General features: G+C 49.3%; 83 protein-coding genes and 1 pseudogene (1 of these 84 only partly in view). 27 read left to right on the top strand and 57 right to left on the bottom strand.

From position 1 onward, the window contains the following. The 3 genes from glnS to L9G74_RS03530 all read right to left on the bottom strand — a co-directional run. Positions 1–882 carry the 5' portion of a glutamine--tRNA ligase gene (gene glnS, locus L9G74_RS03540; RefSeq protein WP_238894904.1) on the bottom strand. 789 nt of this gene lie to the left of the window's left edge, so 882 of the gene's 1,671 nt are visible here — the first part of the coding sequence; the start codon lies at positions 880–882; its stop codon lies off the left edge, out of view. A gap of 158 nt (positions 883–1,040) precedes the next feature. Further along, positions 1,041–3,338, bottom strand: coding sequence for a Fe(2+) transporter permease subunit FeoB (gene feoB / locus L9G74_RS03535; RefSeq protein ID WP_238894903.1), 2,298 nt, complete (start codon positions 3,336–3,338; stop codon positions 1,041–1,043). Beyond that, the gene (locus L9G74_RS03530; protein ID WP_238894902.1) at positions 3,331–3,570 is read right to left on the bottom strand and encodes a FeoA family protein; all 240 of its coding nucleotides are present in this window, start codon (positions 3,568–3,570) and stop codon (positions 3,331–3,333) included. The genes feoB and L9G74_RS03530 overlap by 8 nt, the downstream gene beginning before the upstream one ends. A 736-nt stretch (positions 3,571–4,306) precedes the next feature. Here L9G74_RS03530 and L9G74_RS03525 point away from each other — a divergent pair. The 10 genes from L9G74_RS03525 (at position 4,307) to panP (ending at position 19,691) form a co-directional block, all read left to right on the top strand. Then, complete coding sequence (locus L9G74_RS03525) at positions 4,307–6,484, top strand: OmcA/MtrC family decaheme c-type cytochrome (protein ID WP_238894901.1); 2,178 nt, start codon at positions 4,307–4,309, stop codon at positions 6,482–6,484. Between the two features lie 298 nt (positions 6,485–6,782). Next, positions 6,783–8,777: an OmcA/MtrC family decaheme c-type cytochrome gene (locus L9G74_RS03520; RefSeq protein ID WP_438944543.1), complete on the top strand. Its 1,995-nt coding sequence runs from the start codon at positions 6,783–6,785 to the stop codon at positions 8,775–8,777. A gap of 66 nt (positions 8,778–8,843) precedes the next feature. Beyond that, positions 8,844–9,830, top strand: a complete 987-nt coding sequence (locus L9G74_RS03515; protein WP_238894899.1) for a DmsE family decaheme c-type cytochrome — start codon at positions 8,844–8,846, stop codon at positions 9,828–9,830. A 12-nt stretch (positions 9,831–9,842) separates the two neighbouring features. Further along, positions 9,843–11,918 carry an MtrB/PioB family decaheme-associated outer membrane protein gene (locus tag L9G74_RS03510; protein WP_238894898.1) on the top strand — a complete coding sequence of 692 codons (2,076 nt, stop codon included), beginning with the start codon at positions 9,843–9,845 and terminating at the stop codon, positions 11,916–11,918. Positions 11,919–12,585: 667 nt separating this feature from the next. Continuing rightward, a complete protein-coding gene (locus tag L9G74_RS03505; protein ID WP_238894897.1) occupies positions 12,586–13,194 on the top strand; it encodes a hypothetical protein in 609 nt (202 codons plus the stop codon). A gap of 13 nt (positions 13,195–13,207) precedes the next feature. After that, a complete protein-coding gene (locus tag L9G74_RS03500) occupies positions 13,208–13,804 on the top strand; it encodes a uracil-DNA glycosylase family protein (RefSeq protein ID WP_238894896.1) in 597 nt (198 codons plus the stop codon). Between the two features lie 31 nt (positions 13,805–13,835). Beyond that, the gene (locus L9G74_RS03495; protein WP_238894895.1) at positions 13,836–14,984 is read left to right on the top strand and encodes a sugar diacid recognition domain-containing protein; all 1,149 of its coding nucleotides are present in this window, start codon (positions 13,836–13,838) and stop codon (positions 14,982–14,984) included. 168 nt (positions 14,985–15,152) lie between these two features. Beyond that, on the top strand, positions 15,153–16,511 hold the full coding sequence (locus L9G74_RS03490; RefSeq protein WP_238894894.1) for a GntP family permease: 1,359 nt from the start codon (positions 15,153–15,155) through the stop codon (positions 16,509–16,511). A gap of 51 nt (positions 16,512–16,562) precedes the next feature. Next, entirely contained in the window at positions 16,563–17,720 is a 1,158-nt protein-coding gene (locus L9G74_RS03485; RefSeq protein ID WP_238894893.1) for a glycerate kinase, read from the top strand. A gap of 324 nt (positions 17,721–18,044) precedes the next feature. After that, a complete protein-coding gene (gene panP / locus L9G74_RS03480; RefSeq protein WP_238894892.1) occupies positions 18,045–19,691 on the top strand; it encodes a pyridoxal-dependent aspartate 1-decarboxylase PanP in 1,647 nt (548 codons plus the stop codon). Positions 19,692–19,741: 50 nt separating this feature from the next. Here panP and L9G74_RS03475 read toward each other — a convergent pair whose 3' ends face one another. Genes L9G74_RS03475 through L9G74_RS03460 form a run of 4 tightly spaced genes read right to left on the bottom strand, consistent with a single transcriptional unit; the run spans position 19,742 to position 22,871 of the window. Next, entirely contained in the window at positions 19,742–20,962 is a 1,221-nt protein-coding gene (locus L9G74_RS03475) for a sensor histidine kinase (RefSeq protein ID WP_238894891.1), read from the bottom strand. Then, entirely contained in the window at positions 20,955–21,656 is a 702-nt protein-coding gene (locus tag L9G74_RS03470; RefSeq protein WP_238894890.1) for a response regulator transcription factor, read from the bottom strand. Before L9G74_RS03470 ends, L9G74_RS03475 begins: the two co-directional genes overlap by 8 nt. Further along, positions 21,656–22,027, bottom strand: coding sequence for a DUF3019 domain-containing protein (locus tag L9G74_RS03465; protein WP_238894889.1), 372 nt, complete (start codon positions 22,025–22,027; stop codon positions 21,656–21,658). Before L9G74_RS03465 ends, L9G74_RS03470 begins: the two co-directional genes overlap by 1 nt. A 1-nt stretch (position 22,028) precedes the next feature. After that, positions 22,029–22,871, bottom strand: coding sequence for a MipA/OmpV family protein (locus tag L9G74_RS03460; RefSeq protein WP_238894888.1), 843 nt, complete (start codon positions 22,869–22,871; stop codon positions 22,029–22,031). 242 nt (positions 22,872–23,113) lie between these two features. Between L9G74_RS03460 and L9G74_RS03455 the strand changes: the two genes are divergently transcribed. The 3 genes from L9G74_RS03455 to L9G74_RS03445 all read left to right on the top strand — a co-directional run bounded on the left by L9G74_RS03455 (position 23,114) and on the right by L9G74_RS03445 (position 28,542). Further along, positions 23,114–23,710, top strand: a complete 597-nt coding sequence (locus L9G74_RS03455) for a hypothetical protein (RefSeq protein WP_238894887.1) — start codon at positions 23,114–23,116, stop codon at positions 23,708–23,710. Then, positions 23,710–26,289 (top strand): zinc metalloprotease, encoded by a 2,580-nt coding sequence (locus tag L9G74_RS03450; RefSeq protein WP_238894886.1) that lies wholly within the window; start codon positions 23,710–23,712, stop codon positions 26,287–26,289. Before L9G74_RS03455 ends, L9G74_RS03450 begins: the two co-directional genes overlap by 1 nt. A 240-nt stretch (positions 26,290–26,529) precedes the next feature. After that, positions 26,530–28,542 carry a S9 family peptidase gene (locus L9G74_RS03445; RefSeq protein WP_238894885.1) on the top strand — a complete coding sequence of 671 codons (2,013 nt, stop codon included), beginning with the start codon at positions 26,530–26,532 and terminating at the stop codon, positions 28,540–28,542. Positions 28,543–28,609: 67 nt separating this feature from the next. On the opposite strand, the gene L9G74_RS03440 is transcribed toward L9G74_RS03445, so the two are convergent. The 9 genes from L9G74_RS03440 to L9G74_RS03400 all read right to left on the bottom strand — a co-directional run bounded on the left by L9G74_RS03440 (position 28,610) and on the right by L9G74_RS03400 (position 41,214). Continuing rightward, entirely contained in the window at positions 28,610–30,319 is a 1,710-nt protein-coding gene (locus L9G74_RS03440) for a phospho-sugar mutase (RefSeq protein ID WP_238894884.1), read from the bottom strand. Positions 30,320–30,478: 159 nt separating this feature from the next. Continuing rightward, positions 30,479–32,023: a peptide MFS transporter gene (locus L9G74_RS03435; protein WP_238894883.1), complete on the bottom strand. Its 1,545-nt coding sequence runs from the start codon at positions 32,021–32,023 to the stop codon at positions 30,479–30,481. A 224-nt stretch (positions 32,024–32,247) separates the two neighbouring features. Continuing rightward, positions 32,248–32,604 (bottom strand): YajD family HNH nuclease, encoded by a 357-nt coding sequence (locus tag L9G74_RS03430; RefSeq protein ID WP_238894882.1) that lies wholly within the window; start codon positions 32,602–32,604, stop codon positions 32,248–32,250. Positions 32,605–32,631: 27 nt separating this feature from the next. Further along, entirely contained in the window at positions 32,632–34,602 is a 1,971-nt protein-coding gene (locus L9G74_RS03425; RefSeq protein ID WP_238894881.1) for a BCCT family transporter, read from the bottom strand. A 319-nt stretch (positions 34,603–34,921) separates the two neighbouring features. After that, a complete protein-coding gene (locus L9G74_RS03420; RefSeq protein ID WP_238894880.1) occupies positions 34,922–35,518 on the bottom strand; it encodes a DUF502 domain-containing protein in 597 nt (198 codons plus the stop codon). Positions 35,519–35,673: 155 nt separating this feature from the next. Continuing rightward, positions 35,674–36,375 carry a phosphate signaling complex protein PhoU gene (gene phoU, locus L9G74_RS03415; protein ID WP_238894879.1) on the bottom strand — a complete coding sequence of 234 codons (702 nt, stop codon included), beginning with the start codon at positions 36,373–36,375 and terminating at the stop codon, positions 35,674–35,676. Positions 36,376–36,403: 28 nt separating this feature from the next. Further along, entirely contained in the window at positions 36,404–37,219 is an 816-nt protein-coding gene (gene pstB, locus L9G74_RS03410; protein ID WP_438944546.1) for a phosphate ABC transporter ATP-binding protein PstB, read from the bottom strand. Positions 37,220–37,258: 39 nt separating this feature from the next. Next, positions 37,259–38,911, bottom strand: a complete 1,653-nt coding sequence (gene pstA, locus L9G74_RS03405; protein ID WP_238894877.1) for a phosphate ABC transporter permease PstA — start codon at positions 38,909–38,911, stop codon at positions 37,259–37,261. A 47-nt stretch (positions 38,912–38,958) separates the two neighbouring features. Continuing rightward, the gene (locus L9G74_RS03400) at positions 38,959–41,214 is read right to left on the bottom strand and encodes an ABC transporter permease subunit (RefSeq protein ID WP_238894876.1); all 2,256 of its coding nucleotides are present in this window, start codon (positions 41,212–41,214) and stop codon (positions 38,959–38,961) included. Positions 41,215–41,401: 187 nt separating this feature from the next. Between L9G74_RS03400 and L9G74_RS03395 the strand changes: the two genes are divergently transcribed. The 5 genes from L9G74_RS03395 (at position 41,402) to L9G74_RS03375 (ending at position 46,067) form a co-directional block, all read left to right on the top strand. After that, positions 41,402–41,911, top strand: coding sequence for a glycine cleavage system transcriptional repressor (locus L9G74_RS03395; RefSeq protein ID WP_238894875.1), 510 nt, complete (start codon positions 41,402–41,404; stop codon positions 41,909–41,911). Between the two features lie 89 nt (positions 41,912–42,000). Further along, positions 42,001–42,816, top strand: a complete 816-nt coding sequence (locus L9G74_RS03390; protein WP_238894874.1) for a DUF2797 domain-containing protein — start codon at positions 42,001–42,003, stop codon at positions 42,814–42,816. Between the two features lie 281 nt (positions 42,817–43,097). Beyond that, positions 43,098–44,780 carry a carbon starvation CstA family protein gene (locus tag L9G74_RS03385; protein WP_238894873.1) on the top strand — a complete coding sequence of 561 codons (1,683 nt, stop codon included), beginning with the start codon at positions 43,098–43,100 and terminating at the stop codon, positions 44,778–44,780. Next, positions 44,780–45,055, top strand: a complete 276-nt coding sequence (locus L9G74_RS03380) for a cory-CC-star protein (protein ID WP_238894872.1) — start codon at positions 44,780–44,782, stop codon at positions 45,053–45,055. Before L9G74_RS03385 ends, L9G74_RS03380 begins: the two co-directional genes overlap by 1 nt. 7 nt (positions 45,056–45,062) lie before the next feature. Continuing rightward, positions 45,063–46,067, top strand: a complete 1,005-nt coding sequence (locus L9G74_RS03375) for an ArsA family ATPase (protein WP_238894871.1) — start codon at positions 45,063–45,065, stop codon at positions 46,065–46,067. A gap of 222 nt (positions 46,068–46,289) precedes the next feature. Here the strand turns inward: L9G74_RS03375 and L9G74_RS03370 are convergent, their stop codons facing one another. The 4 genes from L9G74_RS03370 to L9G74_RS03355 form a co-directional block, all read right to left on the bottom strand. Then, entirely contained in the window at positions 46,290–46,556 is a 267-nt protein-coding gene (locus L9G74_RS03370) for a hypothetical protein (protein WP_238894870.1), read from the bottom strand. A 70-nt stretch (positions 46,557–46,626) separates the two neighbouring features. Beyond that, the gene (locus L9G74_RS03365; RefSeq protein WP_238894869.1) at positions 46,627–47,289 is read right to left on the bottom strand and encodes a DNA-methyltransferase; all 663 of its coding nucleotides are present in this window, start codon (positions 47,287–47,289) and stop codon (positions 46,627–46,629) included. Position 47,290: 1 nt separating this feature from the next. Continuing rightward, a complete protein-coding gene (locus L9G74_RS03360; RefSeq protein WP_238894868.1) occupies positions 47,291–47,551 on the bottom strand; it encodes a hypothetical protein in 261 nt (86 codons plus the stop codon). A 149-nt stretch (positions 47,552–47,700) separates the two neighbouring features. Next, on the bottom strand, positions 47,701–48,102 hold the full coding sequence (locus tag L9G74_RS03355) for a hypothetical protein (RefSeq protein ID WP_238894867.1): 402 nt from the start codon (positions 48,100–48,102) through the stop codon (positions 47,701–47,703). A 387-nt stretch (positions 48,103–48,489) separates the two neighbouring features. Between L9G74_RS03355 and L9G74_RS03350 the strand changes: the two genes are divergently transcribed. Further along, positions 48,490–50,628, top strand: coding sequence for a TonB-dependent hemoglobin/transferrin/lactoferrin family receptor (locus tag L9G74_RS03350; protein ID WP_238894866.1), 2,139 nt, complete (start codon positions 48,490–48,492; stop codon positions 50,626–50,628). Positions 50,629–50,741: 113 nt separating this feature from the next. Here L9G74_RS03350 and L9G74_RS03345 read toward each other — a convergent pair whose 3' ends face one another. From L9G74_RS03345 to L9G74_RS03315, 7 genes and pseudogenes are all read right to left on the bottom strand, one after another. Continuing rightward, complete coding sequence (locus tag L9G74_RS03345; RefSeq protein ID WP_238894865.1) at positions 50,742–51,809, bottom strand: DKNYY domain-containing protein; 1,068 nt, start codon at positions 51,807–51,809, stop codon at positions 50,742–50,744. A 262-nt stretch (positions 51,810–52,071) separates the two neighbouring features. Beyond that, positions 52,072–53,823, bottom strand: a complete 1,752-nt coding sequence (locus L9G74_RS03340) for an aryl-sulfate sulfotransferase (RefSeq protein ID WP_238894864.1) — start codon at positions 53,821–53,823, stop codon at positions 52,072–52,074. Positions 53,824–54,081: 258 nt separating this feature from the next. Then, positions 54,082–55,908, bottom strand: coding sequence for a sensor domain-containing diguanylate cyclase (locus tag L9G74_RS03335; RefSeq protein ID WP_238894863.1), 1,827 nt, complete (start codon positions 55,906–55,908; stop codon positions 54,082–54,084). A 277-nt stretch (positions 55,909–56,185) separates the two neighbouring features. Beyond that, a complete protein-coding gene (locus tag L9G74_RS03330; protein ID WP_238894862.1) occupies positions 56,186–57,778 on the bottom strand; it encodes an ABC-F family ATPase in 1,593 nt (530 codons plus the stop codon). A gap of 120 nt (positions 57,779–57,898) precedes the next feature. Continuing rightward, positions 57,899–58,282: a hypothetical protein gene (locus L9G74_RS03325; RefSeq protein ID WP_238894861.1), complete on the bottom strand. Its 384-nt coding sequence runs from the start codon at positions 58,280–58,282 to the stop codon at positions 57,899–57,901. 92 nt (positions 58,283–58,374) lie between these two features. Beyond that, positions 58,375–60,582: a heavy metal translocating P-type ATPase gene (locus tag L9G74_RS03320; protein WP_275297250.1), complete on the bottom strand. Its 2,208-nt coding sequence runs from the start codon at positions 60,580–60,582 to the stop codon at positions 58,375–58,377. A gap of 153 nt (positions 60,583–60,735) precedes the next feature. Further along, positions 60,736–61,368, bottom strand: a pseudogene (locus L9G74_RS03315) (heavy-metal-associated domain-containing protein); the annotation flags it as partial. A gap of 156 nt (positions 61,369–61,524) precedes the next feature. Here L9G74_RS03315 and L9G74_RS03310 point away from each other — a divergent pair. Continuing rightward, positions 61,525–61,929 carry a MerR family DNA-binding protein gene (locus tag L9G74_RS03310; RefSeq protein WP_238894860.1) on the top strand — a complete coding sequence of 135 codons (405 nt, stop codon included), beginning with the start codon at positions 61,525–61,527 and terminating at the stop codon, positions 61,927–61,929. A 1-nt stretch (position 61,930) separates the two neighbouring features. Here the strand turns inward: L9G74_RS03310 and L9G74_RS03305 are convergent, their stop codons facing one another. The 9 genes from L9G74_RS03305 to metA all read right to left on the bottom strand — a co-directional run bounded on the left by L9G74_RS03305 (position 61,931) and on the right by metA (position 73,116). Beyond that, a complete protein-coding gene (locus tag L9G74_RS03305) occupies positions 61,931–63,988 on the bottom strand; it encodes a dipeptidyl-peptidase 5 (protein WP_238894859.1) in 2,058 nt (685 codons plus the stop codon). A gap of 433 nt (positions 63,989–64,421) precedes the next feature. Beyond that, positions 64,422–65,177 carry an SDR family oxidoreductase gene (locus tag L9G74_RS03295; protein ID WP_238894857.1) on the bottom strand — a complete coding sequence of 252 codons (756 nt, stop codon included), beginning with the start codon at positions 65,175–65,177 and terminating at the stop codon, positions 64,422–64,424. 11 nt (positions 65,178–65,188) lie between these two features. Beyond that, the gene (gene mmsB, locus L9G74_RS03290) at positions 65,189–66,091 is read right to left on the bottom strand and encodes a 3-hydroxyisobutyrate dehydrogenase (RefSeq protein WP_238894856.1); all 903 of its coding nucleotides are present in this window, start codon (positions 66,089–66,091) and stop codon (positions 65,189–65,191) included. A 31-nt stretch (positions 66,092–66,122) separates the two neighbouring features. Beyond that, positions 66,123–67,232 (bottom strand): enoyl-CoA hydratase/isomerase family protein, encoded by a 1,110-nt coding sequence (locus tag L9G74_RS03285; RefSeq protein ID WP_238894855.1) that lies wholly within the window; start codon positions 67,230–67,232, stop codon positions 66,123–66,125. A gap of 10 nt (positions 67,233–67,242) precedes the next feature. Further along, the gene (locus L9G74_RS03280; RefSeq protein WP_238894854.1) at positions 67,243–68,016 is read right to left on the bottom strand and encodes an enoyl-CoA hydratase; all 774 of its coding nucleotides are present in this window, start codon (positions 68,014–68,016) and stop codon (positions 67,243–67,245) included. Between the two features lie 10 nt (positions 68,017–68,026). Beyond that, a complete protein-coding gene (locus L9G74_RS03275) occupies positions 68,027–69,196 on the bottom strand; it encodes an acyl-CoA dehydrogenase family protein (protein ID WP_238894853.1) in 1,170 nt (389 codons plus the stop codon). A 15-nt stretch (positions 69,197–69,211) separates the two neighbouring features. Further along, positions 69,212–70,705 carry a CoA-acylating methylmalonate-semialdehyde dehydrogenase gene (locus tag L9G74_RS03270; protein ID WP_238894852.1) on the bottom strand — a complete coding sequence of 498 codons (1,494 nt, stop codon included), beginning with the start codon at positions 70,703–70,705 and terminating at the stop codon, positions 69,212–69,214. 12 nt (positions 70,706–70,717) lie between these two features. Continuing rightward, complete coding sequence (locus L9G74_RS03265; RefSeq protein WP_238894851.1) at positions 70,718–71,905, bottom strand: thiolase family protein; 1,188 nt, start codon at positions 71,903–71,905, stop codon at positions 70,718–70,720. Between the two features lie 266 nt (positions 71,906–72,171). Beyond that, a complete protein-coding gene (gene metA, locus L9G74_RS03260; RefSeq protein WP_238894850.1) occupies positions 72,172–73,116 on the bottom strand; it encodes a homoserine O-acetyltransferase MetA in 945 nt (314 codons plus the stop codon). Between the two features lie 226 nt (positions 73,117–73,342). Here metA and L9G74_RS03255 point away from each other — a divergent pair, with 226 nt between their 5' ends. Then, complete coding sequence (locus tag L9G74_RS03255) at positions 73,343–74,083, top strand: SDR family NAD(P)-dependent oxidoreductase (RefSeq protein ID WP_238894849.1); 741 nt, start codon at positions 73,343–73,345, stop codon at positions 74,081–74,083. Between the two features lie 84 nt (positions 74,084–74,167). Here the strand turns inward: L9G74_RS03255 and ompW are convergent, their stop codons facing one another. The 5 genes from ompW to purL all read right to left on the bottom strand — a co-directional run bounded on the left by ompW (position 74,168) and on the right by purL (position 83,770). Beyond that, complete coding sequence (gene ompW, locus L9G74_RS03250) at positions 74,168–74,842, bottom strand: outer membrane protein OmpW (protein WP_238894848.1); 675 nt, start codon at positions 74,840–74,842, stop codon at positions 74,168–74,170. A 1,007-nt stretch (positions 74,843–75,849) separates the two neighbouring features. Next, positions 75,850–75,972: a cytochrome bd-I oxidase subunit CydX gene (gene cydX / locus L9G74_RS03245; RefSeq protein ID WP_238894847.1), complete on the bottom strand. Its 123-nt coding sequence runs from the start codon at positions 75,970–75,972 to the stop codon at positions 75,850–75,852. Between the two features lie 13 nt (positions 75,973–75,985). Further along, on the bottom strand, positions 75,986–77,143 hold the full coding sequence (gene cydB, locus L9G74_RS03240) for a cytochrome d ubiquinol oxidase subunit II (RefSeq protein WP_238894846.1): 1,158 nt from the start codon (positions 77,141–77,143) through the stop codon (positions 75,986–75,988). A 16-nt stretch (positions 77,144–77,159) separates the two neighbouring features. Further along, the gene (locus L9G74_RS03235; RefSeq protein WP_238894845.1) at positions 77,160–78,731 is read right to left on the bottom strand and encodes a cytochrome ubiquinol oxidase subunit I; all 1,572 of its coding nucleotides are present in this window, start codon (positions 78,729–78,731) and stop codon (positions 77,160–77,162) included. A gap of 1,157 nt (positions 78,732–79,888) precedes the next feature. Next, a complete protein-coding gene (purL, locus tag L9G74_RS03230; protein ID WP_238895163.1) occupies positions 79,889–83,770 on the bottom strand; it encodes a phosphoribosylformylglycinamidine synthase in 3,882 nt (1,293 codons plus the stop codon). A gap of 289 nt (positions 83,771–84,059) precedes the next feature. On the opposite strand from purL, the gene mltF reads away from it, so the two are divergent. Further along, positions 84,060–85,502 (top strand): membrane-bound lytic murein transglycosylase MltF, encoded by a 1,443-nt coding sequence (gene mltF / locus L9G74_RS03225; protein WP_238894844.1) that lies wholly within the window; start codon positions 84,060–84,062, stop codon positions 85,500–85,502. A gap of 176 nt (positions 85,503–85,678) precedes the next feature. Here mltF and tadA read toward each other — a convergent pair whose 3' ends face one another. The 4 genes from tadA to L9G74_RS03205 all read right to left on the bottom strand — a co-directional run bounded on the left by tadA (position 85,679) and on the right by L9G74_RS03205 (position 93,869). Beyond that, positions 85,679–86,230, bottom strand: a complete 552-nt coding sequence (tadA, locus tag L9G74_RS03220) for a tRNA adenosine(34) deaminase TadA (protein ID WP_238894843.1) — start codon at positions 86,228–86,230, stop codon at positions 85,679–85,681. 165 nt (positions 86,231–86,395) lie between these two features. Beyond that, the gene (locus tag L9G74_RS03215) at positions 86,396–86,962 is read right to left on the bottom strand and encodes a DUF1415 domain-containing protein (protein ID WP_238894842.1); all 567 of its coding nucleotides are present in this window, start codon (positions 86,960–86,962) and stop codon (positions 86,396–86,398) included. A gap of 93 nt (positions 86,963–87,055) precedes the next feature. Then, complete coding sequence (gene hyoA / locus L9G74_RS03210) at positions 87,056–91,369, bottom strand: NACHT domain-containing antiphage protein HyoA (RefSeq protein WP_238894841.1); 4,314 nt, start codon at positions 91,367–91,369, stop codon at positions 87,056–87,058. Between the two features lie 415 nt (positions 91,370–91,784). Then, positions 91,785–93,869 carry a TonB-dependent siderophore receptor gene (locus L9G74_RS03205; RefSeq protein ID WP_238894840.1) on the bottom strand — a complete coding sequence of 695 codons (2,085 nt, stop codon included), beginning with the start codon at positions 93,867–93,869 and terminating at the stop codon, positions 91,785–91,787. Positions 93,870–94,218: 349 nt separating this feature from the next. On the opposite strand from L9G74_RS03205, the gene L9G74_RS03200 reads away from it, so the two are divergent. After that, positions 94,219–95,832, top strand: a complete 1,614-nt coding sequence (locus L9G74_RS03200; protein ID WP_238894839.1) for a PAS domain-containing sensor histidine kinase — start codon at positions 94,219–94,221, stop codon at positions 95,830–95,832. A gap of 67 nt (positions 95,833–95,899) precedes the next feature. Here the strand turns inward: L9G74_RS03200 and L9G74_RS03195 are convergent, their stop codons facing one another. After that, the gene (locus L9G74_RS03195) at positions 95,900–97,465 is read right to left on the bottom strand and encodes an HD domain-containing phosphohydrolase (RefSeq protein WP_238894838.1); all 1,566 of its coding nucleotides are present in this window, start codon (positions 97,463–97,465) and stop codon (positions 95,900–95,902) included. Between the two features lie 358 nt (positions 97,466–97,823). On the opposite strand from L9G74_RS03195, the gene L9G74_RS03190 reads away from it, so the two are divergent. Next, positions 97,824–98,282 carry a DUF3617 domain-containing protein gene (locus L9G74_RS03190; protein WP_238894837.1) on the top strand — a complete coding sequence of 153 codons (459 nt, stop codon included), beginning with the start codon at positions 97,824–97,826 and terminating at the stop codon, positions 98,280–98,282. 376 nt (positions 98,283–98,658) lie between these two features. Here the strand turns inward: L9G74_RS03190 and L9G74_RS03185 are convergent, their stop codons facing one another. After that, a complete protein-coding gene (locus L9G74_RS03185; protein ID WP_238894836.1) occupies positions 98,659–100,122 on the bottom strand; it encodes an MFS transporter in 1,464 nt (487 codons plus the stop codon). 113 nt (positions 100,123–100,235) lie between these two features. On the opposite strand from L9G74_RS03185, the gene L9G74_RS03180 reads away from it, so the two are divergent. Further along, entirely contained in the window at positions 100,236–101,024 is a 789-nt protein-coding gene (locus L9G74_RS03180) for a helix-turn-helix transcriptional regulator (RefSeq protein ID WP_238894835.1), read from the top strand. 298 nt (positions 101,025–101,322) lie between these two features. Here L9G74_RS03180 and L9G74_RS03175 read toward each other — a convergent pair whose 3' ends face one another. Both L9G74_RS03175 and L9G74_RS03170 read right to left on the bottom strand, forming a co-directional pair. Beyond that, the gene (locus L9G74_RS03175) at positions 101,323–102,039 is read right to left on the bottom strand and encodes a Fic/DOC family protein (RefSeq protein WP_238894834.1); all 717 of its coding nucleotides are present in this window, start codon (positions 102,037–102,039) and stop codon (positions 101,323–101,325) included. Then, a complete protein-coding gene (locus tag L9G74_RS03170) occupies positions 102,023–102,700 on the bottom strand; it encodes a hypothetical protein (RefSeq protein WP_238894833.1) in 678 nt (225 codons plus the stop codon). Before L9G74_RS03170 ends, L9G74_RS03175 begins: the two co-directional genes overlap by 17 nt. Positions 102,701–103,215: 515 nt before the next feature. On the opposite strand from L9G74_RS03170, the gene L9G74_RS03165 reads away from it, so the two are divergent. After that, positions 103,216–104,481, top strand: a complete 1,266-nt coding sequence (locus L9G74_RS03165; protein ID WP_238894832.1) for a hypothetical protein — start codon at positions 103,216–103,218, stop codon at positions 104,479–104,481. Positions 104,482–104,589: 108 nt separating this feature from the next. On the opposite strand, the gene L9G74_RS03160 is transcribed toward L9G74_RS03165, so the two are convergent. The 4 genes from L9G74_RS03160 to guaB all read right to left on the bottom strand — a co-directional run bounded on the left by L9G74_RS03160 (position 104,590) and on the right by guaB (position 109,066). Next, positions 104,590–104,790, bottom strand: a complete 201-nt coding sequence (locus L9G74_RS03160; RefSeq protein WP_238894831.1) for a hypothetical protein — start codon at positions 104,788–104,790, stop codon at positions 104,590–104,592. 470 nt (positions 104,791–105,260) lie between these two features. Next, positions 105,261–105,632, bottom strand: a complete 372-nt coding sequence (locus tag L9G74_RS23500; RefSeq protein ID WP_438944542.1) for an Arm DNA-binding domain-containing protein — start codon at positions 105,630–105,632, stop codon at positions 105,261–105,263. Between the two features lie 307 nt (positions 105,633–105,939). Then, entirely contained in the window at positions 105,940–107,514 is a 1,575-nt protein-coding gene (gene guaA / locus L9G74_RS03150; RefSeq protein ID WP_238894830.1) for a glutamine-hydrolyzing GMP synthase, read from the bottom strand. 85 nt (positions 107,515–107,599) lie between these two features. Continuing rightward, positions 107,600–109,066: an IMP dehydrogenase gene (gene guaB, locus L9G74_RS03145; protein ID WP_238894829.1), complete on the bottom strand. Its 1,467-nt coding sequence runs from the start codon at positions 109,064–109,066 to the stop codon at positions 107,600–107,602. A gap of 130 nt (positions 109,067–109,196) precedes the next feature. On the opposite strand from guaB, the gene xseA reads away from it, so the two are divergent. Further along, complete coding sequence (xseA, locus tag L9G74_RS03140) at positions 109,197–110,537, top strand: exodeoxyribonuclease VII large subunit (protein WP_238894828.1); 1,341 nt, start codon at positions 109,197–109,199, stop codon at positions 110,535–110,537. A 38-nt stretch (positions 110,538–110,575) separates the two neighbouring features. Here xseA and der read toward each other — a convergent pair whose 3' ends face one another. From der to hisS, 4 genes are all read right to left on the bottom strand, one after another. Then, positions 110,576–112,042 carry a ribosome biogenesis GTPase Der gene (gene der, locus L9G74_RS03135; RefSeq protein WP_238894827.1) on the bottom strand — a complete coding sequence of 489 codons (1,467 nt, stop codon included), beginning with the start codon at positions 112,040–112,042 and terminating at the stop codon, positions 110,576–110,578. Positions 112,043–112,121: 79 nt separating this feature from the next. Further along, positions 112,122–113,306, bottom strand: a complete 1,185-nt coding sequence (gene bamB / locus L9G74_RS03130) for an outer membrane protein assembly factor BamB (RefSeq protein WP_238894826.1) — start codon at positions 113,304–113,306, stop codon at positions 112,122–112,124. A gap of 11 nt (positions 113,307–113,317) precedes the next feature. Next, positions 113,318–113,938: a YfgM family protein gene (locus tag L9G74_RS03125; protein WP_238894825.1), complete on the bottom strand. Its 621-nt coding sequence runs from the start codon at positions 113,936–113,938 to the stop codon at positions 113,318–113,320. A 17-nt stretch (positions 113,939–113,955) separates the two neighbouring features. Beyond that, positions 113,956–115,236: a histidine--tRNA ligase gene (hisS, locus tag L9G74_RS03120; RefSeq protein WP_238894824.1), complete on the bottom strand. Its 1,281-nt coding sequence runs from the start codon at positions 115,234–115,236 to the stop codon at positions 113,956–113,958. Between the last annotated feature and the right edge of the window lie 107 nt (positions 115,237–115,343).

The raw sequence follows: 115,343 nt of genomic DNA, 5'->3' as shown, positions 1-115,343 counted from the left end.
TGGGTCATCCCAACCGCTCACCAAACCACGCACGACTAAGTCGTTCAGCTTGCGCTTCGACATCAGCGTGTATTCCAGATTCAGACGAGAAAACTCGTACTGGCGCGTGCGGTTAGGTTTGTTGAAATCATCTAAATGATCCAATACCCAATCGTACAGACGGCGGTTATCTTGGAATTCCAAAGTACAGATGCTGTGAGTGATCTCTTCCAACGCATCAGAGATACAGTGGGTGAAATCGTACATTGGGTAGATGCACCACTTGTCACCAGTTTGGTGATGGTGGGCAAACTTAATGCGGTAAATCACTGGGTCGCGCATACACATAAATGGCGAGGCCATATCGATTTTCGCGCGCAGTGAACACTCACCTTCTTTAAACTCGCCAGCACGCATTTTTTCAAACAGTGCTAAGTTTTCTGCCACGCTGGTATCGCGATAAGGGCTGTTTTTACCCGGCGCTTTCAAGGTGCCGCGGTATTCGCGCGTTTGTTCGCCGTTAAGGAAACACACATACGCCAACCCTTTATTGATCAACTCAATAGCGTAGCCATAAAGCTTGTCAAAGTAGTCGGACGAATAGTGAATATCGCCACTCCATTGGAAGCCGAGCCAATGCACGTCTTCTTTAATTGAGTTAACGTAGTCGATGTTCTCTTTCTCAGGGTTAGTGTCGTCAAAGCGTAAGTTACACTGTCCCTGGTAGTCACGAGCAATACCGAAATTCAAGCAAATTGATTTTGCGTGACCGATATGGAGGTAGCCGTTTGGCTCTGGCGGAAAACGGGTGTGCACACTGGTGTGCTTACCGCTAGCCAAATCCTCATCAATGATATTGCGAATGAAGTTACTCGGACGAACTTCAGTGTCCACCTGACTCATGTATTTCCTCTTTGCACCGTGCAAACCTGATAAAACGGGCATGACTTGACATCATGCCCGCTGACAATCTAAGTAGAATAAGAATTGGTGCGTATGCCGTCAACGACTCTGTAAAAGAAAAGCAGCCTTATTGGCTGCTTTTCAAACAAGTGTCTCGATTATTGACCGGCGATCACCTTAATGCCGGGAATAATCTGTTGCGCACGCTTACCTTTGCGTTTCAACCATTGGTAGAACACAATCAAAGCGACGGTAAACACACCAATCCACATCGTTGATTGTAATGGGTGTTCACTAAAGGTAGCACCTTGGTACACCACCGTGGCAGAACCATAAGCTAATGCGAATGTCCACGTCGCAGCAAACGCCGCCCAACGTGGGCCAAACTCGTTCACCAGCGCGCCCATTGCCGCCACACATGGGGTGTACAACAGAATAAATAGCAAATAACAGAACGCAGATAACTGACCAGCAAAACCCTGTTGTAGTGCACCAAAAGTGGTTTCACTGACACCCTGCTCTGCCGCTGCTTCATCCAGTTTTTCCACATGGCCCACCGAGATAGACAGCGGATCATCTGGAGAGATCCCTAATAGGTTGGTAGGAATCGTTTGCAATGCTTCCACAAAGCTATCAGACAGAGGGGCTAACTCGCCGCCTTGTGCGCCTTCGGTGCTGTATAAGCTGTTCAAAGTACCCACGACCGCTTCTTTAGCAAACAGACCAGTGATAATCCCGACCGTAGCTTGCCAGTTATCTTGCTCCAGTCCCATCGGCGAGAACAAAGGTGTCACTTTTTGACTCGCAACACTCAATAACGATTCTTTACTGTCTTCGTGACCAAAAGTGCCGTCAGTACCTATGGCGTTGATGAAGTTCAACACCGTTACCACGATAATAATGGTTTTACCCGCACCGAGAATAAAGCTCTTAGTCCGTTTACCTGTACGTGATGCGACAGCGCGCCACTTTGGCAGTTCATAGGTTGGCAGTTCCATCACCACTGCGCTGCTGTTACCCGGCAAAATAGTTTTGCGTAACAGGAAACCAGTGCCGATGGCAGCCAAAATGCCCAGCAGGTACAAACCGAATACCAAGTTTTGACCCGATGTTGGGAAAAATGCAGCTGCAAACAAGGCATAAACTGGCAAACGCGCACCGCAAGACATAAAGGGCGCCATCATACCAGTAACGATACGTTCACGCTGACTTCCTAATGTACGGGTTGCCATAATTGCTGGCACTGAACAACCAAAGCCAACAATCATCGGCACAAACGCTTTGCCCGGCAGACCGATGCGGCGCATCAAGCCATCCACCACAAACGCGGCACGCGCCATATAGCCTGAACCTTCCAGCACCGACAGCGCTAAAAACAACGCCATAATCACTGGAATAAAGGTACACACCGTTTGAATGCCTTGACCGATACCGCCCGCAATCAAAGTCACTAACCACTCAGGCGAGCCAAGTTGGTTCATCCAAGCACCGAGATGATCAACAAACAGTGCGCCAGCGGCAATATCAAAGAAATCAATAAATGCACTACCAACGTTAATGGCGAACATAAACATCAGGTACATCACGCCCAAGAAAATCGGGATACCCAACACTGGGTGCAGCGTAACTTGGTCGATACGGTCGCTTAAAGTGAGCAATGTCTTCTGTTGTACTGCTTTGGCAAACACCGTTTCGACAAAGTCGAAGCGAGTGGTTGCGGCCACCATTTCAATATCTTTGCCAGTGGCAGCCAGCGCCGCAGCACATTGTTCTACATACTGATCACCCTGACCACGCTCACAACTGCCACAGCCGATACCATTGGCTAACATCGCCAATGCACGACCACGGTTAGCCGCATGCTGATGTGACATCAATTCACTGACGCTACGCTCAACTTCTGGGCCGTAATCCAGTAACAATGGTTCGGCTGAAACGCTACCATCTAAAAAGCGCACCACCAGATCTTTGACTTTCTCAACATCTTTGTGGTCGCGAGAAGTTACAGCAATAACTGGGCAACCCAGCGCCTCAGCCATCGCTTCGGTATCAACGGTAACGCCACGCTTCAACGCCGCATCAATTTTGTTGAGCACCACCACCATTGGAATGCCCAGCTCTCGCAGCTGCACCGTCAAAAACAGGTGGCGCTCGATGTTAGTCGCATCAACCATATTGATGATGCCATCTGTGTGCTGGTTCGCTAGATATTGCTGCGCAATCTGTTCATCCAATGAACAATCGCAATCTTTACCAGCGGGCAAAATATCGTAAATGCCAGGTAAATCAGTTAAATAAACATCGGTATCATTTAAGGTAAACCGACCGGTCTTTTTCTCAACCGTCACACCAGCCCAGTTACCCACCTGCTGGTTAGCGCCCGTTAAGGCATTGAATAATGTCGACTTACCTGCGTTAGGGTTACCAACTGTGACGCAATGAAACTGCTTAGTCATTCGTCCTCTCCACCTCGATGATTTTCGCCAAATCCTGACGCACACACAGCTTACTGCCACGAATATCTAGCTCAAGGCCAGACCCTAGCGGCGCTCTGCGAATCAGAGAAAGGCGGGTATTTGGCGTAATGCCGAGAGAAAGTAGCTTACGTTTTACAGACGAAGGAAGATCTATCTGACCGACATCACTAATGATGGCGTGATCACCGGGGTTCAATTCATTTAACTTCATTCTACCTACCATCTTTACTATCACCGCAATTGAAATAATGCATGGCTGTCTACCACGACTCGGAAGAGGTTTCGGTGATAATGTTGTAAACGAGAATAGTTTTCAATTGTGTTCTGTATTATGAGACAAAAGAAAGTAGGAATAAACCACATGCAGCAAATTTAACGCGAAAATCTGTCAAGACTGTGGCTGATATTCAAAAAACCTAAAGAAGCTGCGAAAAAATCTTCGCCACACTCTGGATTGGTAAGCCATTACCGCCCAAGACAGATAACTACATACAGTTGGGTTGTAACGTAGGTTCGCCAAGAAAAACATTAACTTACTCTGTCTCGTCGCGCGTGGCATCCAGCGTCGCCGACTACTCCGGCTTTTTGCAATTGGCTCACCATGCGCGCAGAGCATCCCAATAACGCAGGCCGTCGATAATTAACTCAGTTTTGTGACGGCACCACGATGAAAAATCGCCATTATCCGCACTGCTCGCTCGAAAATAGCCTATTTAGACAAATGTCAAACTTTGTTCGGAAAAGTCCATTCGTTAACTTAGGTCAATAAGTTAACTAACTCTTTATGAATAGTCCGATCTTAGTCACATAACATGGCGAAATTAACTGCTTAAAAGCGTGCTATTGGATAGCCTAATATTCTGGAAACTAAATTCCACACACTGGCTGTGTGTTTTCGCACCGCTACACGCCAGTGATGAATACAAAATCTATGCAGGGAAAAATGAATGATGAAACGGTTTAGATTCAATACCGCTTATAAAGCGTTGTTGGGCGCCGGAATACTATCTTTAGCACTCGTTGGATGTGGCGGCAGTGGCGAAGATGGTCAAGATGGCACTGATGGTGAACCAGGTTTAGCAACCATCAGCATTACCAATGCTACAACGCTCAATAGCACCATCTCAAGTGCCAGTGTTACCGATGGTACCGTGACTGTCGATTTCATGTTGACTAACGCCAATGGCGTCGCCATCACCGGACTCACCAACGCCAATACTATCCGCTTCGGAATCGCACAGTTAACTCATATTGTCGATACAGCAGCAGACGGCTCCGCTGGTTTTGACCACGGCTACCAATGGCAATCTTACATCAACACTGAAAAAGCGCCCGACAATCCACCAACCGATGTCAGTGGTATTACACCGCAGACTCTATATCAAGCGGGTATCGAAGCTGCAAGCGGTTGTGATACTTGTTTAGTTGACAATGGTGACGGGTCTTACAAATACACTTATCAGCAAAATATCGCCAATGTCACGACACCGGTCGCGGTGGCGTTCGATGCCAACGACACTCAACGTGTAACCATCGAGCTGAGTGCTAACGGGTTAGTCACTAACGCTCACTATGATTGGCAGCCATCGAGTGGTGCAACTGATGGCATTCAAAGCCGTGACGTAGTTTCCATTGAAACTTGTTATACCTGCCATCAACCTGACAGTTTGAAAATGCACGGTGGTAGCCGTACAGATATTCAAAACTGTGTGGTATGCCACACCTCCACCTCAGGTGATCCTGAGTCAGGTAACAGCATCGATTTCACTTATATGATCCATGCGATTCACCGCGGTGAAGAGCGCCATACATTTAATGCCGATGGCGAACAAGTCGCAGCACCATATAAAATCATCGGTTACCGCGGCAATCTTTATGATTTCGGTAAAGTAGCTTTCCCACGCAGCCCAGCCGCTGATTGTTCGGTTTGTCACGTTGAAGGTGCTAACGCGCCTAAAGACGCAGCGCTGTTTACTGCAGAACAGAGCAATACTGCCTGTATCGCTTGTCACTCAGAAAAACCGTCAAACAACCACAGCAGCACTGACTGTATGTCTTGTCACCAAGCAGAATCGCCTTACCACGGTACTGGCAGCGCGGTGAAACGCCATGGCGATGTATTGAAGGCAAATACCATTGCTCAAGCGATGAGTGTGGCCGTATCGAATGTGGCAACTAATGACAATGGTCAACTGACGTTCAACGTGCAAGTGCTCGACCAAGATGGCAATGCGGTTGATCAAGATGTCGTAAGCCAATCTAGCCGCGTAGTCGTTGCATGGGATATCGATAAAGATTTCCCTGCCTATGACGCTGCATCTTATAGCCAACGCCGTATTTCTCTGAGTGCTGGTACCTTTGATAGCAGCAGCCGCACTTACACAATAACCGCGACTACCTTCAACCTGCCAGCAGATGCCCAAGGTAAAAACTTTGAAATCTGGTCAACACTGCAGGCTTGTTTCAACAATGGTGGTTACGGTGTTGCCGATATTGCGCTGACGCCATGTGCAAATGAAGGCACTCGCCAAGTGACCATTCAGCAAACCCCTTATCGCTTTGTTTGGGGTGCGCAGGCACCAGATACCACAGCGAGTGTTACCGCACGTCGTAACATCATTGACCCAACTAAGTGTCAAGGTTGTCACGGTGCCGAAATCCATCACTACACCAACGGCGTCAACTGTGGCACTTGCCATACACCAGACAAAACTCTGCGCACCGACGCTAGCTATCCAGGTGGCAAAACACCTACCAGCTTCGCGTTTAAAGCGCACCATCGTGAAGGCCATGAGCTGAACCATAACGGCATGAACTCAGGCACAGTGATCAAGAGTGACTGTATGACCTGCCATACCAACGATGGGATTGTGCTTGGTCGTTCACCTGATCGTGTATGGCGCTTCGGCGACCTAACTGATGGTCATGATATTTGGGTATCTTCTGATGCTGGCGCTTGTTTGTCATGCCACCAGCCGTATCTGACGGATGCGGTACGTAGCCACATTGAAACCAACGGTGGTGTCATTGATGGTGCATCTATTGATGAAGTGAAACAGCAAGCAGCGGAAACCTGTAAGACCTGTCATACAGTGGATCAACTGCTAAATGTTCATGGTAATTAACACCTAGTTAATCCGAGCAAAAAGGGAACGCCAATTGGCGTCCCCTTTTTGCCTTAGATTAGCGTTGGTTTGAATGAATAATCCCCAAATTTCATGTTCTTCGAAATTAGGGATTACTCCTTTAGAAATAGGCAGATCTAAATCACACATTAATCGCAGCTCAGCGGAATAAATGTGATTTGTGAGTTAGCCTTTCTATTGGGGAATGTTTTCCAGCAAAAGTACGTGGCGCATATCAACAATAAGTTCGACACATAGCTTTTCGCCACTGACTTGTTGCTTAATTTTGCAGGGAAAAATGATGAACGCACTAAAATCAAAATACGCTCGGTGGTTTGCCACTGGCGCGTTGTCGTTAGCGCTAGCGGGTTGTGGCGGCGGTGACGGCAACGACGGTTCAGATGGCAGCGACGGCAACGCGGGTGGCCAACCAGCCATGACGATTTCCAGCATGAAAGTCAGCTTTTATGAGCAGTCCGTGCAGGATGGCGTCGCTAGCGTCCGTTTTCTGGTGACCAACCAAGATGATGAAGCAATTGTTGGTTTACAACGCTTCCGTTTTTATGAGCTGCAGTTGGCACCACAAGATGCCACTGGAATCGGCAATGCCTCAGAATGGCAATATTTAGTTAACCAAGAAGATTGTACCGTTGGTGCTAGTTGCGCCGGTACTTTGGAAGATAAACGTAACGGCGTGTATGTTTATACTTTTGGTACTAACTTGACCAATGCCGAAGCAACTTCATCAACGTTTAATCCAGCGTTTGCCCAACGTATCATGATACGTTTGTACCCAACGCCGTTGCCTGATGGTACCGCCGTACCAAACACTAACGCTATCGTTGATTTTAACGTCGACGGTTCTGCCCCAAGTTACTCGCGTAAGATTGTCGCCACCGAGAGCTGTAATACTTGTCACGGTGACGTAAGCACGGCGCATCATGGCGGTGCTTACAACGATGTCAATATGTGTGCTAGCTGCCATAACACCGGCCGTATGCGCGATCCTGACCATCGTTTCAGCATGCTGATCCACGAAAAACACTTCACTAATACCGACGGTGACATTCAACCAGCGTTCCCTGGTGACACACTAATGAGTTGCCAAACTTGCCACAGTAACAAAGGCGAGCAAACACCGGATTGGGGCAACTGGAGCCGCGTACCAACAGCAGAAACATGTGGTAGCTGCCACACTAATATCGATTTTGCTAACGGTACTGGTCACTCAGTGCAACAAGACAACAGCAGCTGTGTGGCCTGTCATACCACTGAGTGGACACAAGAAGTTCACAACGAAGGTATTACTAACAAACGTGCAGTTATCGATTCTCGTGGCATCCAAGCCACATTAACCGCTAACGACGATAACACCGCCACTATCCGTATCACCTTGCAGGATGGTGCAGGTAATCCGCTGGATGCACAAAGTGAACTGCCAAAAATCAAACGTCTGGAAACAGCAACGAACGTAGGCCCTAACTTCCCAGCGATGGGGTATAGCGCCAGTGCCAGCAATCCATTCGGTCACATCGCACAAGATTTTGTCTCTAACAATGTACTGCAAGACAACATCACTGTTGATGGCAACACCCTGAGCTTCACTACACCTGCACTGCCTTTTGGCACAGGCGACAAAGACACCGCCTTCAGTTTCATTGGGTTAGAAATGTGTTCAGATGCCAACTCAGTGATCAATTGTACTGCGGATTCAGCCACCACCAGCATGAAAGCGGCTTTAGTATTTGGTACTAAATCAGGTGCTGCACCGTCACATCGCCACACCGATTCAGTGAATTATGGTGCCTGTCAGCAATGTCACGGTGACACGTTCTCACTGCACAAAGGCTATCACGCAGGTTTTGTACTGAGTGAGCAGATTGCACGCGATGGTGTCGTTGGTCTTGATGGCTGTGTCGCTTGTCACACACCTGATGGCACCTACGCAAACGGCGCCAACAAAGGCCCATTTGAAATGAAACTGCACGTTGTTCACAACCAAGTAGGTGTTATCACCGACTGTCAACAATGTCACAACTCTTTCAACACTGGCGCATTTGAGAAGAAAGGCGCACTGGCAACTAGCGCGGGACAATACACCACCCCAATCACTGCGGTGTGTACTTCGTGCCATACACTGGGGTCAGAAGGTTTGCATAGCCAAGCAACGCTCGAAAGCTATGGCGCTGTGATCAATGGCGATAAAGCTCAAGCAGATCAGGCAGCGCAGTCAGAAACTTGTTTCTACTGTCATAAACCGACTGCAGCAAATCACACTCAGGTGAATATGTAGTTTGCCCGAACGGCAGGGACTCGATCCCTGCCCTTTTCGCCGTTTGGACAAATCAAGGACGCAATGATGAAAACACAACAAAAACTAATGTCAGCCCTGAACTCTGCCGTTTTGGTAGCAGTGCTGGCATTTAGCTTCTCCCATGCCGCGAACGCTTCGGTATGGGATAAAAAAATGACTCCTGCGGAAGTAGAAGCCACACTCGATAAAAAATTTGAAGAAGGTAAGTATTCACCTAAAGGTGCCGACACTTGTTTGATGTGCCACAAGCGCAGCGACAAGGTGATGGCCATTTTCAGCGGTGTACATGGTGCGATTACCTCATCAAAAAGCCCAATGGCTGGCCTACAGTGCGAAGCTTGCCACGGCCCGCAAGGTAATCACAAAGGTGCTAACGAGCCGATGATCGCTTTTGGTAAAGACTCAACGCTGCCAGCTGAGAAGCAAAACAGTGTCTGTTTGAGCTGTCACCAAGATGACAAACGGATGAATTGGGAAAGTAGCCACCACTCTAGTGCTGACATCGCTTGTGCGTCTTGCCACACTATCCACGCGGCCAATGACCCAATCCTCGCCAAAGACACTGAAGTTGCCGTATGTACGAGCTGCCATACCAAACAGAAAGCGGACATGAACAAACGTTCAGCTCACCCGCTGAAATGGAATCAAATGGTATGTACCGACTGTCACAATCCACACGGAACCAGCACTGAAGCCGATTTGGTAAAGCCAACCATCAATGACACTTGCTATAGCTGCCATGCTGAAAAACGTGGTCCAAAACTTTGGGAACACGCGCCAGTCACCGACAACTGTGTTAACTGTCACAACCCACATGGCACAGTAAACGAAGCGATGCTGACCGCTCGTCCTCCACAACTTTGCCAGCAATGTCACGCCAGTGACGGCCATGCAAGCCGTGCATACCAAGGCAACACTGGCTTGGGCGGTACCGTTAATGGTTCTGCGTTTACCGGCGGTAACAGCTGTCTGAACTGTCACAGTCAGATCCATGGCTCTAACCATCCATCCGGCAAGCTGCTGCAACGCTAAGGAGACAGCAAGATGAAATTCAGATTGAACGTAATTACCGTTGCTTTGCTGGCCAATGCGAGTTTTGCCATGGCAGCTGACGGTTACGGCCTCGCCAATGCCAACACTGACAAAGTGAAATTCGACAAATGGAAATGTAATGCTTGTAAAGTGCAAACAGGCACTGAAGGCAATATCAGCGCTGGCATTGGCTATGTGAATGACGGCAATGATATCCACTCCGCCAATGCAATGGGCACAGATAACGATGTCGCCACTAAAGTTGATGCCGACATTACCCATATTGCCGAAAGTGGTTACCGTTTGAGCCTCAAAGCACATGATTTGGGCATGGATACGGGCAGCGCTACCATCACCGCAAGAAAACCCGGCAAATACGAAGTCTCTGCTGGGTTACGCCAAATTGCCACTTACGGTAGCAACTCCGCATTAACGCCATTTAGCCGCAGCGGTGAGTTTTTATCACTGCCAGCAAACTGGACCAACGCGGGTACAGGTAACGGCATCGATGCGAGCTTAGTACACCCAGTTGAACTGTCGTTGAAGCGTAAACGCTATTCGCTGGATACTGAATACTCCGCAGATTCACTGTGGAGCACTTACGTTAATTTCCAACGTGAAGAGAAGACTGGTACAAAATCAACCTCTGGCGTGATTTTCAACCAAGCAACCATGTTGCCACAACAAGTGGACTACACCACGGATACGTTTGAAGCTGGTGTCAAACTGAGTGGCGACCACTGGTTTACCGCCTTGGCCTACAATGGCTCCCGTTTCAAAAATGATAACGATAGCTTGGGTTATGCCAATCCATTTGGTCAAACCGCTGGCCAAAACGCCGCTTATTTGTCAGAAGATCCTGATAACCAAGCGCATACCGTATCGTTAAGTGGTCTGTATACTGACATGGGCGCCCTGCTTTCAGGTCGTATTCTCGTTGGCCGCATGAGCCAAGATGAAAGCTTTTCTACCCTCGGTTATGGTTATAGCCTGCCAGAAGAAAATGCTGATGCCGAAGTCGATATCCTCGGTGTGAACTTGAGCGGTACGCAACGCTTTGGTGATATGCGCGTCAGTGCGAGTTACGACTACTACGACCGCGACAACAAAACCAACATTGAGCCATGGACTCAAATCAGTATCAGTCAAGTCAACGGGCAATTGGCTTACAACACGCCGCTGGATAGCACCACACATAAAGCCAAATTGTCAGCTGATTACCGCATTAGCTCTGGCATGAAAGTGGATGGTGGTTACGACTTCAAACGCGAAGAACGCAGCTATGAAGACCGTGAAGACACCAACGAAAACACTTTGTGGGGTCGTTTCACCCTCAATAGCTTTGAAAACTGGAATATGTGGTTGAAAGGGAGTTTCGGTACTCGTGACGGTTCGAACTACCAAGCAGGCCGTTATACTTCTACCGAAAACAACGCGCTGCTGCGTAAGTACTACATGGCTGATCGCGAACGTACCATGGTTGAGTTGCGTGTGTCGCACACACCGCTGGATAACCTGACAGTAGACTTCGGTGGCCGCTTTGCCTATGACAACTACCACAACACCGATATCGGTTTAACTGAATCGCGTGACGGTAGCATGGACATCAACGTCAACTACCAAGCCACCAAAGACTTGAACATGAATCTGTTCTACAACCATCAGATCATCAAGTCACAACAAGCCGGTAGCAGCAATTTTGCCGATGCCAACTGGTTTGCGGATGTGCGTGATACGGTTGATGTTGTCGGCTTTGGTGCATACTACGACAACTTGTGGGAGAAAAAACTGCGTCTAGGGTTGGATTACACCTACTCAGATTCAGACTCCAACACAGTGGTTCGTCAGGCCGTGACTGGTGATTTTGGCGCGTACTACGCTAAAGATCATAACTTGTCACTCTATGCTCAATACCAAGCGACTGAGAAAGTAGCGTTGCGCCTTGATTATCGTTTCCAACGTTATGAAGATAACGATGAAGCAAACGACATCGACGTCAACAGTATCTGGAACGTGGTTAGCTTTGGTAATATCGACCACGACTACACCGCTAATATGTTGATGCTAAGCGTGAATTACAAACTGTAGTGCTAAACTTCAGTCTTGTTAAAATATGATTAAATAAAACCCGCCAAGTGCGGGTTTTATTTTTGTTTAAGCCATCTACATCGCAAAACTAACTGACTAGGGTTGCTGACCTTTAGTGTTTAATTTTGGGTCAAATTAAACGCATGATGAACGAGGCGCGACCCGTGACGCTTAGTCAACTAAGCAAGCTGGGCGCAACAAGGTTCAGCAGGTGTTTAAATGAACCCTTCGGGCAGCGCCAAAGCGTAATTTATTCAGCGTTAGCTGCTGGTGGCGGAAAATATACGGCACGGCACATCACCTGCCTAACCTAAATCACGCTCTGCTAGCTTAAAAAGCAACCAGCAAAGATAAACAGCCCATAACACAAAAATTTTATATATTTCACTTGAGTTCCAGTGGTGCAACTTCTACACTGCCCTAGTGTTATATTTTTGTTATCAAATATTAATCTTTGATGTACTAGGGCTAAGTTCATCAAAGCGATAGTTCGTCAATTTCTCGACCATGCAATATTCCATTACCTTGTGATACTTCGGCGGAGGGATCCGCCTATTTTTTTGACGAGTAAGCAACGATATTTGCCAAATTGCGAGGTATTCACTTGCAAGCCTAAGGCAATTACGCCAAGGTACAGCAACCTCAAATTCCTCGACCAACAGCGGTTATGAAATCATCTCGTTTTATCCTTGGCGTGTTAACGCTTGTACCTTTCATCACCTCAGCCCATGCCGCTACTAGCAACGGTCACACTCAAGCCGGTGGCCTGTTAGCAAGCATCGTTATTATGATGTTGGTTGGTGGCTACACCTTGCTCAACATTCCGCTGCAAGCGCTGTTTTATTTTAATGGTCAGTACCAAAGTGCACGCTGTGTGACTTGGCATAGCGCCATTGGTATTGTCGTGGCGCTTATTGGGGCTGGCGTTGCCATTTACGATCAGCGCACAATGGCTGAAATGACATTCTATTTGGGGTTGGTACTGGTCGCCATTGCGCTTGCCAGCCTGCCGTTTTTAATCAAAAGTAGCGCCAAAGCGCCCAGTGACAATGCCGGATTTTACCTGCTAGCCGGCGCAGTCTGTTACATGATGCTCGCGGTGGCGTTCTCTCCATTAATTGCGCCTTTTGCTATCGGCCTCGCGCTAATTGCTGGCCACTGGCACACCAACACTCGCTTGTTCAGCGCTGTGCGTTGGTTATTGGTGCTGGTAAGCATCGGCTGGTTTATCTACCAGCTCAGCGAAATCTACCAACAGATTCTGACGAACCATTAATGTTGCTAGCCCAATGACCACACCAACCTTGTGCGATAGGTTATTAACTGACATTCGCCAATGTCAGTTGTGTCAGGGCTTACCGCTCGGCCCTAAGCCAATATTGCAAGCCGGTAGCAACGCCCGCATTTTAATTGCGGGCCAAGCGCCGGGCCAGATTACCCATCAACGCGGCCGTCCGTTTGACGATGCCAGTGGTGAACGATTGCGCCGCTGGTTAGCCGTCGATCACGACACCTTTTACGACCCCAACCAATTTGCCATTGTACCCATGGGCTTTTGTTATCCCGGCAAAGCCAACGGCGGCGATGCCGCACCTCGGCCAGAATGCGCCGCAACGTGGCGCGCCCCCTTGTTAGCTGCCTTGCCTAATATTGAGCTAACACTATTGCTTGGTCGTTATGCCATCGCTTGGCACTTAGCGGGTACGGTATTCGCCAAACAGCCACTTGCGCAGATCACCACTCATTGGCAACAATTATGGCCGCAACTGATGGTATTACCGCACCCGAGTCCACGTAACAACCGCTGGCTGGCGCAACATCCTCAGTTTGAAGCGCAGCAACTACCTCGGCTACAACAACGCATCGCTAGCCTGCTGCACACATAACCACAGCCCCTAAACACTCTGGAGCCTAACCATGTATTTTCTTGATGCGGCAATTGCTCAGCAAATTGTTGACCGCACCATGCGCATTATTCAGCACAACATTAACGTGATGAATAGCCAAGGCGTCATTCTCGGTTCCGGTGATAAAAGCCGTATCAATACGGTGCACGAAGGTGCGCTGTTGGCGATTAGCCAAAATCGCGCCGTGACAATCGACCAAGGCAGCTTGCAGAGTCTGCAAGGTGTGAAAGCAGGGGTTAATTTGCCACTGCATTATCATGGGCAAATTATTGGGGTGGTTGGCATCACCGGCGATCCAGCGCAGTTAGGCCATTTTGGTGAACTATTGAAAATGACCGCTGAAATGATGGTGGAGCAAGCCAACTCGCTCGAGCAGAAACAATGGCATCGGCGGCAACGCGAAGAGTTTATTTTGCAGTTAGTGCGGCATGAAGGGCCCCTGCCGGACAGCATGCAGGCCTGGGCGCAGCAGCTAGATATCGATTTAAACCAACCGCGGGTGGCGGCGCTCATCGAACTCAATGGCGATGAAGTGTCATCCACTACGCTCAAAGATATTCAGCAACTGTTGGAATATCCACAGCGCGACAACTTGGTCGCGATGACCGCCATGGATCAGTTAGTGATCCTCAAACCAGCATTTTTGGATGGTAAAAGCTGGGACCCACAGCTGGAAGATGCACGCATTGAAAAACTGCTGGCGCGCTTACCAGCAGACACCAAAGGACGGGTAAAAATTGCCTTGGGGCATTATTTCCCCGAAGCTGGCGGCGTCCAACGCTCCTATCAAACCGCGTGTGAAACACTCAAATTGGGCAAGCACACCGCACCAGAGCAAACCAAATATCTGTATCAAGATCACGCCTTATCGGTGTTGTTATCGTCGCTCGGCCACGACTGGCGCGGCCATGAGCTAGCAATGCCATTTATCAAATTGCAACAGCACGATCGTCGTGGCGTGTTAGTGAAAACCTTGCGCGCCTATCTGCAACACTTTGGCGACCAACAACGCTGCGCCGATGCGCTATATGTGCACCGCAACACCTTGCGTTATCGCTTAGAGAAGATTGCCGAGATCAGCGGCATCGACCTCGCCTCACTCGATGGCTTGCTGCAACTCTATCTGGGTGATGTCCTGAGCCGCCTCGAACCGGCATAACTTTGTGCAAATGTACAAATAACTGCACTAAAGTGGCCTAAGTTCGGTAGTTTTTTCTAAAGCTAAAGCTTAATTGCCTCGCTCATAATGGCTGAGCTGTCTGTTTTTACTAAGGCAGCACAACAAAACGCCATTAAAACACCCTATAACAACAATTAAGGGACACCTATGAGCTTGGTATTAACCCTGTTAGCGGTGATCATTTTTATCGTGATTGCCACCACCAAATTTAAACTGCATCCATTTCTGACGCTGTTACTGGCGTCATTGATTGCTGCATTTGCCTTCGGCCTGCCAGCCAAAGACATTACTAAAACCATCAGTACCGGTTTTGGCAATATCTTAGGTTACATCGGCTTAGTGATTGTTTTGGGGACAATCATCGGTACGATTCTTGAAAAAAGCGGCGCTGCCATCACCATGGCAGATACCGTGATTAAGCTGATTGGCAAGCGTTTTCCAACGTTGACCATGTCGATCATCGGCTACATTGTGTCAATTCCTGTGTTTTGCGACTCAGGTTTTGTCATCTTGAACAGTTTGAAACAGTCGATGGCTAATCGTATGAAGGTGTCCAGTGTGGCGATGAGCGTGGCATTAGCCACTGGCTTATACGCGACACACACCTTTGTGCCGCCAACACCGGGCCCAATTGCCGCCGCAGGTAACTTAGGGCTGGAATCAAACCTCGGTTTAGTGATTGCTGTCGGCTTGCTGGTATCCGCCGTCGCGGCGATTGCTGGTATGCTTTGGGCCAACCGCTTTATGGAGGTTGAGCCTGATGGTGAAGGTGCCGAAGAACTGCTGCAACAAGCGGAAGAGTTCGACAAACTTAAAGCCAGCTACGGCAAGTTGCCGAGCGCTATGGCATCGTTTGCGCCGATTTTCGCGCCGATTGTATTGATCTGTCTCGGTTCCATCGCTGCCCTGCCGGCCAAACCGTTTGGTACTGAGACTGTCTTTACTGTGCTGAACTTCCTTGGTCAGCCGCTCAACGCGCTGCTGATTGGTTTAGCCTTGTCGCTGCCGCTACTCAAATCCACCAACCGGGTGCAAGAGTTCACCCAACGCATTTCTGACGGCTTAATCGCTGCGGCACCGATTCTGCTGATCACCGGTGCTGGCGGTGCTTTTGGTGCCATCATCAAAGCGACCGATATTGGCACTTACCTTGGCTCGACATTGTCAGATCTGGGGATTGGTATCTTCATGCCATTTATCGTGGCGGCGGCACTCAAGTCGGCCCAAGGTTCATCAACCGTTGCGCTGGTGACTACTTCGGCCATGGTCGCGCCGATGTTGGCTGATATTGGTCTGGGGTCAGAAATGGGTCACGTGCTCACGGTAATGGCAATTGGTGCTGGTGCCATGACGGTCTCTCACGCCAATGACAGCTTCTTCTGGGTCGTGACTCAATTTAGCCGTATGAGCGTGTCGCAAGCTTACCGCGCGCAAACCGCTGCCACTGCCGTTCAGGGCGTTGTGGCCGTGCTGCTGGTTTGGTTGTTGAGTCTGATTTTACTTTAATGCCTGCGAAGCCACTGCCAAGTGGCTTTCATGTTGTAACAGGAACCCCCTATGAAAATAGTGATAGCGCCTGATTCGTTTAAAGAGAGCCTAAGCGCACTGGAAGTCGCCGAGGTGATTGCCGAGGCATTTGCCGCCCATCTGCCCGATGCACAATTTGTTAAAGTGCCCGTCGCCGATGGCGGTGAAGGCACGGTGCAATCCATGGTGGACGCCACCGCTGGCGAGATTATTCACAAAACTGTGACTGGCCCAATGGGGCAACCGGTAGCAGCGCACTACGGCATTTTGGGCGCCGACAGCAGCTTTGGTGCCAATACTGCGGTGATTGAGATGGCCGCCGCATCGGGATTACACCATGTGGTCGCCGCTGAACGTAATCCACTGCTGAGTACCAGCTACGGCACCGGTGAATTAATTGCCGATGCGCTCGACCGCGGTATTCGCCACATCATTCTCGGCTTAGGCGGCAGTGCCACCAACGATGGCGGCGCGGGCATGATCCAAGCGCTCGGTTATCAATTGCTGGATAAACATGGACAAGCGCTGCCAGCAGGCGGGGCAGCACTCGCTGAACTGCACCACATTAACGTCGTGCGCCAACATCCCGCATTGGCGGAATGCACCTTTGATGTCGCCTGCGATGTCGATAATCCGTTATGCGGTGAGCGTGGTGCCTCAGCCATTTTCGGCCCGCAAAAAGGTGCCACAGCCGATATGGTGAAGCAACTTGATGCGGCATTAGCGCACTTTGCCCAAGTTGCTGAGCAGCAAGGATTCCGTGATGCGCAACATACTGCCGGCGCAGGCGCGGCTGGCGGCATGGGCTTTGGCGTGATGACGTTCCTTGAAGGCACACTGCGTCCCGGTGTAGATATTGTGATGCAAGCGGTCGGCTTAGCCGATAAAGTAGCCGGGGCCGATTTGGTGATCACCGGTGAAGGCCGTATCGATGGGCAAACGGTGTTTGGCAAAACACCGATGGGCGTGCTGCGCGTCGCGAAACAGCAGCAAGTGCCCGTGATTGGCATTGCTGGTTGCCTTGGGGAAGGTGCCGACAAAATGCTGGAGCAAGGCATGTGCGCCATTTTCGATATCATCCCATCGGCCAGCGATTTAGCGCAGGCGTTAGCCAATGCGCGCCCTAACCTGCATCGCGCTGCCAGCAACATTGCCGCAGTATGGCGCTTGGGGTTACAACATCACTAATCCCCTAGACAATATTCCGTTTGACGTAAGTTAACGGCAACGCTCAAAGGCCAACAGTTTAAGCAAGCTGTTGGCCTTTATTGTTTCTCGCTACATTCATCTGCTCGCCATGTTCGCCTTGAACAAATATCAACCACTAGCAATCCCCCACAGCTAGACATTAGTCGACTTTTTGCTGCAGTCAGCCGTTGCCAGCCTGTTTTTTTGGTCGATAGCCCAAAGGCTTGCTTATGCGATGCTTGTGTGGATAAATGGCTTGCAGTAAAGTGTCCCACCATTCTTAGGCCTGCATATCAGGCACTATTTGCGAGAACTGTTCGATTCATGTCTGCCAGTAAATCACGAAAGGCAACCGCCTCTGCAGCCAGCTTATTGCGTATTTTTACGGTGCCAGAAGCACCAGAATCGACGCTGAGCAAAATTGAGCATGCGCTATCTGAAGATCTGGAAGGTTTTTTAAGCCAAAGCATTGTGGCGTTGGAAAAACCGCTTCACGAAGTCGAAGAAGATTTTTGCGCTTTTGAGATCCCCGACGAGCCGACCTTTGTCTCCGACTACACCGAAGAGATGATGCAAAGCTTAGTGGCTCACTCAGTACACACTGCGGCACCAAGCTTTATTGGGCATATGACCTCCGCCATGCCCTACTTTGTGCTGCCATTGTCAAAAATGATGGTGGGCTTGAACCAAAACTTGGTCAAGATTGAAACCTCAAAAGCCTTTACGCCGCTGGAGCGTCAAGTGCTCGGCATGATGCACCACTTGATCTACGGTCAAGCACATGACTTCTATCAACACTGGATGCACAGCGCCGATCATTCATTAGGCGCCTTCTGCTCTGGCGGTACCGTGGCTAACATCACCGCCTTGTGGATTGCCCGTAACCGCTTGTTAAAAGCCGATGGCAACTTTGCTGGCATCAATGCCGACGGGTTGATGGCGGGCTTACGCCACTACGGCTGGAATGACCTAGCCATTCTGGTGTCCGAACGCGGTCACTATTCATTAGGCAAAGCCGCCGATCTACTCGGTATTGGCCGCAATAACATTGTGGCAATTCCGACGGACGCCAATAACCGTGTTGATGTCGATGCCATGCGCCGCACCGCACAGCAACTGCACCAACGTGGTGTGCGGGTGATGGCGATTGTCGGCGTCGCTGGCACCACCGAAACCGGTAACATCGATCCACTGCCAAAACTGGCCGACTTAGCCAGCGAGTTAGATTGCCACTTCCACGTGGATGCCGCTTGGGGCGGTGCCAGTTTGATGTCGAATACCGCGCGGCAACTGCTGCAAGGCATCGAACGCGCCGACTCAGTCACCATTGACGCACACAAACAGATGTATGTGCCGATGGGCGCTGGCATGGTGATTTTCCGCGATCCGGAATTGGCCCGTGCGATTGTGCATCACGCTGAATATATTCTGCGGCGTGGTTCTAAAGATTTGGGTAGCCAAACCTTGGAGGGTTCACGCCCAGGGATGGCGATGTTAGTGCACGCCTGCTTACAGATTATCGGCCGTCAAGGTTATGAAATTCTGATCGATAACTCGCTACAAAAAGCGCGTTACTTCGCCGATGTCATCAAACAACATCCTGATTTTGAGCTGATCAGCGAACCTGAGCTGTGTTTGCTCACCTATCGTTATGCACCGCCATATGCGCAGCAAGCACTGACGCAGGCGATTGCCAGCAACGATTGGGATAAAGTTAGCAAAATCAATGCGGTGCTGGATGACCTCACCCGCAGCATTCAAAAAAGCCAGCGTGAGCAAGGCAAGTCGTTTGTGTCACGTACTCGCTTGCAGCCGGCACGTTACCAACGGCAGACCGTCACCGTGTTTCGCGTGGTGTTGGCGAATCCATTGACCACAGAACAGATCCTCAAAGATGTGCTTAATGAAGAGCTGGAAATTGCCGCTGACAAAACGCATCTGCTAGCTAAATTGGCGCAATTGTGTCGTTAAGCCTTGGCTCAGCGGGTGTTTACCGCTGAGCAACCTGCCCCGCGCCGCTATCACACCGTAGGTAGCGGCAGTTTATTCGGCCAGCGAATTTCAAAACTGGCGCCGCCGAGATGTTCACAACGGCTAATTTCTAGCTGACCACTGTGCCGCACCGCGATTTGATGGCAAATATATAACCCCAAGCCAAACCCCATGGTGTCACCACCGGTGTCACCGCGCGCGAATGCTTGTTTCAGCGCTTGATGTTTATCTTTCAGCCCAACACCATCATCACTGACCATAATGCGGCATTCATAGTCGTTAATACTCCAACGCAAGTGAATGCGTTGTTTGGCATAACGCAACGCGTTAGTCAGCAGGTTTTGCACCGCCACTTGCAGCAGTTGTAAGTCGTAAACACATGACTGCTCATCGACATCAAAACTGATATTGATACGTGATTGGTACACGGCGAATTTATCTTTGAGTTGTGCCGCTAACGTGGATGCCGGAAGCCGTTGTAAATTGATCTCCGGTTGCTGGTATTGCTCCCGCGCAAAGGCGAGATAGTCCTCCACTAAGCTATTAATCTCATCAATATCTTTTTGCAGCCGCAATGCGTATTTGCCGTCGATATGGCTCTCGATGGATTGCAACACAAACTCCATACGTGCCAGCGGGGTGCGCACCTCATGCGCCACAATATTGGCCAAATCTTTTTGCAGTGCCTCAGACTCCATATGGCGCACCGACATGGTTTCCAGTGTGTGTGCTAGCGGATAGACACTCGATGTCGGTTTCACATCTATGGTGAGTCGTTGCGGCTGCTCGGCGAACAGCATCGCCGCCCGCTGCACCCGCAGCAGATCGCGGGCAATCGGATACAGCAGCAGTAACAGCAGCAAAGCCAAGGCGGTGTAGAAAATCGCTGTAAAATGGTGTTCAGTTTCGGCCCACAGCGAACTATCATCATGCAGCGGCCCTAACGCCAGTAAGATTTCACCATCAAGCCGATAATAGGTCAGTCGCTCATCTGCTAATTTCACTGCCACCGTATTACCTTGGCGCAACTGCTCGGCAATTGCCTGCGGAAACTGCACCGCTTCACGCGGCAAGGTCGTCACTAACGATGGCTGCGAAGTTAAACTGGCTTGGTCAAACAGTTCTCGCACCGCCACTTGGTAACTATCTTGCGGTGCCACTAGCGTTTCAAACAGCTTGCCAAAGCCCACCAGCAGGCCGATAACACTAACAATCAGCAGTAAGTAAACCCGTAAAAATTGCTTATGCATCTTGTACCAACGTTAAAATATATCCCTGTCCCCGTAGTGTGCTGATGCGAATATCACCACAGCCACAAGCTTCCAATTTTTTACGCAAGCGGCAGACTTTCAAATCCGCCGCACGGTCAGTACCGTCATACGGACGCCCCACAATCTGCTCAAACATGTGATCGCGGCTGACTGGCTGTTCGGGATTTTTGATGAACAACCACAAAATATCGAACTCTTGATTAGTCAGCGGCACCGCTTTGCCATTAACACTGAGCGACTTAGAACGCTCATCAAACTGATAGTCGCCCAGTTGCGCCATCGCGTTATCATCGCTACGCCGCGAATGACGCAAGCAGGTTTTAATCCGCGCCAGCAGGATCTGCGGTTTTACCGGCTTATTGATGAAATCCACCGCGCCGGTATCGAGCGCTTGCACATGGGTGAGATCGTCACCTACCGCGGTAAGAAACATTAGCGGTGTGGCGCAAACGGCCTGCAACCGCTCGGCTAGCATAAAACCGTGGGTATCGGGCAGCATTAAATCGCAAATGACCAAATCAAACGGATGCTGGCGGGCATACTGCAACGCTTGCGCGCCATTGACCGCATGCCACACACGAATGCCCTGCTCTGACAGAAAATCGGCAATCAGTTCCGCCAGTGGTAAATCATCTTCGATCAGCAATAGGCGCTTGTTCTGTAGCTTGACCATTAGTAACTCCAAGAAAAGCGTCGGCGCTTGCGAGTGGGCGGACTATAGGTGGCTAAGGTCATTGCTGCGGTAGCCAGCTGTTCGCCGCTATTGGCGTCGATAATCTCGACATTGAGCGCTTGCCGAGTGGTGATAGTTAAACTGATTTGCTGCTGCTCGGCCGCGGGGTAACACTGACGCACCGAGGCGCCGGGGATCACCACACAAATCGCTGGGGCGGCCGTATCGTAAAAGGAAAGTTGTAATTGAGTATGGCAGACGCCGCTGTCGTCTAAAATGCAGGTTTGCGGTAACAGGTTCAGCTCTGGTTGCGCCGCCAGTTGAGGCGCAAGCAATAACATGAGGATGACGATGAGCTGGGACGTTTTCATATCAAAAGTGCAGATTGAACCCAATAAAACCGCTGAGATAGTTATCCTTCTCCAGCAGCGGACTATCCAACAACTGATGATTTATCCATGTTTGGTTAACTGACACCACCCACGAGAGATCCGATGTTAACTGATAAGTGGCCGCGAGTTGTAAGTAATAGTTATTAAGTGAGCGGTCGGTCACTAATACATCACGCCGTCGCCCAGATTCCTCGCTACGTAGACCGTAATAATAGTTATTTAGCTCGGCGTTTTTCATCACTGCGCCCGCTTCCCAAAACAGCTTTAACCGATTAAACGTATAGCGCTGTTTAGCCGCTAAGCGATATTCAATGCCACCATTGCCCTCGGTAATATCTCGCGCCGCACGCCACGACAAGTCGGCAAATGGGGTGATGGCGGTAAATTCCACCCCCGCCATGTAGCTCAAATCTCGTTTAATGTCGCGCAGATCCATTTTGCCTTGCAACGGAAAGCCAACATTGGGAATGTATTTGCTGATATCGAGATAATTTAGCCGTTGCTTATCGGTGTTGAATAGCAGGCCGTCATCATTGAGGTAACCGACAACATCGATGATAAAAGTGTCGGTTTCGAGCAAGGTGTAACCGAGTTGCAGGTTTTCAATATAGAAGCGCTCGCCGTAGTAATACCACTGCGGTAAAACAAAACTTTCAAAGCTATCACGCTGGCGCAACGGGGTTTCAATCGCGGCATAGCCTAAGGCTAAGTCGAACCCCCAATCATCAACGGCAACATGATCATGCTTATCGCCCGCAACTTCGGCGTACACCGACAGCGGCAATAACAATCCAGCCAAACACCATGTCCGCAGACATCTCATGCAGCAATACCTTGTTTGCTAAAAATTCATCACCCGCCAGTAAGTTATCAGCATGTAAACTTGAAAGCGCTATCACAGCGGTCAAATGATACAAAATGCTACATATCACTACAATTCGCTACCGGATACTTCGTGACCTGAACTGAGCACTCGTGGTTATTTTTATAACAACTCGATAACACTTCTAGCATTTTATCGAGTGCCAAATAACAACAACTCACTCAAACATGAAGGATAGAATAATGAGAGCCTGGTCATCCCGACTACTTGCGCTCGCGGCAATCGGCGCCAGTATCGCCGTGACGCCAACAGCAATGGCGCAAAAACATCTGCCACAAAATCTACAACAAATGGTTACCGCCTCCTCCAGCATCATTGCCGGTGAAGTGCTTTCTGTGACCGATGGTTTTGACGGCCGCAACCGCCCCTACACCGAAGTCACCATTCGAGTATCTATGGATGCCAAAGGTAAATTAGAGCAAGGCAGCGTATACACCTTCCGTCAATTTGGTCTGTTAAAGCCACGCTCAATGGGTAACGGCAAGGTGTACCTCGGCGTATCGCCAGAAGGCTTTGCTAAATGGCATGCAGGCGAGCAAGTGGTGGCGTTCATGAACCCTGACTTTGGCGGTGGCTTGCGTTCTACCGTGGGGTTAGAGCAAGGAAAATTCAATGTCACTAACGGCAAAGTCGCCAACGATTTAGGTAACAGTGGCCTGTTCGACAACATGAATAACGTCGATTTAGCCGATGAAGACCGCAATATGATGACCAATCCTACAGCTGTCGAACTGTCGAGCTTTATGGGATTAGTCGTTAAGTTAGTGGAGGCCAAATAATGAAATTTTCACGTATCGCGGCCGCCTTATTAGCCACTATCAGCACGGGCGCATTGGCCGGTGGCCCTTTATACATTCACGAACCAACCATGAAGCCATACAAGTGGGACACCAGCAAAGGACCGATTCCGGTTTATACCGATGGTGGTCCAGTGATCATGGACGCCCACGGCAACCCGGTGAAAAGCTTTAGCGTGTTGGAAAAAGGCACCACCTTTAATTTAGATATCACCCTGCCAGACGGCTCTGTATTGCCGAAATACACCACGCTAGATCGCGACTATACCTTCTTGACCGTCGACCAAGCAGACGCAGTCACCGCCAATGCCATTCATCAATGGTCAGCCGTGGAAACCTCTACTTTTGAGATGACCATTCAAGGCACTATCGAAGAAAAAGCCGGTATCGCAGATGTCAACGGCAGCAACGCTGAGCAGATCATCTATGCCGAAAACGGCTATGGTTTCTGGGTAAACTACGACACCGATGGTCAGATCTTGGAACAATACTTTGGCGTACCACGTGACCAAGTATTGGGTATCGCCTTCCCAGAATGGGCTGATGAAGCCACTGGTGAAATTGTCGAAGCCACCGCGACCATGAGTGGCTGGTATGTGTCTGTTGAAGACACTGACGGTGCAATGGTTAATGGCGTATTCACCCACGAATTTGGCCACGCCATCAACATGTCACACTCACAAGCCAACGGCCAGATTGCCTACTTCGCCCGAGGTTATCAGCCAATGTACGACGGCGTACCGGGCTGCGAAGGCACCACTAAGTACACCAGCTCAGCCAATCTGCCACTGAGCAGTGTTGAGACCATGTTCCCGTTTATTAACGTGTTAGGTGAAGGTGGCCGCGAGCAAGCATCGGTCAACGTGCGTGACGACATCGTCAATATTTCAGACCTCTATCCAACCGCCGATTACCTTAGCAGCACTGGCACAATCAGTGGCACGCTGTACACCAAAAACGGTATTGAATATTCCGGTATCAACATGGTGGCGCGTAACTTAGATAACCCGCTGTATGACGTAATCACCCAACAGTCAGGCAACCAAACACAAGGCTTGATAGGCCCTGACGGTAAATTCACTATCCACGGTTTAACGCCGGGCGGCCGCTATGCGCTTTATATGGAGCGAATTGTTGCCGGTGGTTACCCAACCACGCCGACAGCAATTCTGTCTGAAGCCGAATACTGGAACGAAGACGAGAGCAGCAACCCAGCGACCGATGATGCCTGTGCTATCACGCCAATTGTGGCGCAAGCCGGCGTGACGCAACAAGTTGATATGTACTTCAATGGCTATCAAGATGGCATAAAGTACACACCATTAGTGCAAGCGTACGTACAAGATCATGCTAAAAATGGCCAACGTGCCTTGGGTACCACTCAAGGCGGTAGCATCTTCTTGTATGATTCCACCAAGAAAGTACCTTTTGTCACCATCGCGAATGCCGCGGGTTACGCCATGTTGCAAGCCGCCAACCCGGCAATGGACAAAACGGCCACCAAAGCGGCTGGAGTGGCCGACTTTAACGGTGACGGTGTAGCGACGCCTGCAGTATGGGATATTCGCTCTAACAAGATCACCCCACTGCCCGATCCAAGTAATGGCACTTGTACCATTGATTCAGATGCAGGTAAGTCATCAGCGTCCGTATGGGATATCTCTGACGACGGCAAAGTGATTGCTGGCACGGTGCGCAAGCCAAGAAATAGTGATGAACTCATCTGTGCCGAGGGCGCAGGCGGCGCAAGTGATGGCCTGCCAGTCATCTGGCGCAACGGCCAATTGGAGTATCTCGACCTGACTGGTTTACGCAATGTACCTTGGGTACGTGCCGACCGTATTGCTGGCAACGGTACCACCGTGACAGGCATGATGAACGGCAACGGCCAAGTAGCGTGGGTGAATGGCAAATTCCGTGATATCGATGCAGAGTTTGGTGCGACAGATGGTTCCGTTATCTCTAGCGATGGTCGTTATGTGGCATTTGGCGCGTTGGATCTCACTGTTCGCGGCCGTCCATCTAAAGGCGTGCAAGTGTGGGATACCCATACGGACCAGCTACGTGATCTTGGTGGCCTGCGTTGGTGTGACGATATTCAGGCTTACAACGCCATAGGTATCAACTACTGTGACCGCGGTTATGACCACGACTCGCTGGTAGCGAATGGCGTAGGTTTACCACGTGTCACCCTAATGGATGCCAACGATGACCTGACGATGATGACAGCTCGTGCGGGTAGCATTCTGTCTGGTGGCTTTACTGGTGCCATCTACGTTGAAGGTTTAGGCTGGATGACCACCGGCGAATTCTTTGGCAAACAAGGTGTAGTTGAAGCGTCACAGAGCGTGATGGACAACCCGTTTGGCTTGAGCGCTGATGGTTCGAAACTGTTTGGCGGCTGGGCTGGTGCAGCCATTACCTTCGACGTAAACATGGACAAAGCCTATGTGTGCGACAACGGGGTAAACAAAGAACTGAGCTTCCCGAAACAAGTGGTGGCCGCTGTTAAGAAAGGCGCCGAGTTTGGCCGCTGTGAACACTTAAATGACCGCTATTAATTAGCGCGTGCTAAGCCCATCTGCCACAGATGGGCTTTCATTTTCTGCGGCCGCTCATCGCTTGCTTCCTCGCCAACCCTTTACCAAAAGCAGCAAGCTCTCTCGTGAGAACAATAGTTTACAATTTACCAACATCCAGCCAACCACCTCACCAACATTCACAGGTATGCTAATCCGGTGAACCACATTTGATTAGCGCCCCGCGCCATCATCACTAACACCAACCACAGGGAAAGCATGATGAAAACACCTTTATTACTGGTTGCCGTGCTTGCGGCGCCGGTATTGGCCGAGCCATTCTCGCCACTGGATGTGTTCGATCTGGAATATGCCACCAACCCACAGATCTCACCTAACGGCAAACAGGTTGCTTATATCCGCACGGCGATGGATATCAAAACTGACCACAGCTACGGCAATTTGTGGTTAGTAAACAGCAATGGCGGCCAACCGCGGCCAATCACGTCAGGGCCACACAACATTGCCTCCCCGGTGTGGTCGCCCAACGGCAAGCAGTTGCTGTATGTCAGTGACCAAGACGGTAGCAACCAGCTGTATCTGCGTTGGTTAGATAACGGCGACACCGCGCGGCTCACCAATGTGACCGGCTACCCGACGAATCTGAGTTTCTCACCTGATGGTAAATGGATTGCCTTTACCCTGCCGGTTGCCGTGCCAAGTAACAGCTTTGTCACTATGCCTGCCAAACCGAAAGGCGCAGAGTGGGAAGCCGATGCCACAGTGATCGACAAAGTGTTTTACCGTGCTGATGGCGCCGGTTATTTAAATGATGATGTACGGCAGCTATTTATTATGGCGGCCAACGGCGGCACGCCCCATCAACTTACCCATAGTGCTTACAGCCATGGTGGGGCTTACAGCTGGGATGCTGACAGTAAATCTATCGTTTACAGCGCCAACGAACATGAAGATTGGCAGTATCAATCGGCCAATAGTGAACTGTATCGGGTCACTATCGATGGCAAAACCAGCCAATTGACCGATCGCAATGGCCCAGATAACTCGCCAAAAGTGTCGCCAAACGGCAAGTACATCGCCTATTTAGGCTTTGATGATCAGAAGCTCGGCTATCAAAACGTCAGCTTGTACCTGATGAACCAAGACGGCTCTGGCGCCAAACTTATTAGCAACAAGCTAGATCGCTCCATCAATGACATAGCGTGGAGCGAAGACAGTGATGGTTTGTATCTCAGTTATGACGACCAAGGTCACACCAAACTGGCCTACACCACGCTCGGTGGCAAGCTGACTGATATTACCGCTGATGTAGGAGGCGAGGATATTGGCCGCCCTTACGCTAGCGGCAGCTTTTCAGTGGCAAATGGCAAGATTGCCTATACCCAAACCGATACCAGCCATCCCGCCGATGTTGCCGTAGTAAGCAAAGGCAGTAAGCCAACACGCTTGACCAACTTAAATAGCGATCTATTTGCCTTTAAAACTCTGGGGAAAGTACAAGAGTTCTGGGTTAAATCCAGCGCTGATGGGCTACCAATTCAAGGCTGGCGCGTATTGCCACCGGACTTTGACCCGAAAAAGCAGTATCCATTATTACTTGAGATCCACGGTGGTCCGTTTGCTAACTATGGTGACCGCTTTGCTGCCGAGATGCAGTTGTACGCTAACGCTAGCTACGTGGTGGTGTATATTAACCCACGCGGTTCAACCAGCTATGGAGCTGAGTTCGCTAATAAAATTCATCATAACTACCCTAGCCAAGATTATGATGATCTGATGAGCGCGGTCGATGACACCATTGCCCAAGGCTATATCGATAAAGATAACCTGTTTGTCACCGGTGGCTCAGGTGGCGGCGTGTTAACTGCGTGGATTGTGGGTACCACCGACCGCTTCCGCGCTGCCGTGGTTGCCAAACCGGTGATTAACTGGGCTAGCTTCGTGCTGACGGCCGACTTCAGCCCGTACTTCACTGAGTATTGGTTTGACAAAATGCCGTGGGAAGACCCTATGGGCTATTGGCAACGTTCACCGTTATCACGCGTGGGTAACGTTACTACGCCAACCATGCTGCTGACTGGCGAGCAGGATTATCGCACACCGATTTCAGAAACCGAGCAGTTCTATCAAGCATTGAAACTGCGCAAAGTCGATACCGCAATGGTGCGTATCTCCGGCTCTGGTCACCACATTACCGCGCGACCATCTAATTTGATGCGTAAAGTGGTGTATGTGATGGCGTGGTTTGATAAGCACAAAAAGGCTGAAAAATAATTCAGCGAATTCTACATAGCAAAAAGCAGAGCCGCGGCTCTGCTTTTGTTTTCTTTGGCAAACTCACTTAGCCATTAAGTGCTTGTTGATGTTGCTCAATTAAGCGCTTCAGGCGCTCCGTGCCTTTAACTTCTGCCACCGCGTAAGTGTCATCAGCCATCGGCTGCACCACTTGGTAGTAACACTTAAGTTTCGGCTCTGTACCAGACGGGCGCACCACCACACGAGACTGATCGGCCAAGTGATACACCAGCACATCACTGCTTGGCAGCGTAAGTGGGTGTTCACCTGCACTATCGGTGCGTACACCGCGTTTGATGTCTTCCACGGCGATGATATCAATACCGCCAATCTGTTGTGGCGGTTCAGCGCGCAGACGACTGCCAATATCCGCACTGTCGGCGTTCAATGCAATGCTCACTTGGCGATTCAAGTACATGCCGTGCTGACGGTAAATCTCATCCAGATGCTGCCACAAGGTTTTATCTTGCTGCTGCAACTCCGCCATTAATTGGGCGAATGCCAGCAGTGCGGTTAAGCCGTCCTTATCGCGCACTAAACTACCAATGGTGTAACCAAGCGCTTCTTCATAAGCAAACAGGAACTGATGCGCATCATCTTCTTGCTGCATCGCCACATTGGTTAGCCATTTAAAACCAGTTAAGGTGGTATAACTCTGGCCGTCAGCCGCTGCGGCAATCGCCGCTAGCATGGAGGAAGACACAATGGTGGTGCCCACTAACCGTTGCTCAGCGGGCGCTTTGGACAATAAATAATGCCCCAGCAATAAACCCACTTGGTCGCCGCTCAGCAGTTGGTAATCACTACCGCGTTTTACTGCAACCGCAAGGCGGTCAGCGTCAGGGTCATTAGCACAAGCGATTAACGCGTCATGTTTACGCGCTTCATTGATCACCAGATCCATCGCCCCCGGCTCTTCGGGGTTAGGGAACTTAACCGTCGGGAAAGTGCCATCGGGCTCTTGTTGCGCCACCACCGAATACACCTGCTTAAACCCCGCCTGCTTCAACAGCAACTTAGCCATCTTGGCGCCAACGCCATGCATCGCGGTGTATGCAATGCCGATATCCGTTGGGGCATCCGATTGCAACAATGGTGACGCGGCCACCGCCTTGGCATAATCATTAAAAAACGGTTCGCCCAGCCAATGCAGTAGCTGTTGTTTTTCAGCTTGTGCCAGCGGTAAGGTGCGCACTTCAGTGGTGGCAGCTTGCTCAATATGCGCGGCAATGCCTGCGTCGTGTGGCGGAATAATCTGCGCGCCATTTTCCCAGTAAACTTTAAAGCCGTTGTATTCCGGTGGATTATGGCTGGCGGTCACCACCACTCCCGCGGCGGCATTGAGGTGTTTTACTCCGTAAGCAACTAACGGCGTTGGACAGACTTGGTTGGTAAGATGGACTTCGATGCCCAAAGAGGTCAGCACTTCGGCGGTGTTATAGGCAAAACGTTTCGAATCTGGTCGACCATCGTAGCCAACCACCACACCACGTGTCGCGGCATCTTTCACTTGCGCCAATAAGTATTGGCCGAGGCCAGCGGCGGTTTGACGGATCACCAGCAGGTTCATGCGGGTGGGGCCCGCACCAACGATGCCGCGTAAACCCGCAGTACCAAACGCTAACCGACCATCAAAACGCCGCTGTAGTTCTGCTTCATCACCGGCATTGATTAATTTAGCCAGCTCATGTTGGGTGGCTGGATCGGGATCGAGTGCTAGCCAGTGTTTTAACACTAACGCCAATTGGCTATCCATAGAATTACCTTCCAAAAACTTACTAGGGGATCAGGGTATGCAACTTATTGTTATGCCTCAAGGAAAACCTGTCATTCCTCGTCTAACTCATTGCGTATCACCTGTGACAACGGCACATAAAAAAAGCTGCCTAAGCAGCTTTTTTGACGAAACTAAATCTTATTGCTCAGATTTAACATCACTCAGTGACTCGGCAGCAGAGGTGCTGTGAGCATGGTGAGTGTTAGTCAAGCGGCGCATCAGTGGCAATACTGCCAGTGCGATAATGGTACAAACCACCGCCGCATAACCCAGCTTGTTAAACAGGCTGGTGTAGATGTCTAAGGTTTCCAGTGGATCAGTTAAACCTTTTGGTACGCTAGCGAAGTTAGCCACTACACCACCGAGGTATTGTGAAATACCTGAAGCAACGAAGTAAGCCCCCATCATAAAGCCGCCCATGCGTTCTGGCACATAGCGCGCAATCATCGCCAAGCCTAGACCAGATACCAGCAACTCACCCAGTGAGTAGGCACCGTAGCCCCAAATCATGACCCAAGATGATGTTTTACCATCTACCGCGAATTGACCAGCAAAACCGTAGATAAAGAAGCCAACAGCCACGACCGCAAAACCAAGCGCAAATTTGGCCGCAATAGAGATATCTTTGTTGTTACGACCAGCAGTCGCGTACAGATAGGCCAACAATGGACTCAGCAACATGATCCAGATAGGGTTCAACGCTTGGAACTGTGCTGGTGACCAGGTCCACAAATGCACACCAAATATGCTGAAGTCCCAATCAACGTTACGCAGGGCAAACAGTGCCAGTGACGTTGACATCTGTTGATAGAACACAAAGAAGAATACCGTTTGAACGGTCAAAACTAACGCCGCGATCAAACCGGCACGTTCACTTGGCTCACTGGTACGGATCAAGTGGATAAAGATGGCCAGTACCGCGATACCAGCGATGTATACGAAGATACGCGCCAGTGTTTGGTATTCAAGAATGATGGCAGATAAAGCGACTGACGCCAGTGCCAAAATCAACACTATGCTCAACTTCGTTTTATCTACTGGGCGAGTATCAGGCTCTGAACCATACATTTTCAGGGTTTTCGCCATCAGTGCATAGTTACCTAAGCCCACCAACAGACCCACACAGCACACGGCAAACGCTGCATGCCAACCATAGTGAGTGCCTTCATACGTCGCATTCACATAGTCTTTAATCCAAGGAGTCAACAACATGGAGATGGTAGAACCAACGTTTACCGCCATGTAGTAGATGGTGAAAGCGCTATCGATTTTAGAATCGTCGCCTTCATAGATTTTACGTACCAAGTTACCAGCATTCGGTTTGAACAAACCGTTACCGACAACGATTACGCCAAGCGCAGAAAACAGGAACCAAGTGTTTTCAGTTGGTACTGTCATCAGGGCATAACCCAACGACAGAATGGCCGCACCAAGCAGCATTGTACGTTTTGTGCCGAGGACTTTGTCGCCTACCCAACCACCGATAGCGGGTGACACATAAATCAAGGCCGCACACGCACTCCATACTAAGTTAGCACGAACATCGTCGAAGCCTAACCGTTGTACCATGAAGTACACGATCAGCGCTTGCATACCGTAATAACCGAAACGTTCCCACAATTCGATGAGCGACACCGTCATAAACGAATGTGTCTTACTCACCTTAGCCGAGCCAAGAGTCATATCGCTTGCTTCCATCATTGTTGTTATATAAAAGCACAAAGTATATTTGCTGGATATGCTCTAGCCAATGGCGAAATTCAGCAAATATAGACTTTGTTACAAATAATCTGTCTAAATTTTACTCAGCCATCAATAAAGCGTGATGCGAAGTGGCTTCATGCCAAGAAAAAAGAAGAAGATTTATTAATTATTTAGGTTTTATCAATATGTTATGTTGGAATTTATTATTTTTTAGCCAACATATCTTTTAATCCCGCGAAAGGGCTATAAGTCGCAGATGACTGAGCCGATTCGCGGGTATCGCCGTATTGTACCAGTTCTTCGAACCGAGCGTGCTCATTATCATGGCAATACAGGCAAAGTAATTCCCAGTTCGAGCCATCTGACGGATTATTATCGTGATTATGGTCACGATGATGCACCGTCAGCTCGCGCAAGTTTTTATGGGTAAATTCCCGCGCACAACGCCCGCAAACCCAAGGGTAGAGTTTTAACGCCCGTTCCCGATAGCCTTGCTCACGTGTGGCTTGATACTCTCTTGCTTGTGCTAAAACTTGGTCTAATTTACTTGCTGTCGCCATGACAATGACATTCCTAATACAATGCGCTTACAGGGTGTTGTATTCCGCACCGGATAAGTGCAGATAATGACGATATTTCTCGTATTGCGTGACTACATCGGCCTGTAACTGCTCAGCCGTATAGCCCATAACGTCATAATACTGACCGCCATGCTCCAGAAATACCTCCACGCGATAATAGTTTTTATCACTATCATCCGACAAGGTCGGCATGGTGTAACTGCGCACCCGTAGAGCGTAAACAAAAGTTTGCTGCTCATCGCCATCAATGATCAAGCGGATACGATCATTCTCATTATCGTAGTGCAAATCGGCACTGATACCACGCCGCTTAAACTCTTTTTGCACCACAGTTAATGCGTCTTCCGCAATTTGGTCCAGATACGCCCGCGCCTCTTTATAAGATGGGTGCGAGATCAGCACATCAAGATGTTCCTGCCACGGCACACTGGTTTTGGTGTACTGCACGCTGGAGTTGTGCAGCCTAACACTCATCAGTTTCAGCCGATCATCTTTTAACGCTTTGAACAGACCGATGCACATCAAGAACATCACAATCAAAAACGGCATCGCACTGGCGATTGATGCGGTTTGCAACGCTTTCAAACCACCGGCCAGCAACAAGGCTGATGCCACCACACCTTCGGCAAGCGCCCAGAAAACGCGTTGCCATACCGGCGCATTTTCGTCGCCACCAGAGGTCAGATTGTCCACCACTAATGAGCCAGAATCTGATGAGGTCACAAAGAAAGTTACCACCAGACACACCGCCAGAATCGACAGTAACCCACTGAACGGCAGATGCTCGAAGAAGGTAAACAGCGCCACGGATACGTCGGATGACACGGCATCAGCCAAGTATTGCGCACCTTGGTTCATGATGGCGTCAATGGCTGAGTTACCAAAAATGGTCATCCACAGGAAGGTGAAACCGGATGGCACAAACATCACACCGACGAGGAATTGACGAATGGTACGGCCGCGAGAAACTCGGGCAATAAAGGTACCAACGAATGGTGACCAAGAGATCCACCAGCCCCAATAGAACAAGGTCCAGCCGCCAAGCCAGTCATTTTTCTGTTGGTAGGCGTACAAGTTAAAGGTCTTATTGACGATGTCGCTCAGATACGCGCCAGTGTTTTGCACAAAGTGTTGCAGCAAATCCACCGTCGGCCCGACTAACAGCACAAACACCATCAACACAAAGGCCAAGCCCATGTTAAGTTCGCTGAGGATCTTAATGCCCTTGTCCACCCCAGTAACTACAGAAATGGTCGCCAAGCCGGTGATCAGCGCGATAAGAATCACCTGCACTGTTGGTGAAATCGGCAGGCTGTCGCCCACTAAATGATGCAGCCCTGAGTTGACCTGTGCCACACCGAAACCGAGTGATGTCGCCACACCAAGCACAGTACCGATAACCGCTAAGGTATCGACGGTGTGACCGATAGGACCGTAAATGCGTTCACCAATCAACGGGTACAACGCACTGCGCGGCAGTAGCGGTAATTTATGACGATAACTGAAATAAGCCAGACTCAAGGCAACAATCGAATAAATCGCCCAAGCGTGTAAGCCCCAGTGGAAGAAGGTAATTTTTAGCGCTTCTTTCGCCGCTTCCATGGTGCCGGGATCGGCATCAGGTGGCGCCAAGAAGTGCATTACCGGTTCACCGATACCAAAGAACATCAAACCGATGCCCATACCGGCGGAAAACAACATGGCAATCCACGTGCCGTAGCTGTAATCAGGCTCCGAATGATCGGGGCCTAACTTAATGTCACCGTAACGGCTGAGCATGATGAAAACGATAAAGATAAGAAAGCCAGCCACTCCTAAGATATACAGCCAGCCGACTTTGAGTTGCAGCCAATTTTGCACACTGTCAAACAATGTCTGCGCCGATTGTGGCCAAATAACGCCCACAAGCACCAGCGCAACAAGACAAATGACGGACGGATAGAACACCGGACCGTTAATACTGGTTTTAAAAGACATGAACACTCCCATTAGTTGAAAGGTTGTCAAAACAGTGCTTTACCAAGCCAAGCTCGAATAAGTATATGTCAAAACAACCAACTTTCTGCCTTTTGGGTTAATCGTTGTTATATCCAATCTCTATGACGTTATCTTTCCCGCGGCAGAGTGATTCTCCATTAATGGGAAAGCTGCCAATCGTGGAAAAGATTGGCGGTCACGAACCAAGGTGAAAGGTCGGCTCGTTACGAGATTGAGCGTATTTTTAAAATAATACGCGACGATTATACACAAATTTGCACTAATTAGGGCATTCTGTGCCGAAATGGTCGGATTAATCCTATTTGGTTGCGGAAACATCAGCCGATGTGGAGATCCCTGCAGTTAAATTAAACCGCATCGCCTCTTCAAACGACCAATCGACAAAAATCAGATCAGTGCGCTTCACTAAGCTAGTAATACCGGCCATTTGATAAGACAACTGAAACAACACCGGCACCCAATCACCTTCGGGTAGCGCATCCAACAACGGTTGCGGCGCCGTTTCCGTCATAATAAAGCCCACCACAAAACCGCCGTTAGCTTGTTTCACCAGTACAGTTTGTTGATGTTTCGGTTTGGACGGGTCGCGATTCATCAGTGAGGCAATGTCACGAATACTGCCGTACACCGATTTAAACAGTGGGAAACGCATCAATTGCCGTTCAATCCAGCTCCACAACCAAGCAATGGGGCTGACCGAGAACAGCAAACCGGCGATAAACACCAATAACACCACCAGTACAAATCCAGCACCGGTAAACCATTTATGTTGGCCAATCAGCGACAACATCAGATTGCCAAGCTCATCCAAGGATGCAAATAACGACCAAAACAGCCACAGGCTTAACGCCATAGGTAACACGTTGAGCAAACCACGGATAAGGGTACGCTTCATAACAACCTCAAAATAACATGAGCGACATCGCCAAACGGCTATGTTAACACTGCCGCAGTTAACTGGAATCAGCTTTATGACGTTATTGCGCCGATAAAAACGCCGCCTAATCTGGCGGCGCTCATTGAAACGCAAGCAACAGATGATTTGGTGCGTTAATCTTTTTCCATCTCTTCATACGACACATGGCGCACATCGCGGCCTTTGACGTAATAAATGACATATTCACAGATGTTCTTACAGCGATCACCCACCCGCTCCACCGCGCGCGCCGCCCACAGCACATCGAGAATACCGGGAATCGAACGCGGATCTTCCATCATGTAAGTCATCAGTTGGCGAATAATGCCCTCGTACTCTTTATCGAGCAGCGCATCTTCTTTGTGCAGTTCAATGGCGGCTTCTACGTCCATCCTCGCTAACGCATCTAAGGTAGAGTGCAGCAAACGAGTGGCGTGGCGCCCCATGCTTTCGATACTCACCAACAGTGGCTGTTGGTTATTGCTACGTTTTTCCAGTGCAGCTTTGGCAATGCGTACACAAGCGTCGCCAATCCGTTCCAAGTCAGCAATGGTTTTGGAGATCGCAATCACCAAGCGCAAGTCGCTAGCGGCGGGTTGCCGTTTGGCAATAATACGAGTGCATTCTTCGTCGATGTCGACTTCCATACCGTTGACGCGGTGGTCACCTTCAATCACCTTTTGCGCCAACTCCATATCTAAAGCGCCTAACGCATCTAATGCTTGCTCTAGCTGCTGTTCGACTAAGCCGCCCATCGCCAACACTTTGTTGCGAATATCTTCTAGCTCGGCATTAAACTGGCCAGAGATATGACGGGTGAGTTGTTTATTATCCATCGTTATTATCCTTATCAGCCCCTAGTGCTTAGCCGTAGCGACCGGTGATGTAATCTTCGGTCTTAGATTTTTTCGGCGTAGTAAAAATAGTGTTAGTGTCGGCGTATTCGATCAGCTCGCCCAGATACATAAAGGCGGTTTGATCAGACACGCGCGCCGCCTGTTGCATGTTGTGCGTCACAATCACCACAGTGAAGCGCGACTTAAGATCGGTGATCAGCTCTTCAATGGTCAGCGTCGAAATAGGATCCAGCGCCGAGGTGGGTTCGTCGAGCAATAGAACTTCCGGCTCAATCGCAATCGCCCGCGCGATAACCAAACGTTGTTGCTGACCGCCAGATAAACCAAAGGCGTTATCATGCAAACGGTCTTTCACTTCGTCCCAAATCGCGGCACCGCGTAGCGAACGCTCACACGCTTCATCGAGTTCACGACGGTTATTCATGCCCTGCAATCGCAGGCCATAAACCACGTTTTCGTAGATCGATTTGGGGAACGGATTGGGCCGTTGAAACACCATACCGACATTGCGGCGCAACTTGGCAACATCGACCGATTTATCATAGATATTATGGCCGTTTAGCAGCACTTCACCGCTGATGCGGCAATCATCCACGAGGTCGTTCATGCGGTTGATACAACGCAGCAAGGTAGATTTACCGCAACCGCTGGGGCCGATAAACGCGGTGACTTGTTTGCGTGGAATTTTCATCGACACATCAAACAACGCCTGTTTGTCCGCGTAATGCAAATTTAAGCCGTTAATTTCCAGCGCCGTTTGTTCTGGTGTGAGTTGGCGCAGATCCACTTTGCCCGAAGGGCCATGAGCGGCATCAAGTGACATCATAATATTCAGTAATCCTATCTCTTTGGTCTACAGCCATCAGTTTTCGAGTGAGCGATATTTCTCGCGCAAATAGTTACGCACACTGATCGCCGTTAAGTTGAGCGTCACAATCACCGTCACTAGCAAAAATGAGGTGGCGTACACCAATGGCCGTGCCGCCTCCACGTTCGGGCTTTGGAAACCGACATCGTAAATATGAAAGCCAAGATGCATAAACTTACGCTCAAGGTGTACATACGGAAAATTCATATCCAGCGGCAAGTTAGGCGCCAATTTGACCACGCCAACTAACATCAACGGCGCCACTTCACCCGCTGCGCGCGCTACTGCCAAAATCAAACCGGTCATAATTGCTGGGCTTGCCATCGGCAACACAATACGAAACAGCGTTTCTGCCTGAGTCGCACCGAGCGCCAAACTGCCTTGGCGAATCGAGCTGGGAATACGGCTCAGCCCTTCCTCGGTTGAGACGATCACCACTGGCAATGTCAAAATCGCTAAAGTCAGCGCTGACCACAACATCCCCGGCGAACCAAAGGTCGGTGACGGCAAAGCCTCAGGGAAAAACAGCTGGTCGATGGAGCCACCAATCATGTATACAAAAAAGCCTAGCCCAAATACGCCATAAACAATCGATGGCACACCAGCTAAGTTGATCACCGCAATGCGGATAATGCGGGTTAACCAACCGTTTTTGGCATATTCGTGCAGATAAACCGCCGCAATAACCCCAAATGGCGTCACAATCACCGCCATCAACAACACCATAAACACGGTGCCAAAAATTGCCGGGAACACGCCACCTTCGGTGTTGGCCTCGCGCGGTTCATCGCTAACAAAATGCCCTACCCGCTGGCCCCATGTCAGCAACTTTTGCCATGTAGACAAACGGTTGCTGTAGGTAACGTTCAGCACAGTATCCAGTGACAAAGTGACCAATTCGCCACGCATATCTTTGACCACCACCGCATCACGACCAGCTTGTTCACGCATCGCAAATAATTGCTGTTCTAACTGCTGATATTGCTGCTGGTACTGCTGTTGCTCGGCGGCAATCTCGGTTTGGTGCGCCTCGGTATAATCATCGTTCAATTGATATTTGCGCGCCTGTAACCGCAGCCGTTCCAATTGGTAGTTGATTGCGCCAATATCGTGTTTTTGCAACGCATCGGCTTGCGCATTTAACGCCACGGCGTGGTCAATACGTTGTTGCAGTAACTGTTCAACTGAGGCGGTTTCCAGCTTGGTGCCCGCTTGCAACACCGCGACTGGCTCACCATAAAAGTTACCATTTTTACTGCGCTCAAATACCGCCAATTCCTTGGGTTCGCTGCGAGTAAGAATATCGGAAGCCAGAATCCAGCGGAAATCGAGACTCACCAGTTCACGGTTACCAGTTTTCACCAGAAAGCGCTCAACAAACTCGCCAGTATCTGCCGGAAAATGGTGCCCTGCCGCCTTTAAACGGTCAGTCGGCACTTGCTCGCGATCATGGATTTCGCCGATTAAACGGTATGGCTGACCGTTATCATCCTGCAACTCCCATTGATAAATCGTCGCTGGCCAGAAATAGCTCAGGCCACGCCAAGCGATCAGCAATAGCAAACCAAGCACCGCAATCAAGCTGATGCTTACCGCCGAGCCGGTGAGCCAAATCCATGGCGAGCCAGATTTAAACCATCTGCCCATTATGCCCACTCGCGACTATTGAAAGAGTTCATCATCATAGATCCTGCTTACAAGGCGCTATAGCGCTCACGCAACCGCTGACGCACAACTTCAGCGATGGTGTTGAATACAAAGGTAAATAAAAACAGTACAAACGCGGCGAGGAACAGAATGCGATAATGCGAGCTACCGATAGCAGACTCTGGCATTTCTACTGCGATATTGGCCGCCAAGGTACGCATGCCTTCAAACATGCTCCAGTTCATAATGGCGGTGTTGCCGGTTGCCATCAGCACAATCATGGTTTCGCCCACGGCACGGCCAAGGCCCATCATCACGGCCGAGAAAATCCCCGGACTGGCAGTCAGTAATACTACGCGGGTCAGCGTTTGCCACGGCGTGGCCCCCAGTGCCAAGCTGCCATTAGACAAATGACGTGGCACCGAGAAGATGGCATCTTCCGCGATAGAAAAAATGGTTGGGATCACCGCAAAGCCCATAGCAATCCCCACCACCAGCGCATTACGTTGATCAAAGCCTAGCCCTAAGGTTTGGGTGATGAACAAGCGGCTATCGCCGTCAAACAGCCACATCTCAACGGCGGGGCTCAGTTGGAAACACAGCCAACCGATAAAACACACCACCGGGATCAACATCAACTCTTGATAGTTTTCCGGTAGCCATTGTTTCACCACTGGTGGCGATATCGACCACGCATAAGCTACCAACAGCACGCCGATAGGCTCAAAAATCAGTAACATTAACAAGCCGGGTAGATGCGATTCCACCAGCGGCGCTAACCACAACCCCGCCAAGAAGCCCAAGATCACCGTTGGCAGTGCTTCCATGATTTCAATGGTCGGCTTGACCACCGAGCGCACTTTGCTTGACATAAAATAAGCGGTGTAAATCGCCCCAGCTAAGGCGATTGGCGTAGCAAACAGCATGGCGTATAACGCCGCTTTCAGGGTGCCAAACGCCAGCGGCGTTAAGCTAAATTTAGCTTCAAAGTCGTCGGTGCCCGAGGTGGACTGCCACACATAATCAGGCTCTGGGTAACCTTCGTACCACACTTGTTGCCATAGCGCGCTCCACGACACTTCTGGATGCGGATTGCTCACATCAAACAGCTGCAAACCGTCAGTCGTGGCGGTAATTAAGCCATCGGCGCGGGGACTAAAAGCCACCGCTTGTAGGTTTTCCACCGGCAGTTGCTGCGATAGCAGTTGTCGCTCACTGGTGGTGTACAACAAAGTCAACTGACCGGAATCACTCACCGTGGCAAAGCTGCGGCGATAAAACTCGCTGGCGAGATCGTCTACTTGCCCTAGTTTGCTGAACTGGCGGATGTATTGGTAACGGCGACCATTCTCACCATTGACCTGAAAATACTGTGCAACCACACCATCGCTATAACTCACCAACACCGAACTCGCACCAGCCAGCAACTCCACGTCAGTCACGCGGGCATTGGCTCGCTCCAAACTCACCACTTGTTGCAGTGATACATCATTGGCTTGTTGAATGTGATAGATAAACAGCTTGTTACCCGACAGCAACAGCGCCTGCTGTTGATCTGGGGTCAACAACTGCTGACTGACCTTACTTGGCGTATCTGGCAATTGCTGTTGGCTGGTTTGCCATTCAACCTCTTCGGTGAGCATGTTTTGCTCACCATCCATGCGCACCAAATGCCAATGCTGCGCATCATCGGCGTAGATAAAACTCAACTGCTGTTTACTGTAGGCAAATGCCAGTTGGCGCACGGCTTGATCAACCGAGGCTAATTGCAGTGTCGGAGTCGTCAGCGGATAACGGATCGTGGGTGTAATCAACCGCTGGTTATTAGGATAGGTCACCACAAAATCGATGTTCGCCAGCAGCACTTGGCCGTTATCAAAACCAAAGGCGAACGCCTGCTGGCTCGGCATTGAGCGCGCGGCACTGGTGATAGTAGCGCCAGCGGGTAATGGCAGTGCTTGATGATGGACTTGCTGGTTAACGGCGCTGACAAAATCCACACTGCCGTCATTCAATACGCGATATAGCTGTTGCCGCTGCTCATCACTGCCGAGCAGTAACACTTGGCTCTGGCTTGGTGGCACGGCAATGCTCGCCTTCGGCGTCACCGAGGCCGAGGCAAAAATTGGATTTATGACATACAGTAGATAAAAGAAGATCAGCAGCAAGGCGACAAACACCATGATGCCACCAAAAGAAACACCTAATTGCGTGAGTTTATCTTTGACTGCCCGACGGTTTCCGCGCCGCGCCTGTAAAATGTCATGCTTTAAGGGTGCAGGCTTAGCAACCTGACGTTCCATTCAAAACCTCAATATTAAAACTCGTGAACAATGCCGCTGTGATTCATTATCGGCCTGTGCTAACAATAAATGACACCACACCCTGCCCCAACGCGAGGGCGAAGTAGGGCACGCTGTATTATATGACGCCTAGATGACAATAATGTTACAGCGCATAACGCAATGAGCATACAGGAGTTCGCAAAATATGGGTCGATATCTCATAACCTTACAAGTGCCAGACCGCACCGGACTGGTAGAGCAGATTGCCAACGCAGTGAGCCATCACGGCGGCAACTGGCTGGACTCAGAGTTACGCCATATTGATGGCATCTTTGCCGCCATTCTGCTGTTAGAGATTGACGGCCAACATTGGGACGACCTTATTGAAGCACTTGAGTCTATCGACGGTATGTCGCTCACCCACGCGGCCGCAGGCACGCAAACCAAACCCTATAAACGGTTAACCTTGAGCTTAGTGGCTTACGACCGCCCTGGTTTAGTCAAAGAGATCTCCAATAAAGCCAGTAGCTTAGGCATCAATATTGAACAGTTTAGCAGCAAATTTGAAAGTGCCAGCCACACTGGCATTGCGTTGTTTCGCGCCACCATCGGCTTAACCTTGACCGACAACCAACAGGAAACCCTGCTGACCGAAGCACTGTATGAGATTGGCGATGATGTGGTCATCGACAAGTTACGCAGCCGTCAATCATAGCAGCGTTGAGTTAATCGCTTTTTTCTATCACAAACAAGTTTTAAGCCTGATAAACTGCCGCCCATAAAATAATAGCTTAGAGCAATAGCATGATTGGAACGCTGGACAAAATGGCTGTCACCCTTGGGGATGACGGCATCGCCCAATATCAACTGCGCGTTGGTGAACAAACCTTGGATCTGAATCCACTGATTGGTCAACCGTTAACGCTCACTCACACTGGCAATATCTATTGCTGCAACTGCGGTAAACGCACTAAGAAAAGTTACTCCCAAGGCCACTGCTTTGTCTGCATGAAAAAACTGGCGAGCTGTGACATGTGTGTGATGAAGCCAGAAACCTGCCACTTCGACCAAGGCACCTGCCGCGAACCAGATTGGGGCTTAAGCCACTGTTTTGTGCCGCATTACGTCTATTTAGCCAACACCTCTGGCGTTAAAGTGGGCATTACCCGCCACACCCAACTGCCTACCCGTTGGTTGGACCAAGGCGCCACTCAAGGTATGCCGCTGTATAAAGTGAACTCGCGTTACCTTTCGGGGCTAATCGAAGTTGCATTAGCCGAGTTGATTGCCGATAAAACCAACTGGCAAGCCATGCTGAAGGGCGATAACGATCCGCTTAATTTACCGCAACTGGCGAACGAGCTACTGCCACAAATTCAGGCGCGTATTAGCGAGCTAGATAACAATGCCAACTTTGCGATTGAAGCACTTACGCCCGAAATTACCGCGATTAATTATCCGGTGAGCCAATACCCGCAAAAAATTAAATCGCATAATTTTGATAAGGATGTCGTCGTCAGCGGCACCCTACTCGGGTTAAAAGGCCAATATCTGATCTTTGATACTGGCGTGATTAATATTCGTAAGTTTACTAGCTATGAAGTTGAAGTAAGCCACTAATCTCACGAGATGCCGCCATTCTTGCCCAACAATGGCGGCTATATTTCCGCATAAGTATGTAATAAGTCGCCAATAGTCCTTACAGCTAACAAGTCTATTAACGCACAAACTTGTAACTTTTCCATTAACATTAAGCAAAAGCTAATTAATTTAGACTCTATCTTGGAGATCAATATGTTAGCTAAATAGCCACTGTTCGACCTTGGTCGGATTCTAGCCAACTACCTCTATTCGTTAACATCATGAAAATAACCATGCTTTACGCTAAGAGGTAATCACCGATGAACGCGATTTTGCTGATGTTAATGGGATTAGGCGCCATGGCCTTAGGCTATTTCGTTTATTCCAAATTTATCTGCCAAAAAATCTTTAAAGTTGACCCTAACTTTGTCACCCCTTCGCATGCGATGAGCGATGGTGTCGATTATGTGCCAACCAACAAATATGTGCTCTGGGGCCACCACTTCACCTCAGTTGCTGGGGCGGCGCCAATTATCGGCCCGGCTATCGCGGTAATTTGGGGCTGGGTGCCCGCCTTCTTATGGGTCACACTCGGCACCATCTTCTTTGCTGGTGTGCATGATGCTGGCGCCATTTGGGCCAGTAACCGCAACAAAGCCAAATCGATTGGTGCGGTGACCGGTGACGTCATCGGCGCCCGCGCGCGTTCGATCTTTATGATTGTGATCTTCTTAGTGCTATTGATGGTTAACGCAGTATTCGCGGTGGTAATCGCCAAGCAGTTGATCAGTTTCCCCAGCGCCACCATTCCGGTATGGGGTGCAATTGTGGTGGCATTGATTGTCGGCCAACTGATTTATCGCAAACTGATCAATCTGTTAGTGGTCACCATTGTGGGTGTTATCGCGCTTTACGGCATGATCTACGTTGGCCCGATGATGCCAATTTCGCTGCCAGAAACCGTTGGCGTACTCACCAATAACGAGACGTGGATTATCCTGCTGTTTGTCTATGCAGCCATTGCCTCTTTGTTACCAGTATGGATGCTGCTGCAACCACGCGACTACATCAATGGTATTCAGCTGTTTATCGGCTTGGGCTTATTGTACGGTGCAGTGATTATCTCTGGCCCAGAGATTGTTGCCCCCGCGTTTAATACCGATGTGCCAGCAGGCACGCCATCGATTGTGCCGCTGCTGTTTGTGACGATTGCTTGCGGCGCTATCTCCGGTTTCCACGGTTTGGTGGCATCAGGTACTACCTCGAAACAGTTGGATAAAGAACCCGACCTGCGCTTTGTGGGTTACTTTGGTGCCATCGGTGAAGGTTCACTGGCGTTAGCCGCCATCATTGCCACCACTGCCGGTTTTGCCACATTAGCTGATTGGCAGAGTGTTTATCACGCCTTTGGTCAAGGCGGCGTCGGCGCGTTTATTCGCGGCGGGGCCAATATTCTGGAATCTGGTCTTGGTATCGACGAAACCATGGCGCAAACACTGCTGACGGTAATGGTGGTGTTGTTTGCCGGTACTACCATGGATACAGGGCTGCGTCTGCAACGCTATATTTTCCAAGAATGGGGCAGCATTTATAACATCAAGTGGATGAGCCGTGGTTCAGTCGCCACTCTCCTCGCGGTGGGCAGCTGTTTACTGCTGGCGTTTGGTGCCGGTGGTGATGGTTCTGGTGGTTTGTTGATTTGGCCATTGTTCGGCACCACCAACCAATTATTGGGCGGTTTAACCTTGCTGGTGATCACCGTGATGTTGGTGAAACTGGGCCGACCAATGATCTATACCCTCGCACCATTGGTGTTCCTGCTGGTGATGACTATCGCGGGGTTGATTATTCAGCTGAAAGGTTTCTACGTCAAAGAAGACTGGTTTCTGTTCACCCTCGACCTGATTGTGCTGATAGCGGCCATTGTGATTACCCTTGAATGTGTTGCGACGTTGACGCGCACCATCAAGGAGCGCAAAGCGGCCGATGCCGGGAGCAACTAATGATAAAGCTTGAGAAGATCCGTCGCCTGTTTCGCGATGCCAGCCAGTTTGCTGAAGAAGCCTACAACGCGCCGTTTCGAGCGGCAGTAGCGCGGGCGCGGCGCGAGCAGGACGATCTTTTCATGCTGTTAGTGTTTTCGGAAATGATGGGCGTGCCAAATCCCGCTAGCTATTACACGCTGGAATTGCAGCCCATCATGTTAGAAAAATTCCATGATTGGCATAAGCGCATGGGCATGCCCCACTCGCCGCTCGATCAATTTAAATGTTGTTGAGGTCTAGATGTTACTGACCGAAAAACGCGTTATTTGGGTAGGTGGTAAAGGCGGTGTCGGAAAAACCACGGTGTCTAGCTCACTGGCACTGCTGGCCGCCAATCGCGGCCGTAAGGTGCTACTGGTTTCCACCGACCCGGCTCACAGCCTAAGTGATGCCTTTGCGCGTCACATTGGTAACCATATCACCCGCATGGCACCGAATCTGGATGCGCTTGAGATCGACCCCGATGCCGAGGTGGAGCAACATCTCGCCCAAGTCACCAGCCAACTCAAACGCTTTACCCGCCCCGAAATGTTTGGCGAAATTGAACGACAGATGCGGCTAACGCGCCAATCACCAGGCGCGCAAGAAGCGGCCTTGTTGGAACGCATCGCCAAAACCATTGAACTGGCGCAACAGCAATACGATTTAGTGATTTTTGATACCGCACCAACCGGCCACACCTTGCGCTTGCTCAGTTTGCCCGAGGCGATGGCAGCGTGGACTCAAGGGTTACTAAAGGCCAATGAAAAGTCTGAAAAACTCGGCGCGGTGCTGGAGCATCTGACGCCGAAAGCTGGCCGCGATGTGACCAATCCATTTGATGACCCGAGCGAACACGCCACCGCGGGTATGGACCCACGCAACAAGGCGATTGCCGACACGCTGCTGACCAGACAACGGCTGCTGCAACGCACACGGGAAATTTTGTTAGATAAACAGCAAACCGCGCTGCTGTTTGTGCTCACGCCCGAAAAACTGCCGATTTTAGAAACCAGCCGCGCCGTTGACACGCTGCTCGATGAAAAGCTGCCGTTAGCGGGTTTAGTGGTTAACCGGATTTTGCCCGATAATGCCGATGGTGAGTTTCTGGCGCAGCGCCGCGTGCAGGAGCAAAAACACCTCGCCGATATCGACCAACGCTTTAGCAAACTGCCGCGGTTTAAATTGCAGCTACAACCCACCGATATTGAAGGCATTGATGGCCTTAATGCGATGGCAGAGCGCTTGGCGAGCAGTGGAATTTAAGCTCTCGCACCGCGCGATAACGGCGTTACCAATTGTCGTACTCGACATAACTGAGTTATGGATAAAAATGGTGGATTGTTGGCATTATCGAGTGGATGCCGAATAAAGATTTCTGTGGATTAACGCCCCAAACAGGGGCAATAACACGTAGGCTAAAATACGGAATGAAGTGACGAGAGCCTACGTGTTAGTGTCACGCTGACTTGGTTTGTTAGGTATTCATTACTCACCGTACTCTGATAAATACAGCTTGATACCTAGGCGCCCCATTATAGACATTGCTTCTGGTGATAATATTGCCCCGCCGCCACATGCATTCTCTCTTATAGTAAAACCAAGATCTGCTATGTACTTTGCTGGTACGAGATTGAGAGGATTTGTGAGCAGCCAGGATTCTAGCGCTTCTATCTGAGATCGTAATTCCCAACCACCTTCTGCAAGTTGAGCTACTTTTTCATCTGAACCATCTACTTTGACATAAATTGGCACCGAACATTCCTTGTATACCTAACTGTTACTTAAATGGCGGCACGCAGTGCCGTCCAGTTTCGAGTTTTTGTTAGGTATTTTGTAACCGAGCAGCTATATGTTCATGCGCGGCTCCAGATATGTCTGTACCAATAGCATTGCGTTTGAGATTTTTTGCAGCAATGATGGTTGCGCCTGAACCAAAAAATGGATCTGCTACTACGTCGTGTTCGCTGGAGCTTTGTTCAATTAACACCTCGATCAAAGCGGTTGGTTTCTCTGTGGGATATCCACGAATAATTCTTTTTTCACTCAAGATGTCAGGTATTGATAAGTTTTTAAGTTTTCTCTTACCTTTTTCAAAAAAGAGAATAATTTCATATTTTGCTCGGTAGTGATAACCCATACCAATAGCACATTTATCCCAAATTATAGGTTTCCAAAATTTAAAGCCCATTTGTTCCGCTATTGGTTTAACGACGAACATGGTTTCTTGGTCGCAAAACAAATAGAAATGGCTGTTTTTTTTAAGAACTCGATAAATTTGTTCAAATAATTCTTCAAATCGAGAGTTTGGAAAAATCGTAAACCATTCATTACTTGATGATTTACTGATCTTTAATCTTGTTGTCGTACCGATTGCTCGATGTTTTTCTAATGATTCATACGGAGGATCAGTAATTAATAGGTCTACGCTTTGATCCGGTAGACTGCGTAACCAATCTACCGCATCTAATGTTGATAATTTAGGCAATTTATTTCAGTTCTTCACAGTAAATAGCACCTTCATGAGGTGATGGTGCAGGATGTTTTGGGCGACATTCAGTGCAATGGCTTTGTGGCCCTTCAGGGTGTTTCGGTGTTGCTCTTTTAGGCGTTTCGCCGAAACGGTCAGGGTAGGCATAATATACATGCTGTTCGCCATTTTCTAGGGAACAATGGGGACAAGATTTGAGTGTATTATTATTTTTCCATTGCGCTTGTTTTAGTGGTTTGCCACAAATTTTACATATCATGTTATCTCCTTGATTACCGATATAAATTTCCGAAAAAACACCTAACACCTCACTAAGGGGCGATAGCACATGGACTAAAATTAGGAACGAAGTGACACAGCCCATGTGTTAGCGTCCCAGCGAGCGAAGCGAGAGTCTTGAGTGGTTTGTTATGCATCGTTGCCAAAGTATTTATTGTTTAGCAAAACAAAAGACCAAGCCAAAATTGCTACACCAGTTACTTTACTAAATGGCACTTGGAAATCTACAAATTGCTCGGGAAACAGTCCGATAAAACCTAACGGCATTATGAATATAGCAATAATTGGAGCTACATCTTCTCCACTAAAGAGGTAAATGCTTATATAAGCCATGACAAAAAATATAATGCCAGCGAGAAAAAATCCACCAAGAGCAAACGCTACATAAGTCTCGATTAAGCCCGCATTTTGCCAATTTTGATAGGAAGGGCCTAATTCAACTAATAAAGAAGCAATCAACGCAGGGATGAATATTTTGCCTGCAAGATCATCTATTGCCTTTGCGTAAGTTGTTGCAAATGATTCAGACATCAATAAACCCTTTAAGATGCACAACATTGTATTAGTACGTATACGCCTTTACCTCATTAGATCAGTAAAAACGCACACAGTTAACTATCTGTATGTACTGAACTTATCAGCATTCTGCTCAATACACCATCCGCACAACGCGTAATTTTTGGTCGCCACTCAGCTTAATATGCGGAAATTTCAATTAGTGCTGGATAAAACTCATCGTTAAGCGTGAGTCATCAGCAGCCCAACCAAGCCCCTTGCTCCCTTACTCGACCAGCGGCCAACGCCCCCCCCAAGCAATCTTTACACATTCAAATAAGAATAATTAGCATTTGATATTGATTATCATTTGTAAATACACGAAACTTCTCGGCGATTTTTTTCATAGGGATATCAACAACGATGCATACAAGATTTCGCCTAACGTTAATTGCAGCCGCGGTGTTCAGTACCACAGCCTACGCGGATGAAGCCCCCAACAATAGCGCTAGCCACGCGATTGGTGAACGTATTCAAGTAGACGGCAATCGCCTGACGACGGCCAAACCTGACAGCGTTATCGTCAACATCAGCGCTGACACCATCGCTAATACCATTAGCACCGATATTGCTGATGCACTGCGCTATGAGCCGGGAGTCACTGTTACCCGCGACGAGCGCTTTGGCATTGGTAGTATTAACATTCGTGGCCTTGACGGTAACCGCGTCAAACTGTTGGTTGACGGCGTGGAGATGGCCGACAGCTACGGTCCAACGACCACTTATCTGCAATCGGGCCGTAACAGCCTCGACACCGATGCATTGCAAGCCATGGAAATCGTCAAAGGTGGTGATGTGAGCGCTGGCTCTGGCGCCTTTGGTGGCGTGGTACGGTTTAATACCAAACAACCTCAGGATTATCTCAACACCAGTGGCGATGATAGCTACTTCTCACTCGCGGCCAACTACCGCAGCGATAGCGAACGTTTCAGCGAAACCGCTACCCTCGCCAATCGCACTGGCGATATCGAGTCCTTGCTGGTTTATACTCGCCGTGATGGTCAGGAACGGGAAAACCACGGCGGTGGCAGCGATGTGATGGGCGTTGCCCGTGGCAAAGTGAATCCGGGCGATAACAGCTCTGACAACTTGCTGGGGAAATTGATTTGGCAATTGGATGGTAGCCGCATTGGTGTCACTGGTGAGTATTTCAAAGGCACATCAGAAATCGACCTGTTCTCGCAAAGTACCGATACCACTACGGATCGCAGCGACGATGAACTGACCCGCTATCGCATCGGCGTGTTTCAGGATATTACCCAAGCTACCGCCATGTATGACTCGCTACATTGGCAGCTAGATTATCAAAAAAACAAAACCACCAACGGTACTCACCTCGATAGTGCTGTATCACAGCGCTTTGTGGATCGTTTTTATGATCAAAAAGGCTGGCAAGGTAGCGTAAAACTGGTCAAGCAGCTGGGTGACCATCAGCTCAGCTATGGCGGCAATTATCAATACCAAGAGTTTGCCAACCTCAACCAAGACACGGTTAACAATGCCACCGACACTAGCCGCTTCTCACCGCCCGCCGACGGTAATAAATGGGGCGTATATCTGGCCGACCATTGGCAGCTAACCGACAACTTTGCGCTGCTACCTGCTGTACGCTACGACCGCTATCACTACAGCACCTCTTCTGATCAATATATTGCTGATTGGGGCGATAGCCGCGACGACAAGCTCACTGGTCAGTTGGGCTTTGATTGGCATATCACCGAGCAGTTGTCGATGTTTGGCCGTTACGGCAGTGGCTTTAGAGCGCCTGCGATGACCGAGCTGTATTACTACTACGAGCACAGCGTCAGCTTCGGCGGCATGAATATGAGTTACATTATTCGCCCGAACCCCGATCTTGAACCAGAGAACAGCACTTTTGCTGAAGCCGGTTTGCGTTGGGCTAGCGATATTGTCAGTGCTGAGTTAACAGTTTATGACAACCATTACCGTAACTTTATTGAAAGCCAAGTGTCTCAAGGCAGCTCGCCAGAGTATATGCTCGGCCAATTCACCTCGCTAAACTTGGATAAAGTGGAGATCAAAGGCGCGGAATTACGTGGTTCGGTCGATCTAGCGAAATGGTTTGGCTACCGTGATGGTTTGCGATTAGATGCCGCCTTCGCCTATGCCGAAGGTGACAATGTTGGCGATGACCAACCGCTGGATAGCGTCGCGCCGATGGAACTGTTCACTGCGCTGAAATATGACTCAGCCAACAACTGGGGTGGCAGTTTAACCGCGAGCTGGACGGCGAAGAAGAAAACTTCTGACATCACCGACAGCAAACAGTGGTTAGCCACCGACAGCTTTACCGTGGTCGATTTGACCGCGTATGTTGAGCCAATCAACAATCTGCGCCTGACCGCAGGGGTATTTAACCTGTTTGATAAAGAGTATTTGCTGTGGAATGACATCCGTAGCCTCAGCAACAACAACGAAAATCTTTATCGCTACACCCAACCAGGCCGTAACTTTGGTGTTGGCATCAAATACAGCTTCTAACGGCTGTTGCTAGTTATCACCTACAATAACGGGCGCTAAGTGGTTAACTTAGCGCCCGTTTTATATGGCACGGAGCCATTATCTATGTCCCGTCGAATCACGCAGCGGCAATATCAACCAACCACCTCGCCTCTCATAAAATAGTGGTGTTTATCGCGTGCATGGGATTGGTGTTGCGCGTCGTAATCGGTCACTTCGAAGCTGGCAACATCCGCTTGTTTGACCACAGTGAGATGGTCAAAACGATAGTGATAGATGGCATGTTTACCTTTGATGTAGCGATGACCTAATAACGCAATATCATCAATATGTTCGTTATCCAGCCGCGCTAGACCGGTGTCGCTCAAGTAATAAAAATGGTTTTTATCAGCAAAATAACAGTCATCATCTAATAACTTGAAGCTGGCTAAATCGACTTCAAGTGCCACCCGCTGCTGGCGATGAAACAAGGCGTTATGGTCTTTGCCAAAGGCATGAGTCAACGGGGTGAAACTCGCATAATCGATATTAGGCAACGGCTGGTGAAGATAATACACAGTGTCATCATCACCATTGGCCGAATAAGCCCAACTGCTATACGGCTGATAGACGTGATAGGTCTTAGGATTAGCGCCCTCCAGCAACTTGCCAGCATCAGCAATTTGGCTGTCGTTAACCAGATATTCGCGCGCATCAATCAGTGTGACGTAGGCGTTGTCAGGTTGAAAACCTTGCACCACTTTGCCTAAGTAATAGCAGTGACGCTTATCTGCGGCGTAACGGCATGGCCGCTGTTCATCGGCGACATTTAGCGACAACAGTTGAAAACTTGGTGCATCCGCCATGCTAATTTTATTACCGCTGAAATACACCTGCTGCCGCACCACGGCATAACCGCTAGCTGGAATTCCTCGAATGAGATTCCAAATCATTTTGGGATAACCAAATAAGGTAAAACCGCCGAGAACAATCACCGTGCAGTAGAGCAGCAAGGTTGATGGCGAGAAGTCCAAATAGTGAATATCAAAGGCGAAGAACGCCGCAGCGATAACAATCGGATACATCATGATCAAGCACATGATGGTGATCATTTTGACATTTTTCTCGGAGCCTGGTGCATCAAACATCATAGGCGAGAACATCATCAGCATTGGCCAAAAACAAAATACCAATGACATAAAAATATCGAATACCAACTTCATAACATCCAAACCGACTTAAAGTGAGTTAAAAATCCCTGTATAGCGCTGGCAAACATCGCCATTTCACAATGATATCCATTCACGAGCTAACCGCTTTATCATTCGGGATGACGGACGGGATTATAAAGTCAACAGCCATCAAATAACATAAACATGGGCTGACACTCGGCGTGCACCAATGAACATCGGCACCAAGCGCAAAAAACGGGCAACAAGAACATGTCTTATTGCCCGTGGTTTACTCTGTTGTTAGCGCGGTTGCTTAGTGGCTAAACGCTTGCTCAGGGTGGATCACAATCGCACGATACGACGCCTGCTGCTTGGCGGTTGCGGTCATGTGTAATTCCACTTCCACCTGCTGAGTACCGTATTTCACTTCTACCAATCGTGGGCTAGTCAGCGTTTTTTCCAGCAGTTGCGGCGTGGCAAAGAACATCATCATGCTATCGGTATCGGGCTGATACTGAGTGATTGAGGTCACTGGGCTGTACCAGTCATAGCCATGCTGTTTGCCGTACTGCCACGTTTGTTGCACGGTGAGCTTGTGCTCATCAATCTTATATTCCACCCCGCGGCTGTATTTTTCGGTAACAAACATCGGTTGCATCAAACCACGGCCATCGCCGTTATCAAATACCGACAACGTGCCTTTTTGCGGAATAAGATACGCACTGTGCTGCGCATAGCTGAAATCAAAATCGGTATTGCGGCACTCACCGCTCTCATTACAATCCAACTTATTGCCAGCGGCATCTACTGGCGTTAACACTTTATCGGCCAGCGGTGCATGCCAGCCTTTGCTGGGTGACAGAATCCACTTCACCTGTTTATCGCGGCCGATTTTCGCTACGCCTTGATGACGTAATGACACAATGATGCTGTCATCGCTGCGGTCGTAGTCAATCGAGTTAACGTGCGCCCAGTTGCGGCCGATACCAACGCCCATGATGTCACCCAAAGCGGCATCGTTTGGCTCCAGCGCTGCCCTTTTGGCTTTCAAATCAACATTCAAACACACCGAGCGCGGATCGAGCGCTTGCATCAATGCATCGCGCAATGGGTCAAGGATTTGCGTCAAGTCCCATACATCGACTAGGCGACCAAACTCATCCACTTCGAGGATTTGATCACGCACCGTGTTAACCACTTGACCATCATCGCGGTGATAATCTTTTTTAGCGGCACGCAACAGATAGTGGCCATTGTCGAGCGCTTTCATGTCGTGCGACATGTCGATATAACCTTTGGGCAACCAACGCTCAAACACCATACGGCCCATCAAATCCATGCGGTAATAGCGCTGACCTTGCACAAAGATCACATCGCCATTGGGCATCTGGTGCACGCCCATCAAAATACCGCGTTTGGCAATATCCTGCTGGTCGTGGATTTTGCGCGGGTCGAGATACCAACGCACTGCGCCCGCGGTATCGGTGACAAAGTTGATGGGCCAGCGGTCCCATTCCAAGGCGCCGCCATTGCCCCAATGCACCGACTCAGAATTTTGGTCGCCAATTAGATGATTAATCCAGTACAACCGTTGCTTAAACTTTTTGTCGACTTTAACTGGCGTTATTGTTGGAAAGGCACTCACCGCGCCATCAACGCTAATCCCTTGCAAAGGCTGGGTAAAAATCTGATAAGTTTCGTTAACTTGCTTACCATCAAGCGTATAACTCAGCGCCACTTGGTTTTGGTAGTTGGCGTATAAACCAAATACGGGAACGCCATCGTAAGTGAGTAATTGGGTATGGCCGACCGGATAGCTGATATCCACCCCATCTTTGCCGTTCGCTTTTACCGTGACAGTGACATTGCTTGGCGCTTTGCCCGCTAAATCAATAATGGCCGTCAACGGCGCATAACCATATGGATTGACTTGAACTTGCCCCAACTGGCCTTGCGTTGGCCGCTGGACGTTCAATACCGATGCCTGTGCAGTTGGCGTCATCAACGGCATAGCGCCAAACAGGGTCAGGGACAACAGCAGCGGGCTGAGAATGGGTTTGTGCATGATGCTCTCCTGTCAGAGTTAACAGTAAAATCTGCATACTAATCAAACAACAAGAGTGCAGTTTCCTATTAAGATTGCATAGCGGAGACGATCACAAACCGCGCTTAGGGCATTAGACCTATGCGGCATAACTCATAAAAAATGGCCGAGTAGCACACGATAAAGATTGAACAAGCGCCACTGCAAACACTCACCATGGGCGGTTACTGGAGCACAACGACACAGCATATGAGCGGCCTTGCCTAATGCTTTACGAACTCAAACAGGAACCGCGTCGCTAAGCGCGCATGCTGTGAGCACTGGCTGCACTTGATTGCGACCTGCGGCCTTAGCAACATACAGTAACTCATCCGCCTGTTTGATCAACTGTTGCAACGTGTTGCTCGCTGACGGCAAACAACTGCCCACGCCTAAGCTCAGGGTGACCACGCCGCAAGGCACATCATCACGCGCAATCGCTTTAGCAAACAAGCTACGCCGAATCATATCGGCCAAATCAACCGCGTCGGCTAACGTGGTATTGGGCAGCACCACCGCAAACTCTTCACCGCCGTAGCGGGCTAACAGCGCCTCGCTGGGAACATGCTGTCGCAGATGCTGCGCCACGGCAATGAGTGCGGCATCGCCCGCTTGGTGACCAAAGTTGTCGTTGAATGCTTTAAAGAAATCGATGTCGCATAAAATCATACTGAGCGGCTGCTGTTGTTGCAGCGCCTGTTGCCAAATGACAGCAAACTTGTCAGAAAATGCGCGGCGGTTAGCAATACCAGTCAAGGGATCTTGCTGCGATAACATAGTGAGCCGTTGGTTAGCTTCTTGCAGCGCCAAGGTGCGATTGTGAACTTGCTGCTCTAACATCTGTATCGAATTGAGCTGCGCCTTGGCTAACATGGTTAGGCCGTATTCCAGATAACTCACCTCAACAAAACGCGTACTCTCCACTTGATGCGCCGCCAACTTGGGTAAATTATTTTGGCTGGCTAAACGCGCCAGTTTCTCAATCGGCCGCGCAATTTTACGTGCCAATATCACACCAACAAGAATCATTAAGCCAAACAGTATCGCGGTCCAAATCAATGAAGCGCGTAACTGTTGCATCATCGGCGCCGCAATATTTTGTTCTGGCACTAACACCATCAGCTGCCATGTTAGCTGGTGCCCTAAGCGGATATCACGCACTTCCAGCAAGTAACCTAGCCCGTTAACCTCAAAACGATGTGGCTGCTTCTGCTCGGTGACGTGCGGTAATGCTTGCAATAATGCCGCGGGGTGATGGCTCAATTGATAGCGCTGCCCCGCGTTATCCACGGCGGCAATTTGTTGCGGATTGGAAGACGCGAGCAGCGTACCATCGGACTCGGTTAAAAAGGCAATACCACCAAAACCCATATTCAACCGCGCCATAAACTCATTGAGGCGATTTAAGGCGATATCTGCCGCAACGACACCCAACATCTCGCCGTGCTGATTGAATACGGCACGAGAGAGACTGATACCATAGTTGCCACTATCTAAATAGCGGTAAACCTTACCCCAACACGGCGTATCGGGATGGGCTAGCGCACACAGCATAAATGGACGTTGCCGTGGATCATACACCCCACGAATTTTGCCAATCATCTTTCCTAGGTGTTCAGTGGCATTCGGTTCAAAGCCCTCTAACACCCGCTGCGAATTAAAAATGTTGCTGGCGATTTCAATCTTGCCAGCATGATCGGGCGGACGTGCGGCGGCGATGTAGCGCCCATCGATATACGCAATGCTGACAAAGCTTAGCTGCGGATGCTGGCGCAATTGTGCCAGTAACCACGGCGTATTCTGCTCCGGCTGTTCAACCGATAGATTGCCATTTTGCAGTTCTAGGCTGTTGATCTCGGTAATGGCTGGCATCACCTGCGTTAACTGCGACACATATTGACTGATGCGCAAAGACAGCTCACGGGCAAAACTGTGCGCCATCGACAGCGCTTGGTTTTGGCTATTGTGGTAACTGGTAACACAAAACACGGTGGCAGCGGCAATCAACAGCAGTGAAAACGGTAGGAGAATAACTAAACGCAGAGGATAAGACCGCGGCAACAACATAGACGTAACCCATATTAATCGTGATAAAAGCCGTCATCCTTGCGCGTAGAGCGTTAGCAATAAACTTGAGAGCTATCGGCTAAGAATAGACACACAATTAGGGCGATGCAATCCATGATACGCTCAACTGCTAAAACCCTACACAATTTGGGTAAAATAACAGTACTCTGTCTAAAAAATCAGCATGTTAACTAGGGTTAATTAATCATCACCATGCAGCTTCATCAACAAAAATCCCCGCTCGATGGCGGGGATTTTTAGTAGAAATAGCGCTTAATTAGCTTTCAATGCCTTTACTAGCCAAAAACTCATCATAAGTGCCTTTAAAGTCACGAACGCTGCCGTGGCCGATTTCTAATACACGGTTTGCCAGTGACGATACAAACGCCCGGTCATGCGATACGAAGAACAGCGTGCCTTCGTAGCCTTCCAGCGCGTTGTTGAGGGATTCAATCGATTCCATATCCAAGTGGTTGGTTGGTTCGTCCATCACCAGAATGTTCGGTTTTTGCAGCATCAGCTTACCGAAGATCATCCGACCTTGTTCACCACCCGACAGCACTTTGACTGACTTTTTAATGTCGTCGGCGCCAAACAGCATACGGCCAAGTACCGCACGCACGGCTTGGTCATCATCGCCTTCACGGCGCCATTGGCTCATCCAGTCGAACAGGTTCAGATCGTTCTCAAAGTCGTCTGCGTGATCCTGAGCGTAGTAACCAATTGAGCTGTTTTCAGACCATTGAATAGTGCCTGATTGTTGTGGCAGTTCGTGGATCAGGGTGCGCACTAAAGTGGTTTTACCGGCACCGTTCTCACCCAAAATAGCAATGCGCTCACCCACTTCAGCAATCAAGTTGAAGTCTTTAAACAGTGGCTGGTCAAAACCGTTAGTCAACGCTTCGACGTTCAGTGCGTTACGGAACAGTTTTTTGTCCTGTTCGAAACGGATATATGGGTTAACACGGCTAGAGGCTTTGATTTCGTCCAGTTTGATTTTATCAATCTGGCGCGCACGTGAGGTGGCTTGTTTCGCTTTAGAAGCGTTAGCCGAGAAGCGCGCTACGAAGGTTTGCAGCTCAGCAATTTGCGCTTTTTTCTTGGCGTTTTCTGCCACCAAACGCTCACGCGCTTGTGACGCAGCGGTCATGTATTCGTCGTAGTTACCTGGATACACGCGCAGTTCACCGTAATCCAAGTCAGCCATGTGGGTACAGACTGAGTTCAAGAAGTAACGGTCGTGCGAAATGATGATCATGGTGCTGTTACGTTGGTTCAAGGTTTCTTGCAACCAGCGAATAGTGTCGATGTCCAAGTTGTTGGTTGGTTCGTCGAGCAGCAGGATATCTGGATCAGAGAACAATGCCTGCGCCAGCAGCACACGCAGTTTCCAACCTGGCGCCACTTCGCTCATTGGGCCGAAGTGTTGTTCCAGTTCGATACCCACACCAAGCAGCAGTTCACCGGCGCGAGATTCCGCGGTGTAACCGTCCATCTCCGCAAATTCCATTTCCAGCTCAGCCACTTTGATGCCGTCTGCTTCAGACATTTCTGGCAGTGAGTAGATACGGTCACGCTCTTGCTTCACTTTCCACAGCTCTTTGTGGCCCATGATCACTGTGTCGATCACACTGAACTCTTCGTAAGCAAATTGATCCTGATTCAATTTACCCAGACGTTCGTTTTGATCCAGCGACACGTTACCGGCAGATGGCTCCAACTCACCGGATAAAATCTTCATAAAGGTGGATTTACCGCTGCCGTTCGCCCCAATCAGGCCGTAGCGGTTACCGTCACCAAATTTGACGGAGATATTTTCAAACAGTGGCTTAGCGCCAAACTGCATGGTGATGTTAGCGGTTGTGATCACGTTAGGGATTCCCAGTTTTTTGCTGCAAAGTGTACCGAATACGCGGCAGATAAAGCCTACCCCGTACAAAACGCGCCACTATAACAGCCCTATATGAATTATCAACTACGGTTGATGCAGTTACATGCCCGCATCTTTACTACAGTAGACAACCGGAAGCTCAGATTTGGGGGCGGTGCCAGCGTAGCAGATCAACGGTTCTTTAAGGATATCTGCGGGAATACTGACGCCCGGTTTGCCATTCACTGTGATGCTGGAAGACTCATCCGCTACTTGATAGCGATACTCTACCGAGCCGCCATCGGCCAGCTCCCAGCCGCTGTAGGCATTAAATTGATTGGCGCATTCGGTAATCTGGCATTGGCCTTGAGTGACTTTACCGTCGATGACGGTCAAACATTGTGCCTGCGGGTTTTCACCGCAAGCGGCCAGCGCGTGATGGCTGGTTAATCCCGCACTGCTAACCAGTGCTAACATGGCGCACAATTTGAGAGATGACTTCATGTCGTAGAACGTCCTATCGTCTGAAAAGACGTAAGATTACATAACGACAGCTGTAAAAACAAACCCAGCCGAGGCTGGGTTTGGGGCAGAAGCTAATCCAGTTTTTTATAGCGTAATCGATTGGCGTTAGTGACCACCGTCAGCGATGACAATGCCATCGCCGCGCCAGCAATTACCGGGCTGAGCAACATGCCAAACAGTGGATACAACACACCCGCCGCCACCGGAATACCGACGCTATTATAGATAAACGCGCCAAACAGGTTCTGTTTGATATTACCGAGCGTGGCCTTGGACAGCGCAAAACCTAAGGCGAGATTTTCTAGCCGCGGTGTTAACAAGGTCATATCGGCGCTTTCAATGGCGACGTCGGTGCCAGTGCCTAACGCCACCCCGACATCGGCCGCGGCCAGTGCTGGCGCATCATTGATACCATCACCTACCATAGCCACCACCTCGCCCTGCTGTTGGAACTTTTGCACCCACGCTTGCTTTTGATCGGGCAGTACACCAGCAATCACTTGGTCGATACCGAGCTGTTTAGCGACCGCATCGGCGGTACGTTGATTATCGCCAGACAACAACACCAAACGCTTACCTTGTTGTTTCAGCAGTTGCAGCGCCGCTTTGGCGTCACTGCGGATTGGGTCGCTAATCGCCACTAACGCCACCAGTTCGTCGTCTTTCGCTACCAATACCGGTGTTTGCCCCAACGCAGCCGCCTCTGCTAACGCACGATTGGCCGCATCAGATAATTGGATAGATTGCGCTTGCAGCAACTTGTCGTTGCCAATAAGCCAGTCGCTACCCGCAACAACACCACTCACGCCCAGCCCTTGCTGATAACTAAAGCTGGCAACATCGACGCGTGCGAGCTGCTTGGCATCCGCCGCTTGTTGTAACGCAGCCGCCAACGGATGTGACGATTGTTGCTCAAGGCTGGCAACCACTTGCAGCACTTCAGTATCGCTAACCTCGGTAAAGCAGTGCACCGCTACCACTTGCGGTTTGCCTTCGGTCACCGTGCCGGTTTTATCCAGCACCACACAGTTGACCTTAGCCGCCGTTTGCAACGCTTCACCATTTTTAATCAGTACGCCCATCTGCGCTGCGCGGCCAACCGCCACCATAATCGACATCGGCGTTGCTAAACCAAGCGCGCAGGGGCAAGCGATAATCAGTACGCTGGTGAGCACCACCAAGGCGTGGGATAACGCTGGTTGTGGGCCAACCACATACCAAATCACCGCCGCCAGCAACGCCAGTAACATCACCACCGGCACAAACACACCAGCGATTTTGTCGGTCAGGCGGCCAATCGGCATCTTGGAGGTTTGTGCCTCCTGCACCAGCGCAATAATTTGCGCCAAGCGGGTGTCTTGCTGCGCTCGTGTAACCCGATAGGTCAAACTGCCATCGCCATTGATGGTACCGGCGTTGACCACATCACCCACGGTTTTATTCACTGGCATTGGCTCACCAGTGAGCATCGCTTCGTTAAGCAGTGATTGGCCGCTGATCACTTCACCATCCAGCGCCACTTTATCGCCAGCACGCAGTCGCAACACATCGCCGACGTTAACGCTGTCGACAGCGACCTGTTTATCACCGTCGTCAGTCACCAGATAAGCGCTATTGGCTTGCAGGCCAATCAGCTTTTGCACGGCTTCGCTGGTTTTGCCGCGCGCACGCAGTTCGAGCGCATGGCCGAGGTTGATCAGACCAAGGATCATCAAGCTGGCTTCAAAATAGACATGCCGCGTACCGTCAGGGAACCATTGCGGTGCAATCACCACCACAGTGGAATACAACCACGCAGTACCCGTGCCGACGGCAATGAGGCTATCCATATTGGCGCTTTTGGCTTTGAGCGCTCGCCACGCCCCCGCAAAAAAGTGGCCGCCACAATAGATGAGCAACAACAAACACACGACCGCCATCACGCCCCAGCCTAAGCGTAAGCTATCACTGGCAACGCTCATCTCACCACCGAGCCAACCCCACAACATCATTGGCACACCGATACCAAGCGTGACCACAGCTTGAATAATACGCGTGCGATACTCTTTGGCATCATGGGCTGCTTTATCGGCCACGGCATCGGCGGCATTCTCAATTACTTCGCCGCGATAACCGGCGCCTTGCAGAATTTGCTGCGCTTGCTCGGCAGCAATGCCGCTAGCTACAGCCACTTGTTTATCGGCCAGATTCACTCGCGCGGTAACACCGGCGCCGTCAAACGCCTTTTCGATTTTCGCGACACAGCTGGCGCAACTCATGTCCGGCACAAACAGCAGCAGCTTGGCATCATGAGTGGTGGCAGATTCAACTGCGCGCTGATGCTCGCCCGCTGGCTCTACCGAAGCACTGGCGTTTGCGGCTGCAGCATCCGGCGTTGAGTTAGCGGCTTGCGGCGCAGAGTCAGTCGCCAACGCAGGGGAATAGCCCGCTTGTTGGATCAGCGCTAACAGTTGTTCATCGCTGGCGTCGCTGCACACGCGCACCAATTTGCTGTTGAGATCAACCTGCACGTCAGCCGCATCAGTTAACGCAGCGCGAATGGTCTTTTCACAATGGCCGCAGGTCATATCGGGCACCACAAACTCATGCCATGTTTGATTGTCTGCGGCAGTAGTTGCCGAAGATGAGATAGCCAGCGTATCGTTGGCCTCCGCTTGTTGTGGCGTAAATCCCGCTTGGCGAATAAGCTCCGCTACCGCCGTGGCGGGTTGCGCGGTTAACACATCAACCTGCTTGCTGGTTAAATCCACCAGCACCTCATCGGCAACCTCATTCAAGGCGCTGCGAATAGTCTTTTCACAGTGACCACAGCGCATATCGGCCACCACAAAATGCTGCCATGCGCTGACAGCTTTGAGCGGCTCGGCTTGATAATTGGCTTGCTGTAAGCGGGCGCTAATCTCGGCCGCCGTCAGCGTGGCCTGCTGCCCAAGTTCGACAGTGAGTGATTTATTCGCCACATCGGTGCTGACTTGCACATCGGCCTCATCGGCAAACAACGCGGTAATTTTGCGGGCGCAACCGCCACAATGCATGTTACTGATATGAAATTGATAACGGGTCATAATTCCACCTTTGCCACCGCTCGCGTGGACGAGCGGCCATTGCAGTTCAATTGCGATACAGGTTAAAGTCTCCAGTAACTGGAGAGTCAAGCGCAAAGCGCCGCATCAGCAATAACTTTGCACCAGCTCACAAGTGGCGTATGGAGGAAGTAACCGTTGAAAATTGGTGATGTCGCCAGCCAAACCGGGCTGTCGGTCAAAAATATCCGTTATTACCACGACATTGGCTTAGTTACCGGCAGCCGTGGTGCCAATGGTTATCGAGAATATGGGGAGCAACAAGTGTCAGCGTTGCTGTTTGTGCAACATTGTCGCGAACTGGGTTTTAGCATTGATGAGTGCCGCGATCTGCTGCAACTCAAACATGATCCGCAGCGTTGTGCCAGTGATGTGAAACGCCTTGCCAGTCAACATCTCAAGGCGCTAGAACAACGAATGCAGCGGCTGCAACAGCTGCATGGTGAATTGAGCCATTTGGTGGCGCAATGCCAAGGTGGCGACTCGCCAGATTGCCCAATCATCGACGGGCTATCTGGCAAGAAGTGCTGCCACCACGAGTAGCTTATTTCGTGGTGGAGGGCTCCACCAACGCGCCAGCATTTTCTAACGGCACCAACGGCAGTTGCCCAGCGGGTTTAAAACCGAATACGCGGCCATAGAACGCCAATTCAGTTTCTAAGGCACGGATATTGTTCTCCGGTTGACGGAAACCATGACCTTCGCCGGGGAACGCAATATATGCAGTCGGCACACCTTTGTCACGCAACGCTTGGTAGATCATCTCCGACTGGTTTGGCGGCACCACTTTATCTTCCAATCCTTGGAATAACAGCAAAGGCTCATCCAGACCGTCAAGATGATAAAGCGGTGAACGGTCATGATAAAGCTGACGTTTTTGCGGATATGGGCCAATCAGTTGATCAAGATAACGCGACTCAAATTTATGCGTCTCCTTCGCCAACACCTCGATATCACTCACGCCGTAATAACTGGTACCTGCTTTGAACACGTCATGAAACGCTAAGGCCGCTAACACACTAAAGCCACCGGCACTGCCACCACGAATCGCCAGCTTGTCTGGATCGGCAAGTTTTTCGTTGACCAGATATTTAGCGGCGTAGACCGCATCATCAACATCCGCGACACCCCACTGGCCGTACAAACTGCGACGGAACTTGCGGCCGTAGCCAGTGCTGCCACGGTAGTTAAGGTCAAATACCGCAAAACCGCGGCTAGTCCAGAATTGAATATCCCCCCGATAGGCGCGATTAGCCTCATACGTTGGGCCACCGTGTAACATCATCACCAACGGCGGTACGCTGCCAGCAGGCGCCTGATAATCGGGATTGGTCGGCGCATAATACAAGCCATAAGCCGTGTGTTTGTTAGCGGTAACAAAACTCACACTACGCGGTTTAGCGATGTATTCCGGCTCGACGCCATTGATCTCGGGTGAATACACCAATTCAGTACCACGTCCGGTCACTCGATAAATACCGCGCGCGGGCGTCGCCTTCGCACCAATAAAATACACATTGTCTTGATAACTGATCAGCTGTTTGACTGATGCAAAATCCGTCGCTAACTCTTCAGTAACACCGGAATCAACATCAATGCGCATCAAATCGAGTTGGCCTTCATGGTGCAGGTTGAACACTATTGAGTGCTCATTCTCAAAGGCATAGGCATGGCTCCCCAAGCCCCACGCTGGACCGCCGATCTCGCCTTCGAGCTTGGTCACTTGCTCCACTCGGCCTTCCGCATTGATGCGGTACAAGTTCCACCAGTTATCGAAGTCAGCAATAAAATACAATTGGCCGGTAGGGCTATACAGTGGCTGCATTATCGCGCCTTTACCTGGCATTTTCGGCTGCTGGATATCGGTCAACGCCCCTTTTTTATCCAACTTGCCAACCCACAATTGAGTGTTATCCCATGGCATGTTGGGATGATCCCACGTTACCCACGCCAATTGGGTGTTATCGCGGTTGATTGCAGGTGCGCCGTAAAAATCGTGGCCGGTGGCGTAGATATCACCTTCACCCGGTTGATTAAGGTTGATTGCCACCAAACTATTGACCGCTTCGCCGGGCTGGCGATGGTCTTCACGCACACAGATAATGCGGGAGCCTTTGCTGAAAAACACGCAGCCAGCATGACGGGTTCCTTCAGGCGTTAACGCCACAGGCTCTTGATTGGGGGCGATACGATAGAAGCGTTGATCTGCCATTTTGGTTGCAAAAATACTTTGACCAATGGCTAAGAAAGGTGCGCCGCCATATTCATGTACGCGCGAGCCGACACCAAATTGGGCCGCTAGCACTTGGGTAACTTGATCTTGGGCGCCGATGCGTTTAATTCCCGATTGGCCCTGTGCCGCGGGATCAGACTCAGTGAAATACAGCATATCGCCGCTACTTTGCAGCTCGCTAATGCCCGAATGGGCACCATAAACTTCTTGTGCGGTGATTGGCGACTGCCAACTGCCATATGGTGTTTGACTCTCTTGCGACGGCGTGTCGTTAAGTGACGTATTGGTGTCTGGTGCCTTTGAGCATGCAGATAAAAAAACCACTGCCGCTAGCCCGGCCCATCGCGCCACCGACCCGATGGAGTTCATTGTGTTCCCCTCAAGCACTGCAAAAAACAGAGCTAATATGTAATTGTTATTTATTAAATTTAAATTTTTTTAACAGCCAATCTATTACATCGTGTTGCTGTTGATGTGGTAAGCCAAAATAGATACACAACCAAGGCGATACCAGATAAAACCAGTGGATAGGCGCCGTTGACCGTCCACTGAGCAACAAGTAGAAAAAACCACCATAGATAATGACAACACCCGTCGCACCTACGGCTAACAAACACTTTTTACATCCGTTGATTAGCCAATGTGCCACCGAACAACCACCTAGCCTTTAATTCTATTCGCTGGAATTGTTCAATTTGCATGACGCCTTGTCAACTTTTGTACTGCATCCAGTTTAGCGAATGAAACAAAAACGCCCACATCAGCACGATGCAGGCGTTATGCAACACAGTTTGACGGAGGTTTAGAACGATAAACCGCCATCAAGTTCAATCACGCGGCCATTAAGATAATCGTTCTCAATGGCAAAACATACGGTCGAAGCAATCTCATCTGCCTCACCAAGGCGACCAACCGGTACGGCTTTGGCTAAACGCTGCAAGGCTTCGGGTTTCATGCCTGCCGTCATCTCGGTATCAATCACCCCCGGCGCAATTGCCACTGAGCGAATACTGTAGCGCGCCAGCTCTTTCGCCCACCCCACGGCCATTGCGGCCACGCCCGCTTTAGAGGCAGCGTAATTGCTTTGGCCGATGTTACCGGCGCGGGCAATGCTCGACATGTTGATAATCACGCCCGCTTGCTGCGATTCAATCATGGCTGCTGCCGCTTCACGACCACAGAGGAATGAGCCGGTCAAATTGACATTGATCACCGCTTGGAACTGTTCGAATGACATCCGCTCGATGACTTTGCCCTCTTTGGCTTTCACCAACATGCCATCAAACAAAATACCCGCGTTGTTCACCAACACATTGAGTTGCCCGAAATCTTCCAGAATGAACTTAAAGGTGGCGATGACGTCTTCTTCATCAGTGATATCCACCGCATAACCTTGCACGTCCACTTCACCCAATAGCGCGCAGGCATGCTCTAGCTTGTCTTGGTCGATATCAATTAACGCCAAGCGCGCCCCGCGTTTTGCCAGCATCTGCGCCATGGCGAATCCCAACCCACCAGCACCGCCGGTGATGGCAACAACTTTGCCTTTAATGTCCATTACTTATCCTTTTAGTTTGACTTGGGGCGGTACTGACAAAACAGGCTGGAAAAATCTTCATGACCATGACCTTGCTTAGCATGATGCACAAACAGGTTGCGTGCTAACGCGCCCATCGGCATGGCCGAGCGTGTGCTTAATGCCGCTTGCGTCGCCAAGCCGAGGTCTTTGACCATCAAATCCACCATAAAGCCGCCTTTATAGTCATTTGAGGCGGGCACACCCGCCATCACCCCAGGGCACGGATTGTATTTTTCCAGCGTCCAATTACCGCCGCTGCTGGCTTTTATAATATCTGACAGCACCGCCGGATCCAAACCGTTATCAATACCTAGGCTCAGCGCTTCGCAGGTGCCTGCCATCAACACCCCAAGCAGCATGTTGTTGCAAATCTTGGCAATTTGGCCGCTACCAGCGGGCCCAGCATGGAAGATATTACGCCCCATCGCCTGCAACACCGGTTTAGCGCGGGCGACGGCCGATTCACTGCCGCCACAAATAAAAGTCAACGTTGCCGCAATCGCGCCAGCCGTGCCACCGGATACCGGCGCATCAACAAATGCCATGCCGCGCGCATCGGCGGCTGCGGCTATCGCTCTGGCGCTATCGGCATCAATGGTGGAGCAATCGATTAACAAGCTGTCGCGATGGATTTGCGTTATCAAACCCGCGCCTTTTTCATCACCTAGATAGAGGGCTTTGGCGTGCCGCCCTTCTGGCAGCATACTAATCACTATGGCCGCATCTTGCGCCGCCACGATAGCACTGGAGCACGGCTCCGCTCCTTGCGCCGCTAACGTACTCACCGTTGCAGGCACCAGATCGAACACCCGCACACCAAAGCCATTTTTTAACAGGTTGGCCGCCATGGGCGCGCCCATGTTACCTAATCCAATAAACGCCACTGTGGTCATTCGCGTTCCTCACTTTTGTCATGCAGGCTGATTACAACCGAGCCAGCGGGTGATGATGAAAAAATGGCGAGGCCAATAATGCGTGCAACTGCTCACTGCTCGGCAAGTTCTGCGCACCAAACGCCCAGCGCGGCTGTTTGTCTTTATCCACTAATAAGGCGCGTACACCTTCGCAGAAATCGCCAATGGCGGCGCAGTTAACGCTCACCCCAAGTTCAAACTGGAAACACTCAGCCAAGCTCATCTCTGCGCCTAATTGGCATTGCGCATAAGCTAGGCTCCAGCTTTGTGGGCTGCCAGCAAGCATGGTGCGCTGCGCTTGTTGCAACCAGCTTTCTTCGGTGCGCAGCTGTTGCATACGCGCGACAATTTCCGGCAAGGTGCCCGCCATCAACTTATCGATTAACGCTTGATTGGCTTTCAGGCGACTTTTGCCGATATGTTCGCTGGTTGTCAGCGTCAAGTCCGCTAACAAATCATGCAGTTTCTGCTGATTCAAACTGGCGTTACGGCCCCACGGCACGGCGGTTAATGCGTGCAGCAGGCGCTGTTTTTCCGATGAGGCCAGAAAGTGATTGGCGATGCCGCAATAGTGCGCGTCGGCAGCGTTGAGGTTGTATGCCGTCAGTCCTAAGAACAGCCCGGTTTTGCCCTGCATGCGGCTCAAAAAGTAGCTGCCACCAACATCGGGATACAAGCCGATAGTCACTTCCGGCATGGCGATGCGAGAACGTTCGGTCGCAATGCGGTGACTAGCGCCCATCATCAGCCCTAAACCGCCGCCCATCACAATGCCATCGCCCCAGACGATGATCGGTTTGCCATAAGTGTGGATCTGATAATCCAACCGATATTCGGCCTCAAAAAAATCGACCACCGCTTGGCATACTTTGCCCGGCTGATGACTTTGTACTTGATACATGGCACGCACATCGCCACCGGCACAAAAGGCTTTTTCGCCGACGCTGTCGAGTAACACGCAGGCGATGGTGTCGTCATGTTGCCACCGCAGCAGTTGCTGGCTTAACGCATGCACCATGTCGAGGCTGAGCGCATTGAGCGATGCCTCGGCGTTTAAAGTGGCGACGCCAATTTGCTGGCCATTACTGCTGGCTAAAGTTGAAAATAACACGGGTTCCAACGCTAACTCCTTAACTATTCTGCCACTGTGCCGGGCGTTTTTCTAAAAAGGCGCTGACGCCTTCGCGTTGGTCGGCACTATCAAATAACGCCACAAACAACTCACGCTCCAACGGTAATGCTTGGCTACGCGGCATAGTGCGCCCCGCTTGGATCAGCTGTTTACAGGCGCGCACGCTGCCGGGGCTTTGGCGTTCAACCATCTGCGCCATCACCTGTGCACTATGCAATCCCGCGCCGCTTTCCACTAAACTTTCAGCCAAGCCAATGTGTACCGCTTGCTGCGCAGTCACGCGTTCACCGAGTAAAATCATGCGCTTGGCCCAGCCTTCGCCCACTAACGCGGTAAGGTTTTGCGTGCCACCAGCGCACGGCAATAAGCCGACACTGGCTTCGGGCAGCGCCAGTTGTGCATGTTGCTCGACGATACGAATATCACAGGCTAAGGCGACTTCTAAACCGCCGCCCATGGCGTAACCATTGATGGCGGCAATACTCACCCCGCTAAAGGCCGACAGCCGCTCGAACGCAGCACCAAAGGCATTTGCCATGGCATTGGCCGTGCCTTTGTCGCCATCAGCAAACAGGCGGAGTTCGGCACCGGCAGAAAAGAACTTGGTGCCCGCGCCAGTGATGATCAAACTGTAAATACTGCCGTCTTGCTCCAACGTATCAACATACTCTGCCAACTGTTGCAGCGAGGCAGCCGTCCACGTATTTGCCGGCGGATTATCGATGGTGATAACGGCGCAGTGATCGACAATCTCACAACGTAAGCCACTCATAACGCGCTCCTTAATGTGCCGCAGGCGCAAAACCGCTGAGTCCTTGGCTCAATAGATTACGCCCGATGATCAACCGCATAATCTCGTTGGTGCCTTCCAAGATCTGATGCACACGGGTATCGCGGAAATAACGCTCTAGTGGATATTCACGAATGTAGCCATAACCACCGTGCAGTTGCAGCGCGGCATCACACACCTTAAAACCGATGTCGGTGGCAAAACGTTTCGCCATAGCGCAGTAAGTGGTGGCTTGCGGATGACCGTTATCCAAGTACGACGCCGCCAGATACACCATCTGCCGTGCGGCAGTCAGCTCGGTGAGCATGTCGGCCACTTTAAATTGCAACGCTTGGAAGGTGCTCAGCGGTTTGCCGAACTGTTCGCGCTCATGCATATAGTCCACCGCATGTTGCAGCGCGGCTTGTGCCGTACCTAACGAACAGGCGGCAATATTGATGCGGCCGCCGTCGAGCCCTTTCATCGCCATACAGAAACCATCACCGCCATCCCCGAGTAACGCCTCACGCGAGACGCGCACGTTGGTGAAAGTCACTTCGCGGGTCGGCTGGGCGTTCCAGCCCATTTTGTCTTCGGCTTTGCCGTAACTCACACCCGCGGCATCGGCAGGCACTACCAAGGCGGAGATGCCTTTCGGCCCGGCCTCACCGGTACGCGCCATCACTACCAATACATCGGTGGCGCCAGCGCCGGAAATAAACACTTTGCTACCGTTGATCAGATAGCTATCACCATCAAGCTTAGCGCTCGTGGTCAGCGCCGCCGCATCACTGCCAGCGTTGGGCTCGGTCAAACAATAAGACGCCAGCAGTTCACCGCTGGTTAGCCCCGCCGCCCAACGCTGCTTAATCGCCGCTGTGCCCCACGTGGTTAACATCCACGTTGCCATGTTATGGATGGTGATCATCGCCGTGGTGGTGGTACACCCCTGCGCGAGTGCTTCAAATATCAAGGCACTATCTAAGCGCGATAAGCCTAACCCGCCAGCGTCCTCTGGCGAGTACAGTGCACAAAAACCGAGTTCGCCCGCTTGGGTAATGGCCGCTTTCGGGAACTCATGTTCGGCATCCCACTTGGCGGCGTTTGGAGCTAATACATCCGCCGCAAACTGCTGCGCTAATTCAACGTATTGGCGCTGTTCATCAGTTAAACGAAAGTCCATCGCAACACCTCCCGCCTATTTCAGGGCAATCGACATGTTTGGCGCACTTTCCACCTCGTCATCAAACCAGCGACAGGTGACTGTTTTAGTTTCGGTGTAAAACCGCACGGCTTGCTTGCCGTAGGCATGCTGATCGCCGTAGAAACTGCCTTTCCAGCCGGTGAACGAGAAAAACGGCAGCGGCACCGGAATTGGCACATTAATCCCTACTTGGCCAACTTCCACCTGCTGCTGATACTGTTTTGCTGCAGCACCGCTACCAGTGAAGATCGCCGTGCCGTTGCCGTACGGATTGGCGTTAACCAACTCAATGGCTTCGCTGAGGCTATCGACACAGATGCAACACAGCACCGGGCCAAAAATCTCCTGCTGATAGATCGACATCTCGGGCGTGACTTCGCTAAATAGCGTTGGGCCAAGCCAGTTACCCTGCTCGTAGCCAGTGACGGTAAAATCGGAACCATCTAACAAGCAGTGCGCGCCTTCCCGTTTACCTTGGGCGATAAGCGCTTGCACCCGCGCTTTGGCTGCTGGGCTGATCAACGGCCCATAAGCTGCATTGGGGTCATTCCACAAACCGGGTTTGACGTGTTTTAACGCGTCGCGCAATTCACAAATCCACTGCGAGCTGCTGCCAACAAATACCGCCACCGAAATCGCCATGCAGCGTTGCCCAGCCGCGCCCACCGATGCGCCAACCAACTGATTAATCACTTGCTGTTTGTTGGCGTCGGGCATAATCACGCAGTGGTTCTTAGCACCGGCAAACACTTGCGCCCGCTTGAGCTGTTGGGTCGCCATGCGATACACCTGCTGCCCGACGGCAACCGAGCCAACAAACGATACGGTTTTAGTTTGCGGATGGTTAATCAGTTGCTCAACTACGGCTTTGTCGCCATGCAGCACTTGTAGAATGCCTGACGGTGCGCCTGCCTCGGCAAATAACTCTGCCAACCGCGTGGGCGTGATCGGGTCTTGCTCGGAGGGTTTGAGAATAAAACTGTTACCGCAGGCAATGGCGATGGGGAACATCCACAACGGGATCATCGCTGGAAAGTTAAATGGCGTGATACCGACGCACACACCGAGCGGCTGCACCATGCTGTAGCTGTCGATGCCATTAGCCACGTTTTCGACCGTTTCACCCATCATCATTGAGGCGATATTGGCCGCTTGCTCGGCCACTTCAATGCCGCGCCATACATCGCCGCGGGCGTCTTCAAAGGTCTTGCCGGTTTCCTGCGCCAGCACGGTGGCGAGTTCATCATGATGTTGCTTGAGCAGATGTTGATAACGCAGCATCAGCCGCGCCCGCTCCGACACCGGCGTGCGGCGCCAACTCAAAAACGCTTGCTGCGCGCTGGCGACGGCTTGCTCAACTTCTGCGGTGGTGGCGATATTGACTGTGGCAATCGGCTGATTATCGATAGGGTTAGTCACGCTAATCTGCTGCTGACCACTACCCGCCACAAACTCACCGTTGATGAAGTGATGGACTTGTACACTCATGTCGCCGCCCTCCTACACTTCAACCGCGATAGCAACGGCTTCGCCGCCACCAATGCATAAAGTGGCAATACCGCGTTTCAAGCCGCGATGACGTAAGGCGTGGATCAGCGTCACCAACAGCCGCGCGCCAGAGCAGCCGATGGGATGACCAAGCGCACAAGCACCGCCATTCACGTTGACTTTTGCGGCATCTAACCCGAGTTGATCCACCGCCAACATAGTCACCATGGCGAAGGCCTCGTTAATCTCGAACAGGTCGACGCTCTCACTGCGCCAATCGAGCTGCTGTAATAGTTTGTTGAGCGCACCTATTGGCGCCAAGGTAAATAACGCCGGTTCTTGTGCATGTGAGGCGGTAGCGCAAATAGTCGCCAAAATCGGCAGTTGTTGGCGTTCGGCTTCACTGCGGTGCATCAGCAATAAACTGGCTGCACCGTCGGAAATCGAGCTGGAATTAGCGGCGGTAATTGTGCCGTCTGGGCTGAATGCTGGTTTTAAGGTGGGGATTTTCTCCACTTTGGCGCGGCTCGGCTGTTCATCAACATTGACCACCGCCTCACCCATACTGCCAGCGATGATGACATCAACGATTTCCTGCTTAAAATCGCCTTCATTGATGGCGCGATTTGCTCGCGCCAGCGACTGAATCGCCCACGCGTCCATCGCTTCGCGGCTCACGGCAAACTCATCAGCCGTTTGTTGCGCAAAGCTGCCCATTGATGCGCCGGTATAAGCGTCTTCTAAGCCATCGGCAAACATATGATCGTGCAACTTGCCGTGCCCCATACGTTGACCGGTGCGTACCTTACTCATCAAATAGGGCGCACGGCTCATGCTTTCCATGCCACCAGCAATAATGGTTTTAGCACTGCCAGCGCGGAGCATGTCATAGCCTTGCATCACCGCTTTTAAACCTGAGCCACACACTTTGTTGACTGTGGTTGCGCCCACCGAAAGTGGCAAGTCCGCGGCCAATGCCGCCTGTCTGGCTGGCGCTTGACCTACCCCAGCTTGCAACACACACCCGAGCAGCACTTCATCAATGGAATCGGCGGCAATCGGAGCATCTTCCAATAAGGCTTTAATCGTGGCGGCGGCTAACGCGGGGGCCGGTACCGAGGAAAGACTGCCAAGAAAACTCCCCATTGCGGTGCGGCGTGCAGCGACGATAACTACATCGTCAACCAAAGGCTGTGTCATTTGTGGCTCCTGTTCATCTAGTCAGCACCAGACGTTGCTAATAAACGCCAACAGAATTACGTTTACGCGAACGTAAAGCAAGTAACCATTGGTCTAATATAGTTCAACAGCCGCAGTTTTGCTGGCAAAGACAATCAATAAGGAGCATTAATTTGAGCGATAAAAACAAAAGCCCCTAACCGAAGTTAAGGGCTTTAGTAGGAGCGGTTGGAATAACGCCAGCGTGTCGCGCTTGGTCGTTCGTGCTTCCCCTAGACCAGCAATCGCTACTTGGATTTTTCCCACGGCGTGATGGCGCTTAAATCGCTCAAATCGTATGGCGTCAACTGGTACACGTAGTAGTTGAGCCAGTTGGCAATGAGCAAGTTACCGTGACCAAACCAACGTGCCAGCGGCTCTTTGCTTGGGTCGTTATCACGGAAGTAGTTTTGCGGGATCTGCGGGTCAATACCGGCTTCTAAATCGCGGAAGTATTCATCGCGCAGCGTGCCTTTGCGGTATTCAGGGTGACCGGTAACAAACAAGTTACGGTTATCGTTGCTGATCACCAAATAAGCGCCCGCCTCTGCCGACTCAGCCAATACGGTGACGCGTGGGTCAGCTTTTAGCTCGTTAATGTCCATCTGCGCATAACGTGAGTGCGGCGCGTAGAACACGTCATCAAAGCCACGCAACAATGGGACATGCGCCTTGATGCGTTGATGTTCAAACACACCAGAGCACTTCTGTTCTAAAATTTTGCGTTTTAAGCCGTAAAGGTGGAACAACCCTGCGTGGGCAGCCCAGCAAAGGAACAGCACCGACACCACATGGGTTTGCGACCAATCGATCACCTCTTTGATGTGGTCCCAGTAAGTCACTTCTTCAAAGTCCAACTGCCCTAACGGCGCGCCTGTGATGATCAAACCGTCGTAGTTTTTATGTTTAATCTCTTCAAAGTCACGATAAAAGGTATTGAGGTGATCCATCGGCGTGTGCTTGGACACTTTGTCGTGAATACGCAGTAAATCGATATCAATCTGCAGCGGCGTGTTACTCAGTAAGCGCAACAGCTGCGTTTCGGTTTCGATTTTATTTGGCATCAGGTTGAGGATCAGCACCTTCATCGGTCTGATGTCTTGGTTCGCTGCACGAGTCTCTGACATCACGAAGATGTTTTCTGACTCAAGAATACTGGCAGCAGGTAAATCGTCAGGAATTTTTACGGGCATAGTTCGCCTCAATGGCACAAAAGCGCTAATACGCTAGGTAACACATGCATCGACAAGGCAACTGGCTGCATATCATTGGCGCTGACTGCACAGTGCATTTGCCGAAACCTCATTAGCGGTAGATCATACATAAAGACTTCTGGATGTCTATACATCCGTGTTTATTTCTTGAGGCCTGCTGAGCTAACTTCTATCATGTGACTTTATTTGCCATCACGTTGAAACCATGAGCGAAACAACCGCAATTCTGGTCGGTGCCAGTTCCATGTTGAGCAAGGAGATTGCTAAGCAGCTTTCAGCTTCGGGAATGAAGTTAGTGCTATTAACCCAAGCGCCGGAAACATTGACGGATCTCCTACCGTCACTGCCAGCAACAACCCAAGTCATCCCTTTTGATATTAGTGATGATAAGCAGCTTATCAACCAACTCACCGAGTTGTGGCAGCAGTTAGGCAACGTGCAACTGGTGCTGGTCAATACTGGCCTAAACTCCTACAGCCCAGAGCTGCCGTGGCAGCTAGAGCAGGAGATCATTGATGTTAACGTCAAAGGTTTTGCTGCGGTGTGTAACACCTGTTTTCGCTTATTCCGCGAGCAAGGTTACGGCCAAATAGCCGCCATCAACTCCATTGCGGGGTTACGTGGTGGCCCCAGCGTGGCGTTTCATGCCTCCAAAGCCTTTGCGATTAATTATCTTGAAGGCCTCTCAATGCACGCACAGCGGCTCAAACTGCCGATTGATATCACTGATATTCAGTTGGGATTATTGGACAAGGCCGCCATGCAGCAATCAAGCTTATGGCTATCACCAGTCGAAGAAGTGGCACGCCAGATTGTACGCGCACTGTTGCTGCGTAAACGCCGAGTGATTGTGACTAAGCGCTGGCGTACCGTGGCTTGGCTCACCAAGCTGTTGCCGGAATACATCTACAACACCCGCCATTGGAAGCAAAAGAAGCGCAAATAGCGCTAATACGAATTTGCTGGACGGAACAATCAAAAGAAAAAGGCGCTAAAGTTAGCGCCTTTATGTTATCGCCCCACGCGAGAATTAGAATACGTAACCAACGCTGACCATGTAGACCCATGGATCGATGTCAGTGCCGATAGTGACAGCAGCAACATCTTGGTTGTTTTCACCGTATGCATAATTGAAAGAGACATCCGAATCAATTTTCGCATACCAAACAGAAGCGTTAAGCAGCAATTTATCAGTCAGTTGGTAGTCTAAGCCAACTTGACCCGCCAATCCCCATGAGTTTTCCATAGAAAGATTAGACAGTTTGCCACCGACATCGTTGGTGATTTTACTATCGAAGAAATTGGTGTAGTTAACACCGATACCAACATATGGGCGCAGCTTAGATTTGGCATTGCCAAAGTAGTACTGAGCAACCAAGGTTGGTGGCAGATGTTTAGTTTCAGCAACTTTACCAATACCGGCTAACGATACGTCATGACTAAATGGCGTTGCCGCCAACAGCTCAATACCAATGTTGTCTGTCAGCATGTAACCAAAATTCAGACCTAGTTGGGTATTGTTATCTACAGAAAATTCACCCAGATCACCTAAATCAGGAGTAACCACGTGGTCGCTTGACTCATTTGGTGCAACCACTACTGCACCGGCACGAACGATGATGTCACCTGCTTGGTGAGCGTTGGCTACGCCAGCAGCAGAAAAAAGTACAGCGGCAATGATTCCTGAAATGATTTTTTTGTCCATTGTTTCACCCCATAGCAACTAAGAATTGCATTCATTTTCGTGTTTTTGTTAACAAACGCCGCTACCCTGCCAGCTTATATCATTAACAACGTTGATCTTGATCAACTTTTGCAATTGTCAAAAAAATCCCCATGTAACAATGAAAAGTCGATCACAAAAACACTAAGATCCATCTGAAATATCGCTTATTTTATAAGCGTTTACACTATAAAAAATCAGCGTTATATCGCTTTATGTTCTTTTCGACTTAAGTCGTAACAGACCCACTTTTCGCTAAAAAAACCAACTGACGATTCAGCATAAAACACCATAATTAAGTCACTTTTATAGTGATAAATACTACAGCTGATATAGAAAAGCTTTGGCAGGTCATCGCCATCAATAAGAAGCCGTGAGTGGATTTTTTTGGGGGATACAGGCGCTAACCGCAACGCCATTCGATAATACGCCACAGCGCTTGCGGTAATGTCAGCGCAATAGCCGTTGCATGTTCTGGTCAATATCACATTGCCTCGACCACCGAGCCGGGCACACGTCGATGTTTAAGCGGCAACGCGCTGAGTTTTTACCAACTCTTTGGCCTCGTGTGCACGCTTAACTGGCACGCATAACCCCATCACACGGCGCAGTAGCAATGTCGGCATCAACGTACCGCAGCTCACTATCAACCAGCGACGTTGTTAAGCCGTGTAAACGGCCCCATACGAGGTTTGGGACCAATCCCACAATGGACACCAGTTCACCAGCTTAAGTTCCCTAGCGCTCAATGGCGTTTGAGCTGCTCGCAGCATTGCTACTGACGTTATTGAGTGCATGCCCTGCTCCGCTGTTGATTGGCAACTGCCGCAACGGGTAAAACGCATCACCGCTCCGCTACCGTTAAATTGCGTTGCGGTATAGCACCAACTGAACTCGCCAACGATGTTCCCTGTCGCCATTCATCAGCAACTAAAAAACAAGAAGGCCGCCCGTAGGCAGCCCTCTTTCTATCTCATAAGCATAGAAGCTTATTGTTCGTCTTTAGCGTCGTTCGCACGATCCATGTTCTCGGTATTTTCCAACCACAGCGCATTGATGATGCCAAAAGCACAAGCTAGCAACAGACCCAGTATCCAAGTGAAATACCACATATTGTTTTCCTCCTTAGTACAGTGAAGAGCTGTTAGCTTCAACGTGTTCACGGCTGATACGACCGAACATTTTGAAGTAAGTCCACAGAGTGTAACTCAGTACGATTGGTACGAAGATAATCGCTACATAAGTCATCACACTTAGTGTCATTTGGCTAGCGGTTGCATCCCACACAGTCAAGCTCATTGCTGGTTCCAGTGATGATGGCATCACGAATGGGAACATAGACACACCACAAGTCAAAATCACACCAGCGATGGTCAATGAGCTGAACAGGAAGGCGAAACCAGCACGATGCATACGGCTAGTAACAAATGTCAGCAGTGCCGCAACGACACCCAGAATTGGGAAGATCCAAGTCAGTGGGTATTTGTCGTAGTTAGCCATCCAAGCGCCCGCTTGAGTGATCACTTCTTTGTGAGTTGGGTCAGACACTGCGTGTCCATCGATGGCAGAAGTAATGACGTAACCGTCCATACCACTTACCCAGAAACCAGCAACCACAAACAGTACCAATACCACCAGTGACAGCACTTGAGCGACTTTAGAAGCACGTGCACGTAAATCGCCTTCGGCTTTCATCTGCAACCAGCAAGCACCTTGTGTCATGAACATAGCCGCACTGATTAAGCCAGCCACCAAGCCAAACGGATTGAGCAGATAGATCAGGTTAAGCAACCAGTTAGTGCCTGGTTCGCCGTAGTAGGCACGCAGGTATTCGTCAAACTGGAACGGTACACCTTGCAGCAAGTTACCAAAGGCAACACCGATAACCAGCGGTGGAATAAAGCCACCAGCAAACAAACACCAGTCCCAAGTTTTACGCCAAGTTGGGCTTTCAATTTTTGAACGGTAATCGAAGCCTACTGGACGTAACCACAAACATGCCAATACCAAAATCATAGCTACATAGAAGCCAGAGAAAGATACCGCATATACCGTTGGGAACGCAGCAAACAACGCGCCACCGGCAGTGATCAACCAAACTTGGTTGCCATCCCAGTGTGGCGCCACTGTGTTAATCATTACACGACGTTCAGTGTCATCTTTACCAATGATAGGTAGCAATGCACCCACGCCCATATCAAAGCCATCTGTCACAGCGAAGCCGATCAGCAGTACGCCAAGCAGGGCCCACCAGACAAATCTTAAAATTTCATAATCAAACATGGTCTAATCCCTCTGCTCAGGCTTCAAGTTTTTCGAAGTGATAACGGCCAGTCTTCAGTGAGCTAGGGCCTTTACGTGCAAACTTGAACATCAAGAAGAACTCGATAACCAGCAGCACGGTGTAGATCAGAGTCGTCAAAATGATACTGAACCACAGATCGCCGACTGTCAGGCTTGAGGCAGACATAAAGGTTGGCAGCATTTCAGACACAGTCCAAGGCTGACGACCATATTCAGCAACAAACCAACCGCATTCAATGGCAATCCAAGGCAGTGGCAAGCTATATAGCGCCGCTTTGAGTACCCATTTTTTCTCTTCAATCTGATGACGCGTGCTTTGCCAGAACGCTGCTGCGAACACCAGCAACATGACAATACCCAGCGCAACCATGATACGGAAGGCGTAGAACAAAGGCGCTACTGCAGGAACCGAGTATTGCGCAGCAGACTTGATCATCTCTTCAGTCGCATCCACCACTTTGTCGGTGTATGGTTTCAGCAGTAAGCCATAACCTAGATCGACTTTCTTCTCTTCGAACGCAGCAAGTAATGCAGCATCAGGCTCTTGACCAGCTTTCTTCACTGCTCTCAGCTGTTCCAGCAGTGCATAAGCTTGCATACCGTTACGGATACGGACTTCGTGCTCTTTCACCAAGTCATGAATACCGGTCACTTGCTCGTCAATAGAGCGAGTAGCCATGATACCCATTGCATATGGGATCTTGATGGCAAAATTGGTTTCCATCTCTTCTTGGTTTGGATAACCAAACGCAGTGAATGAAGCAGGTGCTGGCTCGGTGTGCCATTCAGCTTCCACTGCGGCCAACTTCACGCGTTGTACTTCACCCATGCGGTACCCTGATTCGTCACCCAATACGATAACAGACAGGATTGACGCCATACCAAAGCTTGCTGCAACCGCAAATGAACGGCGTGCAAATGGTAGGTCGCGTTTTTTCAGGATGTAGTAAGAAGAGATTGCCAGTACGAACATCGCGCCGGTGACATAACCAGAGGCAACGGTGTGTACAAACTTAACCTGTGCTACTGGGTTGAAGATCAGCTCAGCAAAGCTGGTCATTTCCATACGCATGGTTTCGTAGTTGAACACAGAGCCCACTGGGTTTTGCATCCAGCCGTTAGCTACCAGAATCCACAATGCAGACAGGTTGGTTCCCAGCGCAGTCAACCAAGTGACGGCCAAGTGTTGACGTTTGGAGAAACGATCCCAACCGAAGAAGAACATACCCACAAAGGTAGATTCCAAGAAGAAGGCCATCAAACCTTCGATCGCCAACGGCGCACCGAAGATATCGCCTACATAGTGAGAGTAGTATGACCAGTTAGTCCCGAATTCGAACTCCATGGTCAAACCGGTAGCAACCCCCAAAGCGAAGTTAATACCGAACAATTTACCCCAGAACTTGGTCATGTCTTTATAAATTTGCTTGTTGGTCATCACGTACAGTGATTCCATGATGGCAAGCATAAAAGTCATACCCAAGGTCAGAGGTACAAACAAGAAGTGATACATGGCCGTCAACGCGAATTGAAAGCGTGAAAGCTCAACAACCTCTCCAACTATCATTTGTGACTCCTTACATGGTGTACCGTCAATCAGCGTGCATCCCCATCGCTAAGAAAGACGGTGAGCAGGATAGCGTTAGTTTGACATTTTGTTTTTATACGTTCGGTCGAAGCTGACCGAACAAACATTCCAAAATGATTCTTAGGCATCAGTTATCTTAGACTAAAGTCAAAAACAGCAATTTGCCCGCAAAAATTTGCTCTAAATCACACTGGAAATATTTTTTGAGTTATTGATCACATCCACCTCACAACAATAAATAAACTTTTATCTATTTTTCAGCAAGTTAGACATTAAACCAATCTAAATACAGCGGTGATTTTATACCACCCAGCTTTGACTCAAATCAATCAAAGCCTAGAGTTTTAACGGGTTTTGCGGACAGCCACACAGTCAAAATAAAGTACCATTGACATTAACATAAACACGTGATAGGGATTTGCCGTTTTCAAGGATTTAATGGCTTTTTTAGCAACTTAGCCATAAAACATCTAAAAACCTATCAAATAAACATTTTACCGACTATCAGCGGGCCAAAGGCCGCCATTTAATGCTCCAAAAATTCACACCAACATATTGTTTTATTACACTAAAAATTATCTCTCCCGCAAAAACATGCTTTAACCAAACAACCCGCGACTAAACAACTTTAACTCTATAACATTTGATTTACCTAATATAGAGTAACCGCTGCTTTGTCTGCTGCAGAGCGTGAGCTAATGAACAATTTGTCACATCAGATAATACGAATCGCCGACAATATGGGTCACAAATTATGCGCCATGCCAACTTAGCCAAATGAGCAAGCGAAGAGCATAGGCAGTTATCTATATGAAAATACGGGAATTTATAAATACCCGACTTATTTTGGAGGATAAAAAATAGCGCAGTAACGTTAATAAGTTGTTCTATAACAAATAATTTAGCGTTCACTGAGATGAAAACCGTTGTCAACAACATGACAAGTCTTGAAAAAACTGCCGCATACAATGACTTTTCTGTGTAACAGCATTGATACAGCAAATTGCGTTTTACCGCACAACCCACCAAATACAACTTAATGAATATTAAAGATTTTAATGCGGTTAACCCTGCAAACAAAAAGGGCAGGTAAAAATTTACCTGCCCTTTTTTAGGCGTGAAAACCTTAACGACGTTTAGCCGAGGTTCACTCGTGCATTACGGAACATCCGCATCCATGGGCTGTCTTCACCCCATGCATCTGGGTGCCAAGAGTTGGCAACCGTGCGAAATACTCGCTCAGGATGCGGCATCATAATCGTTACTTTGCCATCTACTGAGCTAATGCCTGCCAAACCGTTCGGTGAACCGTTCGGGTTTTGTGGGTATTGGGTGGCGATATCACCGTTACCATTCACATAACGCAATGCCACGGTACCGGTTTGCTCCGCCGCTTGCTGTGCCGCGATTGAAGCAAACTCTGCACGGCCTTCACCGTGACTTACCGCGATAGGCATACGCGAACCGGCCATACCGTTAAAGAACAGTGATGGACTCTGTTGGATTTCTACCAAGCTGAAGCGCGCTTCAAAGCGTTCTGAACGGTTACGCACAAAGTGTGGCCAGTGTTCAGTGCCCGGAATGATCTCTTTCAGGTTAGACAGCATCTGACAACCGTTACACACACCAAGCGCGAAGCTATCAGCACGCTCAAAGAAGCGGCTGAACTGCTCACGGGCACGGGCGTTGAACAGAATCGATTTCGCCCAACCTTCACCTGCGCCCAGTACGTCACCGTAAGAGAAGCCACCACAAGCCACTAAGCCGTGGAACTCTTCCAGAGACAAACGACCAGACAGGATGTCGGACATATGCACGTCAACACTGTCGAAACCTGCGCGGTCAAACGCCGCTGCCATTTCAACTTGTGAGTTAACGCCCTGCTCACGCAAAATCGCCATTTTCGGCGCAGCGCCTTTAGCGATGTAAGGTGCAGCGACGTCTTGCGCTGGGTCAAAGCTGAGTTTCACGGTCAAACCTGGGTCTTTAGCATCCAGTTTGATGTCGAACTCTTCTTTAGCGCACTCAGGGTTATCACGCAGTGCTTGCATGCGATAAGTGGTTTCTGACCACAATTGACGCAGCGCCACGCGGCTGGCGGCATACACTTGGCGCTCACCATCAAGAATGGTGATTTGGTCGTCATTGCTCAGCTCAGCTACAGCGTGACAAGCAACACCAGCGGCTTGATACGCCGCGATAATCGCTGCCGCATCCGCTTTAGACACTTGCAGTACCGCGCCCAGCTCTTCGTTGAACAGACGAGCCAAATCAGACCCCGCCAGCTCAGCCAATTGCACTTTCAAGCCGGTGTTACCCGCAAAGGCCATTTCGGTCAGCGTAGTAAACATACCGCCGTCTGAACGGTCGTGATAAGCGATCAGTTTGCGCTCAGCCACCAGCTGTTGGGTCACATTGAAGAAACCTTTCAGTGGCGCGGCTGCGTTCAGATCAGGTGCTTTATCGCCCAGCGCTTCAAATACTTGCGCTAAACATGAACCGCCAAGACGGGTTGCACCGTTGGCTACGTCAGCCAGCAGCAATACGGTGTCACCTTTATCGGTGCGCAGTTCAGGCGTTACAGTGTTACGCACATCGCGCACCGCACCAAAAGCTGTGATCACCAGTGACAACGGCGCAGTCACGGCTTTATCAGTGCCGTTGTCTTGCCAAGCTGTCTTCATTGACATCGAGTCTTTACCGACTGGAATAGTCAAATCCAACGCTGGGCACAACTCTTCACCAATCGCTTTTACGGCTTCATACAGACCGGCATCTTCACCTGGGTGATTCGCGGCTGACATCCAGTTAGCTGACAGCTTGATGCGTTTCAGCTCACCAATGTCGGCACCGGCAATGTTCATGATTGATTCGGCTACCGCCATACGGGCAGATGCGCCAAAGTCCAGCAGTGCCAGCGGAGTACGTTCGCCCATCGACATCGCTTCACCGGCGTAGGTGTCAAAACTTGCCGCAGTCACGGCACAATCAGCCACCGGCACCTGCCAAGGGCCAACCATTTGGTCACGGTTAACCAGACCGGTCACGGTACGGTCACCAATGGTGATCAAGAAGGTTTTATCCGCCACGGTTGGCAACGTCAGTACACGTTTTACCGCTTCAGCAATATCAATCTTGTCTTCTTCAAGCGCTACGCCAGTCACTTTTTGAGTGGTGGCTTCGCGGCTCATTTTTGGTGCTTTACCAAGCAATACTTCTAACGGCAGATCGATAGGTTTGTTATCAAAGTGCTCATCAGACAGGCTCAGGTGTTCTGCTGCGGTCGCTTCACCCACAACCGCGAATGGCGCGCGTTCACGCTCACAAATCGCTTTAAAGGTATCGAGGTTTTCTGCCGCCACAGACAGCACATAACGTTCTTGCGATTCGTTACACCAGATTTCCAGCGGGCTCATGCCCGGCTCATCCGATGGCACGTTACGCAGCTCAAATTTACCGCCACGGCCAGCATCGCTCACGAGTTCTGGGAATGCGTTCGACAAACCGCCCGCACCCACGTCGTGAATAAACTGGATTGGGTTGGCATCACCCATCTGCCAGCAGCGGTCAATCACTTCCTGACAGCGACGTTCCATCTCTGGGTTTTCACGCTGTACTGAAGCAAAGTCGAGATCTTCGCTTGATTGACCAGACGCCATCGAAGAAGCCGCACCGCCACCGAGGCCGATGTTCATCGCAGGGCCACCGAGGACGATCAGCTTGGCGCCGATTGAGATTTCACCTTTTTGCACGTGATCTTCACGAATGTTACCTAAACCACCGGCCAACATAATTGGCTTGTGATAACCGCGCACTTCTACGCCGTTGTGGCTGCAGACTTCCTGCTCGTAAGTACGGAAGTAACCCACCAGCGCCGGACGACCAAATTCGTTGTTAAACGCCGCGCCGCCCAGCGGGCCATCCATCATGATGTCAAACGCAGATGCAATGCGCTCAGGCTTGCCGTAGTTACCTTCCCACGGTTGTTCAAAACCCGGGATTTTCAAGTTAGATACGCTGAAACCAGTCAAACCTGCTTTGGGTTTAGAGCCGCGGCCTGTCGCGCCTTCATCACGGATTTCACCGCCAGAACCTGTCGCGGCACCGGGGAATGGGCTGATTGCTGTTGGATGGTTGTGGGTTTCCACCTTCATCAGAATGTGTACTGGCTCAGTGTGATAACGGTAAACACCGTCGCTATCAGCAAAGAAACGCCCCGCTTCACAACCTGTCATCACTGCGGCGTTATCTTTATACGCTGACAGTACGTTATCAGGTGTTTTTTCGAAGGTGTTTTTAATCATTTTGAACAGCGATTTAGGCTGCACTTCACCGTCGATAGTCCAATCGGCGTTGAAGATTTTATGGCGGCAGTGTTCTGAGTTCGCTTGGGCGAACATCATCAATTCGATGTCGTTCGGGTTACGGCCCAGCTTAGTGAAGTTTTCGACCAGATAATCTATTTCATCATCGGCTAATGCTAAGCCCATATTGCGGTTAGCCAGCTCTAACGCACGACGGCCTTCGCCCAAAATATCCACACTAATAAATGGTGCAGGCTCGGTGCGACTAAACAAAACTGCTGCATCTTCAAAGTGGTTAAGTACCACTTCCATCATGCGGTCATGCAATAAAGCGGTGACTTGCGCAAATTGTGTGTCGGAAATTTGTTCAGCGGTGATATAATAGGCGATTCCTCGTTCTAACCGCTTGATTTGATTCAAACCGCAGTTACGAGCGATGTCAGTCGCTTTAGATGACCAAGGAGAGATGGTTCCCGGACGCGGCGTGACAAACAGTAATTTGCCTTGTGGTTCATGGGACTCGATGCTTGGGCCGTAGGTCAACATCTTGGCCAGATTGGCTTTCGCATCGTCATTCAGTGGCGCCGTTAAATCGGCAAGGTGGATGTACTCGGCGTAAATGTTACTGACAGGAAGTTCTGCAGCTGCACACGCTTCCAATAGTTTTTGTACCCTGAAAGCAGAAAGTGCTGGGGCTCCACGGATGATCTCCATCACGTTAAATCACCTTTTTATAAAATATTTACGGGGTCAGAGGTGGCGACATTATAGGGAAATAGCGAGGCTAAATCACCTCAGTAATCGCCGAAATCGACCCTAACTATGCTATAAACTATACAGCTCAAGGAACAGTGCGTTCATCTTGGTAAACAACCAATCATAGATGAAATATTTTTAGTAGAAGTAAAAAAATAACTGATTGATTTAAAGTTGTTTTTTAAATTTTGCAACGATATTTGACATGAATTCGATTGCTTACAATTGAGAGAACCCAATTTTTGTTATGAACAAGCTGTTACCACTTCTTTTATCGCTAATATTGTTAGTCGGTTGCCAAAAGGCGGCTGACGAACCTGTTGTCACTGCGCCCCCCAAAGCCAATACTGAGCTAAGAGTCGGCACACTTTATGGTGCGCAGATTTACGTCAGTTCAACCCGCGGCAATAGCGGGTTTGATTATGAACTGGCCGAGCGCTTTGCCGATTTTTTGCAAAAACCACTCAATATCACCCCGTATGCCAACATCCATGAACTGTATGACGCACTGGAAAATGGCGACATTGACGTGATTGCCGCCGGTCTCGCTGATACGCCGGTACGCCGTGATCAGTTTCGCCTCAGTCCACCGCTTTATTATGTCAACCAAGTGGTGGTTTACCGCAATGGTTCCCGCATTCCTATCTCGCCAGACACCATTGATGGCCGCATCGCGGTCGTGGCGGATTCTTCGTTTGTCAGCACCTTAGAACAACTCAAGCAAGATGCGCCTTCGCTGAGCTGGGAAGAATTGCACGATAAGGACAGCGAAGAGATCTTGGGCATGATCAACAGTGGTCAGTTGGATTACACCATCTCTGACTCCTCCACTATTGAGATCAATCGCCGCTTCATGCCAGAACTGCGCGTTGGTCCCACGGTGGAAGAAGATCAACCGATTGTGTGGCTGATGCGCCGCAACGGTAGCGACCGTTTGATGAGCAAACTGCTGCACTTTTGGCATGAAGAGAAACACGACGGCACGCTTGACCACTTGGTAGAAAAGTACTTCGGTCACGTCAAACGCTTTGACTACGTTGACACCCGCGCCTTTATGCGGGCAGTGGAGCGCAAGTTACCCAGATATCGTCACTGGTTTGAACAATATGCGGGCGAACTTGATTGGCGTAAACTTGCTGCGGCGGCTTACCAAGAATCTCATTGGGATCCACGCGCACGGTCTCCGACTGGCGTGCGCGGCATGATGATGCTCACCATTCCCACAGCAGAGCAGTTGGGCATTAGTAATCGCCTTGACCCTGAGCAGAGCATCAAAGGCGGTGCGACTTACCTCAGCAGTATTTTGCAAATGTTACCGCTGTCGATTCCGCTGGAAGAGCGCATGTGGTTTGCGTTGGCGACCTATAACATCGGCTATGGCCACATTGAAGATGCGCGAATATTAACCGAAAAACTGGGTAAAAACCCCAGTGCGTGGAAAGATGTCAAACAGGTGCTGCCGCTACTGCAAAAACGCAAATACTACCAAGAAACCAAATATGGTTACGCTCGCGGTAATGAAGCAGTGCGTTATGTGGAAAATATTCGCCGCTACTACGATACCTTAGTGTGGATGGATAACCATGATGCACAGCAGCAACTGGCGGAGACAGAGAGTACCGAAAGCAGTATTGACGACAACAGCCACATTACTGCAGAGGTCAACACCACAGCGGGTTCACCTCAATAAATAGTCAATTTTAACGATTGCGCTAGCCGCCGCGTAGCAGAGATGTTAACGTGGCGGCACTGTCTATTTAGGCGTCAACGTCATCATGAAACAGCGAACCATCAACCGCAGTGCCGCTCGTCGTCGTGTATTAAAAAAAGCCCACCGTAAGAGACAACACGCTCACCATCGTCTATTTAACTTTTTCCTGCATCTGGCTGAATAACCGCGGCCTCTGCTTGGCGCTGCTGCTTGAGCGATTTTTGCTCTTGGCGGCGCCGTTTAAAAAAGTTGCTCAATTGGCTGGCGCACTCGTCAGCTAACACGCCCGCCGTGACTTGCACTTGATGGTTAAACTGCGGTTGTTGCAGTAAATCGATGACACTTCCCGCCGCGCCCGTTTTGGCATCAAAGGCGCCAAACACCACGCGCCCAATACGGCTATGCACCATCGCGCCAGCACACATGGCACACGGCTCTAACGTCACGTACAGCGTAGTATCCAGTAAGCGATAGTTTTGCAACGCCTTGCCCGCTTGTTGTAAACAGCGGATCTCCGCGTGGGCCGTCGGATCATTATCGGTAATGGGCAGATTCCAACCTTCGGCAATCACTTGATTATCTTTGACCAACACCGCACCCACGGGAACTTCCCCCGCCGCTTCGGCACGTTCAGCCAATTGCAGCGCATGGCGCATCCACTGCTCATCATCGGCTAATTGAGTGTTGGGTATTGCGGTATCAGTCATAGTGCTATTGGCGAGGAATTTTGGCGGAAGTATAACGGCATAGGTTGGTGATTGGTAGGCAGTAGCAATTTATCCAGCCCATGAGCACCACCAAGCCACTTCACGGCTGGCGGTATGGATGACAAAAGTGGCTGGTGTTTACATGTGCCAGCCACAGAGAAGGCATTATTTGCTTTTAAACAGATGCGGAAATAATGCTTGTCGCTCGGTTGCGGTCAAGGCAGACACCCGCGCGATATTGATATCGGGAATCGCTTCCGGATTCGGGTAATGCTCTAGCACCTTACTCATGCTCGCTTCACGGATCAGATGATAAATCGGATAAGGCGCACGATTGGTTAAGTTGGCCGGATCATCTGCGTCAGCATTAGCAAAGCAATAATCGGGATGGAACGTCGCCACTTGATAAGTACCATCCCACTGCTCTTGGCGCAGCAGCGCCTCAATCCAATCAATGAATTGGTTGTAATCAAAGAAGTCTTGCAACATACCCGGCACCACCACCAAGGTGGTTTCCAGCTCTTCTGCCGTGTTGTTATCTAACTCAGTGAAACATTGAAACAGCTCACTAAGCAATTCCTCTTCAGTCGTTGCTTCGCTGACATGAATTTGGATCTGCTTATTACGTTGTGGTTTCGCCGCAAAAGGACATAGATTTAAGCCAATAACCACCTGCTCAAGCCAAGTGTTTACTTCAGTCTCAATCGCATCAATATCAAATGTGGTGCTCATAAATGCCATCAGTCATTTTCAATGGGCGGAGCATAGCACAGCTCACGCTGGAGAGGACGAAGATCTCACAGCCGAGACTTTTCAGGCACTTTCTCAATCTGTAGAGACCAGCCCGCGAATAGTGAGGTCGATTACCATTACTTCTAACGCATCGATTTCAGGATAGTCATTTGAAATTGATTGCCAGTACGCTTTCAACTCATCCGCTAAATTGCCTAAAGGTATATCTTCGCCATTCATGCGCCATTTCTTTTCATTAGCATGACCACACCAAACTAACAAAAAAACTCCGCAACCCGCGTTCCGCTCTCTTAAATAATCACCAACAAGTTGGTTGCGCAATCGCTCACACAGCTTTTCCCCAGACCATGCTTTATCAAGTAATTTTAATTCAATCGGTACAGGTGCCGTGACTTGGGGGCTCTGAATCAATATGTCAGTTCGCTGACTGTTAGGTAATTCGTTCTCTTGCGCACAGCTGTAAAATCCAGCAGACTCACGGCTAAGCCAACCGGAAATTAAGTTGCGCATTTCGGTTTCAGATTCAACCTTTTTCCACGTCAGATAAGGGCTGTCATTCCCTCTCTCTAGCCAGTTTTTTAAATCAATCAACCTATCAACCGTGAGTTCAAATAGCTGCCTATTGGAAGATGGTGTTGTTTCTTGGCGTTTCTCAAACTCGTTTAATTGCTGCTCAGTCCAACATTCGATATCACCATCTTGCTCAGCAAGTTGATATGCTCTTCTTAACATCCAGTGTCTATAACTTTCATCTGGATGCTCTTTCGCCAACTCAGTTAATGCAATATAGGTTTCTTTACCTGGGATCTGAGTTAACAGCGTGAAAAGAGCATTACGCGCGGCTTGAGCATTATCTCTCAAAACTGGCGAATATACGCCTTTTCCCGCACGTTCAATGTCATCAGCGGTACGGACATAATTATGCATTAGCATGTAAAGTTCTTTTAGATACTGCACCTGATGAAAATCACCATAGCGCATAGCGCTGTATGAAGAACGGCGCTCTCCCATCAAACTGACAATAAACGACTGCGCAGCGTGACTTGACTCTGATTTAGCTAGACTTGATAGCCATAACGTCATTGCAGCAATCCCACTCTGCGCATCCACATCGACCCAAAGAGCAAACCAAATTGGTAATTGTCCACATATTCTGTTTGCACGCACTTTCAAGCGGGCTAAATGAGACAATTGTTCAGCACTTATTCCTCCACTTTGAAGCAGTGCAACACAGTACTCTAGTGACTCATTGTTTGAGACTTCATGCTCTAACATCCAAGTAAAAAGCGGCTGAGCGATTCTTTGGTGTATCCACGGTGCATCAAACACTAAATTGCTCAATATGTAGTGCAGCGACTTCTCAGCCTCACAATTTTCTAACTCCCAACATAATTCGATCATTACCGCATGCAGGCATTCATCTGGAAAAGCCCCATAGAGCTTTTCAAACCAACGAGGGAATCCATTAAACTCATGGACGATATATCTGAGTGCATGAATAACTTCAGCAGAACTCAAATTAGTCGGGAATTGACTATTCTCCGTCGACTCAATTTCCAGCCCTACCATACCAAAAATTAATCCGTAGGGTATCGAATTCGAATAGCCACTTTCAGAACTCAGCTTAGGAGAAAAATTTCGCCAAGAGGCTATTGCAGATTGTCGATAAGCATTGGCAACATCCTCGCCAAAATCAGGTATCAAAGCTTGCCAATCAGCCCCTTCACTGCGACTCATACGGATGTCTGAACTGAGGATTTCATTTAATAACCGAACATGAGTGTTGATTATCTCATCAGATTGTGTGCCGATTGGATTGATGAGCACACTAGGGTCGGATTTGAGATATTTTATCCACTTGGCTCGACTAACTTCTTCTTGCTTCTGTTTTAAATCTTGAACTCGTTTCCACTTTTTATTCTCTTCTTCCCATTCGATCTCTTGCTCGGTTTTCACTGGGTTTAAAGAGTTTTTAAGGTATTGTTCTAGTTCAGCATATCCTACAACTGCCGCCCGAAGATGACTTAGCCAATCAGTCGGTTTATCGTTATCAATATACAACTGATATGCGAGTGATAAAGCTACTAACTGATCATCGATAAAATCACGGGATGCAATAAATCCAACAACGTCATCAAACCGACCACCATCAAACGCCCAAAAGTGGCCTGACCAACTTACCTGCCCTATAGAAGTAATGCGATATCCACCGCTATGGTAAGCCCTTGCATCTTCTACACAACACCAAAAGAGTGCATCGTTCAATTCTTTCCAAGTAGGAACCAATTCACTCAAGTTTGATTTACGTTCATCAAAATAATTATCTCGAAAACTATTAGCATTTGGCGAGTGTACTAACAACGATAAACAAGCTGGGGTAAGAGTCGACTGTGAACGAACCTTAATTAGTCGTTCGATAACGTGGATCGCGTGCTCTAAAAACAACGCATGAGTCTCAGAAATACGACTATATTGCTGGTGGCAAAACGGTGGTTCCGTCAACAACAAGCAAAGCCCTTTATGTAAATCCATCAGGGGCATTTGCTCATCTGTAGAATCGCCTATAGGTAAGCGAACGATGAAATGATGAAAAGCCCGAATCAAACCATCCGCTTCATACTGCTCATATTTTTCTAATTTGTGGATTAATTTCAGTAGTGCTGCTACTGATGCAGAGTTTGCAATCACATCCTCTAAAATCTCCGCCAATAACTGGCGAGGCAGTTGAGAAGAAACTTCATTTAACCGCTGCAAGACCTGAAACTGTTGTTCAACTGTGCCACAAGTAAAAACAGCGCGGGTGGCCGCTATACGCGCATATATCCCTCGGTTAGGTGTCTCGGCAATATGCATGAGGACGGGAACACATTCAGCCATTTCCCCTTGCCAAACCAATCGACCAAGAAAAAATATTGCATCATCATTGTCGTAATGTTGATTGATAAGCTGAAGAACATCGGCGGTTAAATCTGGCTGCGCGATTCTGGCGATAGCACTATTGTCTCTGGCCGAGCGATCATCTTCATTCACCACAATTCTAGTGACGATATCGTTTAATAAACGTTGCCTCTCGTTTAAAGGCAGGTGTGCTGCATCACCACCATCGACAGCAACTTCTGGAGCAATCGCTAAAGCTTTTTGTCGAATATTTTTATCAAATAGGAGTAGCCATGAAAGCACAGACCTCAGTCGCGGAGTTAATAGCCGCGCACCATATTGCTCTCGAATAAACAGCGTCTCGATTCTGTGATGAACATTGTTCTTGCTCAAAAACTCAAAAAACCATTCGGCGGCCAGTAACTCTCTGATATCACGATGTCTAAAGCGAACCATTCCGTATAGCACATCGTTAAAAATTCCACGCTCTAGTAATGCATTTATTTCAATGGGAGACCAATCTGATAAAACAGCCGCTGCATCAATCCCTTCACTTTCGTTCATAGCATCGGGAATTCTAATTCCAGGCTTGCCAGTTAAAATGACTGCTGCGGCAAGCAACCTCGCGCCGTAACGTACTTTCTCATTACTCAGCGGCTGAAGCAGCTTACGATCTGGATGCTGCTCTGATAGTCGAATTTCAATATTGTGTTTTAATAGCTCCAGTCGCCCATCAAGCGCTTTATCCGAATGCCATTTAGCTAATACTGCATCGAGGTCAAAAGGACGAGCAGCCAATGACATTAAGTTTGCTCGATGGAGGTCTACGATAAGTTTGTCTACTTCCGTAGCATTTCTTACCTGCGCATATAATCGAATATCCGCTTCCTTTAATGGTTCCAAGACAAAAACTTTAACAGCACTTTCTGCTTCATCTTTTCTATTGGATGAATTTTCGACTTCCAAGGCTTGATCTGAAAGACATTCTGCTTGTTGTTTTTTAAAAGGCAGGTACTGCTCGACTAGCTTAAGATCGGATTTAGGGCGCCAAGAATAAGGTCGACTTGAGATAAAAACCCTTGCCCGCTGGGAATAATTTTTTATAGAACGGGAAAAACATTTTATGGCTTTCTCAAATTTTTTAGGGTTTTCCAGACGGGCTTCATCCACAGAATCAAGAAAAAACCATGCTTCATCTTGTGAATTTTGCCATTCTTGAAACGCTTCAAATGAACCCACTTCAAAACTGCTTTCAAATCCATCCTCGATATCTTCGATTCGAATGAAAAATGCAAAGCGACCGCTTTCGAAGATTGATTGCGATCGATTTTGCATCTCATAAGTTTTACCCGCGCCAGCTTCCGCTAATATGACACACCGAAACTCTTGCTCAAGTTCAGGCCAACCAGCAGAATCGTTGTCCAACAACGAAAAATAATTCTCTTCATCAGAATTTGATTTAGGTGCCAGAGAGAAACGCCTCTCAAGGGGCACTGGGGCGTCGTTCATATCTAAAAGCTTTTAGTAGAAGAGCTGAATTTAGACACTATCCCATAGTGGAAGTAAGAGACCAAATACTGGTGACCATAAATATATCAGCAACGTGAAATCTCTCTCGTCGGCTTATCTTTTTTAAGTCAACCAGATGACAATGGCACGCCTTCTCAGAAAGAAGAAAGTTCATTTCAGGACCATTCCGCCCGATGCTAATTCACAGCAGCGAGAACCAAAAGGCCGCCCGCTCATTGCTAAATTTACTGAGTCGTTACTGGCACCGAGTGTGGAACAACGCATTAACGGTAGGTAAAACAACAGCGCTAGGCGACTCGATATGAGCCATGCCTAGCGCTGTTGCTGTTTCTTATATTGCTACAGTCACTGCGACGCAGCGATTAGCAGTAAAGCACTTGCGGCAGATAAAAGCTTAGTAACGCCAAGTGATCGAGCCCATGACATTACGCGGTGCACCAAAGTTGGCTTGGCCCCATTGTGGGCTCAGGCGATATTTTTCATCACCCACGTTGTTGAGGTTCAACGCCAATTTAAGATTTGGTGTCAGTTGATAACTGGCAAACAGATCCACTAGCGCGTATGCGCCCTGCACTTCACTGTCACCATAGTAGATTTCATTTTGCCAATTAATGCCCGCACCAACGCGCAGCCCATCGACCACCGGCACGTTATACGCGGTAGCCAGCTTGAATTGCTGCGTGGGAATAAAGCGACGAGTATCCGCGCCGTTTTCATCTTCCACTTTGACTTGGGTGTAACCGGCACTGATATTTAAGCCGGGTAACACTTCGCCCACCAGCTCCAACTCAAAGCCATCACTATCGAGTGACACACCGCGGTAGATGTTAAGTCCAGACGTCACATCGCGGCTGACCCACTCACCAAAGTTATCCTGCGATGATTTGAACAGCGCTAAGGTGACGATCGCTTTACCGCCAAACACTTCTTGTTTCACGCCCACTTCGGAGCTTTCACCACGTACCGAACCAAGTGGCGCTAAGTTGTCGTTAACCCAAGATTGAGGCGTGAACACTTCACTGTAACTGCCGTAAAGCACCGTGCCATCAAACACTTCATACGTCAGGCCAACGTAAGGCACGGTTTCACTTTCATCGACATCTTGCGGCGCGCCATAGCTGATCCCATCTTGCTTGATATCCACCGTTCTGGCGCCTGCGACCAAGGCCAAATCATCAGTGAATTTAATCCGCGTAGAAAGGTAAAACGAATCCTGTTTCTGGTGGATATCGGTCGATTGTGTCGCCGCATCGTAAATATCAAAATCTGGCTCGGCGGTGTTACCTGCCGCCCAGTCGCCACCAATTGGCGCATAGTTCCATGCACTGGAATATACCGAACGTCCGGTCAGGTCGATTTCGGCATGATTGAAACCCACCACTAAGTCATGTTGTTGACCCCAGAGCGAAAAGGTCCCACTGAGGAACAGGTCGAAGATGTCCTCTTTATCCTTTGCTTGGTACAAACTGGCTTGCGCTAATAATCCGGTTTCAGTGATCGGTTCAGGCGAGCCAGACAGATAAAGTGACTTCCACGCTTTATCTTGCACATTGTGGCTGTAGATAGCTTTAGCCACCCAGTCATAACCCACTTGTTGCTCTAGCTCGACAAAGGTGCGGCTTTGCTTCACATCTTGATCCGCCCATTTCGGCGCGGTGTTGCTTGACGCATCGTAATCGGTCAGTGAACCATCGCTATAAAACAGCGGCAATGCACCGGACGAATTCGCATCATCGTGGTTGTCGTTGATGCTGTGTCCTACGGTCAACTGGGTGGTATCGGTGAGATATCCGCTCAGCACACCGTAAAATACCGTGAGTTCTTTGCCAAAACGGTCCAGATAAGAATCGCCATCCTCTTTGGCAAGCACCACACGGCCATTGAGTCGGTCGTCAATAATGGCGCCTGAGACATCGGCATCCACACGATATTGATTCCAACTGCCTGCTGATGCTGACACCGCTGCTTTGGTATCGCTGGTTGGCCGTTTACGCACATAGTTAATGGTGGCGGATGGGTTGGCGAGGCCAGTAATTAAACCTGTCGCGCCCTTGACGACTTCGACCTGCTCATAGATAGCGGCGTCGTCATGCCCTTGCGTCAAACCGTAGGAGAACGGCACACCAACACCATCGAATTGAAAATTCACAATGTCAAAGCCGCGGGCGGTGTAATACGTTCGGCCAGTTTCCACCTGCTCGACGGTGACACCGGGTACATAGTTCAGCAACTGATTGACTTCGCGCAGTGAAAAGTCATCAATCTGATCCCGCGAAATCACCGTGACCATTTGCGGTGTTTCCAACGCTGACAAATTCAGCTTAGTGGCGGCTTTGGTTTTATCTGGTTCACCATAAACATAGATAGTTTCGATATTTTGCTCATCTTGGCTTGGCGGTGGTGGCGTTTCTGCCATCGCCCATGTACTTGTCAGCATAGCCAGTGATAATACTGCGGCGTTGTTGGCGGTAGTTGTCATGATTTCCATCCGAAGCTGGGTTGGTCTTTACGATACAAAACCGCCGTTTTACATTTGTTGCAAATGAGAGTCAATTTCATTTACACAAGAATGAGATGGGCGTACGAGTTGTGAGTCTCGGGTTTCGGGTTTCGAGTTTCGAGTTTCGAGTTTCGAGTTTCGAGTTGCGGGTTGCGGGTTGCGGGTTGCGGGTTGCGGGTGCAGCCTACTGCTTTTGCCTTTGCTTACAACTTACCGCTTATAGCTTATAGCTTATAGCTTACGGCTTATGGCTTAACCTTTCTCAGTGGCATTATCTGCGTTATTTGCTAGTTTGATTACAGGGCGCGCATGCGGATTTGACGTAACGATGAAACCAACCAACAAGCAAGATTATGGCCTTGAGACCGTTTTTCAGCATTCCAAGGATGGTTTAGCGATATTCAAAGACGGCATTTTTATTGATTGCAACCAGTCCATATTGGAGTTGGTCAGTTTAACAACGAAAGCGGAATTCATCGGCCTTGGCCCAATTGATTTTTCACCGGAATTTCAGCCTGACGGCCGACGTTCAGTGGAGAAGGCGCAGGAGATGATCAATCGCTGCCAAATAGAAGGTAGCGTCCGGTTTGAATGGATCCACACCAAAAGCGATGGCACGCCATTTTGGTGTGAGGTGATCATCACCAAGATGACGCTCAATGAGGAAGTATTAATACATACCAACTGGCACGACATTAGCGAGAAAAAAGACCTAGAACTGAAACTGGCCGAGCAGAAAGAGCTGTTTGAAACCCTGTTTAATGAGTCTAAAGACAGCCTGAGCATTTATGACGGCCAACGTTATATCGACTGTAATAAAGCATTTTTAAACATGTTCGGTTATGCAACAAAACAGGATATTACCGGACTGCACCCGAAAGACGTTTCGCCTGAGTTTCAATTTGATGGCCGAACTTCGCAAGAGAAGGCCAACGAGCTGATTCAGACGTGTATCGCGCAAGGCAGCATTCAGTTCGAGTGGTTACATAAAAAATCTGACAACCGCGTTTTTTGGACCGAAGTGATCTTAACCAAAGTGGTGTTAAATAACGTTGTCTGTATTTACGCGATCATGCGTGATATTTCCGAGAAAAAACAACTTGAACTGCAACTCCATCAACGCAATGCCGAGTTAGACCGCTCAAATAACAGCCTTAGAAATACGGTGGCAGAGTTAAAAGAGGCGCGAGACCAACTGCTGGACAAAATGGCGAGTTTAAATCTGTTGGTGGCCGGTGTTGCACACGAAATTAATACGCCGGTGGGTGTCAGTTTAACTGGCATCACGCAGCTCATTGAAGAGACGGCAGCCATTCGTAAAAGCTATCAACAGGGGGCATTGGATGAAACACATTTTGAAGAGTTCATCAATAGCGCCGATACGCTGTCCGTCATAGTGAATAAAAACCTAGAACGCACCGCCCACCTCATCAGAAGTTTTAAAAAAATTGCCGTTGGGCAAACAAGTGAAGAAGAAAAAGCAATCAATTTAAAAGATTACGTCGAGGAAGTGATCTTTATTTTGGGGTCAATAACCCACAAAGCAAACGCGAGCATCAGTTTAAATTGTGCTAATAATTACCATGTTGTTACCCAGCCAGAACTGCTTTCCCAAGTACTCACCAATCTGATTGTTAATTCCGTGGTTCACGGATTCAGCGACAATAAAAGCGGCCATATTGCGATTTCGATAACTGAACAGAGCGCGACGCGATTTCAACTAAGCTACCAAGATGACGGCAAAGGCATCAGCAAAGCAAATCTCCCCAAAATATTTGACCCATTTTTTACCACCAACCGTGCCAATGGTGGCACAGGCCTTGGGCTCAACGTTACCTACAATATCATCACCAACGCGCTGGGCGGCTCGATAACGTGCCTCAGTGAGGTAAACGCCGGGGTGCAATTTATTATCGAGTTTAACGTGAAGCAACGGCTGTAAGCCTCTACGCCAAAAACAAAGGCAACGCCTATGGTTGCCTCTGTTGGTTACGCCGACGGATGAAGGGTTAATCGTCATCATCGGGATAGATAGCGCGCAACGCCATGATGTTTTCAAAGTTGGCGAGCGCTAAATCGCACAGTTGTGGGTCAAAATGCTTGCCGCGTTCCTCGTTGAGCAAACTGATAATACGCTCGGTCGGCCAAGGCTCTTTGTATGAACGACGTGCCGCTAAGGCATCAATAACGTCTGCTACTGCCATAATGCGCCCTTCCACCGGAATATCTTCACCTTTCAAGCCTGAGGGATAACCAGAGCCGTCCCATTTTTCATGGTGATATAACGCAATGCGTGCGCCGACTTGCGGCAAGGCGCGTTTGGAGTGGCACAGCAAATCAAACCCCACTTGAGCGTGGGTTTTCATGATTTCCCACTCTTGCGGATCTAATTTGCCGGGTTTGTGCAGAATGCTTTCGGGAATCGCAATCTTACCAATATCATGCATCGGTGTGGCGTGCTTAATCAGCTGCACAAAGCTGTCATCTAAACCGAGCCGCTGCGCCAAAAACTCACAGATCAACGACACGCGCCGCACGTGCGAACCGGTCTCTTTACTGCGTTTTTCTATGGCCTCCCCCAGCACACACATCAGTTCTTGTTGGGTGCGTTCAATATCTTCACGGCGGGTCAAGTTTTCAAAAATGATGGAAACTTTAGTGAGCAATACATTCAACAAACGTTGCGTCAACGGTGATACATGGCCGTGTAACGTCACCAAGGTGGTGCTCTCACTGCTCTCAGAGAGCTGCGTGAAATTACAAAATAGCCCATCGGTTACCACATTGAGTTTGTTATCCAGCGCTTGATTGGCCTGCTCACGAATAGCTTGCGGAAAGATCTCGCGCTCAAAGGTGGTATCGCTATCGTAGTGGCTACCGTCATACGACAGCAAAATCCGCTCGCGGTTACCCAGTGCATTCACTAGCTGATAGTGCAGATAAAAAGACATTGATGTTTGCCCAAGTAACGCTTTCACCTCTTTAAGCACTTGTGCACAGAACGCCTCGCTATTGCGCGCTTGCAACACTCGCGTGGTCGCGCTTACCACATCTTCCAGCCCTTTTTGTCCCTGCGCGACCTCGATAATGTCGCGGTAGGAGCGAATCGCTGCGTATATTGTGGTTTTCAAGCGAGTAGAATTTAGCTCTGCTTTGTTCTTGTAGTCATTGATATCATAATCACGAATGACATCTTCCTCGGGCGCTTCTCCCGGTTGTCCAGTGCGTAGCACCAAGCGTGTGGTGGTATTTTTATTGCTTTCGCGGATCCACTTAACCAGATCGAGCCCAGCGTGATCATCCTCCATCACCACATCCACCAATGCGAGGGCAATGTCGGCATGTTGCTCAAACAGCAGCTTAGCTTCCTTGGCCGAATTGGCTTTTAAAAACTGTAATGGTCGGCTATCCACCAACACGCGCTTGAGCACCATCTCAGAGATCGAAATAACATCATCCTCATCGTCAATCAGCGCTACCTTCCATGGTGAAAACGCATCATCAAGACGCGCCGCCGCATCATGAGGAGTTGGAGTAACAGCTGCAGTTTTCTTTGAAAATAAAGGATTAGGCATAGCGTGAACCCGAATGTCGATGACGCCAAAAACAACTGGTTAAAATATAGTTGGCAGCAGCATTAGCGTCCAATTTGCCAAGCTGAAATAACTAGGGGCATTTTGCTCTTGCGATATGCTGTTTAGGCCGAGGGGAAACGGCGTTAAATACCCGCCAGCAGCGCTGCATACCTTACAAATGAAAAAGGCCACCACTAAAAGATGACCTGACATCTGCTTTAATCCAACTGAGAGGTGACCAACGCCTCATGCCCCATCAATCTAAGCAGCTAACACTTGGCCATTTTTACTGCTGATTGACAGTTGCTTACAAACCATACAATCTAAAGCCGTCGCATAAAGTTAACAGGGATGAACAATGCCACACTCAATATATAAACTGTTTTTAACCGGACTAATATTCACCTCAACCCAGCTATACGCTGCAAACTACGATTTCACTCCCGGCCTGTGGGAGCTCACCACAACAAGCGAGGGGACAATAATAGACGCCACCCCCGAGATGAAGCAGATATTGGAACAGGGTGGTAGTTTGAAGCCCGCAACGTACACCAATAAAGCATGTTTCATAAAATTTAATCTTTTGGATAATGAAGACGGCGACGACTGCCCGAAGAACATTAAGCGAATCAACGCAAATCACGCGACGTTTGAATCAAATTGCAGGGATACTAATCAACCAACACATTCCGTGGGTGAATTTCATCTAAATGGAAAGACATTCACATTCGCCCAAGAAATAGAGTCATATTCAGACAACCTGAGTTTGAAAACCACCATGACTGGCAGTGGAAAATATCTTGGCCCTTGTAAGTAACGCCGCAACATTCCTGCCCTTTTACGGGCAGGAATGACAGTAAATGCATCCCGCGAAATAAACTATCGAAGCCCTTCCCCACTTTGTAATCTGTCACTTGCCGAGCGCCAGCAACATCCAATGCAATTTTAACGATTGCAGTGGAAATCTGCACCGCCAGTATTCAACTTATCTATAGTGAGCTGTTCAATTTTTACCTTTTGAGTAGCAGGCAAATCGCGCCCACAAACGCGAACGCCTTCAGATGAAGGGCAAACCAACCAGCCTCATGATTTGCCATGATGAATATGACGGCCAACCACCAAGTTTAGTGATCACGAATATCACTTATTGAATACGTTAGCAGTACTCCACATGAATCCCGCCTCCTCGCTTATTACAGCCTTAGGCAGCCTAAGTGCTTCGCCGCCAGCAACTTCATCAGCAGCAAACACACCATCACCGCTGCGGCAAAGTTATAGAGCATTCCTGTCACAAACGCAGACGAATACTGACTTGCCAACTCGCCGGAGTCATTACTCACTGATAATGCTGTACTAAATAAAATACCTATCACCGCTACTCCAAACGCCGCACCAACTTGCTGCACGGTGGAAACGACGCCAGATGCCATCCCCGCTTGCTGTTCGTCAACAAAACCTAATACCAAATTGAGTAGCGGTGTCATGATGGCACCCTGACCGAACCCAATAATCAATAATACGGGAATTAACAGGACCGCTTCGAGTTCGGCCCCCGCTGCATAGACTTGTACAATCAATAGGCCGATAGAAACAGCGTAAATTAATGCGCCTACCACAATCACCTTTTCACCCCATTTTGTAATGAGTTTGGGTGTAACTAATGAGGCCACGACAAAACCTACGCTACACGGCGCAAAGATACTTCCCGCCAGCAATGGGTCGAGCCCAAAGCCTGTCTGCACCAGCAATGCAAAACTTAAGAAAAATGAGCTGGATGTAGAATAAACCAGCAGCACCAATAGCGTTCCTAAGGTGAAACGCTTTTGCAATAACAGCCGCATATCCACCAGCGGAAGTCGGTTAGCATTTCGCTGGTGCTCCTGCTGATAATAGAAAGCAACCAGCATCAATACCGCGCCCACCAATGACCATAGGGTCCAATCCGGCCAGCCTTGTTCCGGCCCCTTAATCAGTGGAATTAATAGCAGCGACAACCCAATACTGACCAACGACACACCGCACCAATCCAGATCAGCGCGGTTGGCCGCGCGTGACTCGGGGATCCAGCGCGCAGTGATGATGGCAAGCAATCCGATCGGCACATTAATGAGAAAGATGCTGCGCCAACCGAGATCAAAGAAATTGCCATGCACCATCCAGCCACTGAATACCTGCGCGGCAATAGCGGCTAAACCGAGCGTCATCCCCAGCAAACCAAATGCCCGGCGGCTGTCATCACCAACAAAGTTAACGCGGATCAACGCATAAACCTGTGGAAATAGCAGCGCGGCCGCAAGCCCTTGCAACACACGGGCGCCGATCAGAATATTGGCGCTAGGTGCCAGCCCACAAAAAATTGAGGCCAAGGTAAATCCCGCCATACCGACAATAAACAAGCGGCGGCGGCCGAACATATCGCCTAACCGACTACCGGTAATCAGCAATACGCCAAATGCCAATTCATACCCCGCCACGATAAAACCAATTTGTGAAAAACTGGCGTTCAATCCGCTTTGCATACTGGGAATGGCAACATTGACCACGAACAGATCAAAAATCGTGACAAAGCCTGCCAATAACAACACGTATAAACCACGCCAAGGGGCCGATTGAGAGGGATGCTGACAGGCGGTAAAACGCTGAGCTTGAGTTTCCACATTGGTCTCCAACAACTGAAAAACTCATTCTAGCGCCTCATTAAACTGTTACAATTTAACACATTATGCTATTACTAAAGCTAACAGTATGAGTGGGATTAACGATGCGTACCATGCAGCGAACTCGCGAAGAACTCGCGACCTTTTTACGTTCACGTCGTGAACGTCTGTTGCCATCAGATGTGGGATTGCCCAGTGGCGTACGCCGTCGAACATCGGGCCTGCGTCGCGAAGAAGTCGCCGCCCTCGCCGGGGTTGGATTGACTTGGTATACATGGCTGGAACAAGGTCGTGACATCGGCGTATCCGCCAATTTCTTAGATAATCTCGCCAGAGTGCTCAAACTCGATGCGGCAGAACGCCGCCATCTCTTTTTACTTGCGCACGAACGTCCTCCCGCCGATGTAGGCAAAACGTGGTGTGAAGTGCCCCGTTTGATACATCGACTGATGGACGATCTGGCCTTGTGCGGCCGTCCAGCTTACGTGTTAAACCTGCGCTGGGACGTGCTCGCTTATAACCGCTGTGCCAATCAGCTGTTCAATTTTGACAGCTACTCGAGTGAACGCCGTAACCTGTTATGGGTGTTGTTTACCGCGCCCGCATTACGAGAGCTATTTGTCGGTTGGGAAACAGAAGCCCCGCGAATATTGTCCAGTTTCCGCCGAGATTACGCGGTATCAAATCAGCAGAGCGACATTCAAGCGCTAGTGAATGAACTCAAGAAAGTGTCACCGGATTTTCATACGTGGTGGCAACAACATGATGTACATGCGCCATGCAATGGTATCCGCCACCTCAACATTGATGGTAACAGCGTTGCATTTGAACACACCTCGCTGACCATCGATGCAGATCGTCACCTCCGCTTAGTGGTGTACGCGCAAAGTGAATCCGCGTAACAACAAAAGCCCGCAACAATGCGGGCTTTTTAATATCAAAACGTTTAGCTAGCGGGAATTATTCCCACTCGAATATCAACGGAAAAAAATACATATAAATAACAGCTAGTTAGGAATGCCACTTTTCTCAATACCATCATCTATACCATGCGCAGAATTTTTTTGATTTTTTTCTTCTAGTCGATGTTTTAGTTCGGTTTTCAGACGAGCATCAGCTCCTCTGAATGTCCATGTAGCTCTAATAAAGTTCATTGGAGTATAGACTGGCCAAGTCTGAATCAGTCCTTCCAAAGCACTATCACAGCCCCCTATTCATATCAAATGATTGATACTTTTGAGCAACGGCAGAGTCTGTATACTCACCATCTACGGAATTTTCTATGCTTTGGCCGTCTAAACCACGAATACCATTTATAGATTCCCCCCAAAGATCTCGATCTTGAGTACCACTTATAAATTGACATAAGTAGTCATCCAAAATCCCTTTTGATGGGGATTCAATTTCAGCACTTAAGGCTCTTAAGTAATCTGTTTTATTGGTTTTATGCCATTCAATTGAAAAGCCTGCTCGATGACAAAGCTCATTATGAATAATTAACATAGTACGTCCGTTCCCATCAAGAAAAGGGTGTCCGTACGCAAAAAAGCCCATAACCTCACCAGGTCGCTGACGCATAGACTCTGCATTTTGTCCGAGACGTAAGCCCTGCTCAATAGCTAATCGAGCATCACTAGGATGGCAAAACATCGTACCAGCTTTAGATACCGCACAATTAGGAGCAGTAATTGCACGATCTTGACCTGCCCACGGATAGAATGCTTCGAATAATATCCGATGAACTTCCAAGAAATCTTCGTAACGCAGGTCCTTTCTTCCCTCTAAGTAAACTAAAGCTTCATCTAGACCAGCACGAAACATTGTATGTTCAAGTTGACGAACGATTGATGGGTCTTTTTCACCATGATTGTTACGTAAATATCCGACTTGCTCAAAATCATTAAATGGATCGAACACTTTGTTTTTGTTCCCTCAGATAATTGACTGACAATATAGCAACTTCTTGCTTAGTGATTTTTCCCGCACGTTTTAGAGCAACAAGAAGATCTTCGACGGCATTATGTACCACCTCATCACCAGCTAAGCGTGTTACAGCATCAGCCCACTGATCCATCGCGTTGTAGCAATAAGATACGTTGTAATAGCGAGCAAGCTCTGTGACATAACGAGCAACGCCTTTGGTTGGAGGTGTCTTTTCCAATTTGAATTCTGTATTTTTAGTACCAGACTTGCGTCTATAACTCCGAAAGCAAATAGTCTTCCCATTAATGACAAGCTTGCGCTTAACTCTTGGTGCATCGACTTCAACAATAATTTCACCTTGTGGGGTATTTACACTATCGAAGCTCAAGTCATTTTGTCGAAGCTTGAAGCCTAATTTGTTAGCTGCTTCACGAATAATAACATCAAGACTGCCCTGCGCTTTTACATCATTCCCCGATCTTTTGGCCTTAGCGTAAACCCCTTGAGAAAGGCGAAGAAGTTCACCATTTTTCAATAACACACTCAATGCATGTGTAACTTGAGTCTTGCTTCCCAACGGAGCCAAATCAGAACGAGATAGTACAACTCCACAACGGTGTTGAATCGACTGGCGCATACGAGTTTCGGTCTTCATATAAATATCTCCCGTTAAACCACTAATAGATTTTAACAAGAAAACATGATATTTTCAATTTTCTTATTTATTTACAATCAATTAGATAGCATTCAAGCACTTACTGACCGACATCTATTGCTATAAGTTATTGCAACTCATTGACCAGATATAAGTAACTGTTTTAGTTACTATCTTAGATAAGATATTTATCCAAAAGTCTAACACTATAGCGACTTGTTTCATGCACGATTATCGGATTAGCTAAAGTTAATTAGCAAAAATTCCGCAAAAGTTATACTTCATATTTAATTATGATAAATCAATAATTTACAACACAAACTCAGGGTAGACTAAACCAAAAAACTTATAGTACTTTTATCAAGAGTAGATCTATTGACCAATTTTTTGTGATGCTTCAGAGTATTCTCTGGAAGAGTTGCGCTTCAAGTAATGCTATAAAGTGATTACTTTAACGATGATGATTCGCTCACTAGCGTCCAACAACAGCAAATGGCGTTCAATAGGTATTTGATATGAAAATTCGTCGTAAACCGATGAGTAAGACTCTTAAACAACCAAATAAAAAACTTCGTTACATCGACCCATTAAAAGTTAAACGCCTTATCGGCAGTTTTTTCCCATCAGATATTTTAGCTAAGCTGATTGATGTTGACCTAATAGCTCTAAATGACGAAGCCACCATTCGCATGGGCGGCGGAGGTGTAAAACCTCAATATCTCAGCAAAGAGTACAACAGCATAGTGCTGGGTGTAGTCGACAAAATGGAGAGATACAATCACAAGTTAGTGTCTCACCCAGAGTTAATGAAGGAGCGTTCATTCTATGCTGCTCCATTCGACCTAACAATTAGGTATGGTTCTAAACAAAACATGCCTCGCTTCCATGAAAACTGGAGCGAACAGACGTTGTTAGAATCGACAGTTCAAGTATATAACCTCGGCGATTGCAAATGTAGATCTTGCTATCGACCACCAGAACAACATAGGGCGATATTGCACATATACAAAGAGACGTTCAACGGTCATATATGGCGAATATCACTTCCGATTCAATATCTCATGAAAGGCTTTCCATTGAAACCAAACGGCCACATGGGTTACTACCATAGCCTTGTTGTCCAGCACCCGGACTCATACTTGCGTGAATGGCTCAACGAAAATGAGACTTTAGAGGGACTCCCTGAAGAACCACGATACAATTATGTAGGTATTACATCACGTAACTGGTTGGTAAGAATGAGAGAGCATATACGTGGCATTGAATCAGGCGAAAACAAAAAATTCTATAATGCTTGGAGGCACTTCGTTAAAAATGAACGCGTCGACTTCATGTCTGAACTACTAGTTGTCAATCAATCTTATGATGACATTATGGCTTGGGAAGAAGCTCGAGTGGATATAGAAATGGCGGAGGGAAGAGCATTAAATATGATTCCGGGTGGATTCAAAGGTATTCAAGAATTACATAAACTTAGAGTCCTCAACAAAAATAGACCGACGTTGAAAGAACTTAGACGAGCAATAGATGCAGCAGAAAGAGCAACTCCCAGAAGCGGAGTTCCTAACCTTCTAATTTCTGAATTATGGAAGGAAGACAGTTACGCCGCAAAAATCATCTGTGGTGCAGAAGGTCGCCTATCAGTTGAACAAGTGCGTAGAGCTCGAGAACTACACCAAGTTGGAATATCTGTGGAAGAAATTGCAGATAAAATAGACGCACTTAATGTACCTCAAGTACGAAGACTTTTGGATGGGAAAACGTATTCTCGTGTCCACTAATACCTTTATTTCTCGGTAATCCCCCTTAAAAATAAGTTGAATCTTGTGACATTTCCCATTATTCAAATGTTCGTAAGGTTACAATAATTACTTCGATGTAACTTCGACTTATCTAAGAATATACTTCGATTTATGCCGATTTTTAAGTACCTCGACCATCTTCGCATACGCGTCTTTCATATCTTTGCGTAATTCATCGATTTCTTGAGCACTTAATGGCCGTGGACCTGACAAGTTTTGCCCTTCTAGCGGCCGTTTGTTTTCATCGCCAACATCTGATTGAAGGTGTTTAGATTTAGGCTTATCCATTGACTATAAATCTCCGTAAGAGCTACTACCATTCAACCAAATATGCCAAGCTAAAGCATGTCCTGATTGATGAGAATTAGATTTTGCGATTAAACATCCTATCCGACATTATGACCCTAAGCCGCTCCACAATTATTGATTTGCTGGCGACAACAAGAGCTGAACGCCAGCAAGGTTTCATTGTGGATCAGAACGGGCATAAATCAACAATTGATACCGATAAGTTTGACTAAAGTTAATTTCGTTCCATGTCACATTAGCCAATTCGTTTTTACATACCATCGTTAGCAAAAGTAACTTTATCGCAGCGCGAATCGAAGGCGTCGTGCCTACTTTTTCCATGTAACAGTGCATAAAACTGATTTCAGCCAGTGTTAATGTACGGTCTATTGGTTCAAATCGAGCGATACTTGCAGGCGGGCCAAATCTGGCGGGTTATCAACTTTCTGTCCTCTCTCTATCGCCCATCGTTACACCTTGAGAACAATATTACGGGTTGAATCGGCCATCTGATACCCACGAAGCCATTTCTGAGCCCATGCACCAAATGTCTCTGCATCTTTCGTTCTCGCCTTAGCACGGGCTTTCTCTTTAGCTGGTGATTTTCCATCAGTAACCATTCGCTTCGCTTCATTAAGCCGTTCACGCGCTTCTGCTAGCGTGATGCCCCCAACCCCGTAACGCCCAAACGTAACGGTTTCTTGCCTTCCATTAATCGAGTAGTTGTAGCGAAAAGAGATAGAGCCTGCGCTCGTAATGGCAACATAGAGACCATCACGGTCATTGACTTTGTAAAGTTTATCTTTGGGTTTGAGATTGCGTAGCTTGGTATCAGTCAGCATGTTTCGACCTATTATTCTTATTTAATACCATGCTGAAACACCTCTAAAAAACTAGAGATTAATCTTTAAAAAAACAGATAGATATAAAAATTTAATACCATGCCCCATCAAAAAACACTCAGCATGGTATCGGGCGTAATCCATGGCATTACCGATGAATCATACCCATCAAAATACCACGGTCAAACCGTGCTTGACGTTGCCAGACATTGCCAAAAATGACTAGACCAAAAATAAAAAAGTCCGCAATTACGCGGACTTAAGTATGATTTGGTGCTTGTTAATGCCAGACCTTCTTAAAGGAGCATTATTCCCACTCGATAGTTGCTGGCGGCTTGCCAGAAATATCGTAAACCACGCGGGAGATGCCGTTAATTTCGTTGATGATACGGTTGGAAACCTTACCCAAGAAGTCATATGGCAGATGCGCCCAGTGGGCAGTCATAAAGTCGATGGTTTCTACTGCGCGCAGTGATACAACCCAATCGTACTTACGGCCGTCGCCCATTACGCCGACAGAGCGTACTGGCAGGAACACGGTGAATGCTTGTGAAACTTTGTTGTACAAATCAGCTGCATGCAGCTCTTCAATGAAGATTGCATCAGCGCGACGTAGCAAGTCACAGTATTCTTTCTTCACTTCACCAAGCACACGTACACCTAGACCCGGTCCTGGGAATGGGTGACGGTAAAGCATGTTGTATGGCAGACCCAATTCCAAACCAATCTTACGCACTTCGTCTTTGAACAGTTCACGCAGTGGTTCAACCAAGCCCATCTTCATATCGTCTGGCAGGCCGCCAACGTTATGGTGCGATTTGATCACGTGCGCTTTACCGGTCTTAGACGCGGCAGATTCGATAACGTCAGGGTAGATAGTACCTTGAGCAAGCCATTTCGCATTCTTAAGTTTGCGTGACTCTTCATCGAAGACTTCAACAAAAACGCGACCGATGGTTTTACGTTTCGCTTCTGGTTCATCGATGCCGGCTAGTGCATCAAGGAAGCGATCTTCTGCATCGATTTTGATGATGTTCAGACCGAATTTATCGCCAAACATATCCATCACTTGCTGACCTTCGTTCAGACGCAGCAGGCCGTTATCGACGAATACACAAGTCAGCTTGTCACCAATGGCTTGGTGCACCAGCATGGCAACCACAGATGAGTCAACACCACCAGACAGGCCGAGGATCACTTCATCATCGCCCACTTGCTCTTTAATGCGAGCGACCGCGTCTTTGATGATAGATTCAGAGGTCCACAGACGCTCACAACCACAAGCGCCCATCACAAAGTTTTCCAGCATTTTCATGCCTTGCTTGGAGTGAGTGACTTCTGGGTGGAATTGCACGCCGTAGTATTTTTTCTCTTCGTTGGCCATTGCCGCGTATGGACAAGTGTCGGTAGAACCGATAGTGACGAAGTCGGCAGGGATCTCAACCACTTTATCGCCGTGGCTCATCCAGACGTCCAGCAGTGGCTTGCCATCAGCAGCAACTGCATCTTGCAGGCCAGCAAACAGGGCTGATTCACCAGTCACTTTCACTTGCGCGTAGCCAAATTCACGTTCGTTCGAACCGGCCACTTTACCGCCCAGCTGTTCCGCCATGGTTTGCATGCCGTAGCACACACCGAGGACTGGCACGCCAGAATCAAATACGTATTGTGGGGCACGCGGAGAGTTTTCTTCTGTAACACTTTCTGGGCCGCCAGACAGGATAATACCGTCTGGATTGAATTCGCGAATATCCGCTTCATCTACATCCCAGCTCCACAGTTCACAGTAAACGCCGATTTCACGTACGCGACGGGCAACCAGTTGCGTGTATTGCGAGCCGAAATCTAGAATCAGAATTCGTTGGTCATGAATATTGCTCATTGAAAACCTTTATTTCTATTTAAGTTAAGCCGCGGTGATTGGCCGCGGCTTGTCAGCATCAAAGATAGTTTACCGAACTAACGTATTAGCCACGGTTATTATAGTTAGGTGCTTCTTTGGTGATGGTCACATCGTGTACGTGTGATTCACCCATACCTGCTGCAGTCACTTTAACGAACTGTGCTTTTTCGTTCAGATCTTTAATGGTGGCACAGCCAGTCAAACCCATACATGAACGCAGGCCGCCCATGTGTTGGTGGATAAGCTCTTTGATTTTACCTTTGTAAGGTACGCGACCTTCAATACCTTCTGGTACCAGCTTGTCAGCTGCGTTGTCGCTTTGGAAGTAACGGTCTGAAGAACCTTTAGACATTGCGCCCAATGAACCCATGCCGCGGTAAGATTTGTATGCACGACCTTGGTACAGCTCAACTTCACCTGGGGCTTCATCAGTACCAGCAAACATTGAACCGGCCATGATGCATGATGCACCAGCAGCCAAGGCTTTCGCCAAGTCGCCTGAGTAGCGGATACCGCCGTCAGCGATAACCGGAATGTTCAAGTGTTTTACCGCTTCAACAGCGTCAGATACCGCAGTGATTTGTGGTACGCCTACACCAGTCACGATACGTGTGGTACAGATTGAACCTGGGCCGATACCCACTTTAACTGCACTTACCCCCGCTTCAGCCAGTGCCAAAGCACCTTCAGCAGTGGCGACGTTACCGCCAACGATTTGCAGATCTGGGTATTTAGCGCGTGCATCACGAATACGTTGCAGTACGCCTTCAGAGTGGCCGTGTGAGGAGTCAATCAGCAGTACATCAACGCCGGCTTTAACCAGTGCGTCGATACGTTCTTCGTTACCTGCCCCTGCACCCACAGCAGCACCTACGCGCAGACGACCGAACTCGTCTTTACAAGCGTTTGGTTTACGTTCTGCTTTTTGGAAGTCTTTAACCGTCATCATGCCTTTCAGCTTGAAGTTGTCATCCACAACCAGCACTTTTTCGATACGGTTAGCGTGCATCAGTTGTTGCACTTCATCACGCTTGGCACCTTCTTTCACCGTTACCAAACGGGCTTTAGGTGTCATCACTGCTTCAACCGTTCTGCTCCAGTCAGTCACAAAACGCACGTCACGGCCAGTGATGATACCTACCAACTCGTTCGCGCCGTTCACTACAGGGAAACCAGCAAAACCACAGCTTTCGCTCAGTGCTTTCAACTCGGTCAGGGTAGTTTCAGGGGTCACAGTCACAGGTTGCTGAACCACGCCCGCTTCGTAAATTTTTACTTTGCGAACTTCTTCAGCTTGAGCGTCGATGCTCATGTTTTTGTGAATAAAACCAACGCCGCCTTCCTGTGCCATCGCAATGGCCAGTCTAGCTTCTGTTACCGTGTCCATCGCGGCAGAAACCAATGGGATATTCAACTCGATGGTGTTAGTCAAACGAGTTTTCAAGTTAGCAGTGTTGGGGAGGACGGTGGAGTGCGCTGGCACCAATAACACGTCGTCAAAGGTAAGCGCTTCTTTGATTAATCTTAGCATTGCAACATCTCCCCTTAGATAAGGATACAAGTGAAATATGAGGTGAAATATTGCGGCGGCATTATACCTTGCAAGCGAGTTGCCGTAAATGGACAATAGCTAAAATTTTTTATGCGTTAACACACACTTTATGGCAGCCAGCGAACAACAAATCTACAGCGTGTCCCGTTTAAACGGCGAAGTACGCCACTTATTGGAGTCGCAATTGGGGCGAATTTGGCTCTCTGGCGAGATCTCCAATTTAATCATGGCTAGCTCGGGTCATTGGTATCTCACCCTCAAAGATAATTACTCCCAAGTGCGCTGCGCCATGTTCCGCGGCAAAAATCAGCAAGTACGGTTTCGTCCAGCTAACGGCCAACAGGTATTAGTGCGCGCCAACATCAGCGTGTATGAACCACGGGGGGATTACCAATTAATCATCGACTCGATGCAACCGGCTGGCGATGGCCTGTTGGCGCAACAGTTTGAAGCGCTCAAGATGAAATTGGCCGCCGAGGGATTGTTTAGCGTTGAACACAAACAACCGCTGCCACAACATGTGCGTCGCATTGGCGTGATAACCTCCCCCACCGGCGCCGCTATTCGCGATGTGTTGCACGTACTTAAACGCCGTGACCCTTCGTTGGAAGTGATCATTTATCCTACCCAAGTGCAGGGTGATGCCGCCATCGGCCAGATTGCTAACGCCATCCGTTTGGCGAATGCGCGTGCTGAAGTCGATGTGCTATTGCTGACTCGCGGTGGCGGCAGTTTGGAAGATTTATGGTGCTTTAACAGCGAAACGGTCGCGCGGGAAATTTTCGCCAGCCAGTTACCGATTGTGTCGGCGGTCGGCCATGAAGTGGATACCTCTATCAGCGATTATGTGGCCGACGTTCGTGCGCCGACACCCTCAGCGGGCGCAGAGTTGTTATCTGGTGATCGCCAAGACAAACAAGTACGGCTGCAACAACTGCAGCAGCGCCTCCGCCAAAGCTGGGCACACTATCGGCTTAACCGCCAACAACAGTTACAGCAATTTGATTATCGGCTACAGCGGCAAGATCCACAGCGGCAACTGCAGTTGCTCACACAACGCTTTGATGAGCAGCAACTGCGGCTCAATAATGCCATGCAGCGCGTACTTAACCGCCACAGTAATCAACTGCAACGGCTTGAAGGCCGCCTGAGCGCGCAGCACCCAAAACATCAACTCAATTACAGCCAGCAGCAGCTTAATCACCTGCAACATAAGCTGACGCAGTTGATGCAGCAACAGTTGAGCCAAGCGGACAACCGCATACAACGGGCCGCCCATTCATTGCAAAGTGTTAGCCCGCTGGCGACGCTGAGCCGCGGTTACAGCATCAGTAAAAATGCCCAAGACCATGTCATCAATGATGCTAGCGCTGTGCAGATAGGCGATGAGATGAAAACCTTGCTCAAGCAAGGCACTGTCTATTCCAACATCACCAAAATCGAGCCATAAAAAAACGCTGGCGATGCCAGCGTTTTTGTTTGAAGCGTTTAACCTTTACGGTTTTTAATCGCGCCCAGCATACGTTGCCGTTGACGCGTCTGACTCAAGGTCAGTTTTTCCACTTTGCCTTCAAACGGGTTATCACCCTCTTGGAAGCGCATCTGAATTGGCGAGCCAACTACGTTCAGCGACTTACGATAGTAGTTGGTCATATAACGCTTGTACGAGTCTGGTAGACGCGACACTTGGTTACCGTGCACCACAATCACCGGTGGGTTGTAACCGCCAATATGGGCGTATTTGAGCTTCACACGGCGACCATTGATCAACGGTGGCTGATGGTCATCTTGCGCCATCTGCATAATCTTGGTCAGCTTAGAGGTGCTCACACGACGGGTCGCACTTTCGTACGCTTCGTTGATGGACTCAAACAGGTGACCTACGCCAGTACCGTGCAACGCCGAGATAAAGTGAATACGGGCAAAATCGATAAAGCCCAAACGACGGTCAAGTTCACTCTTCACGCGGTCTTTAATATCGTTGTCGATACCATCCCACTTGTTCACGGCAATCACTAAGGCACGCCCAGCGTTGAGCGCAAAACCCAGCAGACCGAGATCTTGCTCCGCGATACCTTCGCGGGCATCAATCACCAGCAGCACGACGTTGGCGTCTTCAACCGCTTTCAGGGTTTTCACCACTGAGAATTTTTCCACGGTATCGTGCACTTTGGCGCGGCGACGCACCCCAGCAGTATCGATGATCACGTATTCTTGCTCATCACGCTGCATCGGAATATACACTGAGTCACGGGTGGTGCCCGGTTGGTCATACACCACCACACGCTCTTCACCGAGGATGCGGTTTGTCAGGGTAGATTTACCAACGTTAGGTTTACCGATAATGGCAAACTTAATTGGCAGTGCGCGCAAACGCTCCTGCTCAGATTCAGCCTCTTCTTCGGTATACAGACGTTCATCGACAAACTCATCGTCATCTTCGCCGTCTTCGTCACTCACTTCTTCAGCGTAAGGTGCCAGCGCTTGCTCGATAAGTTGGGTTACACCACGGCCGTGCGCTGCCGCCATTTGGTACACATCACCAAGCCCCAGTGCCCAAAATTCAGCAGACGCTGAGTCACCGTCGATACCATCGACTTTGTTCGCCACCACAAAGGTGACTTTCTCGCGTGAACGCAAATGTTGTGCAATCGCTTGGTCAGCGGCGGTCAAACCAGCGCGAGCGTCGGTAATAAACAGTACGACGTCGGCTTCTTCAATAGCGGCAAGCGACTGCTGCGCCATCTTGGTTTCAATCCCCTCTTCGGTACCATCAATACCGCCGGTATCCACCACGATAAATTCATGACCTGACAAAAACGCCTGACCGTATTTACGGTCTCTGGTCAGTCCGGGGAAATCGGCCACAAGGGCATCACGTGTGCGCGTCAACCGGTTAAACAGGGTTGATTTGCCAACGTTTGGGCGCCCTACCAGGGCAACGACAGGAATCATGGATTTCCTCTTCATCTTTAAAACAACAAAAAGCCTTCGGAACAACTCCCGAAGGCTTCGTAACTGAGCAAGGTGCTCCTTACGGGAGAGTGATCACGGCAATCTTGCCGGAACGTCCTTGCACGTAAATTTTATCATCAACTACGACAGGCTGAGAGTATAAACCATCGCTGTCCACAGAGATACGACCAACCAGCTTACCGGTGTCACGGTCAAAGAAGTGCAGATAGCCTTCAAAGTCGCCTGCAACCACATAGTTGCGATATACCGCTGGAGACGTCAGTTCACGGTTCAGCAGATCGCCGTTACTCCAACGCTCTTGACCTGAACGGCGGTCAACAGAGTACACGCGGCTATGGTCATCAACCAAGAACAGCTCAAGACCTGAACTCGCTAACTCGTGGAAACTGGAGTATTTGCGCGACCAAACTACGCGGCCACTGCGCATCTCGATGCTAACAAGGTTGCCATTGTAACTGACTGCGTAAACATTCTCACCCAAAAGCAGCGGTGTCATGTCGACATCGGCCATACGGGCAAACTCGTTACCGCCTTTGGGCGTGTAAACTGGGGCTTCCCATGCAGGTTGACCGTTAGATTTGATCACTACCGCCACTTTACCGTCAGCAGTACCAACAAATAAGCCACCTTCTGCGTACGCAGGTGTGCTGGTACCACGCAACGTCAGGCTTGGCATGTTGGATTCGTAACTCCACAGCTTGGCGCCGGTGTCGATGTTGAACGCATCTAAGGTGCCTTTACCGCTGTTGATGGCAACAATATCTTCTGCCGCCACGGCGCGAGATAACAGTTCACCACTGGCTTGCGCATGCCAAACCACAGAACCGTCATCAACGTTCAATGCGACCAGCAAGCCACTTTCATCACCGACAAACAGTTTATTCTGCGCAGCAGTCAAACCACCCGCTAAACGTGCACCTTGGGTTTGTTTCAGAGCAGAGTCATCAAATAGATCATCAAAATCTACCGACCAAACTTCGTCACCGGTTTTTTCATCAAAGGCGGTAACTTTGCCATCACGTGAAGCCACAAAGACTTTGCCGTAACGCACTTCTGGTCGTAAACGTGAGAAATAATCGCCCACGCCATCGCCTACTGAATCGCTCCACACCACATCTGGTTCAATCGTTTGTTGAATGTCTGGCAGTTCGTTAACGACGATCTCTTCGTCATTAGACGCACAGCCACCTAACAAACCGACCGCTAAACCACAGGCCAGCAGAGTTTTACACCATAACTTCATTGGCGAATTCCTTAAGCCTGAGGCAGATTATCAAGTTTCACTTGCAGCGCAGGGCTGTTGGTCACGCCACCTTTAGCCACGGCATCTTGGTAAGCGGCTCTGGCATTAGCCAAATCGCCTTTACGCACCAAGAAGTCTCCTTTCAGTTCAGCAGCATCAGCAGCAAATGCTTCGCTTTTCACGCCTTCCAGCGTGGCTAATGCGGTATCTACTTGACCTTGTTCAGCTTGAACTCGCGCTAAACGCATGGCGGCAATCATTTCTATCGCCTCACCAGGTTTAGTGGTCAGTACGCTTTTCAGTGCCGCTTCGGCTTTGGCTAAATCGCCCGCTTCAACCGCAGTTTTAGCCACAACCAGTTGCAGCAGCGCTGAGTAACCTTGTTGAGAATGTGCTTTTTCATATTCAGCGGCAGCGGCAGATAGCGCTTGCGCATCATCAACTTTGCTCATGACATCGTTGAACGCTTGAGACGCTACTTCAGCTTGTTTTACCTGATGGTCTGAATACCAGTTCCAGCCATACAGCGCACCTAAACCAATCACTGCACCAGCAAGGATTGAAGTTCCATAGTCTTTCCAGAAGGTTTTGATCGCTTCAACTTGTTGTTCTTCTGTGCTGTAAATTTCCACGCGCACTTCCTCTACAATTATTTTTGAATATGGTCTGCTAAATACGTTGCCAATGCTGCACGCTCAACTGTCTGCTGTTCGCTATCATCACGCAATGTCTTTACGACCACTTGATTGGCAGCCAGTTCATTTTCTCCGATAATCAGCGCATAAGCAGCGCCGCTCTTATCAGCACGTTTCATCTGTTTCTTAAAGTTACCGCCACCACAGTGACTCATCACCCGCAGGTTTGGCAGTGCTTGACGCAGCTCTTGCGCCACTTTCATCGCAGCAGCTACGCAACTATCGCCCATGGCCGTGACGTAGACATCCACCGTAGCGGCAACATCGTCATTTAAACCTAAAGTTTCGAGCAATAGCACGATACGTTCTAAGCCCATGGCAAAACCCACGGCTGGGGTATCTTTGCCGCCAAGCTGGCCCACTAGACCATCGTAACGACCACCGGCCAAGACTGTGCCTTGAGCGCCTAAACTGTCTGTCACCCACTCAAATACGGTGCGGTTGTAATAGTCCAAACCGCGCACCAAGCGTGGATTAACCTTGTATTCGATACCAACGGCTTCAAGTAGTTCACACAGGCGAGCAAAATGTGCCTTTGATTCATCTTGCAGGTAATCAGCCAGCGCAGGCGCATCGGCCAGCAAGGCTTGCACTTGTGGGTCTTTACTGTCCAACACGCGCAGCGGATTGCTGTACATACGGCGTTGGCTGTCTTCATCCAGCTTGTCTTTGTGTTGTTCCAAGAAGGCAACTAACGCGTCGCGATATGCCGCACGCTCGTGGTTATCGCCTAAGGTGTTCAACTCTAAAGTTACATGGTCAGTCAGACCCAGCTTTTGCCACAAAGAAGCTGATAACATCAACACTTCAGCGTCAATTTCAGCCGAGGCAATGCCGTAAACTTCCACACCGAATTGGTGGAATTGACGATAACGGCCTTTTTGCGGACGTTCGTGACGGAACATCGGGCCGATATACCATAAACGTTGTTCTTGGTTATACAGCAAGCCATGTTCGTTACCGGCACGCACAGTTGAGGCGGTACCTTCTGGACGTAGGGTTAAGCTGTCGCCGTTACGGTCAGCAAAGGTGTACATCTCTTTTTCAACGATATCAGTTACTTCACCGATTGAACGCTTGAAAAGATCGGTACTTTCTACGATAGGAGTACGGATTTCACTGTATCCGAAGGAGGCTACTGAAGCACGTAACACGGCTTCAACTTTCTGCCATACGGGGCTTTGGGTCGGCAGAATATCGTTCATGCCGCGAATCGCTTGGATCTGTTTTGCCACTGTTAAACTCGTTTTATTTCGCGCCGGAAAATCAAAAATGCCAGCATTATAGGCGGTTCAACGCTAAACTCAAAACCGCCAAAGGCTAGGCATCTCACATTCATCAG

It is taken from the genome of Shewanella electrica (assembly GCF_022321485.1).
GTDB lineage: Bacteria > Pseudomonadota > Gammaproteobacteria > Enterobacterales > Shewanellaceae > Shewanella > Shewanella electrica.
The sequence above is the reverse complement of the archived record's forward strand: the minus strand, read 5'-3'. Positions and strand labels throughout refer to the sequence as shown.

What these genes read in the sequence shown, in the direction of transcription:
- L9G74_RS03180 (WP_238894835.1), top strand. Translation starts at nt 100,236, where the DNA reads ATGCAGCGAACTCGCGAAGAACTCGCGACCTTTTTACGTTCACGTCGT.
- L9G74_RS03520 (WP_438944543.1), top strand. Translation starts at nt 6,783, where the DNA reads ATGATGAACGCACTAAAATCAAAATACGCTCGGTGGTTTGCCACTGGC.
- L9G74_RS03200 (WP_238894839.1), top strand. Translation starts at nt 94,219, where the DNA reads ATGAAACCAACCAACAAGCAAGATTATGGCCTTGAGACCGTTTTTCAG.
- xseA (WP_238894828.1), top strand. Translation starts at nt 109,197, where the DNA reads ATGGCAGCCAGCGAACAACAAATCTACAGCGTGTCCCGTTTAAACGGC.
- L9G74_RS03265 (WP_238894851.1), bottom strand. Translation starts at nt 71,905, where the DNA reads ATGACACAGCCTTTGGTTGACGATGTAGTTATCGTCGCTGCACGCCGC.
- L9G74_RS03195 (WP_238894838.1), bottom strand. Translation starts at nt 97,465, where the DNA reads ATGCCTAATCCTTTATTTTCAAAGAAAACTGCAGCTGTTACTCCAACT.
- feoB (WP_238894903.1), bottom strand. Translation starts at nt 3,338, where the DNA reads ATGACTAAGCAGTTTCATTGCGTCACAGTTGGTAACCCTAACGCAGGT.
- mltF (WP_238894844.1), top strand. Translation starts at nt 84,060, where the DNA reads ATGAACAAGCTGTTACCACTTCTTTTATCGCTAATATTGTTAGTCGGT.
- L9G74_RS03165 (WP_238894832.1), top strand. Translation starts at nt 103,216, where the DNA reads ATGAAAATTCGTCGTAAACCGATGAGTAAGACTCTTAAACAACCAAAT.
- L9G74_RS03460 (WP_238894888.1), bottom strand. Translation starts at nt 22,871, where the DNA reads ATGAGATGTCTGCGGACATGGTGTTTGGCTGGATTGTTATTGCCGCTG.
- L9G74_RS03385 (WP_238894873.1), top strand. Translation starts at nt 43,098, where the DNA reads ATGAACGCGATTTTGCTGATGTTAATGGGATTAGGCGCCATGGCCTTA.
- guaB (WP_238894829.1), bottom strand. Translation starts at nt 109,066, where the DNA reads ATGCTAAGATTAATCAAAGAAGCGCTTACCTTTGACGACGTGTTATTG.
- metA (WP_238894850.1), bottom strand. Translation starts at nt 73,116, where the DNA reads ATGCCCGTAAAAATTCCTGACGATTTACCTGCTGCCAGTATTCTTGAG.
- ompW (WP_238894848.1), bottom strand. Translation starts at nt 74,842, where the DNA reads ATGGACAAAAAAATCATTTCAGGAATCATTGCCGCTGTACTTTTTTCT.
- L9G74_RS03440 (WP_238894884.1), bottom strand. Translation starts at nt 30,319, where the DNA reads ATGGATAGCCAATTGGCGTTAGTGTTAAAACACTGGCTAGCACTCGAT.
- L9G74_RS03430 (WP_238894882.1), bottom strand. Translation starts at nt 32,604, where the DNA reads ATGGCGACAGCAAGTAAATTAGACCAAGTTTTAGCACAAGCAAGAGAG.
- L9G74_RS03380 (WP_238894872.1), top strand. Translation starts at nt 44,780, where the DNA reads ATGATAAAGCTTGAGAAGATCCGTCGCCTGTTTCGCGATGCCAGCCAG.
- pstB (WP_438944546.1), bottom strand. Translation starts at nt 37,219, where the DNA reads ATGTCACTTGATGCCGCTCATGGCCCTTCGGGCAAAGTGGATCTGCGC.
- L9G74_RS03400 (WP_238894876.1), bottom strand. Translation starts at nt 41,214, where the DNA reads ATGGAACGTCAGGTTGCTAAGCCTGCACCCTTAAAGCATGACATTTTA.
- L9G74_RS03515 (WP_238894899.1), top strand. Translation starts at nt 8,844, where the DNA reads ATGAAAACACAACAAAAACTAATGTCAGCCCTGAACTCTGCCGTTTTG.
- L9G74_RS03495 (WP_238894895.1), top strand. Translation starts at nt 13,836, where the DNA reads ATGTATTTTCTTGATGCGGCAATTGCTCAGCAAATTGTTGACCGCACC.
- L9G74_RS03325 (WP_238894861.1), bottom strand. Translation starts at nt 58,282, where the DNA reads ATGAAGTCATCTCTCAAATTGTGCGCCATGTTAGCACTGGTTAGCAGT.
- L9G74_RS03470 (WP_238894890.1), bottom strand. Translation starts at nt 21,656, where the DNA reads ATGGTCAAGCTACAGAACAAGCGCCTATTGCTGATCGAAGATGATTTA.
- pstA (WP_238894877.1), bottom strand. Translation starts at nt 38,911, where the DNA reads ATGGGCAGATGGTTTAAATCTGGCTCGCCATGGATTTGGCTCACCGGC.
- tadA (WP_238894843.1), bottom strand. Translation starts at nt 86,230, where the DNA reads ATGACTGATACCGCAATACCCAACACTCAATTAGCCGATGATGAGCAG.
- L9G74_RS03450 (WP_238894886.1), top strand. Translation starts at nt 23,710, where the DNA reads ATGAAATTTTCACGTATCGCGGCCGCCTTATTAGCCACTATCAGCACG.
- L9G74_RS03360 (WP_238894868.1), bottom strand. Translation starts at nt 47,551, where the DNA reads ATGATATGTAAAATTTGTGGCAAACCACTAAAACAAGCGCAATGGAAA.
- L9G74_RS03510 (WP_238894898.1), top strand. Translation starts at nt 9,843, where the DNA reads ATGAAATTCAGATTGAACGTAATTACCGTTGCTTTGCTGGCCAATGCG.
- hyoA (WP_238894841.1), bottom strand. Translation starts at nt 91,369, where the DNA reads ATGAACGACGCCCCAGTGCCCCTTGAGAGGCGTTTCTCTCTGGCACCT.
- der (WP_238894827.1), bottom strand. Translation starts at nt 112,042, where the DNA reads ATGATTCCTGTCGTTGCCCTGGTAGGGCGCCCAAACGTTGGCAAATCA.
- L9G74_RS03215 (WP_238894842.1), bottom strand. Translation starts at nt 86,962, where the DNA reads ATGAGCACCACATTTGATATTGATGCGATTGAGACTGAAGTAAACACT.
- L9G74_RS03170 (WP_238894833.1), bottom strand. Translation starts at nt 102,700, where the DNA reads ATGAAGACCGAAACTCGTATGCGCCAGTCGATTCAACACCGTTGTGGA.
- L9G74_RS03505 (WP_238894897.1), top strand. Translation starts at nt 12,586, where the DNA reads ATGAAATCATCTCGTTTTATCCTTGGCGTGTTAACGCTTGTACCTTTC.
- L9G74_RS03465 (WP_238894889.1), bottom strand. Translation starts at nt 22,027, where the DNA reads ATGAAAACGTCCCAGCTCATCGTCATCCTCATGTTATTGCTTGCGCCT.
- L9G74_RS03275 (WP_238894853.1), bottom strand. Translation starts at nt 69,196, where the DNA reads ATGGACTTTCGTTTAACTGATGAACAGCGCCAATACGTTGAATTAGCG.
- L9G74_RS03475 (WP_238894891.1), bottom strand. Translation starts at nt 20,962, where the DNA reads ATGCATAAGCAATTTTTACGGGTTTACTTACTGCTGATTGTTAGTGTT.
- L9G74_RS03270 (WP_238894852.1), bottom strand. Translation starts at nt 70,705, where the DNA reads ATGAGTGTACAAGTCCATCACTTCATCAACGGTGAGTTTGTGGCGGGT.
- L9G74_RS03500 (WP_238894896.1), top strand. Translation starts at nt 13,208, where the DNA reads ATGACCACACCAACCTTGTGCGATAGGTTATTAACTGACATTCGCCAA.
- guaA (WP_238894830.1), bottom strand. Translation starts at nt 107,514, where the DNA reads ATGAGCAATATTCATGACCAACGAATTCTGATTCTAGATTTCGGCTCG.
- cydB (WP_238894846.1), bottom strand. Translation starts at nt 77,143, where the DNA reads ATGTTTGATTATGAAATTTTAAGATTTGTCTGGTGGGCCCTGCTTGGC.
- L9G74_RS03340 (WP_238894864.1), bottom strand. Translation starts at nt 53,823, where the DNA reads ATGCACAAACCCATTCTCAGCCCGCTGCTGTTGTCCCTGACCCTGTTT.
- L9G74_RS03445 (WP_238894885.1), top strand. Translation starts at nt 26,530, where the DNA reads ATGAAAACACCTTTATTACTGGTTGCCGTGCTTGCGGCGCCGGTATTG.
- L9G74_RS03295 (WP_238894857.1), bottom strand. Translation starts at nt 65,177, where the DNA reads ATGGACATTAAAGGCAAAGTTGTTGCCATCACCGGCGGTGCTGGTGGG.
- purL (WP_238895163.1), bottom strand. Translation starts at nt 83,770, where the DNA reads ATGGAGATCATCCGTGGAGCCCCAGCACTTTCTGCTTTCAGGGTACAA.
- L9G74_RS03255 (WP_238894849.1), top strand. Translation starts at nt 73,343, where the DNA reads ATGAGCGAAACAACCGCAATTCTGGTCGGTGCCAGTTCCATGTTGAGC.
- L9G74_RS03485 (WP_238894893.1), top strand. Translation starts at nt 16,563, where the DNA reads ATGAAAATAGTGATAGCGCCTGATTCGTTTAAAGAGAGCCTAAGCGCA.
- L9G74_RS03205 (WP_238894840.1), bottom strand. Translation starts at nt 93,869, where the DNA reads ATGACAACTACCGCCAACAACGCCGCAGTATTATCACTGGCTATGCTG.
- L9G74_RS03390 (WP_238894874.1), top strand. Translation starts at nt 42,001, where the DNA reads ATGATTGGAACGCTGGACAAAATGGCTGTCACCCTTGGGGATGACGGC.
- L9G74_RS03235 (WP_238894845.1), bottom strand. Translation starts at nt 78,731, where the DNA reads ATGATAGTTGGAGAGGTTGTTGAGCTTTCACGCTTTCAATTCGCGTTG.
- L9G74_RS03280 (WP_238894854.1), bottom strand. Translation starts at nt 68,016, where the DNA reads ATGAGTGGCTTACGTTGTGAGATTGTCGATCACTGCGCCGTTATCACC.
- L9G74_RS03190 (WP_238894837.1), top strand. Translation starts at nt 97,824, where the DNA reads ATGCCACACTCAATATATAAACTGTTTTTAACCGGACTAATATTCACC.
- L9G74_RS03305 (WP_238894859.1), bottom strand. Translation starts at nt 63,988, where the DNA reads ATGAACTCCATCGGGTCGGTGGCGCGATGGGCCGGGCTAGCGGCAGTG.
- L9G74_RS03435 (WP_238894883.1), bottom strand. Translation starts at nt 32,023, where the DNA reads ATGACTCTTGGCTCGGCTAAGGTGAGTAAGACACATTCGTTTATGACG.
- L9G74_RS03160 (WP_238894831.1), bottom strand. Translation starts at nt 104,790, where the DNA reads ATGGATAAGCCTAAATCTAAACACCTTCAATCAGATGTTGGCGATGAA.
- mmsB (WP_238894856.1), bottom strand. Translation starts at nt 66,091, where the DNA reads ATGACCACAGTGGCGTTTATTGGATTAGGTAACATGGGCGCGCCCATG.
- L9G74_RS03420 (WP_238894880.1), bottom strand. Translation starts at nt 35,518, where the DNA reads ATGAAGCGTACCCTTATCCGTGGTTTGCTCAACGTGTTACCTATGGCG.
- cydX (WP_238894847.1), bottom strand. Translation starts at nt 75,972, where the DNA reads ATGTGGTATTTCACTTGGATACTGGGTCTGTTGCTAGCTTGTGCTTTT.
- L9G74_RS03455 (WP_238894887.1), top strand. Translation starts at nt 23,114, where the DNA reads ATGAGAGCCTGGTCATCCCGACTACTTGCGCTCGCGGCAATCGGCGCC.
- L9G74_RS03335 (WP_238894863.1), bottom strand. Translation starts at nt 55,908, where the DNA reads ATGTTGTTGCCGCGGTCTTATCCTCTGCGTTTAGTTATTCTCCTACCG.
- bamB (WP_238894826.1), bottom strand. Translation starts at nt 113,306, where the DNA reads ATGAAGTTATGGTGTAAAACTCTGCTGGCCTGTGGTTTAGCGGTCGGT.
- L9G74_RS03395 (WP_238894875.1), top strand. Translation starts at nt 41,402, where the DNA reads ATGGGTCGATATCTCATAACCTTACAAGTGCCAGACCGCACCGGACTG.
- L9G74_RS03425 (WP_238894881.1), bottom strand. Translation starts at nt 34,602, where the DNA reads ATGTCTTTTAAAACCAGTATTAACGGTCCGGTGTTCTATCCGTCCGTC.
- L9G74_RS03530 (WP_238894902.1), bottom strand. Translation starts at nt 3,570, where the DNA reads ATGAAGTTAAATGAATTGAACCCCGGTGATCACGCCATCATTAGTGAT.
- L9G74_RS03375 (WP_238894871.1), top strand. Translation starts at nt 45,063, where the DNA reads ATGTTACTGACCGAAAAACGCGTTATTTGGGTAGGTGGTAAAGGCGGT.
- L9G74_RS03490 (WP_238894894.1), top strand. Translation starts at nt 15,153, where the DNA reads ATGAGCTTGGTATTAACCCTGTTAGCGGTGATCATTTTTATCGTGATT.
- panP (WP_238894892.1), top strand. Translation starts at nt 18,045, where the DNA reads ATGTCTGCCAGTAAATCACGAAAGGCAACCGCCTCTGCAGCCAGCTTA.
- L9G74_RS03525 (WP_238894901.1), top strand. Translation starts at nt 4,307, where the DNA reads ATGATGAAACGGTTTAGATTCAATACCGCTTATAAAGCGTTGTTGGGC.
- L9G74_RS23500 (WP_438944542.1), bottom strand. Translation starts at nt 105,632, where the DNA reads ATGCTGACTGATACCAAGCTACGCAATCTCAAACCCAAAGATAAACTT.
- L9G74_RS03355 (WP_238894867.1), bottom strand. Translation starts at nt 48,102, where the DNA reads ATGTCTGAATCATTTGCAACAACTTACGCAAAGGCAATAGATGATCTT.
- phoU (WP_238894879.1), bottom strand. Translation starts at nt 36,375, where the DNA reads ATGGATAATAAACAACTCACCCGTCATATCTCTGGCCAGTTTAATGCC.
- L9G74_RS03350 (WP_238894866.1), top strand. Translation starts at nt 48,490, where the DNA reads ATGCATACAAGATTTCGCCTAACGTTAATTGCAGCCGCGGTGTTCAGT.
- L9G74_RS03345 (WP_238894865.1), bottom strand. Translation starts at nt 51,809, where the DNA reads ATGAAGTTGGTATTCGATATTTTTATGTCATTGGTATTTTGTTTTTGG.